This window comes from Rhizobium sp. L43, assembly GCF_002531725.1.
Taxonomy (GTDB): Bacteria; Pseudomonadota; Alphaproteobacteria; order Rhizobiales; family Rhizobiaceae; genus Rhizobium.
Genome location: NZ_NWSQ01000015.1, coordinates 1 through 113,488 on the forward strand (window position 1 = coordinate 1; position 113,488 = coordinate 113,488).

Annotated in this window: 110 protein-coding genes and 2 pseudogenes (1 of these 112 cut by a window edge); 53 read left to right on the forward strand and 59 right to left on the reverse strand. The window is 61.9% G+C overall.

Annotated features, from left to right (window positions below):
* Positions 1–164: 164 nt before the first annotated feature.
* Entirely contained in the window at positions 165–491 is a 327-nt protein-coding gene (locus CO667_RS20025; protein ID WP_097620188.1) for a hypothetical protein, read from the forward strand.
* Positions 492–697: 206 nt separating this feature from the next.
* Here the strand turns inward: CO667_RS20025 and CO667_RS20030 are convergent, their stop codons facing one another.
* The 10 genes and pseudogenes from CO667_RS20030 to CO667_RS20075 form a co-directional block, all read right to left on the reverse strand.
* Positions 698–1,621, reverse strand: coding sequence for a fatty acid desaturase (locus tag CO667_RS20030; RefSeq protein WP_097620017.1), 924 nt, complete (start codon positions 1,619–1,621; stop codon positions 698–700).
* Positions 1,622–1,748: 127 nt separating this feature from the next.
* Complete coding sequence (locus CO667_RS20035; RefSeq protein WP_097620189.1) at positions 1,749–2,345, reverse strand: DsbA family protein; 597 nt, start codon at positions 2,343–2,345, stop codon at positions 1,749–1,751.
* Between the two features lie 53 nt (positions 2,346–2,398).
* Positions 2,399–3,434: pseudogene (locus CO667_RS20040) on the reverse strand (LLM class flavin-dependent oxidoreductase).
* 4 nt (positions 3,435–3,438) lie between these two features.
* Complete coding sequence (locus tag CO667_RS20045) at positions 3,439–4,455, reverse strand: ABC transporter substrate-binding protein (RefSeq protein ID WP_245433172.1); 1,017 nt, start codon at positions 4,453–4,455, stop codon at positions 3,439–3,441.
* Between the two features lie 102 nt (positions 4,456–4,557).
* Positions 4,558–5,502, reverse strand: coding sequence for an ABC transporter substrate-binding protein (locus CO667_RS20050; RefSeq protein ID WP_097620018.1), 945 nt, complete (start codon positions 5,500–5,502; stop codon positions 4,558–4,560).
* Positions 5,503–5,594: 92 nt separating this feature from the next.
* A complete protein-coding gene (locus CO667_RS36265) occupies positions 5,595–7,370 on the reverse strand; it encodes an amino acid ABC transporter permease/ATP-binding protein (protein WP_097620019.1) in 1,776 nt (591 codons plus the stop codon).
* Between the two features lie 37 nt (positions 7,371–7,407).
* Positions 7,408–7,965 carry a GNAT family N-acetyltransferase gene (locus CO667_RS20060; RefSeq protein ID WP_097620020.1) on the reverse strand — a complete coding sequence of 186 codons (558 nt, stop codon included), beginning with the start codon at positions 7,963–7,965 and terminating at the stop codon, positions 7,408–7,410.
* Positions 7,962–9,161, reverse strand: coding sequence for a M20 aminoacylase family protein (locus CO667_RS20065; protein ID WP_097620021.1), 1,200 nt, complete (start codon positions 9,159–9,161; stop codon positions 7,962–7,964). Before CO667_RS20065 ends, CO667_RS20060 begins: the two co-directional genes overlap by 4 nt.
* A 17-nt stretch (positions 9,162–9,178) precedes the next feature.
* Positions 9,179–10,528 (reverse strand): LLM class flavin-dependent oxidoreductase, encoded by a 1,350-nt coding sequence (locus CO667_RS20070; protein ID WP_097620022.1) that lies wholly within the window; start codon positions 10,526–10,528, stop codon positions 9,179–9,181.
* A 23-nt stretch (positions 10,529–10,551) separates the two neighbouring features.
* Positions 10,552–11,544 carry an LLM class flavin-dependent oxidoreductase gene (locus tag CO667_RS20075; RefSeq protein ID WP_097620023.1) on the reverse strand — a complete coding sequence of 331 codons (993 nt, stop codon included), beginning with the start codon at positions 11,542–11,544 and terminating at the stop codon, positions 10,552–10,554.
* A 220-nt stretch (positions 11,545–11,764) separates the two neighbouring features.
* Between CO667_RS20075 and CO667_RS20080 the strand changes: the two are divergent.
* Positions 11,765–12,035, forward strand: a pseudogene (locus tag CO667_RS20080) (type II toxin-antitoxin system Phd/YefM family antitoxin).
* The gene (locus tag CO667_RS20085; protein WP_097620024.1) at positions 12,035–12,361 is read left to right on the forward strand and encodes a type II toxin-antitoxin system RelE/ParE family toxin; all 327 of its coding nucleotides are present in this window, start codon (positions 12,035–12,037) and stop codon (positions 12,359–12,361) included. The pseudogene CO667_RS20080 and the gene CO667_RS20085 overlap by 1 nt, the downstream one beginning before the upstream one ends.
* A gap of 29 nt (positions 12,362–12,390) precedes the next feature.
* On the opposite strand, the gene repC is transcribed toward CO667_RS20085, so the two are convergent.
* The 4 genes from repC to CO667_RS20105 all read right to left on the reverse strand — a co-directional run bounded on the left by repC (position 12,391) and on the right by CO667_RS20105 (position 18,520).
* Positions 12,391–13,695 (reverse strand): plasmid replication protein RepC, encoded by a 1,305-nt coding sequence (gene repC / locus CO667_RS20090; protein WP_097620025.1) that lies wholly within the window; start codon positions 13,693–13,695, stop codon positions 12,391–12,393.
* Positions 13,696–13,894: 199 nt separating this feature from the next.
* Entirely contained in the window at positions 13,895–14,887 is a 993-nt protein-coding gene (repB, locus tag CO667_RS20095; protein ID WP_097620026.1) for a plasmid partitioning protein RepB, read from the reverse strand.
* Positions 14,884–16,101 carry a plasmid partitioning protein RepA gene (gene repA / locus CO667_RS20100; RefSeq protein WP_097620027.1) on the reverse strand — a complete coding sequence of 406 codons (1,218 nt, stop codon included), beginning with the start codon at positions 16,099–16,101 and terminating at the stop codon, positions 14,884–14,886. Before repA ends, repB begins: the two co-directional genes overlap by 4 nt.
* Positions 16,102–17,434: 1,333 nt before the next feature.
* Positions 17,435–18,520, reverse strand: coding sequence for an ROK family protein (locus tag CO667_RS20105; protein ID WP_097620028.1), 1,086 nt, complete (start codon positions 18,518–18,520; stop codon positions 17,435–17,437).
* A 124-nt stretch (positions 18,521–18,644) separates the two neighbouring features.
* Here CO667_RS20105 and otsB point away from each other — a divergent pair, with 124 nt between their 5' ends.
* The 7 genes from otsB (at position 18,645) to CO667_RS20140 (ending at position 25,537) form a co-directional block, all read left to right on the forward strand.
* A complete protein-coding gene (gene otsB, locus CO667_RS20110) occupies positions 18,645–19,424 on the forward strand; it encodes a trehalose-phosphatase (RefSeq protein WP_179874185.1) in 780 nt (259 codons plus the stop codon).
* 201 nt (positions 19,425–19,625) lie between these two features.
* Entirely contained in the window at positions 19,626–20,510 is an 885-nt protein-coding gene (locus CO667_RS20115; protein WP_097620030.1) for an AraC family transcriptional regulator, read from the forward strand.
* A 253-nt stretch (positions 20,511–20,763) separates the two neighbouring features.
* The gene (locus tag CO667_RS20120; RefSeq protein WP_179874186.1) at positions 20,764–21,834 is read left to right on the forward strand and encodes a sugar ABC transporter substrate-binding protein; all 1,071 of its coding nucleotides are present in this window, start codon (positions 20,764–20,766) and stop codon (positions 21,832–21,834) included.
* A gap of 73 nt (positions 21,835–21,907) precedes the next feature.
* The gene (locus CO667_RS20125) at positions 21,908–22,729 is read left to right on the forward strand and encodes an ATP-binding cassette domain-containing protein (protein ID WP_097620031.1); all 822 of its coding nucleotides are present in this window, start codon (positions 21,908–21,910) and stop codon (positions 22,727–22,729) included.
* Entirely contained in the window at positions 22,726–23,985 is a 1,260-nt protein-coding gene (locus CO667_RS20130; RefSeq protein WP_097620032.1) for an ABC transporter permease, read from the forward strand. The genes CO667_RS20125 and CO667_RS20130 overlap by 4 nt, the downstream gene beginning before the upstream one ends.
* Before the next feature lie 24 nt (positions 23,986–24,009).
* Positions 24,010–24,738: an SDR family oxidoreductase gene (locus tag CO667_RS20135; protein WP_097620033.1), complete on the forward strand. Its 729-nt coding sequence runs from the start codon at positions 24,010–24,012 to the stop codon at positions 24,736–24,738.
* Between the two features lie 34 nt (positions 24,739–24,772).
* Positions 24,773–25,537, forward strand: coding sequence for an SDR family NAD(P)-dependent oxidoreductase (locus tag CO667_RS20140; protein WP_097620034.1), 765 nt, complete (start codon positions 24,773–24,775; stop codon positions 25,535–25,537).
* Positions 25,538–25,592: 55 nt separating this feature from the next.
* On the opposite strand, the gene CO667_RS20145 is transcribed toward CO667_RS20140, so the two are convergent.
* The 6 genes from CO667_RS20145 to CO667_RS20170 all read right to left on the reverse strand — a co-directional run bounded on the left by CO667_RS20145 (position 25,593) and on the right by CO667_RS20170 (position 30,377).
* Entirely contained in the window at positions 25,593–26,615 is a 1,023-nt protein-coding gene (locus CO667_RS20145; protein WP_097620035.1) for a HAMP domain-containing sensor histidine kinase, read from the reverse strand.
* Positions 26,615–27,319, reverse strand: coding sequence for a response regulator (locus CO667_RS20150; RefSeq protein WP_097620036.1), 705 nt, complete (start codon positions 27,317–27,319; stop codon positions 26,615–26,617). Before CO667_RS20150 ends, CO667_RS20145 begins: the two co-directional genes overlap by 1 nt.
* 46 nt (positions 27,320–27,365) lie before the next feature.
* Entirely contained in the window at positions 27,366–28,862 is a 1,497-nt protein-coding gene (locus CO667_RS20155; protein WP_097620037.1) for a DUF4173 domain-containing protein, read from the reverse strand.
* Positions 28,841–29,035, reverse strand: coding sequence for a hypothetical protein (locus CO667_RS20160; RefSeq protein WP_097620038.1), 195 nt, complete (start codon positions 29,033–29,035; stop codon positions 28,841–28,843). The genes CO667_RS20155 and CO667_RS20160 overlap by 22 nt, the downstream gene beginning before the upstream one ends.
* 257 nt (positions 29,036–29,292) lie before the next feature.
* A complete protein-coding gene (locus CO667_RS20165; RefSeq protein WP_028757536.1) occupies positions 29,293–29,481 on the reverse strand; it encodes a hypothetical protein in 189 nt (62 codons plus the stop codon).
* A 179-nt stretch (positions 29,482–29,660) separates the two neighbouring features.
* Positions 29,661–30,377: an Ig-like domain-containing protein gene (locus CO667_RS20170; protein WP_097620039.1), complete on the reverse strand. Its 717-nt coding sequence runs from the start codon at positions 30,375–30,377 to the stop codon at positions 29,661–29,663.
* 699 nt (positions 30,378–31,076) lie between these two features.
* Here CO667_RS20170 and rpsU point away from each other — a divergent pair.
* Together rpsU and CO667_RS20180 are read left to right on the forward strand one after the other, a co-directional pair.
* A complete protein-coding gene (gene rpsU, locus CO667_RS20175; RefSeq protein WP_097620040.1) occupies positions 31,077–31,313 on the forward strand; it encodes a 30S ribosomal protein S21 in 237 nt (78 codons plus the stop codon).
* A 62-nt stretch (positions 31,314–31,375) separates the two neighbouring features.
* The gene (locus tag CO667_RS20180; protein ID WP_097620041.1) at positions 31,376–31,570 is read left to right on the forward strand and encodes a hypothetical protein; all 195 of its coding nucleotides are present in this window, start codon (positions 31,376–31,378) and stop codon (positions 31,568–31,570) included.
* 169 nt (positions 31,571–31,739) lie between these two features.
* Here the strand turns inward: CO667_RS20180 and CO667_RS20185 are convergent, their stop codons facing one another.
* Complete coding sequence (locus CO667_RS20185) at positions 31,740–32,651, reverse strand: LysR family transcriptional regulator (RefSeq protein ID WP_097620042.1); 912 nt, start codon at positions 32,649–32,651, stop codon at positions 31,740–31,742.
* Positions 32,652–32,747: 96 nt separating this feature from the next.
* On the opposite strand from CO667_RS20185, the gene CO667_RS20190 reads away from it, so the two are divergent.
* A complete protein-coding gene (locus CO667_RS20190; protein WP_097620043.1) occupies positions 32,748–33,623 on the forward strand; it encodes an aldo/keto reductase family oxidoreductase in 876 nt (291 codons plus the stop codon).
* A 158-nt stretch (positions 33,624–33,781) separates the two neighbouring features.
* On the opposite strand, the gene CO667_RS20195 is transcribed toward CO667_RS20190, so the two are convergent.
* The 8 genes from CO667_RS20195 to CO667_RS20230 form a co-directional block, all read right to left on the reverse strand.
* Complete coding sequence (locus tag CO667_RS20195; protein WP_097620044.1) at positions 33,782–33,973, reverse strand: hypothetical protein; 192 nt, start codon at positions 33,971–33,973, stop codon at positions 33,782–33,784.
* A gap of 89 nt (positions 33,974–34,062) precedes the next feature.
* Positions 34,063–34,977: a polyphosphate kinase 2 gene (gene ppk2, locus CO667_RS20200; protein ID WP_097620045.1), complete on the reverse strand. Its 915-nt coding sequence runs from the start codon at positions 34,975–34,977 to the stop codon at positions 34,063–34,065.
* A 141-nt stretch (positions 34,978–35,118) separates the two neighbouring features.
* A complete protein-coding gene (locus CO667_RS20205; protein ID WP_097620046.1) occupies positions 35,119–36,771 on the reverse strand; it encodes a GMC family oxidoreductase in 1,653 nt (550 codons plus the stop codon).
* 84 nt (positions 36,772–36,855) lie between these two features.
* The gene (locus CO667_RS20210) at positions 36,856–37,938 is read right to left on the reverse strand and encodes an ABC transporter ATP-binding protein (protein ID WP_097620047.1); all 1,083 of its coding nucleotides are present in this window, start codon (positions 37,936–37,938) and stop codon (positions 36,856–36,858) included.
* A 7-nt stretch (positions 37,939–37,945) separates the two neighbouring features.
* Positions 37,946–38,830, reverse strand: coding sequence for a carbohydrate ABC transporter permease (locus CO667_RS20215; RefSeq protein ID WP_097620048.1), 885 nt, complete (start codon positions 38,828–38,830; stop codon positions 37,946–37,948).
* On the reverse strand, positions 38,830–39,717 hold the full coding sequence (locus CO667_RS20220; protein ID WP_097620049.1) for a sugar ABC transporter permease: 888 nt from the start codon (positions 39,715–39,717) through the stop codon (positions 38,830–38,832). Before CO667_RS20220 ends, CO667_RS20215 begins: the two co-directional genes overlap by 1 nt.
* A 102-nt stretch (positions 39,718–39,819) precedes the next feature.
* On the reverse strand, positions 39,820–41,052 hold the full coding sequence (locus CO667_RS20225) for an ABC transporter substrate-binding protein (protein WP_097620050.1): 1,233 nt from the start codon (positions 41,050–41,052) through the stop codon (positions 39,820–39,822).
* 58 nt (positions 41,053–41,110) lie between these two features.
* Positions 41,111–42,064, reverse strand: coding sequence for a sugar phosphate isomerase/epimerase (locus CO667_RS20230; protein ID WP_097620051.1), 954 nt, complete (start codon positions 42,062–42,064; stop codon positions 41,111–41,113).
* A 221-nt stretch (positions 42,065–42,285) separates the two neighbouring features.
* Between CO667_RS20230 and CO667_RS20235 the strand changes: the two genes are divergently transcribed.
* A complete protein-coding gene (locus CO667_RS20235) occupies positions 42,286–43,356 on the forward strand; it encodes a LacI family DNA-binding transcriptional regulator (RefSeq protein ID WP_097620052.1) in 1,071 nt (356 codons plus the stop codon).
* An 89-nt stretch (positions 43,357–43,445) separates the two neighbouring features.
* Here CO667_RS20235 and CO667_RS20240 read toward each other — a convergent pair whose 3' ends face one another.
* Both CO667_RS20240 and CO667_RS20245 read right to left on the reverse strand, forming a co-directional pair.
* On the reverse strand, positions 43,446–43,868 hold the full coding sequence (locus CO667_RS20240) for a type II toxin-antitoxin system VapC family toxin (RefSeq protein ID WP_097620053.1): 423 nt from the start codon (positions 43,866–43,868) through the stop codon (positions 43,446–43,448).
* Entirely contained in the window at positions 43,865–44,119 is a 255-nt protein-coding gene (locus CO667_RS20245) for a type II toxin-antitoxin system Phd/YefM family antitoxin (RefSeq protein WP_097620054.1), read from the reverse strand. Before CO667_RS20245 ends, CO667_RS20240 begins: the two co-directional genes overlap by 4 nt.
* Positions 44,120–44,505: 386 nt before the next feature.
* Here CO667_RS20245 and CO667_RS20250 point away from each other — a divergent pair, with 386 nt between their 5' ends.
* The 11 genes from CO667_RS20250 to CO667_RS20300 all read left to right on the forward strand — a co-directional run bounded on the left by CO667_RS20250 (position 44,506) and on the right by CO667_RS20300 (position 55,070).
* Positions 44,506–46,380: an adenylate/guanylate cyclase domain-containing protein gene (locus tag CO667_RS20250; protein WP_097620055.1), complete on the forward strand. Its 1,875-nt coding sequence runs from the start codon at positions 44,506–44,508 to the stop codon at positions 46,378–46,380.
* A gap of 116 nt (positions 46,381–46,496) precedes the next feature.
* Positions 46,497–47,828 (forward strand): hypothetical protein, encoded by a 1,332-nt coding sequence (locus tag CO667_RS20255; RefSeq protein WP_097620056.1) that lies wholly within the window; start codon positions 46,497–46,499, stop codon positions 47,826–47,828.
* A gap of 8 nt (positions 47,829–47,836) precedes the next feature.
* Positions 47,837–48,439 carry a hypothetical protein gene (locus CO667_RS20260; protein WP_097620057.1) on the forward strand — a complete coding sequence of 201 codons (603 nt, stop codon included), beginning with the start codon at positions 47,837–47,839 and terminating at the stop codon, positions 48,437–48,439.
* 33 nt (positions 48,440–48,472) lie between these two features.
* The gene (locus CO667_RS20265) at positions 48,473–48,811 is read left to right on the forward strand and encodes a hypothetical protein (RefSeq protein ID WP_097620058.1); all 339 of its coding nucleotides are present in this window, start codon (positions 48,473–48,475) and stop codon (positions 48,809–48,811) included.
* A gap of 262 nt (positions 48,812–49,073) precedes the next feature.
* Complete coding sequence (locus CO667_RS20270; protein ID WP_097620059.1) at positions 49,074–49,505, forward strand: acetyl-CoA carboxylase biotin carboxyl carrier protein subunit; 432 nt, start codon at positions 49,074–49,076, stop codon at positions 49,503–49,505.
* Positions 49,505–50,899 (forward strand): acetyl-CoA carboxylase biotin carboxylase subunit, encoded by a 1,395-nt coding sequence (locus CO667_RS20275; RefSeq protein ID WP_097620060.1) that lies wholly within the window; start codon positions 49,505–49,507, stop codon positions 50,897–50,899. Before CO667_RS20270 ends, CO667_RS20275 begins: the two co-directional genes overlap by 1 nt.
* On the forward strand, positions 50,896–51,321 hold the full coding sequence (locus tag CO667_RS20280) for an acetyl-CoA carboxylase (protein ID WP_097620061.1): 426 nt from the start codon (positions 50,896–50,898) through the stop codon (positions 51,319–51,321). The genes CO667_RS20275 and CO667_RS20280 overlap by 4 nt, the downstream gene beginning before the upstream one ends.
* Positions 51,318–52,025, forward strand: coding sequence for a 5-oxoprolinase subunit PxpB (gene pxpB, locus CO667_RS20285; RefSeq protein ID WP_097620062.1), 708 nt, complete (start codon positions 51,318–51,320; stop codon positions 52,023–52,025). Before CO667_RS20280 ends, pxpB begins: the two co-directional genes overlap by 4 nt.
* Positions 52,022–53,017, forward strand: a complete 996-nt coding sequence (locus CO667_RS20290) for a biotin-dependent carboxyltransferase family protein (protein WP_097620063.1) — start codon at positions 52,022–52,024, stop codon at positions 53,015–53,017. Before pxpB ends, CO667_RS20290 begins: the two co-directional genes overlap by 4 nt.
* Positions 53,018–53,038: 21 nt before the next feature.
* Positions 53,039–53,806: a 5-oxoprolinase subunit PxpA gene (locus tag CO667_RS20295; RefSeq protein WP_097620064.1), complete on the forward strand. Its 768-nt coding sequence runs from the start codon at positions 53,039–53,041 to the stop codon at positions 53,804–53,806.
* A 61-nt stretch (positions 53,807–53,867) separates the two neighbouring features.
* Entirely contained in the window at positions 53,868–55,070 is a 1,203-nt protein-coding gene (locus tag CO667_RS20300) for a pyridoxal phosphate-dependent aminotransferase (RefSeq protein WP_097620192.1), read from the forward strand.
* A gap of 12 nt (positions 55,071–55,082) precedes the next feature.
* Here the strand turns inward: CO667_RS20300 and nac are convergent, their stop codons facing one another.
* Positions 55,083–55,988 (reverse strand): nitrogen assimilation transcriptional regulator NAC, encoded by a 906-nt coding sequence (gene nac / locus CO667_RS20305; protein ID WP_097620193.1) that lies wholly within the window; start codon positions 55,986–55,988, stop codon positions 55,083–55,085.
* Positions 55,989–56,219: 231 nt separating this feature from the next.
* Between nac and CO667_RS20310 the strand changes: the two genes are divergently transcribed.
* From CO667_RS20310 to CO667_RS20335, 6 genes are all read left to right on the forward strand, one after another.
* Complete coding sequence (locus tag CO667_RS20310) at positions 56,220–56,993, forward strand: SDR family oxidoreductase (RefSeq protein WP_097620065.1); 774 nt, start codon at positions 56,220–56,222, stop codon at positions 56,991–56,993.
* Complete coding sequence (locus tag CO667_RS20315) at positions 56,990–57,697, forward strand: amino acid ABC transporter permease (protein WP_097620066.1); 708 nt, start codon at positions 56,990–56,992, stop codon at positions 57,695–57,697. The genes CO667_RS20310 and CO667_RS20315 overlap by 4 nt, the downstream gene beginning before the upstream one ends.
* Entirely contained in the window at positions 57,694–58,452 is a 759-nt protein-coding gene (locus tag CO667_RS20320) for an amino acid ABC transporter permease (protein WP_097620067.1), read from the forward strand. The genes CO667_RS20315 and CO667_RS20320 overlap by 4 nt, the downstream gene beginning before the upstream one ends.
* On the forward strand, positions 58,449–59,213 hold the full coding sequence (locus CO667_RS20325) for an amino acid ABC transporter ATP-binding protein (RefSeq protein ID WP_097620068.1): 765 nt from the start codon (positions 58,449–58,451) through the stop codon (positions 59,211–59,213). The genes CO667_RS20320 and CO667_RS20325 overlap by 4 nt, the downstream gene beginning before the upstream one ends.
* 31 nt (positions 59,214–59,244) lie before the next feature.
* Positions 59,245–60,081 carry an ABC transporter substrate-binding protein gene (locus CO667_RS20330; protein WP_097620069.1) on the forward strand — a complete coding sequence of 279 codons (837 nt, stop codon included), beginning with the start codon at positions 59,245–59,247 and terminating at the stop codon, positions 60,079–60,081.
* A 196-nt stretch (positions 60,082–60,277) separates the two neighbouring features.
* Positions 60,278–60,952: a 4-carboxy-4-hydroxy-2-oxoadipate aldolase/oxaloacetate decarboxylase gene (locus tag CO667_RS20335; protein ID WP_097620070.1), complete on the forward strand. Its 675-nt coding sequence runs from the start codon at positions 60,278–60,280 to the stop codon at positions 60,950–60,952.
* Positions 60,953–61,036: 84 nt separating this feature from the next.
* Here the strand turns inward: CO667_RS20335 and CO667_RS20340 are convergent, their stop codons facing one another.
* The gene (locus CO667_RS20340; protein WP_097620194.1) at positions 61,037–62,074 is read right to left on the reverse strand and encodes a LacI family DNA-binding transcriptional regulator; all 1,038 of its coding nucleotides are present in this window, start codon (positions 62,072–62,074) and stop codon (positions 61,037–61,039) included.
* A gap of 163 nt (positions 62,075–62,237) precedes the next feature.
* On the opposite strand from CO667_RS20340, the gene CO667_RS20345 reads away from it, so the two are divergent.
* The 9 genes from CO667_RS20345 (at position 62,238) to CO667_RS20385 (ending at position 73,597) form a co-directional block, all read left to right on the forward strand.
* Positions 62,238–63,212, forward strand: coding sequence for a substrate-binding domain-containing protein (locus tag CO667_RS20345; RefSeq protein ID WP_097620071.1), 975 nt, complete (start codon positions 62,238–62,240; stop codon positions 63,210–63,212).
* Positions 63,213–63,323: 111 nt separating this feature from the next.
* The gene (locus tag CO667_RS20350; protein ID WP_097620072.1) at positions 63,324–64,322 is read left to right on the forward strand and encodes an ABC transporter permease; all 999 of its coding nucleotides are present in this window, start codon (positions 63,324–63,326) and stop codon (positions 64,320–64,322) included.
* Between the two features lie 10 nt (positions 64,323–64,332).
* Positions 64,333–65,145, forward strand: coding sequence for an ATP-binding cassette domain-containing protein (locus CO667_RS20355; protein WP_028755778.1), 813 nt, complete (start codon positions 64,333–64,335; stop codon positions 65,143–65,145).
* 92 nt (positions 65,146–65,237) lie between these two features.
* Positions 65,238–66,143: a sugar phosphate isomerase/epimerase gene (locus tag CO667_RS20360; RefSeq protein WP_097620073.1), complete on the forward strand. Its 906-nt coding sequence runs from the start codon at positions 65,238–65,240 to the stop codon at positions 66,141–66,143.
* Positions 66,144–66,240: 97 nt separating this feature from the next.
* Positions 66,241–67,413, forward strand: coding sequence for a Gfo/Idh/MocA family oxidoreductase (locus tag CO667_RS20365; protein ID WP_097620074.1), 1,173 nt, complete (start codon positions 66,241–66,243; stop codon positions 67,411–67,413).
* Between the two features lie 79 nt (positions 67,414–67,492).
* Complete coding sequence (locus CO667_RS20370) at positions 67,493–68,434, forward strand: sugar phosphate isomerase/epimerase (protein ID WP_097620075.1); 942 nt, start codon at positions 67,493–67,495, stop codon at positions 68,432–68,434.
* Between the two features lie 122 nt (positions 68,435–68,556).
* Positions 68,557–70,470, forward strand: coding sequence for a 5-dehydro-2-deoxygluconokinase (gene iolC / locus CO667_RS20375; protein WP_097620076.1), 1,914 nt, complete (start codon positions 68,557–68,559; stop codon positions 70,468–70,470).
* On the forward strand, positions 70,467–72,302 hold the full coding sequence (gene iolD / locus CO667_RS20380; RefSeq protein ID WP_097620077.1) for a 3D-(3,5/4)-trihydroxycyclohexane-1,2-dione acylhydrolase (decyclizing): 1,836 nt from the start codon (positions 70,467–70,469) through the stop codon (positions 72,300–72,302). The genes iolC and iolD overlap by 4 nt, the downstream gene beginning before the upstream one ends.
* 110 nt (positions 72,303–72,412) lie before the next feature.
* Complete coding sequence (locus CO667_RS20385; RefSeq protein ID WP_097620078.1) at positions 72,413–73,597, forward strand: hypothetical protein; 1,185 nt, start codon at positions 72,413–72,415, stop codon at positions 73,595–73,597.
* Between the two features lie 15 nt (positions 73,598–73,612).
* Here the strand turns inward: CO667_RS20385 and CO667_RS20390 are convergent, their stop codons facing one another.
* From CO667_RS20390 to CO667_RS20425, 8 genes are read right to left on the reverse strand one after another with little or no spacing between them, the layout of a single operon-like run.
* Positions 73,613–74,626, reverse strand: coding sequence for a succinylglutamate desuccinylase/aspartoacylase family protein (locus CO667_RS20390; RefSeq protein WP_097620079.1), 1,014 nt, complete (start codon positions 74,624–74,626; stop codon positions 73,613–73,615).
* 31 nt (positions 74,627–74,657) lie between these two features.
* Positions 74,658–75,002 (reverse strand): RidA family protein, encoded by a 345-nt coding sequence (locus CO667_RS20395; RefSeq protein WP_097620080.1) that lies wholly within the window; start codon positions 75,000–75,002, stop codon positions 74,658–74,660.
* A gap of 36 nt (positions 75,003–75,038) precedes the next feature.
* Positions 75,039–76,349, reverse strand: coding sequence for an alanine racemase (locus tag CO667_RS20400; protein WP_097620081.1), 1,311 nt, complete (start codon positions 76,347–76,349; stop codon positions 75,039–75,041).
* The gene (locus tag CO667_RS20405) at positions 76,342–77,298 is read right to left on the reverse strand and encodes an amidohydrolase family protein (protein ID WP_097620082.1); all 957 of its coding nucleotides are present in this window, start codon (positions 77,296–77,298) and stop codon (positions 76,342–76,344) included. The genes CO667_RS20400 and CO667_RS20405 overlap by 8 nt, the downstream gene beginning before the upstream one ends.
* Complete coding sequence (locus CO667_RS20410; protein WP_097620195.1) at positions 77,295–78,236, reverse strand: ABC transporter permease; 942 nt, start codon at positions 78,234–78,236, stop codon at positions 77,295–77,297. Before CO667_RS20410 ends, CO667_RS20405 begins: the two co-directional genes overlap by 4 nt.
* Positions 78,233–79,195, reverse strand: coding sequence for an ABC transporter permease (locus CO667_RS20415; protein WP_097620083.1), 963 nt, complete (start codon positions 79,193–79,195; stop codon positions 78,233–78,235). Before CO667_RS20415 ends, CO667_RS20410 begins: the two co-directional genes overlap by 4 nt.
* Complete coding sequence (locus CO667_RS20420; RefSeq protein WP_097620084.1) at positions 79,192–80,706, reverse strand: sugar ABC transporter ATP-binding protein; 1,515 nt, start codon at positions 80,704–80,706, stop codon at positions 79,192–79,194. The genes CO667_RS20415 and CO667_RS20420 overlap by 4 nt, the downstream gene beginning before the upstream one ends.
* A 21-nt stretch (positions 80,707–80,727) precedes the next feature.
* Entirely contained in the window at positions 80,728–81,798 is a 1,071-nt protein-coding gene (locus tag CO667_RS20425; RefSeq protein ID WP_097620085.1) for an ABC transporter substrate-binding protein, read from the reverse strand.
* A gap of 221 nt (positions 81,799–82,019) precedes the next feature.
* Between CO667_RS20425 and CO667_RS20430 the strand changes: the two genes are divergently transcribed.
* The 5 genes from CO667_RS20430 to CO667_RS20450 all read left to right on the forward strand — a co-directional run bounded on the left by CO667_RS20430 (position 82,020) and on the right by CO667_RS20450 (position 87,160).
* Positions 82,020–82,805, forward strand: a complete 786-nt coding sequence (locus CO667_RS20430) for an IclR family transcriptional regulator (protein ID WP_097620086.1) — start codon at positions 82,020–82,022, stop codon at positions 82,803–82,805.
* Positions 82,806–83,140: 335 nt separating this feature from the next.
* On the forward strand, positions 83,141–84,493 hold the full coding sequence (locus tag CO667_RS20435; RefSeq protein WP_097620087.1) for an LLM class flavin-dependent oxidoreductase: 1,353 nt from the start codon (positions 83,141–83,143) through the stop codon (positions 84,491–84,493).
* A gap of 10 nt (positions 84,494–84,503) precedes the next feature.
* Complete coding sequence (locus CO667_RS20440; protein WP_097620088.1) at positions 84,504–85,355, forward strand: ABC transporter permease; 852 nt, start codon at positions 84,504–84,506, stop codon at positions 85,353–85,355.
* Between the two features lie 41 nt (positions 85,356–85,396).
* On the forward strand, positions 85,397–86,380 hold the full coding sequence (locus CO667_RS20445; protein WP_097620089.1) for an ABC transporter substrate-binding protein: 984 nt from the start codon (positions 85,397–85,399) through the stop codon (positions 86,378–86,380).
* 9 nt (positions 86,381–86,389) lie between these two features.
* Entirely contained in the window at positions 86,390–87,160 is a 771-nt protein-coding gene (locus tag CO667_RS20450; RefSeq protein WP_097620196.1) for an ABC transporter ATP-binding protein, read from the forward strand.
* 88 nt (positions 87,161–87,248) lie between these two features.
* Here CO667_RS20450 and CO667_RS20455 read toward each other — a convergent pair whose 3' ends face one another.
* A complete protein-coding gene (locus CO667_RS20455) occupies positions 87,249–89,063 on the reverse strand; it encodes a chloride channel protein (RefSeq protein ID WP_097620090.1) in 1,815 nt (604 codons plus the stop codon).
* Positions 89,064–89,261: 198 nt separating this feature from the next.
* Here CO667_RS20455 and CO667_RS20460 point away from each other — a divergent pair, with 198 nt between their 5' ends.
* A complete protein-coding gene (locus CO667_RS20460) occupies positions 89,262–89,699 on the forward strand; it encodes a helix-turn-helix domain-containing protein (protein ID WP_097620091.1) in 438 nt (145 codons plus the stop codon).
* Positions 89,700–89,723: 24 nt separating this feature from the next.
* Here CO667_RS20460 and CO667_RS20465 read toward each other — a convergent pair whose 3' ends face one another.
* From CO667_RS20465 to CO667_RS20500, 8 genes are all read right to left on the reverse strand, one after another.
* Complete coding sequence (locus CO667_RS20465) at positions 89,724–90,512, reverse strand: ABC transporter ATP-binding protein (RefSeq protein ID WP_097620092.1); 789 nt, start codon at positions 90,510–90,512, stop codon at positions 89,724–89,726.
* Positions 90,509–91,558: an iron ABC transporter permease gene (locus CO667_RS20470; protein ID WP_097620093.1), complete on the reverse strand. Its 1,050-nt coding sequence runs from the start codon at positions 91,556–91,558 to the stop codon at positions 90,509–90,511. The genes CO667_RS20465 and CO667_RS20470 overlap by 4 nt, the downstream gene beginning before the upstream one ends.
* A gap of 70 nt (positions 91,559–91,628) precedes the next feature.
* On the reverse strand, positions 91,629–92,747 hold the full coding sequence (locus CO667_RS20475; protein WP_097620197.1) for an ABC transporter substrate-binding protein: 1,119 nt from the start codon (positions 92,745–92,747) through the stop codon (positions 91,629–91,631).
* 178 nt (positions 92,748–92,925) lie between these two features.
* Positions 92,926–93,834 carry a homocysteine S-methyltransferase family protein gene (locus CO667_RS20480; RefSeq protein ID WP_097620094.1) on the reverse strand — a complete coding sequence of 303 codons (909 nt, stop codon included), beginning with the start codon at positions 93,832–93,834 and terminating at the stop codon, positions 92,926–92,928.
* A 77-nt stretch (positions 93,835–93,911) separates the two neighbouring features.
* On the reverse strand, positions 93,912–94,601 hold the full coding sequence (locus tag CO667_RS20485; RefSeq protein WP_097620095.1) for an ABC transporter permease: 690 nt from the start codon (positions 94,599–94,601) through the stop codon (positions 93,912–93,914).
* Positions 94,602–94,613: 12 nt separating this feature from the next.
* Positions 94,614–95,339, reverse strand: coding sequence for an ABC transporter permease subunit (locus CO667_RS20490; protein WP_097620096.1), 726 nt, complete (start codon positions 95,337–95,339; stop codon positions 94,614–94,616).
* Between the two features lie 12 nt (positions 95,340–95,351).
* A complete protein-coding gene (locus CO667_RS20495) occupies positions 95,352–96,125 on the reverse strand; it encodes a transporter substrate-binding domain-containing protein (protein ID WP_097620097.1) in 774 nt (257 codons plus the stop codon).
* A gap of 38 nt (positions 96,126–96,163) precedes the next feature.
* Positions 96,164–96,943, reverse strand: a complete 780-nt coding sequence (locus tag CO667_RS20500) for an ATP-binding cassette domain-containing protein (protein ID WP_097620098.1) — start codon at positions 96,941–96,943, stop codon at positions 96,164–96,166.
* A 164-nt stretch (positions 96,944–97,107) separates the two neighbouring features.
* Here CO667_RS20500 and CO667_RS20505 point away from each other — a divergent pair, with 164 nt between their 5' ends.
* From CO667_RS20505 to mctP, 5 genes are all read left to right on the forward strand, one after another.
* Positions 97,108–97,575: an Lrp/AsnC family transcriptional regulator gene (locus CO667_RS20505; protein WP_097620099.1), complete on the forward strand. Its 468-nt coding sequence runs from the start codon at positions 97,108–97,110 to the stop codon at positions 97,573–97,575.
* Positions 97,576–97,673: 98 nt separating this feature from the next.
* Positions 97,674–99,059, forward strand: coding sequence for a sensor histidine kinase MctS (gene mctS / locus CO667_RS20510; protein WP_097620100.1), 1,386 nt, complete (start codon positions 97,674–97,676; stop codon positions 99,057–99,059).
* Complete coding sequence (locus tag CO667_RS20515; protein WP_097620101.1) at positions 99,056–99,727, forward strand: response regulator transcription factor; 672 nt, start codon at positions 99,056–99,058, stop codon at positions 99,725–99,727. The genes mctS and CO667_RS20515 overlap by 4 nt, the downstream gene beginning before the upstream one ends.
* 247 nt (positions 99,728–99,974) lie before the next feature.
* Positions 99,975–100,172, forward strand: coding sequence for a DUF3311 domain-containing protein (locus CO667_RS20520; RefSeq protein ID WP_003572258.1), 198 nt, complete (start codon positions 99,975–99,977; stop codon positions 100,170–100,172).
* Positions 100,162–101,637: a sodium:solute symporter family monocarboxylate transporter gene (gene mctP / locus CO667_RS20525; RefSeq protein WP_097620102.1), complete on the forward strand. Its 1,476-nt coding sequence runs from the start codon at positions 100,162–100,164 to the stop codon at positions 101,635–101,637. Before CO667_RS20520 ends, mctP begins: the two co-directional genes overlap by 11 nt.
* A 77-nt stretch (positions 101,638–101,714) precedes the next feature.
* Here the strand turns inward: mctP and CO667_RS20530 are convergent, their stop codons facing one another.
* The 9 genes from CO667_RS20530 to CO667_RS20570 all read right to left on the reverse strand — a co-directional run bounded on the left by CO667_RS20530 (position 101,715) and on the right by CO667_RS20570 (position 112,134).
* Positions 101,715–103,682 (reverse strand): methyl-accepting chemotaxis protein, encoded by a 1,968-nt coding sequence (locus CO667_RS20530; RefSeq protein ID WP_097620103.1) that lies wholly within the window; start codon positions 103,680–103,682, stop codon positions 101,715–101,717.
* Between the two features lie 545 nt (positions 103,683–104,227).
* Positions 104,228–105,298 (reverse strand): LLM class flavin-dependent oxidoreductase, encoded by a 1,071-nt coding sequence (locus CO667_RS20535; protein ID WP_097620104.1) that lies wholly within the window; start codon positions 105,296–105,298, stop codon positions 104,228–104,230.
* 380 nt (positions 105,299–105,678) lie between these two features.
* Positions 105,679–106,017, reverse strand: coding sequence for a hypothetical protein (locus CO667_RS20540; RefSeq protein WP_097620105.1), 339 nt, complete (start codon positions 106,015–106,017; stop codon positions 105,679–105,681).
* A gap of 96 nt (positions 106,018–106,113) precedes the next feature.
* Positions 106,114–107,211 carry a substrate-binding domain-containing protein gene (locus CO667_RS20545; RefSeq protein ID WP_097620106.1) on the reverse strand — a complete coding sequence of 366 codons (1,098 nt, stop codon included), beginning with the start codon at positions 107,209–107,211 and terminating at the stop codon, positions 106,114–106,116.
* A gap of 46 nt (positions 107,212–107,257) precedes the next feature.
* The gene (locus tag CO667_RS20550) at positions 107,258–108,298 is read right to left on the reverse strand and encodes an ABC transporter permease (protein WP_097620107.1); all 1,041 of its coding nucleotides are present in this window, start codon (positions 108,296–108,298) and stop codon (positions 107,258–107,260) included.
* Positions 108,299–108,316: 18 nt separating this feature from the next.
* A complete protein-coding gene (locus tag CO667_RS20555; protein WP_097620108.1) occupies positions 108,317–109,813 on the reverse strand; it encodes a sugar ABC transporter ATP-binding protein in 1,497 nt (498 codons plus the stop codon).
* A 105-nt stretch (positions 109,814–109,918) separates the two neighbouring features.
* Complete coding sequence (locus CO667_RS20560; RefSeq protein WP_097620109.1) at positions 109,919–110,812, reverse strand: NAD(P)-dependent oxidoreductase; 894 nt, start codon at positions 110,810–110,812, stop codon at positions 109,919–109,921.
* Entirely contained in the window at positions 110,802–111,356 is a 555-nt protein-coding gene (locus CO667_RS20565; RefSeq protein WP_097620110.1) for a gluconokinase, read from the reverse strand. The genes CO667_RS20560 and CO667_RS20565 overlap by 11 nt, the downstream gene beginning before the upstream one ends.
* A gap of 13 nt (positions 111,357–111,369) precedes the next feature.
* The gene (locus tag CO667_RS20570) at positions 111,370–112,134 is read right to left on the reverse strand and encodes an SDR family oxidoreductase (protein ID WP_097620111.1); all 765 of its coding nucleotides are present in this window, start codon (positions 112,132–112,134) and stop codon (positions 111,370–111,372) included.
* 135 nt (positions 112,135–112,269) lie between these two features.
* Here CO667_RS20570 and CO667_RS20575 point away from each other — a divergent pair, with 135 nt between their 5' ends.
* Positions 112,270–113,211 (forward strand): 2-hydroxyacid dehydrogenase, encoded by a 942-nt coding sequence (locus tag CO667_RS20575; protein WP_097620112.1) that lies wholly within the window; start codon positions 112,270–112,272, stop codon positions 113,209–113,211.
* A gap of 10 nt (positions 113,212–113,221) precedes the next feature.
* Positions 113,222–113,488, forward strand: partial view of an L-idonate 5-dehydrogenase gene (locus CO667_RS20580; protein WP_097620113.1) — the 5' end (the start) only. It continues 765 nt past the right edge of the window; 267 of the gene's 1,032 nt are visible here — the first part of the coding sequence; it begins with the start codon at positions 113,222–113,224; its stop codon lies off the right edge, out of view.

Sequence of the window (113,488 nt, forward strand, 5' to 3'; positions counted from 1 at the left end):
TTCCACCTCCAAGTCATCGACCGGATACCAGCCCGATCAAACGGTGCTCTCGCACCACGCGCCATGCCTGGCGCACATGCAAAAAGCCTCCGTCTCCGGAGGCCTTTTGGTCGTTTATCTGAGACGCTGAGACGGCTCAGGCGGCCATCGTGCAGCACATCATCATGCCGCCGCAGTTCATCATGACAGGCATGCCGCCCGACATCATCGACATCATGCGCTTGCAGCATTCCATGAACATGTCCTTGTCCATGCCGTCCATCGGCTTCATTTCGCAGACCATGCCTTCGGCAGTCATGGTGCACTTCATGGCGCCCATCATCATCGGCATCATCCCACCGTTCATCATGGGCATGCCTGACATCATCGGCATCATTCCACCCATCATCGGGTTCATCATGGCGGGGATCATGTTGTTCATCATCGGCATCATGTTCATGGCGGGGTTCATTGTCTCTCTCCGATCAATACAGCGGCGTTTCGCGTTTTAATGGATCGGGAGATAAAACGACCAATCGAAGCAAGCAATGTAAAAAAATCTTCCCATATCTTTTCCTCCAATAGAATGGAACGGTTTCGATGGGATTGCGCAAACTTACCAAGATAACGGAATTTCGTCCGTTATAATCGGTCAAGCGGAGCGAGGGTCGCTTCGCCGGCCAGCGCTCGCTGCTTCGCGCTGGGATGGGCTATCCTGTTATGAGTGATGAGGATGCGTCGGGTCGTCGTGCGGTTTCAGGAAAAACCGGCGCGCGATGTCCCAATAGCCGTCATAGACAAGCCCGCCATTCGAACGGACGAGCGTTTCGCGATTGTGGCGATAGACCGCCGGAAGGCGATACCAGGAGATGCCCGGCCGGCGATGATGGAGAACATGCAGATTGTTGTAGAGGAACAGCAAGCCGAAGAGCCGGCTGTTTTCGACGATGGCGGTGCGCTCCTCATGGCTGTCGGCATATCTGTGCTCGGCATAGGATCTGAGCCGCGTCATCGCAGCACCCGTATAGACGAAAGCGAGGAAAAGCCACAGCTGCATGCCGCAGACAACCGTCGCCCAGAAAAGAACGGCGGTGACGGCGATGCCGTGCACTGCCCATATCCGCCGTCTTCCCGGTTCGTTCGTCCGGATCAGCCGCCATTCCTGCCCAAGGAAACTCAAAATCATCACCGCCGGACCGATGGTCAAACGGCCGAACAGGGTGGTGTTCCACCGCGCCAGCAGCCTGCCAGCCGCGCCCAGCTGCTCCCAGGCAGCCTTGGTAAAATAGGAGGATTCAGGATCCTCGATCGGGTCGGTGAGATATTCGTCGCGATGATGCTCCAGATGGCTTTCCTTATAGATCGGATAGGGCAGCCACAACGATAGGGGTATCGATCCGATCGCGTCGTTGATCCGTCGGTTTCCTGTCGGATGGCCGTGAATGACCTCGTGCTGAAGCGATCCATGCCAGGCAATCAGCCAGCCTCCGGCAATCACGACCACGATCATCGGCAATGATTGCCACCACCAGGTGAGCGCAAGAAATCCGCCATGGATGACGAGCGTGAGAATGACCGTCGGCCATTCCGTTAAACGCTTTGGAATAATGGTTCCGGCGGCCTGCGAAGTCCTGTCGAGCATGCGTGTGATTTCCCCATCAACCACACCAATTTATCGCAGGGCATCGGCGACAGGGAATAACGTCTATCTATTTTATAGACTTATCCGAAAAAATCTGTCTCAACTCACCGGACTGCTCGATCCAAACCTAAGGCCTGTCGCCGCGAAGATGACGCTCGAGGAAGGGCAAATTGTCCTGTCCCCAATAGATCTCACCGTCATAGACATAGGTGGGAAAGCCGAAGACGCCGCTGTCGCGGGCATGCAGGCGGTCCGCCGACCATTTGTTCTGAACATCCTCGTCGGCTTGCCGCCTAAGAAGTGCCGCGCCATCGAAACCTGCCGAGGTCACGATCGCCTCGCGCACATCGGGCCTGCCGATATCCCTGGCCTCGCTCCAGAAGGCATGTTGCAGGGCGCGGGCAACGCCGATCCAATCCTGTCCGTCGAGATAGGCGGCAATCACGAAGAGGGATGCCGGCGTCGGATCGCTCAATTCAGGGCGATGTTCGAGCCGCAGTTCCTTGCCGCGCACGCGCGCCCAGCGCTTGAGATCCCGCGTCCAGTAAGCGCGCCGGATCTCCGGGCGATTGCGTGAGAAGATACCGCCATTTTCCTCGACCACCGTCGTCAGATAGGGGGTGATGCCGACGTCGTTCTTCGCCGCAAGTTCGGCAAAGGCGTCGAAGCCGATATAGGCCCAGGGCGAGCCGATCGAAAAGAAATACTCTACCGATTTGGTCACTGATGCATATTCCCTGCGAGGTGATTGGTCCGGCGTCGTATGGGCGACGCCTTTCAGGAAGCGGCCCGGATGTCGGATCGCGCTTTCCATCCGAGCTCCGGTGCAATTGTCGTCACGTAATCGTGGAGGATCTGGCGATATTCCTCGTGCTCGAACTCGTAAGGAAGTTCCAGCCTCAACTCATCGACCTGGGGCAGGATCGGATCGGCAAAAAGCTGCGCCAATATCTCCTCCGACGTGCCGACGATATCACGGGCGAAAAGCGTTCGCCGCTCGCCCTGCGGTGAAAGGGTTCGCTCATGGCGGCCATCGGCATAGTCTCGATACCGGCGGCGCGTTGCGGCATCGGCGCTATCGAAAGGCACGATGACGCGGCCCAGCGCGACCCGGCGCTGCGTGCCGCCGGCGCGATAGGTTTCGATCAACCGCGATTGCGCGGTGAAGAAATCATCGGTCCCCTCGCCCGTTATCACATTGCCGGTCAACAGGTTGAAGCCATTGCGGCCGGCCCATTCGGCCGAGCGCTGCGACCCGCCGCCATACCAGATCCGGTCGATCAGGCCCTTGGCATAAGGCTGCAGCCGCGGCCGCTGCGGGCGAGGGCGTCTTGATCAAGGTCTGTTCGTCGCCGAGATAAGTGCCGCGCAGATTGTCGGCAAAGCGCCGCACGCGATCATGCGAAAAATCGTAACCCGTCCAGTCGCCGTCGAAGACAAGCGGCGCGATCAGGTCTGCGTGCAATGGTCGTCCAGCGCTGACACCGACATTCAGCCGCCCGCGCGACAGAACATCGACGGTGGCGAGATCTTCGGCCAGCCGGTAAGGGCTCTCGTAACCGATCGGGATGACCGCGGTTCCAAGCTCGATCCGGCTGGTTCGCTGCGTCGCCGCCGCCAGGAAGGCGCTCGCGGAAGAGATTCCAGGCTCCAGGTGCCGCTGGCGGACCCAGGCACTGTCGAAGCCCAGATCCTCGCCATATTGCAGCTGCTCAAGCGTCTGTTCCAGTCCCGACAACGGATCTTCGTCGGGATAGTTGCCGGGGGTGAGGAAGCCGATATGGCTGATGGATATGTTGCCCACTCGTGCCATCCGATCAGTATTTCGGTAGGCCAGGCGGGTTGGTCTCGGATACCGGCAAGGCCTCCTCGGAGAGATGCCAGTGGTCGAGGATTTTTGCATAGGTGCCGTCTTTGATCAGGCCGTTGGTGGCGACAGTCAGCGCATCGGCCAGCCCGCTCCCCTTGCGCGTGGCGATCGCGACATCTGAACGATCAGGCCAGCCGGCGCTCAGCGTGCCGACGCGCTTGATGTTCTTGTCGCGCGCGGCGATGAAAACAAGCTGTGCATGCGGCTGCACGATGACATCGGCCCGGCCGGACCGCAGCGCGAGAAGGCTTGCCGCCTCGTCGTCGTAATATTGCAGCTCGATCGGCTTCAGGCCCGCGGCGACATCTTCCTCGCTCCATTTCACCAGGATACGCTCCTGGTTGGTGCCGGCGCCGACGATGATCCTGAGGCCGGCGGCGTCCTTGGGCTCCTTGATCGAAGTGACGGCACTGTCGGATTTCACGAAGAAACCGTGCAGGCCCTGGCGGTAAGTGGAGAAATCGAACTTCTCCTTGCGCTGCTCGGTGACGCCGACATTGGAGATGACGGCGTCATATTTGCCCGAGGTGAGGCCGAGCGGCCAGTCGATCCAGGCGACCGGCACGATCTCCAGCGTCAGGCCGAGGCTGTCGGCAATGGCATAGGCATAATCGGGATCGGCCCCGACCACGGTCTTGGCGTCGGTGGCATAGGTGGCAAGCGGCGGCCCGCCGGGGCTGACGGCGATGGTGAACTTGCCTGGCGTGACGAACTTGAATTCTTTAGGGATCGCAGCAATGGCCGCATCGTTCCTGGCGGCATGAAGCCGGCCCGGCTGTTCAGGGCTCAGGTCGAAATCCTCGGCCGCATGGGCGGCGCCGAAACCAGTCAAGGCTGACACCAGGGCCGCGAAGAACAAGGTGCGAGATTTGGGATGGATCGTCACGTTCAATATATCTCCGTTTGCATCGGGAAGTGGAAACGGACCGGCGCGCTTCCCTGTAACGCCGGTCCGCCGATGCATGTCGCCCAAAAGTGCACAGCGGTTTTGGGCGACATGCATAAAAACAAAGATCTAAAGCGCGTCGCATGAAGCCGCTCGAACGCGACGCGCTTTGGACCAACGTTACGAACCGCTCTTCGGCAGGCCGGGCGGGTTGGTCTGGGCCTTGTCGATTGCCTCAGGACCGAGGTTCCACGTATCGAGGATCTTCTTATAGGCACCGTTGCCGATCAGGTCGTTGACGACATCGGTCAAGGGTGCCGCCAGGCCGCTGCCCTTGCGCGTGGTGACGGCAATCTCGGCCGTGATCGGCCAGCCGCCGCTGATGGTGCCGACCAGTTTGGTCTTGCCGTTGATCCCCGCCGAATAGGCCTGCGTCGCATTCACGCTGAAGACGGCGTCGGCTCTGCCGGACTGGACAGCGAGATCCTTGACCGCGTCGTCGTCATAATATTGCACCTCGATCGGCTTCAGGCCGGCGGCGACGTTCTGCCGGTCCCATTCCAGCAGAATCTTCTCCTGGTTGGTGCCCGCATCGGTGATGACCTTCAGGCCGGCAATATCCTTCGGCTGCTTGAGGGCCGTGATCGGGCTATCCGCCTTGACGTAGAAGCCGAGCTCGTCCTTGCGGTAGGTGGAGAAGTCGAATTTCTCCTTGCGCTCCTCCGTGACCGTCACGTTGGAGATCACCGCGTCGAACTTGCCGGAGGTCAGCCCCAGCGGCCAATCGGCCCAGGCGACGGAAACGAGATTGAACTTCAGGCCCAGGCTATCGGCGATCGCCTGTGCCAGATCGACGTCGTAACCGATCACCGTCTTGGAATCGGAAGCATAATCATGTAGCGGCAGGTTGCCGCTCGAGCTGATGCCGACGGTGAAGACGCCGCTTTCGACGAATTTGAAGTCCTTGACTTCGCCAATGCGCTTCTCGTTCTTTTCCAGCCGCAGCCGGTTCGGCTGCTCGGGGCTGAGGTCGAATTTCTGCTGCGCCTGCGCGGAACCGAAACCGATCGCGGCAATGGTGACGGCGCCCGCTATCAGCAGCCTTGCCCTATCTCTAAATGTCATGCCCCTTCTCCATTTCATCTTTAGGTTGTGATTGTTGTCAGTCGACCGGAGCAGCCCGTCGCGGCCCGGCATTTCACCAGCGCTGTCAGGCGCTAGAGAACCTTGGCGAGGAACTCCCGTGTTCGGGAATGTTCCGCTTGCGTGAAGATGCGGGCCGGCGGGCCGGCCTCGAGAATGCGGCCGCCATCCATGAAGATGACGGTGTCGGCAACTTCGCGGGCAAAACCGATTTCATGGGTGACGATGACGAGTGTCGTGCCGGTGCGGGCCAGCTCCTTGATGACGTCGAGCACTTCGCCGACGAGCTCCGGATCAAGCGCCGAGGTCGGCTCATCGAAAAGCAGCACCTTGGGGCGGAGCGCCAGGGCGCGGGCGATCGCCACGCGCTGCTGCTGGCCGCCGGAAAGCTGGCGCGGATAGGCGTTGATCTTGTCGCTGAGCCCGATGCGGGCCAGCAGTTCCTGCGCCAGTTGCACAGCCTCCTCGCGGCTGACGCCGCGCACCTGGATCGGTGCCTCGATGAGGTTTTCGAGAACGGTCAGATGCGGGAACAGATTGAAGCTCTGGAAGACCATGCCGATATCGGCGCGGCGGGTGAGAATATCCTTTTCCTTCAGCTCGTAGAGCGTGTCGCCCTTCCTGCTGTAGCCGACGAAATCGCCGTCGACCGAGATGAAGCCTTCATCGACACGCTCGAGATGGTTGATGGCGCGCAGCAGCGTCGACTTGCCGGAACCGGAGGGGCCGAGGATGGCGGTCACACTGCCGGCGGGAAGGCTGAGCTCGACATTATCGAGCACCTTCAGCGAGCCGAAGCTCTTCGAAATACCGTGGATGCGCACCGCGCCGCCTGCGGCCCGTAACACCGCCGCATCCCGGAAGCCGATCTTGCGGACGGTGTCGGTCGCCGTCTCAAAGACCGGCAGCGGACGACGGAAGCGTTCGAAGAAAGCCTGGAAGGGCAGCGGCGTCGGATTGCGCACGGCGCCCTTGGAGAAATAGCGCTCGATATAGTGCTGGGCGAGCGACAGCACCGTCATGATGATCAGATACCAGACGGTCGCCACCATCAGCAGCGGAATGACTTCGAGATTGCGGCGGTAGATCACCTGAACCGTATAAAAGAGTTCCGGCAGCGCCAGCACGTAGACCATGGACGTGCTCTTCGCCAATCCGATCAACTCGTTGAAGCCGGTCGGCAGAATCGAGCGCATGGCCTGCGGCAGCACGATGCGGAAGGCCTGGCGGCGGCGCGGCAGGCCGAGGGCGGCCGCCGCTTCCAGCTGTCCATGATCCACCGAGAGAATGCCGCCCCGCACGATTTCCGCGAAGAAGGCCGACTGATTGAGCGTCAGGCCGAGGAAGGCAGCGGCAAAGGGCGTCAGCAGTTGCACGGTGGGATAGTCGATAAAGACCGTATCGGTGAAGGGAATGCCGATCTTGATCGTCTCGTAGAGGTAGCCGAGATTGTTCAAGATCAAGAGCAGCACGATGACCGGGATGGAGCGCAGCAGCCAGATATAGCCCCAGGAGAGACCGGAGAGCAGCGGCGACTTGGAAACGCGGGCAAGCGCCAGCGCCGTTCCGAGAATGGAACCGGATATGGCGGCAAGCACGGTTAGGAGCAACGTCCGGCCGAGGCCGACGAGCACCGGCTCGGCAAAGAACCATTCGCCGAAGACGCCCCAGCCCCAGCGCGGATTGGTGAAGGTGGAATAGAGCACGGCTGTGATGACGATGGCTGCGAAAATCGTGCCTGCCAAGCGGCCCGGATGGCGCGCCGGCACGATGCGGTAACGGGAATAGTCCTTCGATTCTGCCGTCCTGCTGCCGGGATCGATGCCGGCAAAATCCGTCGTCAGTGCCATTGTGCTTCCCTTTTATGATTATCGGTCTTTGCCGTTTTCAGTGATTGGCGCCGGCCAGGCGCAGGCGCGGTTCCGCATCTTCGAGAGCCGGCTCGGCGAGATGGGTAATGTCCTTCTCGAAGGGCAGGCTCTTGTAGATTTCGGGATCGGCTGATGTGTCGAAGAGAGCGGTGTAGCCATAGTTCAGATAGAGGCCGACGGCCTCGGGCTGGCGAAAGCCTGTTGTCAGGTAGATGCGGGCATAGCCCTGGCGGGCGGCCTGGGCCTCCAGCTCCACCAGCACTTTGCGGGCAAGGCCCTGGCGGCGCAGATCGGAGCGCGTCCAGATGCGTTTGAACTCGGCCGTGTGCTCGTCATAATTCTTGAAGGCGCCGCCGCCGATGGTTTCGCCGTCGCGGATTAACAGCAGAAAATTGCCGTGGGGCGGCGCAAAGGCTTCAGGGGGATAGCGGCTGAGCTCGGCGGCCGCACCTTCGGCATTGAAATAGGTGCCGTAGCGGCTGTCATATTCGTAGATCAATTCATCGATCAGCGGCTTGGCGCGCGGATCGAGAGAGCTGGTATAGAGAAACGTATCGCTCATATCGTTCATCACCCGTTGTCGTCAGTGAGGAAGGTTTCGGCGAGCCGCACCCAGTAGCGGGCGGCGGGCGCGATGATCGCATCGTTGAAATTGTAGTGAGCGCTGTGAAGAGGAGCGCTGTCGCCATTGCCGACGAAGAGATAGCTGCCGGGATTGGCCTGCAGCATGAAGGCGAAATCTTCGCTGGCGGTTCTCGGCCGGAAGTCCTTCTCGATCGCGGCGAGGCCGAGCGCGTCATAGGCGACATCACGGGCAAATGCCGTCTCTTTGGCGTGATTGACCAACGCCGGAAAGCCGAGACGGTAATTCACATCCGCCTCGGCGCCGAAGCTTTCGGCCTGGGCGCGCGCCAGGGCGGGAATGCGCTGTTGCAACAGCTGGCGGACAGTCTCGCTATAGGCCCGCATGGTCAGCTGCATCTCGACGCTTTCCGGGATGACGTTCGAGGCGGAGCCGGCATGGATCGAGCCGACGGTGACGACCGCCATCTCCTGCGGATCGACATTGCGCGAGACGACGCTCTGCAGCGCGGTGATGAAGGAGGCCGAAGCCAGCACCGGATCGACTGTCCGGTGCGGTTCGGCGCCATGGCCACCTTTGCCGATGATCTTGATGACCGCCTTGTCGACCGAAGCCATGGCCGGGCCGGCGACGAAGCCGAATTGACCCGTCGGCACGCCCGGCCAATTGTGCAGCCCGAAGACCGCATCGACGGGAAAACGCTCGAACAGGCCTTCCGAGATCATCTTGCGGGCGCCAGCGCCGATCTCCTCGGCGGGCTGGAAGATCAGCCGCAGCGTGCCACTGAAATTGCCGCTCTCAGAGAGATAGCGGGCGGCGGCCAAGAGGATCGAGGTATGTCCATCATGGCCGCAGGCATGCATGACGCCGGGGTTGCTGCTGGCATAGGCAAGGCCGGTCGCCTCCTCGATCGGCAGCGCGTCCATGTCGGCGCGAATGCCGATCCGCCTCTTGCCGTCGCCGCGCCGGAGGGTGGCGACGACACCGGTGCCGGCAATGCCCGTCGCCACTTCGTAGCCCCAGGCGGAAAGGCGGGATGCCACGAGCTTGCTGGTCCTCAGCTCCTGGAAGGCAAGCTCCGGATATTGGTGCAGGTCGTGGCGAAGCGCGATGATCTCGTCGAGATAAGAGGCGATACCCTGCTCGACCGGATCGTTGCTGCGCGGGTTTTGAGCGATGATGTCCATGGCGGTTCGCCGGCGCCTCAGGCGCCGACAGCCTTTCCGCGCTCGACCTGATCGGCGTCGGCCGCATAGCGGCTTTCGCGGAACGGCAGGCCGAGATGGTCGCGCAGCGTCTCGCCCTTCAGGACCGGATCGAAATAGCCGCGTTCGGTGAGGAGCGGCAGAACATGTCTGGAGAAATCGTCGAAACCTTCGGCGATGACGGGAAAGCCGAGAATGAAGCCGTCGGCCGCACCCTGATCCACCCAGCGGATGATCTCGTCGGCGATATGCTCGGCGGTGCCGATGAAGGCAGTGCGCGGCGTTGCCGAATCGAGCGCGACCTCGCGCAGCGTCAAGCCTTTCTCGCGCGCCGTCCTTTTGATGCGGTCGGTGGTGGCGCGGAAATTGTTTCTGCCGATATCGCCGAGTTCGGGGAACGGCCCGTCCAGCGGATAGGCGCTGAAATCATGATGATCGAAGAAGCGGCCGAGATAGAGCAGCGCCTCCTCAATGGTGACAAGATTGCGGATCGCCTGGTACTTGGCTTCCGCCTCATCGGACGTCGCACCGACGATCGGCCCGATACCGGGATAGATACCGACTTCCGCGGCCGGGCGCCCATGCGCGATGACGCTGTCCTTCAGCTGGCGATAAAAGGCCTGCGCCTCTTCGAACGGCCCGCCATTGGTGAAGACCGCATCGGCATGCTTGCCGGCGAGCCGGATGCCGGAATCCGAGGCGCCCGCCTGGAACACGACCGGCTGGCCCTGCTTCGAACGGCCGATATTGAGCGGCCCCTCGACGCGGAAGAAGCGGCCCTTGTGGTTAAGCCGATGCATCTTGGTCTTGTCGACGAAGACGCCGGTCTCGCGGTTGCGGACGAAGGCGTCATCGTCCCAGGAATCCCACAGGCCCTTGATCGCATCGATATAGTCCTCGGCGATCTCGTAGCGCAGCTCGTGTTCGGGATGTTCGCGGCTGTAGTTGCGGCCCGAGCCCTCGAGCGGCGAGGTTACTGCGTTCCACCCTGCCCGGCCGCCGCTGATGAGATCGATCGAGGCGAACTGGCGGGCGATGGTGAAGGGATCGCTGTAGGAGGTCGAGACCGTGCCGACGAGGCCGATTTTCGAGGTCGAGGCGGCTAGCGCCGAGAGAATGGCGATCGGCTCGAACCGGTTGAGGAAATGCGGGATCGACTGCTCGATGATATAGAGCCCATCGGCGACGAAGGCGAAAGCGATGCCGGCCGCTTCCGCCTTGCGCGCCGTCTTGACGAAGAAGTCGAAATTGACGCTGGCATCGGCCGGTCCGCTCGGATGTTTCCAGGCATTCATGTGGCCGCCGGGGCCCTGCAGCATGATGCCGAACGTGACGTGTTTCTGAGTCATGGAATCGATCTCCTTGAAAACGGTCAGGCGACGAGGGAAAGCCGCTCGGCGGCGAGCAGCTCGATGGAAGCCAGGCGCTCGGCGACCGAAAGCGCCGGCGTGTCCAGCACGAACTCCTTGACGCCGTAGCGGCGGTGAAGCTCATCCAATTCCTTGCGGATCTGCTTTGCCGTGCCGTGCAGGACGCTCGGTACCTTCTCCTCGATGCGGTAATCGGTGACGCCGGCCTGGCGGGCGAATTCGGCCGCCTGCTCCTCGCTGCCGACATTGACGGTCTGGCCGTTCGGCAGGAACACCTTCACGATGCGCAACTTGCCGACGCGCTCGCGGGCATAGTCCTCGCTTTCGGCGGCGAAGGCTGCGAGCGCCAGGATCGGCCGCTTGCCGCCGGATGCCCGCTCATAGGTCTCGAGGGTTCTGCGCAAATTGTCAGGATCGCCGTTCAGGTGACCGGCGAAAACAAGCTCCCAGCCTTTCTCCGCAGCGAGCTCGGCGCTTTCGACGCTGGCGCCGAGCAGGAAACGTTCAGGCGCGGTCGGTGGGAAAGGGGTCGCCTGCGCGCCGTCGTAATTCGGGTCGGCGGCGAGATAGGTGTTGAGATCGGAAAGCTGGCCGGCAAAATCCGGCTTCCTGGACGGATCGACGGCAAGCTGGAGCGCGCGCGTCGACAGCGGAAAGCCGCCCGGCGCCTTGCCGACACCGAGATCGACTCGGCCGGGCGCCAGCGAGGCCAGAAGATTGAAGGTCTCGGCAACCTTATAGGCGCTGTAGTGCTGCAGCATGACGCCGCCGGAGCCGATGCGGATCTTCGACGTTCTGGCGAGAAGATAGGCGATCAGCGCCTCCGGCGCGGAGCTTGCCAGATTGGACATGTTATGATGCTCGGCAACCCAGAAACGGTGATAGCCGAGCTCCTCGGCCCGGGCGGCAATCTTCACCGTCGCCCGCAACGCGTCCGCAGCGGTAAGACCCTGTTCGATCGGGCTTTTGTCGAGAAGGCTGAGGAGATAGGTCATGACGCCACGATCCGATCCTTGGTTGCAAAGTTTAATCTATAAAATCGGTAGACAAACTCAATTATAAGAAATGACATTCTCTTTCGAACACGAGGAGTGAAAAAAAGCGGCCGCACCTAAGATGGAAAATCGCCTGCCGGGACCGTGTCTCACCGGCAGCGTAAGCCGTCTTTCAATCGACCACTTAATAATCTATATTCTGGTCGAAAGGGAGTAACGCATGAAGCTGTCAGAACAGGTCAAGCCGATCAGCTACTGCGCCGGAGATCATCCGGACGCTGAAGGATAATCCGCAGCCGGTCGTCATTACGCTTCACGGGGAGGCGAAAGCCATCCTTCAAGATGTCGGCCAATATGAAGAAACACAGGAGACACTGGCGCTCCTGAAGGTGCTGGCGCTCACCACCCGGCAAGTCGAGGAAGGCAAACTGCGCCCTGCTGCGGAATCCTTCGCGCTCATCCGCAAACGTCTGGCGGACAGTCAGTCCTGATGCCATATCGTGTTCTTTTCACTGAGGATGCGGAACGCGACATCGAGGATCTCTATCGCTTCATCGCTAGCCGCGACGGCACCGAGACGGCAGAGCGCATCCTGACGGAAATCGAGAGTGCCTGCGCCGAGCTTGAAGAATTCCCCGTCCGCGGAGATATTCCGAAGGAGTTGGCGGGTATCGGTATTTCCGAATATCAAGAACTGCACCATAAGCCGTGGCGCATGATCTATCGGATCCTGGGCACGGATGTCGTCGTCTACTGCGTCGTAGACGGACGTCGCGACATGCAGAGTTTTCTGGAGCGAAGGCTTATCCGCGCTTAGCCACACGCTGCCCACACGGAGGCTCAACACTACCCAACTTTCCGCCCCGCCGGCGCATTTGCCCGTAGGAGCGCCATCAGCATCGGGCCGATCGCAAATTCTCCCTTTTCACTTCGCCGCGTCAGGCCACGAAGGTAGCCACCGGCCGAATTGATGTGGCCGCCGCGCTCCAGGATGCATGCCATCACGGTCGCGGCGTTTTCCGGACCCATCACATCTGCCGCCTCCTCATAGGCCGAGGGACTGACGCCCAGCATCGATCGAACGGTGACGGCTGCGGTCATCAGGTCGCGCCAATTGCGGATTGCGCCACCCGGCCCGTAGGCCAGGATTTCCGGGCAGGCCTGCAGAACCAGGCCGAGTGGGAAGGATTTCAGCCCGCCACCATCATCGCGGTTGCCCGACCGCCGACCCTGCTCTTCCTCCTGCCGGTTCGGATGGGCTGTCTCCCCCCTGCCCTGTTCCGGCGCCACGGCTGCTCGCCGGTTGTCTTGCTCAGGCATCGCGCCCTGCTTCGGTTCGAAGCTTGGTTCAAGTTCAGAATTGGATTCGGAGTTTGAATTCTGTATGTGACGCTCGATATAATCGGCATTGCCGCTTTGTTTTGCTGATTTAACTCGAATTTCCAGCCGGTTAAGGATACCGGCGCGCAGAGCCGTCAATTCATCCAGCAATTGTTCGAGCTGTGCTGTCGTCGGCGACCGCGGCAGGCCTTCGATCAGCTCCCGGAATTCGCCGTACAGGCTTTGCCAATCCCCCGGGATCTCCTCTTCGACAGCCGCTTCGATCAGCTTCGCGATATCACGGCGGCAAAGAGTGATGCGTTCGCGCAGCCGCTGGACATGCAGCCGCTCGGCCATCACCTCGGCCGCCAACTGCTCGATCTCCTCGGAGCGGGCAAGCAGCGGTGCCAACGAGAAGCCGAAGGCCTCGTCGACCTCCCCTGCCCTGTCCCTGCGGACATAACGCTTGCCGTTTGGGCTGTCTCTGCGCAGCAGGAGACCCGCCTCGACGAGTGCGGCGAGATGGCGGCGCACGGTCTGTTCGGCCATGCCATGCGTTCTCAGCGAAAGCTGGATATTCGATGGGAAGACGATCAAACCGTTTTCCTGCGCCAGCTCGTTCTTCGGGTAAAAGCTTAAGAGCGCATTGAGCACGGCAAGCGTCCGATCGCCGATGCCAAGCAGCGGCTTTGCCTCGCACAACGCACGAAACAATTTCCACTTGTCGACCGACTGATCGGACTTGACCTCCCCGGCCATCACCTGGTTTGCAAGCATGCCAAGCGTCATTGACCGCCGCCCGAAAGGCGTCGTCACATTCCCGATTTCCATATCCTTCACCTCAACAAGGCAAAAGAAATCCGCTCGCCAAAACGGCGCCAAAAACTCTTGACAGCGATTCTCGGAAATGCGATTCTCGGAGGTGTTCAAGACTACGAGGAAAGCTTCCGTGACGGTGACGTTCGGGGGCTTTTTTCTTTTGCGCGTTATCTCCTATCCCGATTGTCAGCTGACAACCGGTCTAACTGCCTCATTTTCCCTCATTTTCCTCTTCGAACTCGGCGGCGAGGCCTACCAACCGCTGAGCTAGGAATTCCGAAAACGCCGCCGATTTGACGGTGATGCGAAAGGTTTTGCCGGAGCGGGCCACCGAAGCAAGCATTGCGCCGCCCTGGGTCCGAAGCGTCTGCTCGACCCGCTGCGACGGGCTCTTTTCTTCCAGCGCCTTCCAAATGACGTCGAAGCGTCTATTGCTCTCCAGCGCCTGGAAAGCTGCGGTAGCGATTGCGGCCTGCGCCTTCTTCTGCCCGCCTGTCTCCCTGAATTTCTCGGCAAAGGCCAACCAGCGCGGCCGCCCGACCTTGGGCGCCGGGCCGATGGCGAGAATGATCTCGGGATCGATCGTCTGCGCCACCTGCAGCAGCCTTGACGTTTCCGGCTTGTCCGTTGCCAGCGCCTGGGCAATCATGTCGCGGTTGAAGCCATGTTCATCCATGCGTCGTGCAAACAGCGCCCGTTCGATAAAGCTTAGGTCGACACGCGGGCCGTTTTCCTGACCCTGCGCGAGGATCAGCTCTTCATCCGTGAGCTTGCGCACGACGGCTTTGACGGACACCCCGATCTCCGCAGCTGCGCGCAAGCGTCTGTGGCCGTAGGCCGCCTGGTAATGCCCGGCCTTTACAGGATCGGGCCGCACCAGGATCGGGACCTGCTGGCCGCTTTCCCGGATCGACTGCTTCAGCCGCTCGAACTCGGGGTCCTTGTCGATGGGAATGCGGTCGCGAATAAACGACATTTCGACGGTCGCCGGATCAATCTCCAGCACCTTGTCGCCCAAAGCCAGCGATTCGCGCAGCGCCTTGGCGGCTGCTGCTTCCTCACCCAACCGTCCCAGCGACAGGTTCATCGCCTTAACCGCGCCCGAGGGCCGATGCGGCGGCGGTTGCGCAGCTGGCGCCTCCGGCCGGGTCGGCTCGACGGCGCCGACCATGCTCTTCAGGATGTCGCGTCCTTTTGGGCTCATGTCCTGCTCCATGCGCTGCGAATGAGTTGCTCGACCTCGGCATTGACGCTGTCGACGGATTCAACCCCGCGGTCATAGGTCTGGCGATGCATCGTCTCGCGTCCCGCTTCATAGATCGTCTGCTTGGAGAGCCCCGCATCCGAAACCGCCGTCGACTTGACCATCATCGAGGTCAGTACACGCTCGCCGAACAGACTGCGCAGGAAGGCGACGATCTGCGCCTGCGGACCATCATTGGCCTCATAGCGGGTAACCAGATAGCGCATCCAGTCGTAATCGAGATTGCCGCCGGCCTGCTTGACCACGGCCAGAAGGTCGGAGGTCATCGTCAGGAACTGGTTCATCGACGCCACGTCGAGCATCTGCGGATGAACGGTGATGAGGACGGAAGTGGCGGCGCAAAGAGCAGACAGCGTCAGGAAGCCGAGGGTCGGCGGGCAATCGATGATGACGACGTCATAGCTCTGCTCCAGCGAATGCAGCGCATTGCCGACCCGCATGAAGAACATGTCCTTGTCGTCGCGGTTGGTGTCGGCAAGCGCCTTTGGAGTATCGTGTTCGAACTCGTGCAGTTCGAGATTGCCGGGGATGAGATCGAGCCCGGGGAAATAGGTCTGGCGGACGATGTCGCTAACGTCGCGGCGCGTCTCGTCATATTTGATGGCGCCGTAAAGCGTCTCATTTTCGCCGACGTCGAATTCGGGCTGATATCCGAGCATCGCCGACATCGACGCCTGCGGATCGAGGTCGACCGCGAGCACGCGGTAGCCACGAAGCGCCAGAAACTGTGCCAGGTGAATTGACGTAGTCGTCTTGCCGGAGCCGCCCTTGAAATTGGTGACGGCGATGACCTGGAGATGGTCGCCCGGCCGACGCATCGGCAAATAGGAGGGTTTGGTGCGCCCGAGATGCTGGCGCATCGCATGGATTTCTTCCAGCGAGAACACCCGGCGTCCGGACGCCGTCTTTTCGGGATTGATGCTTTCCACCTGGGCGGCGAGGTGGCGAACGTAGCTGTCGGTGACGCCGAGCAGCTTGGCAGCCTCGATGCTGCTGAACCGCCGCAGCGATTTGCGGGCATCGGGCGAAAACAACCGCTCGAACAGCACCTGCAACTGGCTGCTGAGCATCGTCGAGTCCTGCGCAATCGTCTCGTCGATCGAGACTTGACTCGCTCTCTTGGCTTTCTCAACAATCGCGGCCTTGGTCGGCATTCACGCAAATCCTGATAAATCGGGTAATTTTGCGCAAATGATCGTGAGTCTGCCGATTCCGTCAAGCGGTTTCTTGGTTAGCGAATAGATAACAAACCGGATTCGGCGAAGAAATCATGTGGAATTCCGGAATCTTAGCGCCATTGTCAGCTGACAATGGCGGCCATACCGCATTCCGTCGACGACAGCTTGAAGTATCGCCACACATTTTCGACAGGCCTGAACGCCATTGCCGACTCGTCGCCAAGCAACTTCCGTCGTTTTGCGATGAGTCGGCAATGGCGTTTCTCATTTATAGGCAGACGACCGGTACAGGTTTTCGGCCTCCATCCCGCGGACGGGCTCGTTGCCGGAAGACTTATCACTTGCATCCTGGGGTTCGGGATCCCGGCGTGACGGGGCAAGGCCGAGCATTTGTTCGAGACGGCCGGCATTGAGCGGCGCGCTTATTCCCTTAAAGTTCATCTTCCATCTTTCGTCTGCACATGGGCTTGCGTGGAGCCATAGAGATAAGCGCAATTTGACCCCGCCGAGAACCGCCCGCCGGCGTTATCACCATATTTTCCGATGCGAGGCGGATAAGGGGAGGGGAGGGCTCTCGTCTTTCAAACACTGCCCGGAAGTGCGGCGCCGACTGCGACGGTGGACGTCTCGGATCGCCTCTGCATGCCGAGATCGAAGACGGCCTCGCACCAGACCCGACACGAAAGGAATGCAGGCCATCTTTGGCGGCACGAGCGAACCAGCGCTGCCGCGGATCATGCTTCGTCGCCAGCATCTCAAGATGCCGGTTGCGAGTCTTATAAGACAGGAGGGCGCTGTTGCACGGGCTATCGGGGGGAGGGGACGTGCAGCCTAATTTTTCTCGCCAATCTAATCCCGCGGAATGCTGAAGGGCAGCTAGCACGAAGGGGTTGGCATTCGTTTATTCGGAGGTCAGATTAACGCCGGACCGGGCCAATCCAATCACATGCCGGCAGTTGAGCGCGCGACTTGTCGACATCCCCAAGACGCCATAATCCCTGTCAACTGCAAAGATCACAACAGCGCATGCTAGGCGAATCAGGCCTCGGCGGTTATGATCGGCGGCGCTGGGATCGGGCATTGGTGTCGCAGACGCTGCCGCCGGCCCGATCGACCAGATTCCACTTTAACATGTTCTGTGAGCGTCAATCCTCCCTAGAGGAACTGATTGGCGAGTTCGCTTCCGTCTGCGGAATTCCGTCTTGTTTACCTGCTATTTACCATAATGCTCCGCGGCGGCGTCGGAGCCTGCATCGCGGCCAACCCATATCCCTTGTCGGTGGGTGCTGTGTGAAGCAAGGCTGAGAGCCTATCGCGCCTTCGTACCCTCACGATTGGTAAAATGCGCATTCCCCAACCCCGTGCCGATGGTCAGCACGGCCCATCTCGACACGTCGTTCATGAAAGGGATCTGCGACAATCCCTGCACGACGGCATCGTTGTGCATCATCACGAATGTGCTGTCCTCGCCGATCTCGGGAATGGCCTTCATCAGCGCGGCAGGAAGGTTGAAGCTGTCGCTCTCCCAGTTTCCGCCGGGCAGGTTCTGCCCACCGCGTTCGATGGAGCCATCGGCTTTGATGATGCCGGGGCAGGCGATCCCGATGATGGGCGCGGGCTTCAGATTGGCCTTCTCGGCCTTGCCGATCAGATCCTGCAACATCGCGGCCAATCTCTCGACGGTTGCGGTACGGCTTGGCTCGTCGTCGGCGTGGCGCCAGATGGCCGATTCCCAGACGCTCGCATTCTTAAAATTCGGCACGTCGTCCCTTCCGAATTGAACGACGCCGGCGCGAACATTAGTGCCGCCGATGTCGACGGCAAGCATCGCCTCATGGCCTTTGAACATCCAGGACGGCATCAGGTGGACCGCGCCGATCAGTCCGGCCTCATCGGGGTGGTGAACGATCGGCACGACCTCGACATCGATGCCGGCCACCTTGAGAATAACCATGGTCCTGGCGATCGCCAGCTCGCCAAAACGGCTGTGCCGAAAGCCGCCGCCGACGACAATGCGTTCCGTCTTGATCCAGCGCTTGTCCTTCAGGAACTTTCCGATCACGTCGGCAAAGTCTCTAGCGAAGTCCTCCACCGCCCCCATCACCAATGCCGCCGCCTCCATATCGTCACCCTTCAGAAAGGCATCGATCTTCTTCTTGGAAAGCTTCGCCGTCGCGGTCTTGCCGATCGGGTCGTCTCCGACCTTGCGGATGCGTTTTCGCCAATCGTCGAGCTTCAGTTGGAAGGTCTTCTTGTTGGCGTTGTCGCCGACGAAACCGTCCTTGTCGCGCAGTTCGTTGTTGTAGTCGTCGATCGTCACCAATGGCAGGTTTAACGCGCCATGCGCCAACGGGGCATTGATCTCATCACGGGGATCGGAACTGCTTTTGGCCATCAATGTACCTTCTAGGGCGCGAGTGCTCGAACGGGCGGCGAGATACAACGCGGAGGAGTCTCCGGATGTTCCGGAGACTGAAAAATCGCCTTGCCCTCGTCGGCCGGCGACCTAGCTTCCATGATTGCAGCGTTTGGAGAATGCCGTGCAGGACGACACCGCTACCCAGGAAATGCTTTCACTGGTCTTGGAAGAGCCGGATCATTGGGCGATGTTTCTCGATATCGACGGGACGCTGCTCAATCTTGCGCCGACACCGGATGCGATCGAGGTCCCGGAAGCGCTTCCCGGACAGCTTCACCGCCTGTCGAACAAGCTCGGCGGCGCCTTGGCGCTGGTCACCGGGCGATCGCTTGCCTATGCGGACGCCCTGTTCAAACCCTTTGCATTTCCGACGGCAGGCCTTCACGGCGCGGAAATCAGGAGTGCTGCCGGAATGCACACGGTCGAGGCCAGTCCCGAATTCCAGGCGCTGAAGCACGCCCTGACCGCGGAGGCCGAGCACTATCCAGGCGTTCTGATCGAGGACAAGGGCGCGGCCGTTGCCGCCCATTACCGGCTCGCGCCCGAATATGAAAAAGTGCTCGAAGAGCGCATGCATCACTATGCCAAGGTTGCCGGACCGAACTGGGCATTGCAGCTCGGAAAGATGGTGTTCGAGCTGCGCCCGGCGCGATCGAGCAAGGGCGATGCGCTGGAGCGGTTTTTTCAGTCCGACCCGTTCAAGGACCGCTGCCCGATCACCATCGGCGATGACCTGACCGACGAGTCGATGTTTGCGATCGCCAATGCGCGCGGCGGCGTGTCCGTGCGTGTCGGGGCGATCGGTGCCCCGAGCTGCGCGACGAGCCGTCTGTCCTCCTCTGCACTGGTCAGAAACGTTATTGCCGCCTTAGCCGCCTAAGGCACGTCCTTGGACGATGTGCGATGCGGATTGTGGCCGTCTTTGCGCCCGCTGCGCAGTGTCAATTGTCAAAAAAGTATCAGTTTTGACGGGGAATCGTGGTGGCGGGCGTGAAACGAGCCCACTACACTCCCCTTAACAATAAAGCCAAAAAGGGAATTTGGCGTGCGGGCTTGGAACCCGTCCTCGGAGGAGGAAACAATGGAACCTGACTTGGAAGTCATTCAGATCAGGCCGGGCGAATCCTTCGCAACGAAGGCGCATGGCTATCCCTATCATACGGTTCGCTGGCATTTTCATCCGGAATACGAACTTCATCTCGTCGTGGCGACAACCGGACGCTATTTCGTCGGCGACTTCATCGGCGAGTTCGAGCCCGGCAATCTTGTGCTTGCCGGCCCCAATCTTCCCCATAACTGGATCAGCGATGTCCCGAAAGGATCGAGCATTCCGCTTCGATGCCAGCTCATCCAGTTCAGCGAAAATTTCATCAGCGACACGATGAAGGTGCTGGCCGAACTCGGGTCCTTCGATCCGGTTCTCGAAGCCTCCCGCCGTGGCGTGCTCTTCGGCGCCGAGACCAGCCGGCAGGTCGCACCGCTGATGAACGAGGTGCAGCAGGCCCACGGCGTGCGTCGCATCGAACTGTTCATGATGATCGTCGGCCTGCTCAGCCGGGCGCAGGATGCCCAGCTACTCGCCAGCCCGAACTATCTGCCCGATCCATCGGGATATATGTCGGCCGGCATCAACAAGGCGCTCGCCTATATCAGGGAAAACCTGACGAAATCCTTCGACGAGGCCGATCTCGCCGGTATCGCCGAACAGTCCACAGGCGCCTTTTCGCGCGCCTTTCGCCGCCATACCGGCATGTCGCTCGTGCAATATGTGAAACGGCTGCGCATCAATCTCGCCTGTCAGATCCTGATGAGCGACGACCACGCATCGATCACCGATATCTGCTTCGAAGTCGGCTTCAACAATCTGTCTAACTTCAACCGGCAATTCCTCGCGGAAAAAGGCATGACGCCGTCCCGCTTCCGGCGGTTGCTGGGTGACAATATCAACGTGGCAAAGGCGGCCTAGAGCAAGCCGAACGAAAACGGTTTCCAAGGGATACGAAGCAATGCTCCGCCGAAGACGGCGATAGGGAGGACGAGGAGGAGGAAGCAAAACCGACACTGATTTGGACGCGGGCGCGCAACGAGCGGTTCGCGAGAGGAGACGCTTGTCCGCAAAAACTGCGACCACCGGGACAGGCGTGGCGGTTCGTTCAGCCGAACGGCCAGAGCAGAACACTGCAACGACGAAGCTACACAATTTTTTCCAATGGGAGGAGATGGAAATGATGAAATTCTCGATGAAAGCAGGTGCCGCGGCATTTGCCCTGTCCCTGCTTGGCGGTACTTCCGCCTTTGCGCAAACGGCCGTTGCGGATGCGACAGTCGCATTCCTGATGCCCGACCAGGGCTCGACCCGCTATGAGGAGCACGACCATCCGGGCTTCGTCGCGGAGATGAAGAAGCTTTGCGCCTCATGCAAGGTTCTCTATCAGAACGCCGATGCCGATATCGCCAAACAGCAGCAGCAGTTTAATTCGGCGATCACCCAGGGCGCCAAGGTCATCGTGCTCGACCCGGTGGATTCGGCGGCGGCGGCATCGCTTGTCCAGCTCGCCCAGAGCCAGGGCGTCAAGGTCATCGCCTATGACCGCCCGATCCCGAAGGGCAAGGCCGATTTCTACGTTTCCTTCGACAACAAAGCGATCGGCAAGGCGATTGCGGAATCGCTCGTCCAGCATCTGAAGGCGAAGAATGTGCCGATCGATGGCGGCGGCATCCTGCAGATCAACGGTTCGCCAACCGATGCGGCCGCCGGGCTGATCAAGGACGGCATTCATGAGGGTCTCGCCAGTGGCGGCTACAAGACGCTGGCCGAATTCGACACGCCGAACTGGCAGCCGGCGAATGCCCAGCAATGGGCAGGTGGCCAGATCACCCGCTTCGGCAAACAGATCGTTGGCGTCGTCGCCGCCAATGACGGCACGGGCGGCGGCGCCATCGCCGCCTTCAAGGCAGCCGGTGTCGATCCCGTGCCGCCGGTGACCGGCAATGATGCGACGATCGCCGCGCTGCAGCTGATCATATCGGGGGATCAGTACAACACGATCTCCAAGCCGAGCGAAATCGTCGCCGCGGCCGCGGCCGACGTTGCCGTCAAGCTCTTGGCGGGCGAAACGATCAAGGCCGAAATGACGCTTTACGACACGCCGGCGCAGCTTTTTGTCCCTGCCGTCGTCACCGCCGAAAACCTCAAGGCCGAGATCATCGACAAGAAGATCAACACCGCTGAGGAACTGTGCACCGGCCGTTATGCCGACGGCTGCAAGAAGCTCGGCATCACCAAATAATCGAGCCAAGGGAAAGCGCGGCCGGATCGCCGGTCGCGCTTCCGGTTTTTGCTTCTTTCCGAAAGGCCAGGCGATGTCTGACACCTCTCATATTCTTGACGGCTCCCGCCAGCCTGTCCTCAGCCTGCGCGGAATATCGAAGAACTTCGGGGCCGTGTCGGCGCTCACCGATATCGACCTCGACGTGCATGCCGGCGAGGTCGTGGCGCTGGTCGGCGACAATGGCGCCGGCAAATCGACGCTGGTCAAGATCCTGGCCGGCGTGCATCAGCCGAGCTCGGGCACGATCCTGTTCGAGGGCAAACAGGCAAATCTCTCAAGCCCGAGTGCCGCCCTCGACCTCGGCATTGCCACCGTCTTCCAGGATCTGGCACTTTGCGAAAATCTCGACGTCGTCGCCAATATCTTTCTCGGCAAGGAGCTCAATCCTTTCCAGCTCGACGAGGTCGCCATGGAGATCCGCGCCTGGAAGCTGCTGAACGAGCTTTCGGCCCGAATCCCAAGCGTGCGTGAGCCCGTCGCCTCGCTCTCCGGCGGGCAGCGCCAGACCGTGGCGATCGCCCGGTCGCTGCTCCTCGCGCCGAAACTGATCATGCTGGATGAGCCCACAGCAGCCCTTGGTGTTGCCCAGACCGCCGAGGTGCTGGATCTGATTGAGCGCGTGCGCTCACGCGGCCTCGCCGTCATCATGATCAGCCACAATATGGAGGATGTGCGCGCGGTCGCCGACCGCATCGTCGTCCTTCGGCTCGGGCGCAATAATGGCATTTTCGTGCCCGATGCCTCCAACGAAGAGCTGGTCAGCGCGATCACCGGCGCATCCAACAATTCCGTCTCCCGCCGCGCCATGCGCCGCAAGGCGCAAAGCCAAGAGAATGAGGAGGGCAGGGCATGATGAAGACCTTGCAAAATGAACCTGCGGCACCTGCACTCCTCGACCGGCGTGACGAAAGAGTGCGCCATGACGATAGCCTTGCCGGCTCGATCCGCGCCTTTTGGGATCGAATCCGCTCCGGCGACCTCGGCTCGCTGCCGGTCATCGTCGGCCTGGCGATCATCTGGACCGTGTTCCAGGCGCTCAATCCGGTGTTTCTCTCCAGCGCCAATCTCGTCAACATGCTGTTCGACTGCTCGACGGTCGGCGTCATCTCGCTCGGCATCGTCTGCATCCTGATGGTCGGTGAGATCGATCTTTCCGTCGGCTCGGTCAGCGGTTTCGCCTCGGCACTCACCGGTGTCTTCTGGGTCAACCAGGGTTGGCCGGTCATCCTGGCGGTCCTCGCCGCGATGATCGTCGGCGCCCTGATCGGCGCGCTCTATGCCTTCCTGTTCAACCGCTTCGGCATGCCGAGCTTCGTCTCCACCCTGTCAGGGCTGCTCGCGGTTCTCGGCCTGCAGCTCTATATTCTGGGCGCGACCGGTTCGATCAATCTCCCCTATGGCTCCTGGCTGGTGAACTTCGGCCAGATCATGGTCATGCCGGACCCGGTCGCCTATCTGCTGGTGGCGCTTGCCGGCATTGCCTTCTTCCTCGCGAGCTACCGCACCTCGGCGCGCAGGCGGGCAGCCGGCCTGTCGTCGAAATCGGTCGGCGGCCTGTGTCTCCATGCCGTCGTCATCACGGTCGCCCTGGAGGCGGTTGCTTTCTATCTCAACCAGTCGCGTGGCATCCCCTGGATGTTCGGCCTCTTCGTCGGGCTCGTCGCCGCCATGAACTATGGGCTGACGCGCACCAAATGGGGACGCTCCATGCATGCCGTCGGCGGCAACAGGGAGGCCGCCCGCCGCTCGGGCATCAACGTGTCGCGCATCTATGCGAGCGCCTTTGTCACCTGTGCCCTGCTTGCGGCGACCGGCGGCGTGCTTTCGGCCGCGCGGCTCGCGACCGCAAGCCAGCAGGCCGGCACCGGCGACGTCAATCTCAACGCCATCGCCGCAGCGGTCATCGGCGGCACGAGCCTGTTCGGCGGGCGGGGCAGCGCCTATTCGGCCCTTCTCGGCATCATCGTCATCCAGTCGATCGCCAGCGGGCTGACGCTTCTCGATCTGTCGTCGTCGCTTCGATACATGATCACCGGCGCCGTCCTTGCCGTTGCCGTCATCGTCGACTCGCTGGCGCGCCGATCGCGGATTTCGCACGGCCGGGCCTAAATCAAGGGAAAGCAGAGGAAGAAAATGGGACAGGATCTGTCTGGAAAAGTCGCGGCCGTCACCGGAGCGGCGTCGGGTATCGGCCTGGAATGCGCCAAGGCTTTGCTTGCCGCCGGCGCCCGGGTCGTGCTGGTCGACCGCAATGAGGAAGCGTTGCGGGAAATTTGCTCGAAACTGGGTGCCAACGCCATTCCACTGATCATCGATCTCACCGATCCGAAGAGCGTCGAAGAGATGATGCCGCAGATCCTGGAAAAAGCCGGCCAGCTGGATATCTTCCACGCCAATGCCGGCTCCTATATCGGCGGCGAGGTGTTGGGCGGCGACCCCGACGCCTGGGATCGGATGCTCAATCTGAACGTTAACGCCGCCTTCCGGTCGGTGCATGCCGTCCTGCCGCATATGGTCGAACGCAAAACCGGCGATATCATCCTGACGAGTTCCGTCGCCGGCATGGTCCCGGTCGTCTGGGAGCCGATCTACACAGCCTCCAAGCATGCGGTTCAGGCGTTCGTCCATACGCTGAGACGGCAGGTGGCCAAACACGGCCTGCGGGTCGGCGCCATCGCTCCAGGCCCCGTCGTCACCGCCCTTCTCAGCGACTGGCCGCAGGAAAAGCTGGATGAGGCGCTCGCAGCAGGCGGCCTGATGGAGGCGGACGAAGTGGCCGAAGCGGTGCTCTTCATGCTGACGCGGCCACGCAACATCACGATCCGCGATCTCGTCATCCTGCCGCAGAGCGCCGACATCTGACGAAAGTGCGAAAGCCACTCGAAAGGAAGAGAACATGATCTTCGACAGATTTCGCCTAAACGGACAGGTGGCGCTGGTGACCGGCGGCACGCGCGGCATCGGGCTAGCGATCGCCGAGGCGCTCGGCGAGGCAGGCGCCAAGGTCATCATCACGGGCCGGGCCCGCAATGCGGCGGCGGAAGATCGGCTCGCCAAGGCCGGCATCGCTTGGGATTTCATCGCCGCCGACCTCACGAAGGAAAGCGCTGCCGACGAGCTCGTCAGCGAAACCCTTTCGCGAGCGGGCCGGCTCGACATCCTCGTCAACAATGCCGGCATCGCCATTCATGGAGACAGCGGCGAATTTTCCGATGCCATCTGGCGCGAGATCATGACCGTCAATGTCGATGCCGTCTTCCGCGCCTGCCGCGCCGCACTCGCTCCCATGCGGCGCCAGGGCGGCGGCGTTATCCTCAATATCGGCTCGATGTCGGGCATCGTCTCCAACATTCCGCAGAACCAGGTCGCCTATAACACCTCCAAGGCGGCCGTCCATATGATGACGAAGAGCCTCGCCAGCGAGGTTGCCGCCGAAAATATCCGCGTCAACGCCATCGCCCCCGGTTACATCGAGACCGATCTATCACGCGGTGGCATCGACAATCCAGACTGGTTCCCGACCTGGCGCAGCATGACCCCGATGGGACGCGTCGGGCAGCCGGAGGAAGTGGCCGGCGCTGCACTGTTTCTCTGCTCGGCGGCAGCAAGCTATGTCACCGGCGAAGTGCTTGTTATCGATGGCGGTTATACGACGCGGTAAGGCGCGGGGTAGGGGAGGGCGGTTTGTTGCCGCCCCCATCTCAAGCCACAAGCTCTCAACCCTTTGAGAGCTGAACGGGTATGGTGATTTCGAACGCGGTGCCGGCGCCGGTCGTCTGCAGCAAGCGGATCGTACCGCCATGTGAGCCCAGCATGGCGCGGACGATACCGAGACCCATGCCGGTACCGCCCTGTTCGCGGCGGGTGGAGAAGAACGGCTGAAAGACCCGTTCGCGGTTTGCCTCGGAAATACCGCGGCCGTTATCGCGAACGAGAATGACGGCTGTCCGGACGTCTGATGACATGGTGAGTTCCAAGGCCGTGGCGCCGTGCTGAACGGCATTTTCGGCAAGATTGGCAAAGACGATACCAGCCGCCTCCTGGGAAAGAGCAACCGATATTTCCGTATCGCCGCGCACCGAAATACCGAGCGCGGGAAATCGCAGGCGCAGTGCGGATATGATGTCGGTAACGCTGCTGTTGCCCTCCGCCACCGGCATCTCCGCCTGGGCAAGATCCCTCAGACGCTGCAACAATGCATCGAGCCGGACCGCATCGGCAACGATATTATCGAGGAAATGCAAACGCTCTGCCGTCGTCATCGGCCTCTCGGCGTCATCGTCGCGCAAGAGCTCTGCCGCACCCCGGATGGCCGTCAGCGGCGATTTCAGTTCGTGGGAGACATGGACGGCAAAGGATCTGATATACTCGGTGCGATCGACCAGTTTCCCGGCAAGATCGAGGAAGCTTTGCGATAGGACCGCGATCTCCCGCGTCCCATGGCTTTCAAGCGGCCGGATCGCCGCTTTGCCACCACGGGCGATCTCTTCCGCGCGGGCGATCAAGGCGTCAATCGGGCCGGTGATGGTGCGCGTCAGCACATAGGCAACGCCGAGCGTCAATATGAAGACGACGGCAAGAGCGCCGATTTCCGCCGGCGCCATTCGGTTCGAACTCACCTCCACGGCACGAAACCAGATGACGATCAGGATCGGCAGCGCCATGACGGCGAGAAGCACGGCATAGACGATCAGCGCCAGCGTCGGCCGCCATTTCGTCCTGACCTTCGGTGCCGGCATCAGGCCTTCCTCCCGATTTCGGTGCCGAGCTTGAAGCCGATGCCGTGAACGGTTGCTATGATCCCTTGGCCGCCGGCCGCCAGAAACTTGGCCCTGATGTTGCGGATATGGCTGTCGATCGTCCGGTCAGCGACATAGGTGCCGGCGCCATAGGCCGCTTCCATCAGCTGCTCGCGACTGAAGACCATATCGGGGCGTGACAACAATGCGTCCAGAATGGCGAATTCGAGCGCCGTCATTGCGATCTCGCCATCGCGAAAGGTGACTGTCCTGCCGCGGCGATCCAGGCTGAGCGCGCCGGCAACGAGGGTGGTGTGACGTCTCTCAGGCTCTGCTCCATTGCCGCTGCGCTTCAAGATCGTCTTGACCCTGGCCACGAGTTCGCGCGGGCTGAAGGGTTTGGTGACATAATCGTCCCCGCCGATTTCGAGACCCAACACCTTGTCGATCTCCTCATCGCGCGCCGAAAGAAACAGGATCGGCAATCCCGACATCTTGCGAATCTGGCGGCAGACCTCCAGACCATCCATATCCGGCATGCCGATATCGAGAACGATCAGATCGATATTGCCGCGCCGAAAGGCCGTCATCGCCTCGGTGCCGTTCCGGGCGACCGTGGATGTCAGGCCGGCGCGTTCAAGGGCAAAGCAGATCACATCGCGGATGTGAGGTTCGTCATCGACGACGAGAATGCGGGGCGCCATCACCGGTCCTGCGTTGTTGGTCGTGCCTGTTGTTATCGTTCTCGTTCTATCTTGCAATGGCTGCGGGAGGCAGAAGGTGAGTCTCCAACCGCGCCGCGCGGAAGGTCCAGTTCCGCCAGTCGCGCGGACGCCGCTCAAAATCCCTGACGAGATCATATCGAATTTCCAGCGCTTGATTCCTCTTGTCGACCAGGTGATCCGGCAACATCTGGAGATAGAGATCGAGCGCCGGAATGACCGAAGGACCGAGCGAGGCGAGGTAAGAAAGGTCGAGCGGCGGACCGTCCTGGTTGATTTCCTGGCTGTGGACGACATTGAAGCGAGCGATCACAGCCGGGAAATCGATGACGGCGCTGATATAGAGAACCGTAACGAGGGAAGCGAGGTTCATGGCGACCAGCCACTCGTTAGAACGGTTGAGCAGGATGCGCAGCAGGATCAGAACAAGGCCGATGGCGACGATGCCCATCCAGACACCGGCGGCGACACGCAATTCCGTCAGCGAATAGGCCCCGACATAAAGGTCGAGCCGCAGCATCGACGACAGGCAGAGAAGAATGTTCTGACCGATCCAGGCGTGGACGAGGCCGCGGATCAGCGCGCTATGATCGCCACGCCCGCCGCGCCGCATGGCGAGAAGGACGAAACCGGCGGCAAGAAGCGCTGTCGCAATCAGGGGATAGGCGCCGCGATGAGCATATTCGGCATGACTGATGTGATCGGGCAGATCCGCACCGCCCCAGAGATAGACGAGATCGAGAAGCGTCTGGACGGCAAAGACCGCATTGAACAGGATCAGCGAGCGCAGCAGCGAGGCATGGCCGAGTGGCGCATTTCTGACGGGCACGATCATGAAGGCCCTGTCGGCCTGCGACCTCGCAGCGCGACGCTTCAGGCGCGGCCGCAGCATCGCCCAGACCGCAACGGTGATCATCATCCAGAAACCGATCCGCCAAAGATCGAGAAACTGCAGCAGAACGGCAAAGCGCATGCTGCGCAGCGCACTCTCGATAAGCGGGTTCGCTGCAGCAAAGAGAGACACGAAGACCGCCGCGAGAACGAGCGGCATGACCCAAAGGCCGACGCTTTGGCGGAACCCGACAAAGGAGAAACGTTTGGCCGGCGTCGCAAGATATTTCCAGCAATCTTCGGCAAGCCGCAGGGGGATGACGAGGGCGAAGCGAAAAAACACCCGGGGGAGGCCGGTGAGGCGACGGGGCACGAGCTTGGCGCTGACCAGAGCAATCGCCATCAGCGCGCCGAGGCAAAGGGCAAAGCCTGTCAACGAGGGCGCCTCCACCAAGGGTGCCGAAGCCAGGAACAAAAAAACCAGCAGGAAAGCCGCCGTCAAAGCAGATGGCTTCTTCCGAGCCGAGAGCAGAATGCCGCCACAGACGGCGAAGGCAAAGAGAAACAGGTTTATCCCGGGCGCGTGGCCGAAGATCAGAAAATCGGCAAGCGCAACAAGCGCAAAGAGGGCGGCAATCCGGCCGCTGCCACGTTTGATGGGCATCGGTTCCGTCAGGGTATCGGTTGTGTCCATTGCTGCTCCTCTCGCAGATGCGGCCTTTCGATCAGGATGAGCGTGTGAACCGAGTTCGCCGCGGCAGGCGTGCCTTGACGCCCGCTTGCCGCGACCAGCCACCATCCGTCGTTGCGCAGGCGATCCGGCAAGACGGGTGGGGCGACGCGGGGCGGGATGTCGTTCTTGCTCATGGCAGCAAGATGCCGCGCCGGATTGCAGATTTTGTGCAGAGAGTGAGGAGCAATTCAGGAAAATCGACCTGGTCGGCGAGGCCTCGAAGAGAGCTCCGAGGTCTCATCGCCTATGAAGGTGGTATTAGATTTATGATTGCCGTGAATGGAATTGCGACGATGGCGATTTGGATCTCCGCATACAGTCCAAGGAGAGGCAAGACAGCGAGTGACTTGCCGGGATTTGTGAGAAGATCATTGAAGAATGAGAGGAAGCCTCATCGGAATCTTGGCGCGCGCTTGGCATTGTGCAGCAGTTCGCAGGCGGTCGCGAACGGCCCGAAAAGTTTGAGCAACAGCGCTTGTTGCTCGGCATCTATACGGTGACGAGCGCAGAACTCGGTTACGGACCAGACTTTCGTCAGATCGTCTGTTTCGATTTGGCTGGGTTCGATGTGTTCGGTCAAGGGCGTATCCTCCGAACATCGAGACTACCGTTCTCCGGCATTTATAAGAACTAGCTAAAAAGAATTATGCCGCGAATGTGATTGGGGCGTGTCAGACCTTGCGCTCAAACAAGCGAATATACGAAAACGCCCGCCGATTGCGCGGCGGGCGTCGTGTTTCACTGATTTATTGCCGTTGATCAAGCAATATGGGTAACATCAAAATCCGTGCCGGTGATGTTGAGGGTCACCTTGGCAGTGTCCGTGTGGCCTTCGCCATCGGAGATCTTGTAGTAACGGAGAACTTCCGTGTAGGTCTGACCCGAATCCAGATTGGTGTTCAGCTCGTAGGTGAATTCGCCGTTCGACTTGACATGGAACGTGCCATACGTGCCGGCAACGTCGGTTACGGCGTCGGCCTTGGCGTCGACCTGCGTGCTCAGGAACTGACGGAGGAACATCTTGCCGTTGTCGCCGGCAATGTCGTTGTCCAGAACGTTGCCGCCGATAGCGTTGCCTTCGGTAAAGTGGAAGGTATCGTCAACCGCGACCGGCTTGATCTGGGTTACGCCCTGAATGTTCAGGGTGAAGACGCCGACGTCGGTATGACCGCTACCGTCGGAGATCTTGTAGGAAACCCTCTCCTGGTACGATTCGCCGTTGGCGAAACCGATCTTGGCAGCGTCGCTCAGGACATAGGTGTAGCTGCCGTCCGGCTTGACGAAGAAGGTGCCGTAGTCGCCCTGAATCTCGGTGACCTGGCTGTTGCCGCTCTTGGCGCCGACGGTCGCGCCGTCGAAGGCGCGCAGAAACAGGTGGCCGTTGTCGGATGAATCGTTGGAAAGCAGATTTCCGGAAATTACGTCAGTTTCTTGAAAAGTTGCACTATCATCAGTTGCGTGTATCGGCGAAGCCATCGCTCTCTCCTAAAATTGTTTATCATCGGGTCAATTTCGACCTCAGCGAGCCGCTCCTTTAACAACCTATTAATACTACAAGTCAATGGCCTATTTAACAGAAGGTTAATTTGGTTTCTGATCTCCACGTTGCTTCCATTCCGGCGAAATAATGTCACATTTGAGCCAAATCTGAGAAAATTTGGCCCAGACTACACCCGGATAACTTGAATAAAATCGTACCAAGTATATCTTAGGGCGATTGGGGATGCCGACGCCCCGCCGTCTAGGCCATCCGTTGCAATCGCAGCCGCCGATACCTATGTTGCCGATATGCCCGATCCAAACGAAATCGAAGCCGTTGCCGGCTTGATTGAGGCGCTTATGCATCGGCGCGCACCTGGCGCATCGGCCCGAAAATCGGAATCGATCTTCGGAAAGCATGATGCGTAGAGTCAACGCGTTAGCGTGATGGCGATCCCACCAACAATCGATGAAGCCGGCCGCGGCCGGCAAAGGAATTCTTTTTGAACAACATACATACAGCCACCGCGGTTGCGGCGGCAAACTCACGCAGGAGTGACGAGGTTGTCCGCGACACTGCCCGGACCTGGAAGCCGTCCCCCTGCCTTCTCACGCGCCGCGAATTGCAGGCTCTGATCGCCGAGCAGCTCGGCTGAGCGCGATTGGCGCGCACCATCCAAACAAGGAGAACTCGAAATGCAGGTACTCGTCAGAGACAATAACGTCGATCAAGCACTCAGGGTCTTGAAAAAGAAAATGCAGCGCGAAGGGCTGTTCCGTGAAATGAAGGAACGGCGCGCTTATGAGAAGCCGTCCGAACGACGCGTCAGGGAAAAGGCGCAGGCGATCAGTCGGCAGCGCAAGGCTGCACGCAAGAAGATGCAGCGCGAAGGCCTGATCGCCGGACCGAAGCGGGCGGCGCCTATCCGTTGACAGCCCATCCCCACCGGCCTTCCCCCGGGCCTCGGCGGTTACATCCCGTGAAAGGACAGACAATGGACGAACTCAATAGCCTCACCGTTTCGGAAGAACGCCTCGAGGATTGCCGCGATGTCGTGGAGCCGGATCTGCAGGATCTGATCCAAAGTGCTTTGACATCGGGCTTTTCCCGCGAGGAGATCCTCATCGCCGTCAGTGAACTGGTCGCCGAAGACTTCGCAATGGTGATGCAAACCCCAAGCGTCCATTGAAGAATGAGCGCAGTGAACGGGACGGTGAGACGGATCTTGTTTCCTCTAGCCGACAAGACACTCCTCGGTCTCCAACAGCAAGCCTGATATGGGCGACAATGCCGAGGTCAAGTTTTGACGCATAGAAGCGCTCAACGAAGGTCAGAGGCATGGCTCCAGCCCGCAAACCTCAAGCCTGGTTTGCCGATGCCTTGATGAAGTCGACGAAGGCCCGGAGCGGCGCAGGCACCAGGCGTCGTCCCGGATAATAGAGGAACGGCCCGGAAAAGCGCTGCCACCACGGTTCGAGGATCGGCTCGAGGGCGCCGCTGTCGAGATGCGGGCGCAGCCAGTCCTCGAAAACGCAGATGATCCCTGTACCCGCTATCGCTGCGTCGACGGTAAGATCGGTCGCCCCGCCGACCCTGACGATCAATGGTCCTGAAGGTTCGACCCGTACCACCTCGCCGTCTCGCTCGAATTCCCAGGGCGACGTCAGCGCACCGCTGGCAAAGCGGCCCAACAGGCAGGCATGATCGAGAAGCTCGCTCGGATGTTGCGGCCGGCCATGGCGGTTGAGATAGTCAGGGGAGGCTGCGGTGGCAAAGCGCTGGACGCGCGGCCCGATCGGCACCGCAATCATGTCCTGCTCCAGCCGCTCGTCATAGCGGATGCCGGCGTCGCAGCCGGCAGCCAGCACATCGACGAAGCTCTCTTCGGCGATCACCTCGAGGCGAATGTCGGGATAGGCGGCGAGGAACGGGGGAATAATGGCGGGCAGCACCAACCGCGCCGCGCTGACAGGCACGTTGAGCCGCAACGAGCCGGCCGGCCGGTCGCGAAACCCGTTGACCACGTCGAGCGCGGACTCCACCTCGGTCAGAGCAGGGCCGAGCCGCTCCAGCAAGCTCTTGCCCGCTTCGGTCGGGACGACGCTGCGTGTCGTGCGGTTGAGCAACCTGACGCCGAGCTTGGCCTCCAGACGACGCACCGCCTCGCTGAGAAAGGAGGCACTGCTGCCGCTGACACGCGCGCCTTCGCGAAAACCACCAGCCCGCGCCACGGCAACAAAGGCGTTGAGATCACCCAGATCTGCTTTCACTGTTCGCCACTCCGCACAGCCCGTGCAGATTGTACCTAATTATCACACGCGGCGACAACGCCTATCTTGGTCTCATCTCTTGAAAGGAGTGAGATCATGCCCACCATCGATCAATCCGGGACCTTCAATCTCGGCGGCCGCAATGTGAAGCGGCTCGGCTACGGCGCCATGCAGCTTGCCGGACCCGGCGTGTTCGGTCCGCCCAAGGATCATGGCGCAGCCCTGGCGGTCCTGCGCGAGGGGGTTGCGAGCGGCGTCAACCACATCGACACCAGCGATTTCTATGGTCCGCACGTCACCAACCGGATCATCCGTGAAGCGCTCCACCCCTATCGCGACGATCTCACAATCGTCACCAAGATCGGCGCGCGGCGCGGCACCGACGGATCCTGGATTCCGGCCTTCTCGCGGGAGGAGCTGACACAGGCAGTCCACGACAACCTCCGCAATCTCGGCCTGGATGTGCTTGACGTCGTCAACCTCAGGGTCATGTTCGATGTGCATGGTCCGGCCGAGGGGTCGATAGAAGCGCCCCTGACGGTGCTTGCCGATCTCCAGCAGCAAGGACTCGTCCGACATGTGGGCTTAAGCAACGCCACATCGAGGCAGATCGCCGAAGGGCGCGGGATTGCCGAGATCGTCTGCGTGCAGAACCAGTATAATCTGGCGCACCGGGCCGACGATCGCCTGATCGACGATCTCGCGCGCGACGGCACCGCCTATGTGCCGTTCTTCCCGCTCGGCGGATTCACCCCGCTGCAATCGTCCACCCTGTCCGATGTCGCCGCTCGCCTTGACGCTACGCCCCTGCAGGTCGCACTCGCCTGGCTGCTGCGTCGAGCGCCGAATATCCTGCTGATCCCCGGCACATCGTCCCTCGGCCATCTCAGGGAGAACCTCGCGGCTGCCGGACTTCAGCTGCCGGATGATGCTGTCGAGGAATTGAACCGCATTGCGGATATCGCTGCCTGACGGCATCCTGAGCTTGGCGTCACGCTCTCCCGCGCGGCATAGGCGTTGCCGGAGCGCCAGCTGAGTGATTTCATGCTGGTTGGAATTGACCATACGACCGGGAATCGTGCCTCACGGCCGTTGAAAACGTCAAAGGCTTTTCAAGTCGGACGATAGCATCAGGATGGCTTCCTTGTGAGAAGCTCATAGGCCGCGAAGGCCACTGACATCGCCAGAAAAACCACGAGTGCCAACGGATAATTGGCACTCGTATTCGGATCGACAAGCTTGGGTATGCCGATGACCGTGCCGGCCGCCAGAACTGCCGACAGCGCGACCTCCCGAACGATCAATTTCGAAAAGCTCGTCATGACCGACCTCCTGTCGCCTCAGTGGGAATCTCAAAGCGAAGCTAGAGCCCGCTGGGGAATGGTCCAGAGGGCTGGCCAAGGCCGCGCTTTCAATAGCGCTCCGGCACGTGCATTTCAGGCGGAACCGGCGCCCTGTTGTAATCGGCATGACGGATACGGTCCGGCAGCTCGATCTCCGGCTTCGGAACATCCTCGTACGGAATCTGCTCAAGAAGATGGGCGATGCAATTCAGCCGCGCCCGCTTCTTGTCCACCGCCTGTACCACCCACCAAGGCGCTTCCTTGGTGTGCGTGCGCGCCAGCATTTCTTCCTTGGCCTTGGTATATTCCTCCCAATGGACACGGCTTTCCATATCCATCGGTGAAAGCTTCCATTGCTTCAGCGGATCGTGGATGCGCATCTTGAAGCGGAATTCCTGTTCCTCGTCGGTGATCGAAAACCAGTATTTGATCAGCACGATTCCGGAACGGACCAGCATGCGCTCGAATTCAGGCACCGAGCGGAAGAACTCCTCGAGTTCATCAGGGGTGCAGAACCCCATCACGCGCTCGACGCCGGCGCGGTTGTACCAGCTTCGGTCGAAGAGCACCATTTCGCCGGCTGTGGGAAGATGCGGCACATAACGCTGGAAATACCATTGATGACGTTCCCGCTCGGTCGGGGCGGGCAGCGCGACGGTCCGACAGACGCGCGGATTGAGCCGCTGGGTCACGCGCTTGATCGCGCCGCCCTTGCCGGCCGAATCCCGGCCTTCGAACAGCACCACCACCTTCAGCTGCTTATGCTGAACCCAATCCTGCAGCCGCACCAACTCGTGCTGCAGCCGGAAAAGTTCGCGGAAGTAGATCTTTCGCTCGAGCGTCTGCTCGGCCGGTTCCGACATTCCTTCGGCGACCAGATCGTCCAGCCGGTCCTCTTCCATCTGCATTTCCAGCTCCTCATCGAAGCTGTCGGCGATTTCGGCCTTTATACGGTTGAGTTGGTCCTGATGTGATTGCGACATGGCCTTTTCCCTTTGCTTCTTTTGACAGGAGCATGTCAGTGCGAAGTTTGTGTGACGACCACTGATCGAAGACCAAAACGGCTACTCGCCTCTCTCGTTCCCCGCGCCCGGCGGAGCAGGCACCGCGCCGGATGAGCGCGCCTACAGCTGCCCTGCTCGATACTGCTGGACAAGATTCCGGCAGGCGCGGATCGTCAGGACCATGACGGTGAGCGTGGTGCCGGCGATGCCGCTGCCGGGGAAAGCGCTGGCGTCAGTGACGATGAGGTTCGGGGCATCCCAGACTTGGTTGTAGGGATTGAGCACCGATGCTTCCGGGCTTTCGCCCATGCGCGCGCCGCCCGTCTCGTGGATGGCCGCACCCATGCACATGGTCTTGCGGAACCATGTGCGGAACATGAAGCGGCTGAAGGCATCAGCGTCGGGGAAGGCGCCCTTGCCCATTTCCTTGAGGCCGGTGGGCGAGCCGATGAATTCAAGGTCGCCGCCGATCTCCCTGATCATCGCAATCAGCGTTTCTTCCTGCCTTCTGAGCAGCGTCTGCTCCTCCTCCTGCATCACGCAACGGATATGCGGCACCGGAATGTTCCACGCATCCCTGCGCCTGACATCGAGGGTGATGCGATTATCGGCATAGGGCAGCATGCGGCCGAAGCCGAAGAAGGCGAGACGCGCATCGGTGTCTCCGGAGACCGGCGCGCGGCCGACGCTGCCCTGGTAGTCGAAATCGCCGCGGGCGGCGTCGCCCGCGCCGAAGCGGGGAATGAAGATCCCGCCCGACGGATTGTAGAACGGATCGGTCGGCGCGGACTCGTCGACCGCCCAACCCTTTGCCTTCGAAAAGGAGCCGAAGGCGAGGCATGGAAGCTGGTCCATGAAATAGCGGCCGAGGGCGCCCGAGCTGTTGCCGAGCCCATCCGGATGTCTCGCCGACGCCGAATTCAGCAGCAGTCGCACGCTCTCGATCGGCGAGGCCGAAAGCACCACCGTCGCGGCACGCGCGGTCGATACCTCGCCCGTATTACGATCGATGAACTCGGCGCCGGTGGCGCGGCCGGTCTTGTCATCGGTGGTGATACGACGAACGACGGCGTCGTAGCGGACGGTCAGCCGGCCGCTGGCCTGAGCGTCTCGCAGCGGTCGCGGCATGCGGTCGGCGTCCGGCGCGATATAACGCCAGGAGACGACGTGCCTTTCCGGCCAGCGGCTTTCCACAGCCCGCTTGAAGACCTGTTCGGCGGGCGTCAGGCTTGCCGGTTTCGCATAGACACCGTCCGGCAGCGTCGGCGCGTTGTCCTTGTTGCCGTAGAGCTCGAGATAGGTCTCGACCTCGTCGTAGAAAGGCGTGAGTTCGTCATAGCAGACCGGCCAGTCCACACCCTTTCCCAGGCGCGAGCGGATCTTGAAATCGTCATCGGTCCAGCGCAGCAGCACCCGGCCGAAACTGTGGAGGCGCCCGCCGCCCTGGCGGCCGCGGATCCAGAGGAAGGGCTCACCCTTCGGCGTCGTATAGGGGTTCTTGCGGTCGTTGACGAAGAAATGGCTGAAGCGCTCGGTGAAAAACGCCGCCCGCGCCTGGATCGGCTGGCCCTTGATTGTGGCGCGGGCGCGCTCCCAGATATTGATGCTGCTTGCCGGCTCTTTCTTGCGCGCCGGATCGAAATCCCCAGGCCCGACGGCAGGGCCGGCCTCGAGCAGCAGCACCGACAGTCCCTGCGCCGTCAGTTCTTTGACCGCGAAGGAACCCGCCGCGCCGGAGCCGATCACCAGCGCATCATAGACGATCTCAGACATGTCTTTTCAAATCCTGTCCTGGGGCAATTCCTCAAGACCGCGCGAAGCGCGTGGGGAATTGCGGGAAAACAAAGGGATGGCGCCTCACAGCCGCGATCCGTCGGCGCCGAAGAGGGAGGCCTTGGCGATATCGAGCCCGGGAGCGACGGCATCGCCGGGCTCGAGGGTGACATCGCCCATCAGCCGGAGCGAGAGGCTCTGGTCCGCCCAGTCGAACCAGATAACGGCATCCGAACCCATCGGCTCGACGACGGAAACGCAGCCGGGAATGGTGGGCAGCTCCCTCGTGGCCCCATCGAGCACGAGGTGTTCCGGGCGAAAGCCGAGTGTCGCCGGTCCTTCCGCCGCGACCGCGCGGAAGGAATAGGCGGAAAGATCGATGGTCAGCCCGTTGCCCCGGAAAACCGGCGATCCGTCGCCGGGCTCGATCCGGCCCTCGATGAAATTCATCGCCGGAGCGCCGATGAAGCCGGCGACGAAGAGATTGGCCGGACGGCGGTAGATTTCGGCCGGCGAGGCGAGCTGCTGGATCACGCCGTCGCGCATGATGGCGATGCGGTCGGCTAGCGTCAGGGCCTCGACCTGGTCGTGGGTGACGTAGATCATCGTGTTGCCGAGGCGCTGATGCAGCTTCTTGATCTCGACGCGCAATTCGTTGCGCAGCTTGGCGTCGAGGTTCGACAGCGGCTCGTCGAACAGGAAGACATCGACTTCGCGCACCAGCGCCCGGCCGATGGCGACACGCTGGCGCTGGCCGCCCGACAGCGCGGCGGGGCGCCGGTCGAGCAGAGTGTCGAGATGAAGAAGGGCGGCGGTGCGGGCAACCCGCGCCTCGATCTCGGCCTTCGGCAGGCCGGCGACGCGAAGGCCGAAGGAGAGGTTCTTGCGGACCGACATGCGCGGATAGAGCGCATAGGACTGGAAGACCATGCCGATGCCGCGATCCTTCGGCTCCTCCCAGCTGACGTTCTTGTCGGAGATCCAGACTTCGCCCGATGTAATGTCCTGCAGGCCGGCAATGGCGTTCAAAAGCGTGGACTTGCCGCAGCCGGAAGGGCCGAGCAGCACCAGGAATTCGCGCGGTGCGATGTCGATCGACATCTTCTCGATCACCGTATGGTCGCCATAGGCGATCTTCAGGTCCTTGACGGAGACGGCAGATTGCATGGAAGCGTTACCCCTTGACTGCGCCGGCCGCGATACCGCGCACGAACCAGCGGCCGGACAGGAAATAGATGGCGAGCGGAACGATGGCGGTCAGGATCGTCGCCGCCATGTTCACGTTGTAGGTGCGCTCGCCCATCGTCGTGTTGACGATATTGTTGAGCTGCACGGTCATCGGCAGGTTGTCGCGCCCGGCAAAGACGAGACCGAGCAGGAAGTCGTTCCAGATGCCGGTGAATTGCAGCATCGAGACCACCACGACCATCGGCACGGCGATCGGCAGCATGATCTCGAAAAAGATGCGCCAGAAGCCCGCGCCGTCGACGCGTGCCGCCTTGCAGAGCTCCTCCGGCACGCTGACGAAATAGTTGCGGAAGAGCAGCGTCACCAGCGGCAGGCCGAAGATGACATGGACGAGGATGATGCCGGCCAGCGAATTGTAGAGATCGATATTCGCCATCGCCCGGACCATCGGATAGAGGAAGATCTGGTAAGGGATGAGGCCGCCGGCCATCAGCAGGCCGAAGAGCAGGTTTGCCCCGCGGGGCCGCCAAAGCGACAGCGCATAGCCGTTGACGGCGCCTGCGAAAACCGAGAGCGCGACCGAGGGAAGGGTGATCGCCACCGAATTCCAGAAGCCACTGCGAATGCCGACGCAGACGGTTCCCATGCAGGCGCCCGACCAGGCGGTCACCCAGGCGGAGAAATCGACCGTCGCCGGAAGGGCGAAGATCTGCCCCAGCCGGATTTCGTCCATGGACTTCAGCGAGGTGACGACCATGGTGTAGAGCGGCAGAAGAAAGAAAAGTGCGGCGACGACCAGGAAGGCATAGAGGCCGATGCGCCCGGCGGTGATCCGCGCCGGCTTCGGACCGTTCGGATGCCGGCGGGTCATCACGCAGCCCCCTTTGCTTTGCCACGCATGTGCATCGCATAGCGGAAGGGAGCGACGGCGACGATCACGCCGAGAACCAGCACCGTCGCGCCGGCCGTGGCAAGGCCGAGGTTCTGGCGCCCGAACAGATTGTCCATGATGAATTTCGCCGGCACCTCCGTCGCATTGCCGGGGCCGCCATTGGTCATGGCGACGACGATGTCATAGGTCTTGATTACGCCCATGGCGAGCAGCATGCCGGCCGCGGCCAGCGCCGGCCCGAGCTGCGGCAGGATGATCGAGACATAGATCCGCCAGACCGGAATACCGTCGATCCGCGCCGCCTTCCATTGCTCGGCTTCGATGCCGCGCATGCCGGCGAGCGCAATGACCATGACGAGCCCCGCGCCCTGCCACACGCCGGCAAGCACCAGGGCATAGATCGCCATGTCGCGATTGACCACCCAGTCGAGGACGAAGCTTTCCCAGCCGAGCGAACGCACGCTCGCCTGGATGCCGAGCGTCGGATTGAGCATCCATTGCCAGATCAGCCCGGTCACCACGAAGGACATGGCGTAGGGATAGAGGAATATGGTCCTGAAGGCGCTTTCGAAGCGGATCTTGCGGTCCAGCGCCGCCGCCAGCAGGAAGCCCAGCAGCAAACAGCCTGCGACGTATAGGACGCCGAAGATCAACACGTTTTGCAGCGAGGCCAGCCACTTGGCGGAAGAGAAGAGCTTCGAATATTGCGCCAAGCCGACATAGGTCGAGGACGGAAAAAGCGTGGAATTGGTGAAGGACAGGCGGATCGACCAGGCCATGGTGCCGATGAAGACCACGACCGCGACGAACCATGTCGGCAGTAGGGCGATGGTCGCGGAAAGATTGGGCTTGCGTTTGATGGACATCGGCCAACTCGTTGACGGAGTGGAAAGCAGGGCTCGGGTCGCCGCGTGAGGCGGCAGCCGGCAGCCGTGGCGTCGGATCAGCCCGACGCCACGGGCACGATCCTACTCGAAGATGGCGAAGAAGTTCTTGGCCGCAGCGCCTGCGTCGTCCGAGCCGCCGCTCCAGTATTCGTCGACGAAATCGTCGAGCGCGCCGACCTGCTGGGGCGTCAGCACGATCGCCTGGTCCGGCACGATGGCGCCGGCACTCAGCAGTTCGGCGCCTTTCTGGGCGCAGACATCCAGTTTCGACTTGTCGACGTCGGAGCGCATCGGAACCGAGCCCTTCTTGAGGGCGAATTCGACCTGGACTGTCGGGTCCATGACGACTTCGGCGAGCAGTTTCTGCGCCTTGTCGGTTGCAGCATTGCCGGTTTTGGGGAACCAGAGGGAGTCGGCGATATAGACCATGCCCTTCGATTCCGGCGCGATCATGCAGCCGTAGTCCTTGCCCGGCACCTTGCCCGCGACAGTGAACTCGCCTTTTGCCCAGTCGCCCATGAACTGCACGCCGGCCTTGGCGGTGATCAGCATGGCGGTCGCGTCGTTCCAATTGCGGCCGGCAGCGCCGGCATCGACATAGCCGCGCAGCTTGCCGAGGATAGCGAGCGTCTTCTTCACGCCCTCGACGGATGCCTCGCTCTTATCCTTGTCGGCATAGATCTTCAGGAAGCCGTCGATCCCAACCTGCGAGAGCAGGATCATGTTGAAGACCTTGGTCTGCTGCCAGGGCTGACCGCCCCAGGCGACCGGGACGACGCCTGCAGCCTTCAGCTTGTCGAGATCGGCGAAGAACTCGTCCCAGGTCTTGGGTTCCTGCGAAATACCGGCCTTGTCAAAGGCCTCCTTGGAATAGAAGACCCAGCTTTCGCCATGGGCGCCGGTGGGCGCCAGATAGACCTTGCCGTCAAAGGAGATGAGATCATGGATCGATTTCGGCAGGGCGTCGGCCCATTTGCCCGCGGCGGCCACGTCGTCGATCGGATTGAACAGGCCCTGGCTGACGAAATCGGCGGCGGCGAGGCCGATGACACCCTGCTTGGCGCCGGGCGCGTCACCGGCGACGATACGGTTCTGGAAGGCGGCATCGGCCGCGCCGAAACCGGCGATCGAGGAATCCTTCCAGACGCCGCCGCGCTTTTCGAACTCGGTCTTGATGACGTTGAGGGCGGCTGCTTCGCCGCCCGACGTCCAGGACGACATGATCTCGATCGTCGGCTTGTCTTCGGCATGCGCCGAGGTCAGGAGACCGGCGAGTGCCACGCCGCCAAGAAAAAGCTTCATCATGGTCTTCATAGTTCCACCTCTTGAAAATGCCCTCTTGGCGGGGCGTTTGTTGTCGTCGGAATTGTTGTCAGCGATAGATCGGCAGGAGCGCCTGCCGGACGAGCGTGAGCCCGTTGGCGATGTCGCGGACGGGATCCGGCGCGGCATCGAGTTCGAGGATCGCCCAGCCTTCATAGGCCCGGTCGCGCAGCAGCCGGATCCAGGCCGGCCAATCGACCCGCCCGAGGCCGAAGCCGCAGAAATAGGGCTGGTGGCGTTCATGGATGTGCTTGTCGATCGGCGTGTCGGCAGGCATCGGACCGATCGCATCCTTCCAGTGGGCGATGATCATCCGCTCGTGATGGCGATCGACGAGCTGGATGGGATCGGAACCGGCAACGATGATATGGGCCGTGTCCGGGCACATATGCACATAGGCCGGATCGGTCAGAAGCATCATCAGGTCGACATCGCGCGCGGCGGCAAAGATCGAGTGCGCCTCGGTGTGCAGCGCCAGCCGCACGCCCTTGGCATAGAGGGTCGCGCCGAGCCGGCTGAGGAAATCGGCGATCACCTTGGCGCGGTCGAAATCATGGAACTGCGCCGGCTGGGCGCCGAGCGTCTGGCGCAACGGCGCGCCGATCACCATGATGTCGCTGCCGCAGGCTTTCAGGAAGTCGGCATAGCGCTCCGCCTTGTCGATCAGTGCGCGCTGCGCCTCGGGCTCGGCGAAATCGCCGGCTGCCTCCAGCTCCGCGAAGAAGCCGCTGCACAGTGTCAGGCCGCGCCTGGCCAGTTCGGCGGCGAAGGCGTCGATGGAACCATAGGTCTTGATGGCGTCCTGCCAGTTGAAGGGAGAGAAGGTCAGCTCGACGCCGGTAACGCCCGAGGCCTGGACGCTGTCGAGGATCTTGTCCCAGAAGGCGCGCGGCTCGGTGCGGGCGTAGTCGACGATCGCATCGTGGCTGTCGACGCCCCAGAAGCCGGGATGGAAGAATGTCACAAGATCGACGCCGAAGCGCAGCCTGTCGCCGGTAGCCATAACCTATCCATTTCTCGAGGCATGACCTACCTGCGTGCAGAAGGAGAGTTCCGCATCCAATAAGCCATGGATTTCAACGCATTAAGAAATGGCAATCGTTTGCCATGGCTAGATAATAGCCAAGCCGATTTTTTAAGCAAGCGGTTTTTGGCAAACGTTTGCTATAAATCGCCGCCTGTCCTAGAGTTGCAAATCGAAGCATCCGGGAGAGTGAAATAAACATGAATAAAAACAAGGATGTGGTCGGAGAGGAGCCATCGGGTGCGTTGATGGCCGACGTTGCGCGGCTCGCCGGTGTGGCGATATCGACGGTCAGCCGGGCGCTCGCCAATCCCGGGCGGGTCAACGAGAAGACGCGCACCAAGATCAATGCCGCGGCCAGACAACTCGGCTATACCCCGAACGCCATGGCGCGCGGCCTCAGGGTCGGCAAATCCAACATCATCATGATCATCCTGCCGGGATCGCTCTATTACGGCGTCTCCCAGATCATTCCGCAGGTGCTGCAGAGCATCAACAAGTCGCTGATCCAGGGCGGCTATAATCTGATGATCGCCAACCTCGATCGCGACGAGATTTCCGAACGGCACATTCTCGACCTCGCCTTCGGCGGCAGCGTGCGCGGCGCCATCATCCTGTCGTCGAAGCTTCCGGAGGTGGACGGGCGCTCGCTGGCGGGTTCCGGGCTGCCGATCGTGTCGATGCTGCTCGACATGAGCGATGCGGGCCTGCAGAGCGTCGTTACCAACGACCGCGAGGCGGTGCGTCACGTCACGGCCGAACTGATCCGGCTGGGCCATCGGCGGTTCTTCTATCTGGCCGGACCCGAAGGCAATTATCACGATGTCGAACGTTATGCCGGCGTGCTCGAAGCGCTCGAGGCGGCCGGATTGTCGGAGGCGCTGGTGCGCCGCTCGGGCGGTGAACTCGGCTATCAGCGTGGCTTCGACATCGGCGTTCAGGCGGCAGACGATTTCGTACAGCTGACCGAGAAGCCGACGGCAGTCATCGCCACCAGCGATGACATGGCCATCTCATTTGTCAGTTGCATCCAGCGGAGAGGCTTGCGTATTCCCGATGACCTGTCCGTTGTCTCCTTCGACGGCTCGCCGGTCTGCGAATTCAGCTCGCCGCCGCTCTCGACGATCGAGCAGCCGGTGGAAGAGATGGGACGCGCGGCGGTCGATCTTCTGCTCGACGCCATCGACCAGCGGCAAAAAGCGGCGGAGGTCCGCACTGTCATCCGCAGCAGGCTTATCCTGCGGGAGAGCGTCGCCGCTCCGAAGCGCTGACGATGATGGAGCGCCCGCGCATCCCATCGAGAAACGCCGACGCCATCAATGGATGCTGTACCTTGCACCCATTTAAGGCCCCACATTGCTTAACCCTGCCAAGGATCGATGATGACGACACCGATGCCATGGAAATCTCTCACGTTTCGCGTGACCACGGTAAGATTGTGAACGAGTGCGGTAGCGGCAATCAACGCATCTGCCTCGTTGCGCCGGTCGGGGATATGCAGATGCGCGCAGCGCGTTGCGATGGCATCATCGATCGGCAGTATTCGCCCGGCGAACTGCGGACGCACGTGGTCATCAAGCCATGTACGCAGGCGTGAACCTTGCCGGGCATCTCGTCGTTGGACAGCAAGCACGCCCCGTTCCAATTCGAGAATGGTGATTGCAGAGAGATAGAAGTCCGAAGCGTTTGCCGTTTCGATCCATGCCACGACTTCCGGATCAGCCTTACCGTCACCGATCTTGCGCAATTCGGAAATGACATTCGTATCCAGCAGATAGATCAAGACAGGTCAACTTCGCGGCTTTTGATCTCGACCCGCGGCGGCATGAAATCGATTTCCGACAGGCCCGACATGGAAAGCCCATCGACCAGGCTTTGGCGCCTGCCGGAAAGACGCTCAAATTCCTCATATGTCAGAAGGACATGGGAAGGCTTGCCGCGGTCAGTGATGATGACCGGCCCTTTTCTGGCAGCTTTCTTCGCATTGCTGACGTCGTGATTGAGTTCACGGCTGGAAAGTGTGGTAATGGTCATGGCGCGCTCCATGTAGGTATTTACCTACATATAGCACTGCTAATGCCGAGAACAAGCGCTATGCACGGTTCATGGACAGGCGCCAGAGCTTGTGGCAGCGCGATGCGCTCCAACTGGAGGCGCTCAACGCCTGGAATGAATTTAAGGCGATGGCACCGGCTGAGGTCGGAAAATGGCCTTCGAGTCGCCGAACTGACGACGAGTTGTCCGCACCGGAATCCCACGTGGGGCCTTCTCCCTGCCGCATTCCGCGACCTTGAGCGGCTCCGGAAATTCTTACGGCCGAGACGGAGATTTTAGTTGTCAGTAGTATAATCGTCCGGCAACATTACTGACCGGCTTCTAGAATTGAATAGTATTGCCACCAGCACGTTGGGGAGACGGGCATGTGTGCAGAACTTGTTGAACGTCGACTGGCGGCTATTCTGGCTGCCGATGTAGTGGGCTACAGTCGTCTCCTGGAAGCCAACGAAGAGGAGACGCTTAACGCTCTTCGTCAGCATCGCCGCGAGCTCTTCGATCCCGCTGTCGCGACCCATGGCGGGCATATAATCAAGCTGATGGGCGACGGTTTCCTGGTCGAGTTCGGGAGCGTGCTCAGTGCTGCACGATGCGCAGTCGAAATCCAGCGCGGCATGCTGGAGCGCAACATGGGGATTCCAGCGGACAGGCACTTTGCGTTCCGAATAGGCTTGAATCTGGGCGATATCGTCTTCGATGCGGATGACTTTCATGGGGACGGCATTAATGTGGCGGTCCGGCTGCAAGCGCTTGCAGCCCCCGGCGGCATTGCCTGTTCGGCGGCAGTGCGCCACGAAGTCGCAAACAAGCTCGGTCTCGATTTCGCAGATCAGGGCGCCATGAACGTCAAGAACATTTCCCGTCCGGTCCATGTCTATTTTGCCGATTGGGGCAATGTCGCCTCCAGCGAGGAGGTTCCGCTTGCCGCAGGTGTCCACACACGGGCACCCGTCAACAAGCCATCCGTTGCCATCCTGCCATTCGCCAATATCAGCAACGATCCCGAGCAGGATTTTTTCAGCGACGGCATCACTGAAGATCTCATCACCGACCTATCGAATGTTTCAGGCCTATTCGTGCTGAGCCGCAACACCGTCTTCACCTGGAAAGGCCGGAACGACAACCTGCAGCGCATCGCCGGAGAACTCGGCGTTGCCTATATCGTGGAAGGCAGCGTCCGCAAGGCAGGCAATCATCTAAGGATCAATGCGGAATTGATCGAAGCAGCCAGCGACGGCCATGTCTGGGCCGCGCGTTACGACCGCGACCTCACCGACATCTTCGAAGTGCAAGACGAGATCGTCAAGGCGATCGTCGAGCAGCTTAAGGTCAAGCTGCTTCCGGAGGAGAAGAAGGCTATCGAGCAGGCGCCGACAGGAAGCGTTGAAGCCTACACACATTTCCTCAGGGGGCGCGAATACTACCATATTGCCTCGCGCTCGAACCATCTGATGGCCAGGCAGAGTTTCGCCAGAGCCATCGAATTGGATCCGGGCTATGCCCGCGCCTATGCCGGCATCGCGGTTTGCGATGCGCGTCTGCGGTCTCAGTTCGGCGCGGAAATTCCCGTGGAGGCCATTCTCGCGAACACGGCGACGGCGCTCGTTATCGATCCCAATCTGGCGGAGGCACATGCGGCCAAGGGGTTTGCGTTGGCGGTGGCCGGCAATCGCGCTGAGGCGGTTTCTGCATTCGAGCAGGCTTTGTCGCTCGACGCCAATTGCCACGAGGCGAACCGCTACTATGCCGAATTTTGCGTCACCGACGGTCAGTTCGAACTGGCGGCTACGCACTTTCAGCGCGCAATGGAGATCAAGCCTGCCGACTACGGTGCGCCGATCATGCTCGTGAACGTCTTTCGTTCACTCGGGCAAATGGACAAGGCCAGCAGCTATGCCAGGATCGCGTTGAAAAGGGCGGAGGAAGAACTGCGGCTCCATCCGGAAAATGCCAATGTCGCCTGCCTGGGAGCGACGGCGCTGGCCTTTCTCGGTGTCCGCGACATGGCGCTGGAATGGTTGGCGCGCTCCCTTGCGACGGATCCCGATGATATAAACATCCAGTACAATGCCGCCTGCACCTATGCACTGCTTGGCGAGATTGACCGGGCGATAGACTTGCTTGAAGTCTGGATGCCTCAAGTCGGCATCGAGATGCGGCTGTGGTTCAAAAACGATTCCGACCTCGATTCCCTTCGCAGTCACCCGCGCTATTCGAGATTGGTTGAGCCGCCTGAATAATGCCCCGTACATTTGGCAGGCCGGCCCTAATACTATTTTATTACTTGCTAAAATTCTCGCGAGCGCCGAAGGTCAACTTAAACTGGCAATCATAAAAGTCTTTTGAGGGGAAGCGGATGGGCGCCCGGTTCAGACTTTTTGTGCAGCCTCCATTTGAAGACGCTCGGTCCAGTCCCGAGATCGTTGAAGTATCATCTCGGTTGGGCACCCTGACAGCTGGCCCGGCCGACGATCGCATGTTTGTCGTGGAGCCGGTCGGCAAGACGGGTCCTTACGGTGTGAACCGCGGGCCGCTCGGAACGCCGTATATGTCCCTTCCGCCCTGGACCGGAAGAATCCTCGAGCCGGCCAACCCCGATAGGCGCGGCAATTTCGACTATCTCCGACCTTCGATGCCTGGTTTCCAAGCCGCACATGTCTTCGGCTGCGTACGGTTCACACTCGATGTGTGGGAGCGCTATCTGGGCCAGCCCCTTACATGGCATTTTCGCGATCACTATGACCGTTTGGAAATCTCCATTTTGCCGCAGTGGGACAATGCCCAGTACGGCTATGGCTTCCTTGAAGTCGGCAGCCAATTCGAGAAAGATGGACGCATCCTTCCCTTCAGCGTGGATTTCGACGTTATCGCCCATGAGGTGGGGCACGCGATCATCTTCAGCGTCCTCGGCGTACCGCGCCCGGGAACCGAGTATCCGGAATATCTCGGCTTCCAGGAGTCCTTCTCAGATTGCGTGTCGCTGATCGCGGCCATGCATTTTCCGTCGGTGATCGACAATGTTCTCGAGGAGACGGGCGGCAATCTCTACCGGGCAAATCGCCTGGCGCGCTTTTCGGAATTTTCGCCGCATCGCCAGATTCGTTCGGCAAACAACAAACGGACGATGACCGAGTTCGCGCGTGGCTGGAAGGACGAACACGAACTCTCGCAACCGCTCACCGGTGCGATATTCGATATGCTCGTCGATATCTTCCACGAGAGCCTGGTGGCGCGAGGCCTTATCTCGCGGGCCGTCGAAGATCTCTCCGATATTGCCGAGTTCGATCCGGCTGCCGAGGCACCCGTGCAGCAAGCTTTCGACCGCGCTATCGCGCGGAACCCGGATGGTTTTGTCGAAGCGCTGCTCGACGCACGCGATATCGTCGGGACGTATCTGGCGGAAACCTTGTGGGCGCTTGCCCCCGACTTTCTGGACTACGGCGACGTCGCGGAAACGATTCTTGCAGTTGATCGGAAGGAAAGCGGCGGCCAATTCGCGGGGATCATCACTGGAAATTTCAGGCAGCGGGCGATCGGCGAGTTGCATGCCGGCGCACCCCTTAAAGGCGGCGAGCATCGCAGCCATGCCCACTCTGCGCGGATCCTGCTGCCGAGAGATCGTCTGAGGCTTCCGAAGATGAGCTATCGCGAGAAAGTTTTGCTGTCGAGATCAGGCATCGGTCACTAACCAGATAGATGGAGGCAGACGTGGCAGACAACGAAACCTTGTTAGGGGTATCTGCAGTGTATCTTTTCGGGCGTGAGCTGAGTGACCTTCTCCTGAGAGGCGACGTTTATCAGCCGCTGATCGGAAATCCATTGGGCGCGAACAGTTTTCTAAGGGGCCAGCTCAGCGCGAACGACGCGACCCTCGCGCGAATCTACGCTTTCTCTTTCGAGGGAACTTTCGTTGAACTGAGCCCGCCCGCTATCTTCGTTGTCCACGGCAGCGGCCTGAATCCCGACGATCCCCCTCCGCGGAACGTCGATGGCGATATTGAATACGACAGATTGTCTCGGTCCCCAGGTTCGAGTGCACGAACGGGCCTCGGCTCCCAAATCGGAGCTCTCGCCAGGGATATGAAGGTCTGGATCTATGACAAGGACGATATCTCGATGAGGCTTGATGCCCAAACGGGAAGCCTTGAGCAAATCTTGCTCTCGGCCGAGGCCTCGGCTGATCCTCGCGGAATGGCGAGCGGCGGATTATCCAGATCAGGCGGTGCCTTGTCCCGCTCCGGCGGCGTGATGTCGAGATCAGGCGGATTCGTTCCCCGCAGATCGGGCGACGGTGATTGATTTTACGGATAGGGATGGACCCGGGAGGCTGACATGCCCGCGAAAACTACTCTCGAAATTATGCGTTTGGACCCCAAGCCTGTGCAAGCTCCGTTGCGCACACGAACGCCGTTTACACTCATAGGCCACGGCTTTGGTGAGGGGATGGATGTATATGTATCGACGAAGCAGGACGGCAGCGATAAAGTTGACGTCGAAGTACTTCCAGATGACTCTGCTACGAGCACGGACAAGGTATGGCCAGTCATCGCCATACCGGCGCTTGGCGCCAAGCCTACCGAAACCACCAAAAAGCCACCCGACCCACCCTTGTGGGTTGTGATAAAACTGAATGGCCAGAAGAGCGCCATACAAGGATTCTTGATCGTCTGATTCTTGAGAGATCACCTCAATTCGAGGCGATGGTCTACGAATTGGCCAGCCACCGTCTTCGCAGTCTGTCTGTCGCGCCGTCCAATGGATGCGACCGACAGACAGACTTGCGAGAGGCATGTCCCCATAGGGCGCGGATTGCACTCCATCAAAACTTCGTCTGACCCCATCAGCCCGCGCGTCGTGCTACGAAAAATCACGACACCGAGCGACTTGGAATATCAGGTCTGCGCGGTGGAATTTTGAAATTCCGAGCACGCACATGGACCTCTCGAAGATCAAGACGCTGATCGACTTTGTCGGACGATCGAACATTACCGAGCTGACCGTGACCGAAAAGGACGTGACGGTGCGGATTTTCCGCACCTCGCCGGGAGAGGCAGCTGTTGCCGAGCCCTCGCCAAAACCGGAATCGACGACAAGCCCTGTCACCGATGCGCCTTCGAACCTCGAGAAAACCGCCCATGCGGTGAAGGCGCCCGTCTTCGGCGTGCTGCACAAGGCACCGGCGCCCGGCGAACCGCCATTCGTCGCGATCGGTGACGCGGTGGAGGAGGGGCAGACCCTCTTCATCATCGAGGCAATGAAGGTCTTCAACACGATCGCCGCGCCGCGGTCCGGGCGCATCACGCACCTGACCCATATCGACAATGGCGAGGTCGAGACCGGCGACCTGCTGGCGGAGATCGCCTGATGCCGGAAACGCCAGAACATTCCGCTGCCGCAGGGCGCCGTTTCGATACCGTCCTCATCGCCAATCGCGGTGAGATCGCCGCCCGGATTCAGCGCGCCTGCCGCGAACTCGGCCTGAAGACGGTTGCCATCTGCTCCGAGGCGGACAGGCAAGCGCCCTATATCAAGACCGCAGACAGTTTTCTCTGCATCGGTCCGTCGACTGCGGGTAAGAGCTATCTCAATCAGGATGCCGTTCTTCTCGCCGCCCGCCTGACGAGCGCGGGCGCCATCCATCCCGGTTACGGTTTTCTGTCGGAAAACGCCGCATTCGCCGGCGCCGTTGAAAAGGCCGGGCTGGTCTTCATCGGTCCGACGGCGTCATCGATCGCGACCATGGGCGACAAGATCGCGGCAAAGCGGGCGATGATGGCGGCCGGCGTCCCCTGCGTTCCCGGCCCCGACAGCGCGCTGCCCGACGACCCGGCCGCAATCGAGCGCATCGCGCGGGAGATCGGCTATCCCGTCATCGTCAAGGCGTCAGGCGGCGGTGGCGGGCGCGGCATGCGCGTCGTGCTAGAGGCCGGCCAGTTGCATGAAGCGATCGCGCTGACACGGGAAGAGGCGCGCAAGGCTTTCGGCTCGCCCTCGCTCTACATGGAGAAATTCCTAGAGCATCCGCGCCATATCGAGATCCAGGTTATTTGCGACGACCACGGCAATGCCGTGTGGCTTGGCCACCGGGATTGCTCGATGCAGCGCCGCCATCAGAAAGTGGTGGAAGAGGCGCCGGCGCCGGGGATCGCGCCTGAGATCATCGAGCCGGTCGGCATGGCCTGCGTCGAGGCCTGCCGCCAGAACGGCTACCGCGGCGTCGGCACCTTCGAATTCCTCTATGAGGACGGCGCCTTCTATTTCATCGAAATGAACACGCGGCTTCAGGTCGAGCATCCCGTCACCGAGCTGACGAGCGGGGTCGATATCGTCCAGGCGCAGATAAAGGCCGCCCAGGGTGACGTTCTGAACCTCATCCAAAGCGAGGTGACATGCGAAGGCCATTCTTTCGAATGCCGCATCAATGCCGAGGATCCCGACACCTTCCTGCCGTCGGCAGGTGTCGTCACCCATCTGGCTTTGCCGCAGGGGCCGGGCATCCGCGTCGATACGCATATTCATCCCGGTTACAGGGTCTCGCCCTATTACGATTCGCTGATCGCCAAGCTGATCGTCCACGCGCCGACACGGGCGAAAGCGATGGCCAGAATGTGCGAGGCGCTTGCCGGCACCGAGATCGAGGGCATCGCCACCAACATCCCCTTCCTGCGCGCCCTGTTCGAGGACCATGCCTTCGCGCGCGGCCAGACCAACATCCACTATCTCGAGCAATGGCTGAAGCTGCGGAGGGCGGCGGCATGAGCGCGATCGATTTCAGCGATCCCACAACCATCGCGTTCCTCACCGACGCGCTGACGGCTGCCGGAGTGGAGGGCCTCGAGATCTCCCGGCCGGACGGGCAGCTTCGCATCGTCGTTTCAGGGGAGGGCGGCGCCCGGATCGGCGCGCACGAAGCCGCAACCCGCGCTCCAGGCCCAGCACCTGTCGTCGTGAAGGCGCCGGTGGCCGGACATTTCTGCGCCGAACATCCGGCCGTCCCGGCCGTATCTGGAAATCTGCCGCGCTCCGTATCCGATGCCGATATCCTCGGCTTCGTCAGGGTAGGGCATGTGCTGCTCCCCCTTCGCGCCGGCCGTTCGGGTGTTTTGACCAGGCTGCTCGCCGAGCCCGGCGCCCTGGTCGGCTTCGGCGACCCTCTGTTCGAAATCAAGCTGCCATCATGATCGCCACGACGAACAGACATGCCTCGCAACGTGAAATCGTTCCGGCCACCCAAAGCGGGGCGCGGGTTTCCGCGATCGGCGCCAGATCCTTCCTGCTCGAGGCGCCAGGCGATTTCGATCTCATCGCGCAACGGCGGATCTGGGCTCTCTCTCAGACCGTGAAAGGCTGGACGGAGCTTGCGGAAAACATTCCGGGAATGACCAACCTGCTGGTGATCTTCAAGGAGACGCCCGAAGATCCCGATGCGGTGGTCGCCCGGCTGCTGGAGGCGTGGGAGAACGCCCAGAGCATCGATCTCAACGGCAAGACCATCGAGATCCCTGTCCATTACGGTGGCGAACATGCGACCGATCTTCCGGCCCTTTGCGATCTCTCGGGGCTCAGCGATCGCGAGGTCGTCCGCATCCATCATGAAGCCACCTATCGTGTCTTCGCCTTGGGCAGCGCGCCGGGTTTCGGCTATCTGCATGGCCTCGATCCGCGCATCTACATGCCGCGAAAGACCGTGCCGTCGCTGAAGATGCCGAAGGGCTGCGTAACCATCGGCGGCATGCAGACCGGCGTCGCCATGCTGACCGGCCCCAACGGCTGGAATTCCATCGGCTTCGCATCACTGCAGATGTTCGACCCAACTTCGCCGACCCCCGCGCTGATGGCGCCGGGCGATACGGTGCGGTTCCTGCCGGCAAGGATCGAACTATGATCGAGATTTGGGAAAGCGGCCCTTTCAACACGGTGCAGGATCTGGGGCGCCCCGGCTATCGCGACATCGGCGTATCGGCGAGCGGCGCCATGGATCCGCTTGCCGTCAGGATCGGCAATATTCTCGTCGGCAATGACGAGAATGCGGCGGTGATCGAGGTGCAGACCTTTCCGTTCAGGCTGCGTTTCGATCGGCGCACCGTCTTTGCCGTGACCGGCGCCGACGGCCATGTCAGTCTCGACGGATCGGAACTCATTCCCTGGTGCGCCTATACGGCGGAGCCCGGACAGGTTCTTGAGCTGCAGCAGCCCCCAAAGCTCGCGCGGGCCTATATTTCGGTCGGCGGCGGGCTGGATATTCCCGTGGTCATGGGGTCGCGCAGCACGTCGCTGCGCGGCGGCTTCGGCGGCAATGCCGGCCGGCCTCTGGCGAAGGGCGATCGGATCGCGGTCGGCGAGGACTTGGAGATGGCCATGCTGCCGGCCACGGGCCTCGCCGTCGTCGAGCCGGCCGTGGCACTGCGCGAGGTCTTCCCGGCGCCTGTCGACGGCGCCTTGCCGATCCGCGCCCTGCCGGCCGGCGAGCACGATCTTTTTGCCGGAGATGGCGAAGCCTTCTGGGGCCAGACTTGGAGGATTTCCTCGCGAAGCGACCGCACCGGCTACCGTCTGTCCGGCGAACCGATCACGCCGACCGCATCGATCGAGATGCGCTCCCACGGCGTCGTGCCCGGCGTCATCCAGGTTCCGCCCGGCGGCGAGCCGATCGTACAGATGAGCGATGCAAACACTGCCGGCGGCTATCCGAAGATTGCCGGCGTGATCGAGTGCGATCTCTGGCGGCTCGGGCAGGCCCGCATCGGCACCCGCCTGAAATTCGTTCGCTCGACGCATGCGGAGGCACGCAGGGTTGAACAGGCTGTCGCCCGCTATGTCGAAGATGTCAGGCAGACATCCGGGATGGTCAAACGCGCCCTGAAGGCGATGGCTTAAGGCCGTCAAAAGGAGGAACTGATGAAGATCGATCTGAATTCCGATATGGGCGAAGGATTTGGTCCCTACCGGCTGTGCGACGATGAAGCGATGATGAAAATTGTCTCGTCGGCCAATATCGCCTGCGGTTTCCACGGCGGCGACCCGGATACGATGGGGCGCATGGTGCGGTTGGCGAAACAGTATGGCGTCGGCATCGGCGCCCATCCCGGCCTGCCCGACCGGCTGGGCTTCGGCCGGCGGGAAATGCCGTTTCCGGCGGACGAGCTTCGCCAGCAGATGCTCTATCAGCTCGGCGCGTTGATGGCGATCGCCAGCGCCGAGCGGGTCACCGTCTCGCATATCAGCTTCCATGCGGCCATGGGCAATATGGTCAACCGTGATCCCGTCCTTGCCCACCTGATGATGGATGCGATCGCCGCCGTCGACGCCAATCTTGTCGTCTTCGTCACGTCGGGCAGCGAGATCCAGCGGGCGGCCAAACGCGCGCGCTTGAAGACGCTGGCGCTTTTCCTTGCGGACCGGGCCTATGACGCCGAGGGCAGACTTGTCGCCCGCGGGCTCGCAGGCGCCCTCATCAAGGATGAAGCCGCAGTGCGCGCACGCGTACGACAATTCCTCCGCGAAGGAACCGTCACGACGATCGATGGCGCCGTGATCGCCATGCCGGCGCGTTCCATTCTCGTCCACAGTGACACACCCGGCGCGCTGGAGCTTGCCGGCATCGTGCGCGGCGAAATCGAAGCCACGGGTGCTGCGCTCGCGCCTGCCGCCGAACTCGCCGACTGACATTATCCCGATCGCCCGAGGGCGGTCTCTCGTTCCCATCTCTCATCGAAGGACCATGTCGATGTCCGTGATCGCAGACCGCCTGAAAAACGTCTCCATATCCGCATCCGCCGCCATGACCCAGCGCGCCCGGGAACTGGCCGCCAAAGGCATCAAGGTCGTCAGCCTTTCCTCAGGCGAGCCGGATTTCCCCACGCCGGCGCATGCGATCGAAGCGGCCCATGCGGCAGCTCTTGCCGGCGATACGAAATATCCGCCGATGGACGGGACGCCGGCACTGAAGGCCGCGATCATCAAAAAATTCAAGCGCGACAACAATCTCGACTACGATGCCAGCCAGATTGTCGTGTCCGGCGGCGGCAAGCAGGTGATCTTCAATGCGATGCTGGCAACCTGCAATCCGGGCGACGAGGTCGTCATTCCCACGCCCTCCTGGGTTAGCTATGCCGACATCGTCAAATTCGCCGGCGGCGTTCCGGTTCCGGTCCCCTGCCACGAGCAGGCCGGCTTCAAACTGCGCGCCGAGGATCTGGAGGCGGCGATCACGCCGCGCACCAAATGGCTCTTTCTGAATTTCCCGAACAATCCGACGGGGGCAGCCTGCTCTCGGGCAGAGATGGCCGCCATCGCCGAGGTCATGCTGCGTCATCCCAATGTCTGGATCATGACCGACGACATCTACGAGCACCTTGTTTATGACGACTTCCAGTTCTGCACGATCGCCGAAGTCGAACCGAGATTGTACGATCGCGTCCTGACGATGAACGGCGTCTCCAAGGCCTATGCCATGACCGGCTGGCGGCTCGGTTTTTGCGCCGGGCCGAAAGACCTGATCTCGGCCGTCAGCAACGTCAACGGCCAGAATGGCGGCGGCATCGCCACACTGACCCAGGCGGCGGCGACCGCGGCCCTCGACGGGCCGCAGGATCTCTTGAAGGAGCGTGCGGCGATCTACAGGGAAAGACGCGATTTCGTCCTCGACAAATTGTCGGAGGTGGAAGGGCTGCGCTGCCATCGGCCCGAAGGCGCTTTTTATATCTATCCCAATATATCGGGGCTGATCGGCAAGACCAGCAAGGGCGGGCGCAAGATCGAGACCGATGTCGATTTCGTCATGGCGCTCGTCGACGAGCATCATGTCGCGACCGTGCAAGGCGCCGCTTACGGAATGAGCCCCTTCTTCCGTATTTCCTACGCAACAAGCATGGAAAAACTCGGCGAAGGCTGCGCGCGCATCGCTGAGTTTTGCAAGAATATGCGCTGAAGGGGCGACGCCTCAGTCTTTCAGCCGCGCCGTCAACTCGAGAAGGATGTCGCGAACGGCAAGGGCCGGTTCCGACAGGGGGTTCTGGTCGGAAACGCACAGCGACAGGGTTTCCTCGATCCGCGGCGAGACGAGCCGGCAGATCAGCGGCTCGCTCGATTCCGAGACGATGCGATCGGCGATGGCTTTCGGCATGATGGTCGCGCCGAGACCGCTGCCGACCGCCCGGGCCAGCGTCCGGACGATTTCGACTTCCGCCACGACCTTCAAATTGGTGCGGGTGCGGGTGAAGGCGGTATCGACCGCGCGGCGGACGAAATTATAGGCCGGCGGCAATAGCAGCGGTATTCCGTCAAGCGCGTTGACGGACACGGGTTTCGCATCCGCTTCGATGGCAAAGTCGCGATGGGCGACCAGGAAAAACTCTTCGCTGAGGATCGGTTCGAACCGCACGCCCTTGATCGGCCCGGTGCCATGCAGAAGCGCCATCTCCAGCCGGCCGTTCATGATCATCTGGCTATAGGTCTGGCCGACGCTTTCGGTCAGATGCAGCAGGATGCCGGGATGCCGTTTGCGGGTTTCCGCCAGGAGGTCGACCGAGAGGGTCGCCGCGCTGCTGAACGGCACGAGGCCGACGGATACGCGCCCGGCCAGCGAATTGCCGGCTGCCGATGCATCCGCTTGTGCCTGCTCCATCTGCCGGAGGATAATCTGTGCATGGCGATATACCGCGTGTCCGGCATCCGTCATGCTGACGCCCTGCTGGCTGCGGATCAGCAGCTTATGGCCGAAATGCTCCTCCAGCGCTGCAAGCTGCTGGCTGAGGGCCGGCTGGGCGATATGCAAAAGATCCGCCGCTCGCGTGATGCTGCCGCTGTCGACGATCACGATGAAAGATTTGAGGCGTCTGATGTCCATGGGGATCGGGGTACCATTCTGATCTGCGAATGCCATGTTTGCAGACGCGCATTGCTTTTGCAACGCGAGGCGGTCTGAGACGAGGCTGCGAGAGAATGCCGGCATCGCCGCTTTCTCGTCTTCTACAGGCGCACCCGCTCCATAACCGTTGCTTATTGCTCCAGAGATAATCGGTCTTAGGCAAGGGGTTAAAGCTTCGCTACTGTCTCAATCAACAACAAGGGAACGACAATGCCATTCTCCGACTACAAGACCGCACTGGTGACCGGCGCCTCCTCCGGGATCGGCGCAGCCGTGGTTGAGCGGCTTCGTCGGGAGAACATCGAAGTCCATGCCGTTGCCCGCAGCGCCGAAGCGCTGCAGCAGCTGGCAGAGCGTACGGGCTGCATCGCCCACGCTATCGATGTGACCGATCGACCGGCCATGGCCGAGCTCGCGCGTCGGGTGGAATTCGACATTCTCGTCAACAATGCCGGCGTCGATCGGCCGAAGAAGTTCCTGGAAGCCGACGAGGGCGATATCGATCTCATCGTCGACGTCAATCTCCGGGCGGTCCTGCATCTCTGCCGTCTGGTCGTGCCGGGCATGGTGGCGCGAGACCGCGGCCACGTCATCAACATCTCGTCGATCGCCGGCGCCTATAATTTCGGCGGCAACTCATCCTATCACGCCACCAAGGCAGGCGTGAGCATGCTGTCCAACCAGCTGCGCATCGACGCTTTCGGCAAGCGGGTGCGCGTCACGGAAATCTGCCCCGGCCGGGTCGCCACGGACATTTTCAATCACGTCCACGGCAATGATCCCAGCATTCGGGAACGGTTCATCGACGGTTTCGAACTGCCGCAGGCCACCGATATCGCCGACGCGATCGCCTTCGCCATATCGGCTCCCGTCGCCGTCAACATCGGCCATATGGAGATCACCCCGACACTGCAGGTCATGGGCGGCCTGCAGACCGCAAGACCGCAGCCGAAGACAGATCCATCCGGGGAGCCAACTCCGTGAGCGGTTTCGACCTTTCGGCAATCCTGGGAAATCCCGAATATGCCGCCATGCTGCTGCATGGCATCGAGATGACCTTCATCATCTATGCCGGGTCCTGGTCGCTGGCGATGGCGCTCGCACTTCTGCTGCTGTGTGTCCGCCTGTCGCCCTTTCGCTTCGGCGATCCGTTGGTCGCCGCTTACGTATCCTACCACCGTAACGTCCCGACGCTGGTTCAGCTCATGCTGTGGTATTTCGGGATTTTCACCCTGATGCCGAACGGGGTCGCGACATGGCTCGCGAGCCATAATGCCGAGGCGATCTTCGCAGTGATCGGGCTCGGGCTCTGCCAGGCAGCCTATTTCAGCGAAGATCTTCGTTCGGGCGTGCGCTCGGTCGGTCCCGGCCAGATGCAGGCGGCCCGTGCGCTGGGCCATGGCTACGTCTCGGCGATGCGTTTCGTCATCATGCCGCAGGGCGTGCGCAACGCGCTGCCGCCGCTCATCAATCACAGCGTCTCCCTGTTCAAGAACAGCAGTCTCGCCGTCGTCATCGGCGCGTCGGAACTGACGCATGCCGTCAAGGAAGTCGAAAACCTCAGCTTCCGCACCTTCGAGATCTACCTGATCGGCACGGTTCTCTACCTCTTCTTCTCGCTCGTGATCATGAGCATCGGCGCCTATCTGTCGATGCGCGCAGATCCTGCCCGGAGTGCGCGCGCATGATCCAGGACATGATCGCCATCGTCCGCGACTACTGGCTGCTGCTCTTGATCGGCCAATATCCGAACGGACCGCTCGGCGGGCTCGCCAATACGCTGATCCTTTCGGCGCTCAGCATCACTCTCGCTTTTCCGGCCAGCATCCTCTTCGCGCTGGCGCGGCTCTCCAAATCGCCGCTGCTGCGCTGGCCTGTCACGGCACTTGTCTATTTCACCAGGGGCGTGCCGCTCTTGATGCTCATCCTGTGGAGCTATTTCCTGGTTCCGCTCTTGACCGGCGCCGACGTGCCGAGCTTCGTCACCATGCTGACGACGCTGGTGGTCTATCAGAGCGCGTTTCTCAGCGAAGTCGTCCGTGCGGGCATCGTGGCACTCGGACCGGGCCAGATGGATGCGGCGCGGGCGCTCGGCCACGGTTATCTCGGCGCGATGCGCTTCATCATCCTGCCGCAGGCGCTCTACAACATGATCCCGAGCATCCTCTCCACCTTCGTCTCGACGATCAAGGACACGACGCTCGGCTATGTGATCAACGTGCCGGACCTGACCTTTGCGGCAAGCCAGGTCAACAACCAGCTCCTGACGCAGCCCTTCCAGGTCTTCCTCATCCTGGCGATCGTCTACTTCGCCATCTGCTGGACGCTGACCTACTTCGCAAATCGCCTCGAGCGCAGCATCACGCGGCGGCGCGCAGGACTTTCCGGCCTTCCTGCCGCCTCGGTGGTCACGCCGTCGAAAATCGTATCGGAGCAGCTATGACAATGTCGGTTTCAGCACGGGAATCACAGACGATCCGGCTTTCGCAGGTCTGCAAGAGCTATGGCGACTATCCGGTCCTGAAGGACATCGATGCGCAGGTGGCGCGCGGCGAGGTCGTGGTCATCTGCGGCCCGTCCGGCTCGGGAAAGTCGACGCTGATCCGCACGATCAATCGCCTCGAGGAGATCAATAGCGGGTCGATCGCGCTCGACGGGCAAAACATTCATGCCGCCATGCGGGCTGGGGAACTCAACGCGATGCGCAGCCGGATCGGCTTCGTCTTCCAGAACTTCAACCTGTTTCCGCATCTTTCGGTCGCCGAGAACGTATCGATGTCGCCGATCCGGGTGAAGGGCGTGGCGCCCGATGTCGCGCATGAAAAGGCCCTCAAGCTCCTCGATCGGGTCGGCCTCGCCGACAAGGCCCGAGCCTATCCCGGTCAGCTGTCGGGCGGCCAGCAGCAGCGCGTGGCAATCGCCCGCGCCCTTGCCATGGAACCGCCGGTGATGCTGTTCGACGAACCGACCAGCGCGCTCGATCCCGAGATGGTCGGCGAAGTGCTGGCCGTCATGAAGAGCCTGGCGTCCGAAGGCATGACCATGCTCTGCGTCACCCACGAAATGGGTTTTGCCCGCGACGTCGCGGATCGGATCTGGTTCATCGATGCCGGCCAGATCATCGAAATGGCGACCCCCGAGGAATTCTTCAGCAATCCGCGCCATCCCCGGGCTCAGCGTTTCCTCGCTGATCTCCGGCACTGATACCAACCACCAAAAACAAAGGAGAACAGCAATGAACTGGAAATACCTGACCCTCACCGCCGCATTTGCCGGCCTGGCGGCCGCCGTGCCGGTAAAAGCCGATCAGCTCGACACCATCCTGTCGGCGAAAACCCTGCGCTGCGCGACGTTTGCCGACGTTCCCCCTTTCGCTTCTCCCGATCCAAAGACCCGCGAAATGGCCGGCTTCGACGTCGATCTGTGCGGTGCGATCGCCAAGGAATTGGGCGTCAAGGCCGAGATCAAGCCGGTTTCGGTCGAGGCCCGCGTGCCTGAGGTCAAGCTCGGCCGCGTCGACATCACCGTTGCCAACCTCGCCTATACGCTCAGCCGCGCCGAACAGATCCAGTTCAGCGACCCCTATTATCTTGCCAAGGAAATGCTGATCGTACCGGCGGACGATGCCGGCAAGACCAAGGCCGATTTTGCCGGCCAGCGCATCGCCTCGACCAAGGGCTCGACCTCGGAAATGTCGATCAAGCTCAACAAATCCGACCCGCTGACCTTCCAGGATACCGCCTCTGCCTATCTCGCCGTCCAGCAGGGCAAGGCGCGCGGCATGGTCGCCAACACGATGACGACGACCAAGTTCGTCAATGAATCGAAGAGCAAGGGCAAGCCAATGCGGATGATCGAGGAGCCGATGCTCTATCAGCCGATCGGCATCGGCATGGCCAAGGACCAGCCGGCGCTGACCGCCAAGATCAACGAGATCCTCCACAAGCTCGACGAGTCTGGTGAGATCAACAAGATCTGGGACAAGTGGCTCGGACCCAGCACCGAATACAAGATGACCCGCACCGACAAGGTCGTACCGCTCGCGCAGCTGAAGTTCGACCCGATCCCCTAGAGCATGATGCCGAAAAATGTGAGCGGTTTTCGGACGACATCATGCTCTAATTCTTTGATCTAGATACGGATTCAGATTTTAGGCCAGCCGGCCTAAAATCATCCGGATCTAGGACCTCGGCGTTCTCCGATAACAATGTCCAAATGAAATCAGACGGCGGGACATGCCCGCCGTCGGCCAACGAAGGGAGGCATCCATGATCCATATTAAAGATATTGCCGAACGGCCAAGCAAAGCCGATATCGACGCCGTTTCCAAATTTTCGCCCGCGACCATACACGAGGCCCAAGGACGCCGCGGAGCCCTTTCCTCCCGCCTCAAGCCCGTCGACTATCGCATGAAATTGTGCGGCCCGGCCTTTACGGTGAAATGCGCGCCGCGCGACAACATCATGCTGCAGCTTGCCATCAACTACGCGAAGCCGGGTGATATCATCGTCGTATCCGCAGGCGAGTACGAGGAGGCCGGATCTTTCGGCGACGTCCTCGCCAATGCCTGCCTGGCAAAGGGCATCGGCGGCCTGGTCACCGATACCGGCGTGCGCGACACGCTGCAACTGAGGGAGCTTGGCTTCCCGGTCTTCTCGCTCAGCGTCTGCATCAAGGGCACGGTGAAGGAAACCATTGCGGCGGTGAACGACACGATCATCGTCGGTGGTGAAATCATCCACCCCGGCGACATCATCGCCGGCGATGCCGACGGCCTGGTGGTCGTGCGTCGCCAGGAAGCGCAGGAAGTCGCCAGGCTGTCACAGGCCCGCGAAGATGCCGAAGCCGGCTATATCGCCGCCTACAAGTCAGGGAAATCGGTCATCGAGGTCAGCAATCTCGAACCGGTGCTGAAAGCCAAGAGTCTCGTCGTCGACATCTGACGCGACACCGCAATAGCGATCAGCCCTGCCGCATTATAGGGCGGCTGGCCTTTTCGGCCTGCCGCCCTATGCAAACCGGGCGGTTCAAACGCTTTCGGGCGTAATCGTTTCGAAGGGAACCACGCGCTGAAGGATGGTTGTGCTGTCGCGGTGTTCCAGCGCTGCGATCATCGTGGCGATCAATTCGTCCGATATCTGATCCAGTGGATGGCACAATGCCGCCATGATCAGGCCTTCCGTCAAGCCCTTTCGCGTTTCCGGGCCGATGTCGCGGCAGACGACCCTGACCTTATCTCGCTTTTCGACCGGCGCTTCGCGAAGAGCACGCAGCACCCCGGAAATTCCCCCTCCAACGATGAAAATGCCTCGGAGGTCATCGAGTTCGGACAGCAACTGGCTGACGATCCGGTAGGCTTCCTGCGGCTCCTCATGTGTCGGCCTGCTGTCATCCACCTGAAGATGGGGCGCGTGCTCGCGCATATAGGATCGAAAGCTCGCATCGGAGACATCCTGGCACTGGTAACGATGATTGCCGATGAAGACGGCGATCCGACCGGGCATCGGCGTGGTCTGAGCCAGAAACCATGCGGCGGTGCGCCCGAGTTTCCAATTGTCGGTGCCGACGAAGCCGGCGCGATCCCGGGCGGACTGATCGGTTATGTAGGCGACAACCGGCTTTCCTCTCTCCTTGAGCGATTGGATGGTCTGCCCGATCAATGGGTGGTCGCCCGCAATGACAGCAATTGCATCACAGCGTTTGCCAAGCGCTTCGAGACGATCTGCAATATTTTGTGGCTCGAGGACATCGACAAAATCGACCACAGCCACGACTTTCTCATGCTGGCGTCTCGCGGCCGCCTCGGTGATCTTGGAGCCGAACAGCCGGTAGAGCTCACGACTCGACTGCTGGAGAAGAAAGCCGAAACGATAGTTCGGCAGGAGCCGCTGCCTGCGGTCCTCGATCACGCCGCGGCCATAAAATCCAATCTCTTCCGCGGCATTTTGCACCCTGTCGATCGTTTCCGCACGCACTGCGCCGGTACCTCCGAGGATACGGTTGACCGTGGCGATGCTGACGCCGGAGGCCTGGGCAAGATCGGCAATGGTCGGTCTCTTCATGATATATTTCATTCCATTTCAGGATGAAATGAAATGATACATTAATTTCATCAATACGCAATAAGCATTCCATTTTCAGCGGTCGGTTGATACAAATATTCCAGCGAGTTGGGAGCCTTGCTTTGAGGAATTGTTACTCTCGACCGCCTTTTTGGGAGGAAATCACATGAGTTTTTCAATGCGCGCCGTACGCGGGCTGCTGGCTGGCGCTGTTGTCGTTCTTGGCGCTTCTTCTGTCATGGCCGCGAATATTGCTGTCGTCGGCGGCAAGACCGATGACGAATTCTGGAGCCGCATCAAGAAAGGCGTCGATGACGCCCGGCTCGTCGTCGAGAAGAACGGCGGCTCCGTCAGCTATCTGCAGCTGCAGACCTACGACAATCTCGGGCCTGACGCCGCCCAGCTCGTCCGCACGGCCATCAGCCAGGGCGTGACCGGCATCGTGGTGCCCGACTGGGTGCCCGAGGCGGAAGACGAGGCCATCAAGGCTGCCGTCGCTGCGGGCATCAAAGTCATCCTCATGAATGCCGGCAACATCGACAAAGCTCGCGAGCTTGGCGCGATCAACTATGTCGGGTCGGATGAATACACGGCCGGCAAGGCAGGCGGCGAATATTTCGCGTCCAAGGGTGCGAAAAATGTCATTTGCGTCAATACGCTCCCGGGTGCGGCAAACCAGGAGGCCCGTTGCAAGGGTGTCATCGACGGCATCACCGGAAAGGGCGGCACCGGCAAGCAGCTGCCATTGCCGGCGACCAGCTTCGGCGATCAGACGGCAATCGCCGAGGCCGTCAAGGCGACACTGCTCCAGGACGACACCATCGACGGCGTCCTCAATGTTGGGGCTTCCGACGCTGATGCGGCTGCAAGCGGGATCGCTCAGGCGAATAAAGTCGGCAAGGTCGCGCATGGCACCTTCGACCTGAATGCCTCGGGGCTTGCCCGCATCAAGGACGGTTCGCAGACCTTTGCGATCGACCAGCAGCCTTACCTGCAGTCGCTGCTGGGGGTTTCGCTTCTCGCCTCGCATATCGACTACGGCACCAACCTGCCGACCGCACCGGTGCTGACCGGCCCGGGCATCGTCGATGCGGCGAACATCGACGCCACCCTGGCCGGCGTCAAGGAAGGCGCTCGCTAATCGTTCGAAACGGGCTCCGGCCCGCGGGATATCCGCGGGTCGAAGTTTATCGAGCGTGCGGACCACCGCGTCCGCACGCCTGGAGATTCACGCCCAGACTGGGATAGGCATATGAACAATCTTTCATTCGGCAACCTATTGCGCCGTCCCGAGGCGGGCGCATTCCTCGGACTTGTCGGCGTCCTCGTGTTCTTCGTCGTGTTCGGCAGCACCAAATTCCTGGAGCCCGCCGGCGCCGCAAGCTGGCTCAACGTCGCCGCCAATCTCGGCATTATCGCTCTTCCCATCGGACTTTTGATGATCGCAGGCGATCTCGACATTTCGATTGGCGCGATGATCCCCGCCGGCTCCATGACTGTCGCGGTCCTCTCGGGCTACTACGATCTTCCCATATGGGTCGGAATGTTCGGTGCGCTTGCCTTCGGCCTCATCGTCGGGCTGGTCAACGGCTACCTCGTCGTGCACACGGCCGTACCTTCGCTGATCGTAACGCTCGGCACCCTCTTTGCTGTACAGGGCCTGATGCTTGGCACCTCGGTTCTCGTAACCGGCACGACGAGTGTGGCGCTGACTGCCGACCCCTGGGCAAAGTTCCTTTTCGGGCAGTTCCTGGCCGGGTCGTTTCAGGTGATCATTTTGTGGTGGGTGGCCATCACCGCAATCTTCATCTTCTTCATTCACTTCTCGCCTTACGGGAACTGGATTTTCGCGATGGGTGGAGACAAGGTCAGTGCCCGCAACGCCGGCATTCCGACGACCCGTCTGACGATGGTCCTCTTCGTCCTCTCGGCGATGAGCGCCTCCTTCGTCGGCATGTGTCAGGCCATCCTGTTCAATTCCGCGCAGGTTTCGGGCGGAATGACATTCATCTTCAACTCGATCATCTCGGTCGTCGTCGGAGGTGTGCTGCTGACCGGAGGGTTCGGGTCGGTGATCGGGATCTTCTTCGGCACGATCACCTTCGCCGTCGTCAACCAAGGTATCTATTTCACGACCTTCGACCGCAATTGGTCGAGCCTGATCATCGGCGTGATGCTGCTCGTGGCCGTCCTCATGAACAATACGTTCCGCCAGATGGCGCTGACCTATTCACCCAAGAAGAAGAAGTGAGAGCTGAGACATGGCTGGCCCAATTCTTGAACTTGAAAACGTCAACAAGTCCTTCGGCCCGATCGATGTGCTCTACGACATCACGTTGAGCGTTCATCCCGGTGAAGTACTTTGCCTGCTGGGTGACAACGGCGCGGGAAAGTCCACCCTGATCAAGACCTTTGCCGGTGTCTACAAGCCGACGAGCGGCACGGTGAAGTTCGAAGGTCGGCCGATCGTCTTCCAGAATCCGCGCGAAGCCGCAGATCTCGGCATCGCAACGGTCCATCAGTTCGGCGGCACCTTTCCGCTGATGAGCATCGGCCGTTCGTTCTTCGTCGGGCGGGAACTGACCAAGGGCTTCGGCCCGTTCAAAATCTACGACCGCAAAGCCGCAAATGAAATCGCGGTCAAGGCCGTGCGCGAGTTCGGCATCACCCGCATCGACGATGGCGATCGCCTGATCGGCGGTCTGTCTGGCGGGGAGCGGCAATCCCTGGCAATCGCCCGAGCCGTCCACTTCGGCGCCCGGGTGCTGATCCTCGACGAGCCGACCGCCGCTCTCGGCGTCAAGGAGGCGGCGCACGTGCTGCGTATCGTCCTGGAAGCGCGCCGTCGCGGCCTCGCCGTCATTTTCATCACTCACAACGTCATTCACGCCATGACGGTGGGAGACCACTTCGCGGTGCTCATCAAGGGTGCGAAGGCGGCCGATTTCCGCAAGGGCGAAAAGACGCGCGAAGAGATTACCGACCTGATGGCAGGAGGCGAGGCCATGGCCGAACTCGAAGCCGAGATCGAGGCGTACTCGACGGCGCATTCCGGACATCCCCCGCCGGTCTGACCGACCGCCGCCGCGGATGAACTCCAGAAACTCTAAAGAGCTCGCCTATCCCGGCGGGATGGCCCAGCACAATCATCGGACGGGTAACAGCCATGAAGATTGCAATCGATCCCTTTATGCATCGCCACCTCTCACTCGAAGAATTGCCCTCGAAAGTGGCTGAACTCGGATACGAGTGGATAGAGCTCAGCCCGCGGGCCGATTTTCTCGAGTGGTTCAAGGCGCCGCGCGTGTTTCCGGCCCGCGCCAAGGCATTCAAGAAAGCGCTTTCCGATGCCAATGTCGGCATTGCCTCGATCCTGCCGATGTACCGGTGGGCCTCGAACGATGAAAATGAGCGGCAAGCTGCCGTCAAGCACTGGAAGCGCGCCATTGAGATCAGTGTCGAACTCGGCGTCGACACGATGAACTCGGAATTCGGCCGCGGCCCCCACCCGGACAAGGGTTCGTGCTACTGCTGCCATACCGGGTCCATGATCGAGGCCTGCGAAGACGCCTGGTGGCGTTCGATGGAAGAGTTGGTGCCGATCTTTGAAACGGAAGGCATAAATCTGCACGTCGAACCGCATCCCGAGGATTGGTGCGAAACCCTGCAGCCGGCGCTCGATATCATCAGGACGGTCAACTCGAAGAACGTCAAGTTCCTCTATTGCGCGCCGCATACCTTCTATTTTGGCGATGATACCAAGGCGATGCTCCGGGAAGCAAAGGACGTGCTCGCCCATGTCCATGTCGGCGACACTTTCAATCACAAGGCCTCTTCGGGGCTTCGCTACATTCTCAACCCTCCGGGCACGCAGGCCAGGGTGCATCAGCACCTGAACATCGGCCAGGGCGAGGTTCCCTGGGAAGATTTCTTCAGCACGCTGGCGGAGATCGGGTTCGACGGCATCATGACCGCATGCGTTTTCGCCTGGGAGGACAAGGCCGACCACTCCGGCAAGTTCATGCGCGCCGAAATGCAGCGCTTCGTCGACAAGTACTGGACCGCGAAATAACGCGCGATGCAGCCAGGCGATTGGCGGGAGCGACCGCGACCGGGGTTCTGCCCGGAACGCTTAAACATCACAGACATCATTCCTGGAAGGACAGAAAATGATCAACGGAGAAAGATCCATCGAGCGCCCCCTGCGCTGGGGCATGGTCGGCGGGGGCCGCACCGGGCAGGTGGGCTACAAGCATAGAACCGGCGCCCAGCGGGACGGCACCTACCGGCTCATCTGCGGAGCCTTCGATCTCGACGCCGAGCGCGGACGCGACTTCGGCACGAAGATCGGCGTCGCTGCGGACAGATGCTATGGCGACTATAAGGAGCTGATCGCCAAAGAGGCCGGGCGTGAGGACGGTGTCGAGGTCGTCTCGATCGCCACGCCGAACTTCACCCATTACGAGATCACCAAGGCGTGCCTCGAAGCCGGTCTTCACGTGATCTGCGAAAAGCCGCTGTTCTTCACCGTCGCCGAATGCGACGAGGTCGCGAGGCTCGCCGAAGAGAAGGGCCTGATCGTCGGCGTCACCTACGGTTTCACCGGACATCCGCTGGTTCATCAGATGGCGGCGATGGTCAAGAAGGGCATGCTCGGCGATATAAGAATCGTCGACATGCAATATAGCCACGGCTTCAACGCGGGCGACGATGTCGGCGCCGGCGAAGCGGTGAAATGGCGCACCAATCCTAAGACGGCCGGCCCGACCTTCGTTCTCGGCGATATCGGCACGCACCTCTACTATCTCTCCGAAGTCGTGCTGCCGCATCTGAAAATCGAAAAGCTGCTCTGCGACCGCAAGGCCTTCATTCCGACCCGCGCGCCGCTCGAAGACCATGCGACCGTTCTCATGCATTACGACAACGGCGCCCGCGGCCGTCTTTGGGTGTCGTCGGTCAATGCCGGCAATATGGGTTCGCAGCGCTACCGTTTCGTCGGCTCCAAGGCCTCGATCGAATGGTCGGATGCCCATCCCGACCAGCTGATTTACGAAGTGCAGGGCGAGCCGAACCGCACCCTACACCACGGCATGCCCTACCTCGAAGAGGAAAGCCTCGCGGCCGACCGCATGGGGGCGCTGCATACCGAGGGCCTCGGCGACAGCTGGGCGAACATCTACCTCTGGATCGCCCAGGCGATCGACGCAAAACGCCGCGGCGACGAGGCCTTCCTCAGGGGCCATCATTATCCCGGCATCGAAGCCGGCACCGAAGGCGTGCGCTGGCTGGAAAACTGCGTCCGCTCGGCGGACGCAGGATCGGCCTGGGTCGAGTTCAAGTGATCCACCAGGGGGCGCGTCGGAACTCCTCCATCCTCCTCCCAAGGCGCGTCCCCAATCCTCTCTTTAGAAAGACTACGAGATGAAACTTTCAATCTGCACCGATGTCATGGGCAACCTTTCTTTCCCCGACATGCTCGATAAATGCGTCAAACTCGGCGTCGAGGGCATCGAGATGACGGGCGGCGGCTGGTCGCGCGCGCCGCATTTCCGGGCCGACGAATTGCTGGCCGATAAGGGGCTCCTGAAAACCAGGCTCAAGGAAATCGAAGCCCGCGGCCTGGAGATTGCCGCCCTCAATTGCTCGGCAAATCCGCTCGATCCGGGTGAGATGGGCAAGCGTCACCGCAAGGAGATGGAGCAGACGATCCGTCTTGCCGGCGAAATCGGCGTCAAGACGATCGTGACGATGTCCGGCCTGCCGGAAGCCGCCCCCGGCGACACCGTGCCCAATTGGCTCGTCTATACCAAGAGCTGGCCCGACGAAATGCCGGAGCGTGACCGCTACCAGTGGGAAGACCGCGCCTTCCCCCTCTGGCACGACCTGGTGAAGCTCGCGAGGGAGGTCGGCGTCGAGAGATATGCACTCGAAAACTTCTCGGCAATGCTGGTCTGGAACCCGGAAACCCTGTTCCGCCTGCGCAACGAGGTCGGCCCGTCCGTCGGCATGAACCTCGACCCCAGCCATCTGTTCTGGAAGGGCGCCGATCCGATTGCTTCGGCACGCGCGCTGGGCAACGCCATCCATCATTGCCACGGCAAAGATACGCGCATCGAGCGGGGCCTCGCCGACGTCAACGGCCTGCTCGAGCTCAAGGACGTCACCGACGTCGCCAACCGCAGTTGGAATTATGTCGCCGTCGGTGCCGGCCATGACCTGCAGTGGTGGAAGGAGTTTTTCTCCGTGGTGCGCATGGTCGGCTACAACGACTGGGTCAGCCTCGAGATGGAAGACTTCACCATGTCGACGGATGCCGGCATCCAGTCCTCCATCGACGCGCTGCAGGCAACGATCAGCCGCTGATGGAAAGGCGCGGGCGATGTTCGCCCGCGCTCTTTTTTGCATTCGTAGCTTCCCGCAAAGAGGCCGGCGATGCCTAACCCGATCACCATGACCGAATTCAATGATAGTGCAAGGAAACCGACATGACCAAGACATTGGACGTGATCACCATCGGGCGAGCCGGCGTCGACCTCTATGGGGCGCAGGTCGGAGGACGGCTGGAGGATATGGGATCCTTTGAAAAATATATCGGCGGCAGTCCGACCAACATCGCCTGCGGCACGGCCCGACTGGGTCTCAACTCGGCGCTGATCTCCCGGGTGGGCGATGAGCATATGGGCCGGTTCATCCGCGAGGAGCTTGCCCGGCATGGCGTCGACGGTAGGGGTGTGGTGACCGATCCCGAGCGCCTGACGGCACTCGTCATCCTCGGCATCCGCGACGAAGAACGGTTCCCGTTGATATTCTACCGGGAAAACTGCGCCGACATGGCGCTTTGCGAGGCGGATATCGACGAGGCCTTCGTTGCCAGCGCCCGCTCGGTGCTGGTGACGGGAACGCATCTGTCGCATCCGCGCACGGAAGCCGCCGTGCTGAAGGCACTCGGCTTTGCCCGCAAGCATGGCGCCCGGACGGCTCTCGACATCGACTATCGTCCGAACCTTTGGGGTGTGGCCGGTCATGGCGAGGGGGAAAGCCGCTATGTGGCAAGCGGGCAGGTGACCGAAAAGCTCCAGACGACGCTTCATCTCTTCGATTTGATCGTCGGGACAGAGGAAGAATTCCACATCGCCGGCGGGACGACTGATATCGTGGCGGCACTGCGGGCCGTGCGCGCCGTGACTGCGGCAACGCTCGTCTGCAAACGCGGGGCCAAAGGGGCGGTCGCATTCGAAGACGTGATACCGGATAATCTGGACGAAGGCATTTCAGGCGAAGGTTTCCCGGTCGACGTCTTTAACGTTCTCGGCGCCGGAGACGGCTTTTTCGCCGGACTGCTGAAAGGCTGGCTTGACGGCGAAGATTGGCCGACCGCGCTCCGATACGCCAATGCCTGCGGCGCGTTTGCCGTCTCCCGCCACGGTTGCACGCCGGCCTATCCGTCACTTCAGGAGCTGAATTTCTTCCTTAAGCGCGGCATGACGCGTCCTGACCTGCGCAATGATGCCGCGCTGGAGCAGATACACTGGTCGACCAACCGGCATGGCGACTGGTCCGAGATGCGCGTCTTCGCCTTCGATCACCGGATGCAGCTCGAAAATATGACGGGTTACACGCCGTCGAAGGGCGGAGCCTTCAAGGAGCTTTGCCTTCAGGCAGCCCTGAAAGTGCAGCAGGGGCGATCCGGCTACGGGATCCTCTGCGACGACCGGATCGGCCGGCGCGCGCTCCACGCCGCCTCCGGCACCGGTCTCTGGATCGGTAGACCCTGCGAATGGCCGGGGTCTAGGCCGCTTAGCCTGGAGCCGTCACTCGGTCCCGATTGCGGGGGACTTTTGGAATGGGCGCGCGAGAACGTCGTCAAGGTGCTCTGCTTCTGCCACCCGGACGACGATGATGCGACCTGGGACCGGCAACTGGCGGAAGTGCGGCAGCTTTACGTGGCGTCGCGCCGCAACAGGCTGGAATTCCTGCTCGAGGTCATCCCCTCCAAGGTCGCCAGCGTCACCGTGGATACGACCGCGACACTGATCCGCCGCTTCTATGCCGAAGGCATTTATCCCGACTGGTGGAAGCTCGAGCCGCTGGACGAACCCGAAGCATGGGCGCGGGTCTGCGCCGCCATCGAGGAAAACGATCGCCATGCAAGAGGGATTGTCGTCCTCGGCCTGGATGCGCCCGAGGATGCGTTGAAAGCAAGCTTCGAGGTTGCCGCACGCTTCCCGCTCGTCAAGGGATTTGCCGTCGGCCGGACGATCTTCGGCTCGGTCGCCCGCGGCTGGTTCGAAGGCGCGATCGGTGATGAAGAGGCCGTCGAGGAGATGGCGAAACGATATTCCAGGCTCTGCGCGGTCTGGGATGGCGCACGGGCGCGCGTTCAGGAGGCAGCAGAATGAGAACGATACGACTGACCGCGGCGCAAGCCATGATGAAATGGCTTGCGGAACAGATGACGGAGGATGGCGAGCGCTTCATCGAAGGCGTCTGGGCGATCTTCGGTCACGGCAACGTCGCCGGTATCGGAGAGGCGCTGCATGGGATTGGCGACGCCCTTCCCACATGGCGCGGACAGAACGAACAGACCATGGCGCATGCGGCGATCGCTTATGCGAAGACGCTGAAGCGCCGGCGCGCCCAGGCGGTGACATCGTCGATCGGCCCGGGCGCCACCAATATGGTCACGGCTTGTGCGCTTGCTCATGTCAACAGATTGCCCGTGCTATTCATACCCGGCGATGTGTTCGCCAATCGCCGCCCCGAGCCGGTGTTGCAGCAGATCGAGGATATGAACGACGGAACCGTCAGCGCCAATGACTGCTTCCGGCCGATCTCGGCCTATTTCGACCGGATCGCCCGCCCCGAGCATCTCCTGACCTGCCTGCCGCGAGCCTTGGCCGTCATGACCGATCCCGGCAGTTGCGGCCCGGTTACGCTGGCATTCTGCCAGGATGTGCAGGCAGAACTCTACGACTACCCCCAAGCCTTTTTCGAACCGAAGGTGTGGCGCATCCGTCGTCCCGAACCGGACCCGCGGGAGGTCGAAGATCTCGCCGAGGCCATCCGGGCTGCGCGCAGGCCGGTCGCCATATCAGGTGGCGGCGTCATCTATTCTGAGGCCGAGGCCGAGCTCGCCGCATTCGCGGAGAAGCACCATATCCCATTTGTCGAAACACAAGCCGGGAAGGGCGCCAACAGCTCGGAGCACCCGCTGAATTTCGGGTCGCCGGGTGTGACCGGATCGGCGTCGGCCAATGCCCTTTGCGCCGAGGCGGACCTCGTGCTCGGCATCGGCACGCGCTTCCAGGATTTCACCACAGGCAGCTGGGCGCTTTTCCGCAATCCCTCACGCCGGCTCGCTTCGATCAACCTTGCCGGATATGACGCAACAAAGCATTCGGCATTGCCCTGTGTCGGCGATGCCAGGGTCACGCTGGCGCGGCTGTCCGCCGCGCTCGAGGCGTATCACGGGCCTGGCGTCGACGCCGGGAGCAGGACCGATTGGCATCAAACGGTCGGGCGCGTGACAGCGGCGCCGGAAGCGGACGGGCCCGGAAACCTGCCCACCGATGCGCAAGTCATCGGCGCCGTGCAGCGGGTGGCGACGGAAAACTCGGTGGTCATGTGCGCGGCCGGCACCATGCCGGGCGCACTGCAGGTGCTGTGGCAATCTGCCAAGGGCGGATACCACATGGAATATGGTTTCTCCTGCATGGGATACGAAGTGGCGGGCGCCATGGGCATCAAGCTTGCGCGCCCTGACAAGGAGGTCATCTGCTTCGTCGGCGACGGCTCCTACATGATGGCCAATTCGGAAATCGCAACCGCCGTCATGCGGCGGGTGCCGTTCACCGTCGTGCTGACCGACAACCGCGGTTACGGCTGCATCAACCGTCTGCAGATCGAGTGCGGCGGCGCCGAGTTCAACAACATGTACAAGGACTGCAATGTCGACGTGCAGCCCGAAATCGATTTTGTCGCGCATGCCGCCTCGATGGGCGCCCATGCCGAAAAGATAGGGTCCATCGCCGAGCTTGAGGCCCGGATCGTGGCGGCGCGAGAACGGAACATTCCGAGCGTTCTGGTGATCGACACCGATGCGGTCCCCGGGACCGACGCCGGTGGCCACTGGTGGGACGTTGCCGTTCCGCAGGTCGGCGGCCCGGAGCGGCTCGAGCAGGCCCGCGCGCGTTACAACGAGAATGCCGCCAATCAACGCGCGTCTGACTGAAGGACAGGGTGCTCCCGGCGGGCGTCTGCGGACGCTCGCGCTCAAGATCAGTCTGGACACTATTATGGACAGATGTTCTATAAAGTGGACAGATTTGACAGGAGCGTGCCATGCATCTTTCCATGTGGACTTATCCCTGGGACATCCAGGACCAGGGGCTCGGCGCGTTTACCGCCGAGCTTACCGGTCGGGCGGGTCTCACGGCGGTCAGCCTGGCGACCTCCTATCATGCCGGCCGGTTCCTTCAGCCGCGCAGCCCGCAGCAGAAGGCCTACTTTCCCGAGGACGGGACGGTCTATTTCCGGCCGGATGAAAGCCTTTGGCAGGACAAACTGATCCGGCCGCTGATGGCTGGGAATGTCGCCGAGCGCGGCGACATGCTGGAAGCCCTGGTCGGAGGACGCGAGACGACGGGCCTCAAGGTCTCCTGCTGGACGGTCTGTCTTCACAATAGCCGTCTCGGTATGCTGCATCCCGATCACGTGACGCGGAATGCCTTCGGCAATGCCAATTATTACAATCTTTGCCCTTCCAGCCCGGCGGCGCGGGATTATGCCGTCACCCTTGTGCGCGACATCACGACCAACTACCGGCCCGACATGGTGGAACTCGAGAGCCCGAACTTCATGGGATTCGCGCATGAATATCATCACGAAAAGGACGGCGTCGGCCTGAATGGCGAAGACGATTTCCTGCTGTCGCTCTGCTTCTGCGATCATTGCACGGCACGCGCCGAAAAGGCCGGCGTGCCGGTCGAAGACGCGCGCCGGTCGGTCGCACGTTTCATCGCCGAACTCTGCGAACGGGCTGTCCCGGAACGGCAATTTCCCGACTTCCCGGCAGCCGGCATCGATGCCTTTCGCGACCATCCCGATCTCCATGCCTATCTCGCCTGGCGCAGCGAACCGGTGACCAGCCTGATCGGCGAGATCAGGGCCGCTGCCGACCCCGCAAGCCGTATCGTGCTGATCGATCTGAAGGACGGCTGGCTCGGCGGCGTCGATCTCGCGGCGGTCGGCAAGCTCTGCGACGGGGCAATCCTCTGCTGCTACGATATGGAACCGGATGCCGTCGGCGATGTCATCCGCACCGGCCGGGCGGCGATCGGACCGGACAAATTCCTCGGGGTCGGCTTGCGCGTCTTCTATCCCGAGGTCAGCGGGCCGGCGGTGCTGGCGGCTCGCGCCAAGGCCGCCGTCGATGCCGGCGCCGACGGCGTGAACTTCTACAATTACGGCCTCATCCCGGCCAAGCGCCTCGACTGGGTCAAGGCGGCGGTCGGCGCCATCACTTGACGAGATCGACGCTCCTCAAGAGGCGATGGGTTCGGCGACCTGGATCAGGCAGTCGCCGGCCTGGCTGTCGCAATGCAGCCTGTGGGAAATGACAATGCCGCTCTCGGCAAAACGCAGCTCTTCCTCCGGCTGCTCGAGGCGTTCGAGGTCATGATACCAACCGGCAAGGTCGCCGGCGGCAACGGTGGCGCCGAGGGCAACGGCCGGCTCGAACCAGCCTCTGCGGTTGGCATAGATGCCCTGGCTGTGCCGGGACAGCGACAGCAACTGCAACGGCCCCGGCTCGGCGAGCGGTGCGCGCGACAGGACCGGACGTTCGACGATGCCGAGTGTGACGAGCAGCCGGTCGATCGCCGCCGCCGTGAAACCCATTGTCTCAGGCGTCACCGTGCCGCCGCCGCCGAACTCGCCGGAAAGACCTATAGTTCCGGCCCTTGCCGCAGCCCCCATCGACGTCGGCGCGGTCGGCCCGTTATCGGCGATGAAGGCATGCGATGCGCCCATCGCCCGCATCAGCGAGACGGACCGCTCGAAGCGGGCGGCATCGGCCTGCCGCTCGATCAGCGTGCAGGACAGGTGCGCCATCGAGGTGCCGCCCGAATGCAGGTCGAGCACGGTGTCATGGCGCGGAAAAAGTTCGTGTTCGAGGAAATGTGCCATCCGCGCCGTCGGTGATCCGGTGGGATCGCCGGGAAAGGCCCGATTGAGGTTGCCGCCGTCGAAGGGCGAGCAGCGCCTGGCCGCCATCACCGCCGGCAGGTTCGCCATCGGCAGGATGGTGACAGCGCCGCGGATTTCAGCCGCGTCAAGCCGCCGCATCAGCCGGCCGAGCTGGAGTTCGCCCTCATATTCGTCGCCATGGTTGCCGGCCATCAGCAGCAAGGACGGCCCCTCGCCATTTTTCAGGCGAAGGACCGGAATGCGGATCTGATAATAGGGCGACCGGTCGATCGAATAGGGAATGGCGAGGTGGCCGGCCTGCCGGCCCTCGCGCGAAAAGTCGATCGGATTGACGAGGCCGCTGTGCATGATGTCTCCAGTGCCGGCGGTTGCCGTGCCGTTACAGCGCCGCGACCGCGGTCATTTCGACGCGCAGATCCGGATCGGCGAGGCGTGCTTCGGTGCAGGCGCGGGCCGGCGGATTTTCGATGTCGATCCAGCTGTCGTAGACGCCGTTCATCGCCTCGAAATCAGTAATCGCCGGCAGGAAGACGTCGACGGCGAGGAGGCGCGAGCGGTCCGTGCCGGCTTCCTTCAAAAGGGCGTCGATCTTGGCGAGCACATCGCGGGTCTGATCTTCGATGCCAGCCTTGCGATTTTCCGCGACCTGGCCGGCAATATAGACGAGACCGCCGTAGCTGACGGCTTGGCTCATACGCGAGCCTCTCTGATAACGCTGGATCATAAGCGGGTTTTCCTTTTCTTGCTTTTGGAGGGGAGGTCAGCCGAAGCTGGTGAGATAGGCCGCCGTCACCACATGGTCCGGATCGAGGCCGTAGAGGATGGCATGCCGGTCGAGGCAGGTGCAGGGATGCGAGATGCCGTACTCGATGACGTCGCCGACGGAAACGTCGCTGCCATCGGCAAGGGCGACGAAGGCGTGCTGATCGTTGAGGCGGAAAACGTCAGCGCCCCGGAGGTCGGCGAAATGCGCGCCATTGCGATAGAGCGCCAAGGGCCGCGGCAGGCCCTGGTCCATCGCCACGTCGCGCATGCCCATGCCTGAGATCGCAAGCCGCGGCTCCGGCCGGGACAGCACCTCGGCCCAGACCCGCAGCGCCGGCCGGAAACCGGCCGCCGCCGAAACCGTCTTGCCGCCGATGTGCAAGCCGCCGCGCGCATCGAGGCCGGCAAGGCCCCGCTCGTAGATACCGTGATCGTGGAAGAAGGTCGCGCCGCTGCGCAGCACCAGCCGGCAGGCGGGATCGGCCGCGACGGCAGGTGAAAGCCGCGCCACCACGACGTCGAAAAACACCGAACCGCCCGCCGTGACGAGAAGCGGCCGCTCCTGGCCGATGCGGGCGCGTATCTTCGGCAGGAAATCTGATGTCATCGCCATCAAAGCGTCGATGCGAAGCATCGTCTCTTCCGCATGAGCGGTTGCGGCCGCACCCTCATAGGCGGCGATGCCGGTCAGCCGGAAGGCCGGCGTCTCCACCGCCAGGATCGCGTCAAGAATTGCCGCCGCGGTTTCGGCGCTGCGAATACCGGCGCGGCCGGCACCGAATTCCAGCAGTAGGCCGAGAGGCGGCAAATCCCCGCGCTCCTGCCAAGCGGAGCGAAGCGCCTCGACGAGCGCCGTCGAATCCACGAAGATATGCAGTTCCGCATCGGGATAATGACCGAGCAAGGCCGCAAGCCGGCGGGTGGCGGCGATCCCGCCGATCTCGTTGGCAAGGATCAGCCGGCGCTGTCCCGCCTTGAGCAGGACGGCGGCCTGGCGGATATCGGCGACCGTCGTGCCCCAAGCGCCGGCCGAAAGAAGCGCGTCCGACAGCGCCGTCGACATCGGCGTCTTGGCGTGCGGGGCGATTTCGGCGCCATGGCTTTTCACATAGGCCATCATCAGTTCGACATTGCCGGCGAAGGCCTGCCGGTCGAGCGAGATCAGCGGCAGGGCCATCCTGCCGTCATAAGGTCTCCATCCCTGTTGGCCGATCTCTGCAAGCGGCAGCGGCGGATGGCCTGGCGGAAAACCGCGCACCCGCTCGTCGATCAGCGCATTTTCCGTTGCGACTCGAAGGTCAGACATGGCGGCCTCTCCCGATCTCGGCCGGATCGGCCAAACCGAGGCGATAGGTGTCGTTGGCGGTGGCAAAGAACAGGGCGCGCTGCTCGTCGTAAGAGAGCTCAGCGGCGACCGTGCGGAAGGTCTGATAGACTTCGTCGAAAGAGGCGTGCAGGCCTGCGACCGGAAAGTCGCTGGCAAACATCGAACGCGTCGGGCCGAAACAATCGAGGCAATGCTCGATCACCGGCCGCAGGCTTTCGAGCGTCCACGCATGGTCATAGGCGACGAGATCGGAAATCTTCACGCGCACGTTGGGCGCGCCGCCGAGCGCCCGCAGGCCGCGATGCCAGAGCGCCATGCCGTCCTTCGTCCGGTCGGCGGGGCTGCCGCCGTGGTTGAGCACGAAAAGCGTTTCGGGGAAGACCTGCACCAGATCGAGCGCCTCGGCCATCTGCCAGGGATAGAGCATCAGGTCGAAGACCAGCCCGAGCCGCGTGGCATGGGCAAGCCCCGCGCGCCAGGCGGGATCGTTCATGCGATCCGGGCGCGGTGCAAAACGCTTCGCCGCATCGGGATGCCAGCTCAGAATATCGCGGATGCCGACGACGTTCGGGTTTGCCGCTTCCGCCTCGAGCAGCCGCGGGGCGTCCGGCCCGTCGAGGGGAACCCGGGCGATATAACGGCGCGCCACGCCGGAGCTGCGGTCGAGGCCATCCAGCCAGCGGCTCTCTTCCAGCGGGTAGGCAACGGACCAGCCGGCCTCCACATGCACTGACGCAACGACGTTCTGGCGCGCGGCATCGGCGCGATAATCGTCGATGCCGTAGTCGCGCAGGATCGGCGCCAGGCTGCCGGACACCATCTCCTCGCCGGAGGCCTGGGCCTTCTGAAGCCAGGGATGACGTTCCAGCTTGAGGTCCCAGAGGTGATGGTGCGGGTCGATCACCGGCCCGTCATAGCGCTCCGTCATCGGCGCGCCTCACGACCGGAAACCAGCAGCAGGGCAAGGATCAGCGTGCCGAACATGATCGACCGCCAGCCGGGCGAGGCGTTGACGACGGTGATCAGCGCCGTCGTGGTGACAAGCAGGATCGCCCCCGGAATGGTCCCGGCATAGGTGCCGCGGCCGCCGAGGATGGAAGTGCCGCCGAGCACGACGGCGGCGATCGAGGTCAGCAGATAGGGATCGCCGATGCCGACATAACCCTGCCGGTTCATGCCGAGCACGAGAATGCCGGCAAGACCGGCGAAAAAGCCCGACAGGGTATGAGCGATCAGTGTGTTGCGGGTGACGCTGACGCCGGAGAGCCGGGCCGCCAGCGGGTTTGCCCCAAGCGCCAGGAAACGGGCGCCGATCGGCATGCGGTGGACGAGCAGCAGGACGACGATTGCAACGACGAGCCACAGAATGATGCCGGAGGGAATGCCGAGCGGCCGCGCCTGCCCGAGCAGAATGACCGCCGGATTGCTGACGGTGACCGCGCTGCCGCCGGCGACGATGACGAGCAGGCCCTGCAGGAAGGTCGCCATAGCAAGCGTCATGATGATCGGCGGCACACGGAGATAGGCGGCTCCCGCGCCGTTCATCAGGCCGATACCGGTGGCAATAGTAAGGGCCGCCGCGATGCCGGCGAGACCGGTCGGATCCCAGGCGGGCGAGATCAGCGGCAGCAGGATCGCCGTGACGGTGATCACAGCGCCGACCGACAGATCGATGCCGCCCATCAGGATGACGAGCGTCTGCCCGGCGGCGGTGATGCCGATCACGGCGGCGAGTTCGAGCAGGTAGCGCAGGTGGCCATAGGCGCCGAAACCGCGCAACGTAAAACTTGCGACGATCCAGACGAGCGCGACCAGAAGCAAGGTCAGCAGCGGCGGATTGCGGAAGGCGGACCTGATCATATTCATCGCCTTGCCCTCCATTGCCCGAGAAGTTCCGGAACGGCGACCGCGCCGACGATGATCAGCCCCTGCGCGACATATTGCGCGACCGGCGGAAAACCCAGGAAGAACATGACGTTGATCATGACAGAGAGCAGCAGGCTGCCGCAGATCGCGCCGCGCATCGTGCCCTTGCCGCCGAGAAAACCGACGCCGCCGAGCACGGCGGCGGCGATCGAGTTCAGCGTGAAGGGCGTGCCGATCACCGGATCCCCCGAGCCGGTCTGCGCCGCGACGAACAACCCGGTCAGCGTTGCAAGCAGACCGGAGAGCGCGAAGGCTGCGACCTTCACCCGTTCGACCGGGACACCGGAGCGGAATGCGCCGACCGGATTGTCGCCGGCCGCATAGATGCCGAGGCCGAGCGGGGTGGCGAGAAAGACCTTCCAGAGCACGAGGATGACGACGAGCAGCAGGAAGGCGACGGGCGTGTGGCCGGCCAGCGTCGTCGACAGCCAGTCGGGAATGAACCCGCCCGGCCGCGGCAGCAGGATGAGTGCCACCCCGCCGATGATGAAGGAGCCGGCAAGCGTGACGATGATCGCCGGCAGCCTGAGATGCGTGACGATGGCGCCGATGACGGCGCCGATCGAAAGGCCGGCGAGCGAGACGGCAAGAATGCCGCCCGGCACGCCGAGCGCCCCTTGCATCGTCGTCGCCGCGATCACCGCACCGAGGCTGACGAGCGGGCCGATCGCCAGCGTGATGCCGCCATTCAGCATCAGCAGCGCCTGCGCCATGGTGACGAGCGCGAGGGGGAACCAGTTCTGGGTGAACTTGGAGAAGCCGCCGATGGAAAGAATGCCGGGAAAGAGCAGCGCATAGAGGATGAGAAAGGCGGCGACGACCAGATAGAGGCCAGCAAGGCCGCGATTGCGGCGGAGCTGGATCGAACCGTAGAGCCGGGATGACGAAATTGTGCTCATGCCGCCTCTCCCTGCGTGGCAGTCGCAATGCCCATGGCCGCGCCGACGATCGCCCCTTCGCTGATTGCATCCTGCGATAGTGTTGCCGCGACGCGTCCTTCGCGCAGAACCACGACGCGGTCGCAGAGATGCACCAGTTCCGGCGTATCGGAACTGGCGAGAATGACCAGCCGCCCCTCAGCGGCGAAAGCGCGGAGCATGAGATAGATTTCCCGCTTGGTCTCGATATCGACGCCGCGGGTGGGATCGTTGAGCAGCAGAACGGAGGGATCGAGCGGCAGCCATTTGGCGAGCGCCACCTTCTGCTGGTTGCCGCCGGAAAGCGCCTGCACCGGACGGGCCGTGTCGCCCTTGATCGTCAGCCGGCGCGCGAGATCGGTGACCATGCCGTTTTCCGCCGGCCGGTCGCGCAAGCCCTTGCAGGCGAGCCGGCCGAGCGAGGGCAGGATGAGATTGGAGGCAATCGAATGCGGCAGCACGAGCCCCTCGTGCTTGCGGTCGGCCGGGACATAGACGATGCCCGCGGCATTCGCCTCGCCAACATCGGCGGGCAGGGCGGGTTTGCCGGAGACTTCCGCGCGCGCGGCCGAGGCTGGAATCGCGCCGTAGAGGCCGAGCAGCAGGTCTTCTTGCCCTTGTCCGACGAGCCCGCCAATGCCGACGATCTCGCCGGCGCGGGCGGAGAAGCCGATATCTAGCACCATGCCGGCCGAAAAACCTTCGACGCTGATGCGTGTTTCGCCGGGCTTGGCGGCGGCGCGCGGCGGGAACAGGTCGCCGGTCTCGCGGCCGACCATCAGGCGGACCAGCCCTTCGCCGTCGATGCCGGAGAGCGATTGGTCGGCGGTGACGCCGCCGTCCTTCAGCACCGTGACATGCGAGCAGAGCGCCTGCACCTCGTTGAGGCGGTGGGAAATATAGAGAAGGGCGGTGCCGCGCCCTTTGAGCGTCTCGATGAGGCGGCCAAGGATGCCGGCTTCGTGGGCGGAGAGCGAGGAGGTCGGCTCGTCCAGAATGAGCACGCGCGGCTTGCGGAACAGCGCCTTGGCGATCTCCACCATCTGGCGGCGACCGAGCGCGAGATCGGCGACCGGCATGTCGAGCGGTTCGGTGAGCCCGACCATATCGCAGACCTCTGACACACCGCGATGAAGCGCTTTGTAGTCGATCAGGCCGAACCGGCGCGGAAAGGCGCCGAGCCCGATGTTTTCGGCAATCGACAGACTGGCCGTCAGGCTCAGCTCCTGCTGAACCACGGCGATGCCGGCCGCACGCGCCGCCGCCGGGCTAAAACGCCCGACGGGCTTGCCGTCGACGAGGATGGACCCGCTGTCCGGCTGGAGGGCGCCCGACAGGAGGTTAATCAATGTGGATTTGCCGGCGCCGTTTTCACCGAGCAGGGCGTGAACCCTGCCCGGCAGAAGGGCGATGTCGACGCCCTTCAAAACGGGATTACCGAAAAATCCCCTGAACACCTGCCGGGCTTCCAGCAGGGGCCGTTCTTCCGTCATGACGGGTTCCTCAGCTCGGGATTACTTGGCAAGCAGCTTGTCGAAGAGCGCCTGATCGTAATCCGAGTAGATATAGCCGTCAGCCGGGAACTTGTCGGCGCGAGCGAGGTAGCCGCCGATGGTGCTGTCGTCGATGACGGGCAGCGGCACCTTGACGAAAGCCGGCACGTCCTTGCCTTGCAGCGCCTGTACGGCGGTATAGACGGAAAGCGCGCCGAGCCAGTTGGGCTGCATCGTCGCCCAGCCCTTCAGGCCCTTCTCCTTCCAGAGTTCCAGGAACTGCCTGGCGTTTTCGCCTGTCGTCGGCACCTGGTCGCGGCCCTGGCGCTCGAAGGCCATGACGGAACCGGCCGACAGCGCGCCGCCGAGCGACAGCACGCCGTCGATTTCGGGATTGGCGAAGAGCAGGCTGGTCATCGCCTCCTGTGCCGGCGCGACGTTATATTCCGTATTCGTCTCGGTGATCACCTGGAGACCCGGATTGGCATCGAGGACCGGTTGGGCGCCCTTGCGGCGATCATCGCTCACCGAAATGCCGGCCGGGCCGTTCATGATGATGATCTTGCCCTTGCCGCCGAGCTGGGCGACCATCCATTTGGCTGCGGTCGCACCCCATTCGCTGGAATCGGTGTTGATCTTCGCCGTCACCTTGTCGGTGTTGACAAGACTGTCGAAATTGACAACCGCGATGCCCTTATCGCAGGCATCCGATATGACGCGATCGAGCGCGTTGGAGGAGCCGGCGATGACGACGATAGCGTCGACATTGGCGTCGATCATCGACTGGATGTGCTGGATCTGCGTCTGGGCGTTGCCCTGCGCGTCGGTGATCATCAGGTCCTTCACCAGGCCCGCCTTCTTCAGCTCGTCCACTTCAGCGGTGATGGTGCCTTCGGTCTGCTTCATCCAGGTCGGCACCGAATAGATGTTTGCCCAGCCGATCGTATAAGGCGCTTTCCTGTCGCCCTTGATGCAATTGGCAGCGGCCGAAGCCGTGCCCGTGGAAAAGACGAGGAGGGCAGCGGCTGCGGCTGCGCCCGCGAGAAGGCGGCGGCGCAGCGAAGCGGAAATACTGTTTTCAAAATTCTTCATGTCGATCCCCTTTTTTGTACGGCAGCCTTGACGGCTGGCCATCTATGTCCAATATAATAGACATCTGATCTGTATACCGGACGATGCGATCTTATGCCGATTTTTCCGCCTCGCAAGAGGGATGAAAAAAATTTTCGTTTGCTGGGAATGACGGGGGTCGGTTAACAGATGCGACAGAGGATTTGAAAAGCTTGGCCGAACAGAAATTGGGATCGACAGCAATGGATGCAGTTCAGGACGAAGCAGCCGGCAAACGCGCCCGTGGGCTCGACCGCGCCTTCGAGATCCTCGATTTCCTGCGCCAGAAACGGCAGGCCTTGAAGCCGAACGAAATCGCCGCGCAGATCGGCGCGCCGCGCTCGTCGGTGTACGAACTCGTCAATCTGCTGCTAAGCAACGGCATTCTTGAATTCACCGGCGGCGAGGGGCGGGTCTATCTCGGCCGCAAGCTCTATTTCCTCGGCGCGGCCTATGAAAACCATTTCGATTTCACCCGCGAATGCGAGGCGACATTGGAACGGCTTGCCGACGAGACGCGGGAGACGGCACAGTTCTGCATGCTGGATGGAAACCGCTACACGGTCGTGCGCATGCGCGAAGGCGCACGACCCTTCCGCATTTCGACGGATGTCGGCCAGTCGGTGCCGATCCCGTGGACGGCGTCGGGCCGCCTGCTCGTCGCGCATCTGTCGGATCAGGACATCCTGAACTTCATTCCGCCGCAGGATTTTCGCCTGCCGGGGGGCGAATGGCTCGAGCCGCAAACCTTCATCGCCGAGGTGCGCCAGGCCGAGCGTGAGGGTCTCTTCACCTTCAACAGCATCGTCGACAGTTTCACCCACTGTTTTGCCGTGCCGGTGCGCGGCGAGGAAGGCCACGCCGCCGCAACGCTCTGCCTCGTCACGCCGCGCGACGACGGCATCGCCAACCGCGACCGCTACCTCGACTGCCTGAAGAAGGCCGCCGCCGGCCTGGAGCATGCCCCGGCCCGGCCAAAACGAGGCTGAAGCCCGGGCACATCAGGATATTGATATCCGGCGACACGGGCATTCGCGCGAGGGAATGCCCAGACGACCTCCTTATCGCCGCCTCAGGCGGCTCTTTGTCACGACTGAGAATGCCGCCTGTCGGCCCGCCCCTATAATTCGAGGGGCGGCGGCCTCGATCGTTCAATTTCGAGTTTCACGCCGATCCGGGAAATCTATTCACGCTTCCTCCGAAACTATGAAATTAAGTTTCTCTATAAAATTTATGGAGAACGTATCTTAGCAGTCCAACAGCCCATTTATTACTTGGTCTTGGGGAAGGCCAGACTGTTGACGGCAACCGGAGAGGACGCGACATGACACGGAAAATCAGGCTTGGGGCATTTCTTCCCGGTGGCGGACAGCATGTCGCCTCATGGCGGCATCCCGACCAGCCGGCCGACGGCGCCACCAGTTTCGAGTTTCACAAGCAGCTGGCGCTGACAGCCGAGCGTGGCCTCTTCGATGCTTATTTCCTGGCCGATGGGCTAGCTGTCGGCTTCGGCGGGGCGCGGGAAGGCGGCAATGCCCGCGTGGCCGGCTTCGAACCGGTGACCTTGTTTTCCGCCCTTGCGCCTTTCACCACCCATCTCGGCTTTATCGCCACATCCTCGACCACCTACGAAGAGCCTTACACGACCGCCCGCAAATTCGCCTCGCTGGATCTGATCTCCGCGGGCCGCGCCGGGTGGAACGTCGTGACCACCACGGGCGACCTGACGGCGCAGAACTTCAACCGCGATACCCAGCTTCCGCATGCAGACCGCTATCGCCGCGCCGCCGAGCACGTCGACGTCGTCCGCAAACTCTGGGAAAGCTTCGAGGACGACGCCTTCATCCGCGACAAGGAGTCGGGCGTGTTCTTCGATCCGGCGAAGCTGCACGACACCGACCACCGCGGCGAGCATTTCAGCGTCCGCGGTCCGCTCAACGTCTCGCGCTCGCCCCAGGGGCATCCCGTCATCGTCCAGGCCGGTCAGTCCGAGGACGGACGCGGGCTTGCCGCGGCAACGGCCGAAGTCATCTTCACCGCCCATCAGCATCTCGAAACCGCCCAGGAGTTCTACCGGGATATCAAGGCGCGCGCCCGCGGCCTCGGCCGCAACCCCGATCACATCCTGGTCATGCCCGGCGTCTCCGCCTTCGTCGGCAGGACCGAAGCGGAGGCACGCGAAAAATACGACCGCCTGACCTCGCTGATCGTCGAAGAGGACGGGATCGGCCTGCTCAACGGCCTGACCGGCGGCACGCTCGACCTGCACGGTTATGATCTCGACGGGCCTCTTCCGCCGGCGCCGCCGACCGAAGGCATGAAGAGCCGTCAGGCCCTCATCCGCCAGATCGCCGATGAAAACAACTTCAGCATCCGCCAGCTCTATCAGTGGATCGCATCGGCCCGCGGCCACTACACGATCGTCGGCACGGCCGAACAGATCGCCGATACGCTGCAGACATGGTTCGAGAACGAAGCGGCCGACGGCTTCAACATTCTGCCGCCCTGGCTGCCGACGGCACTCGACGATTTCGTCGATCTGGTCATTCCGGAACTGCAACGCCGCGGCCTGTTCCGCACGGCCTATGAGGGCAAGACGCTCAGGGAAAACCTCGGCCTGCCTTTCCCGATCAATCGGTTGGCGGCAGGACGTGACGCTCTCCAGGCAGCGGAGTGAGGACAAATCCATGGCCTATGAAATCAACCAGACTCTTCCGAGAAGCTTCGGGCGCCTGAAAAACCGCGAAAGCAACGTTTCCGTCCTCGCATCCCATGTGCGCGGCGTCCTCGCATCGCTTTTGCCGCGTTATGGCCTGCTCATCACTTTCCTGGTGTTCTGGCAGGTGTCGAGCACCAGGGGCTGGGTCAATCCCGCCGTCTTCCCGCCCTTGAACGTGATCCTGTCGGCTCTCTGGACCAACCTTGCCAACGGCGCGCTGCTGGATGACATCGCCATCAGCCTGCAGCGATCCGGAACCGCTTTCGCCTTTGCCGTGGTGATCGGCATTCCGCTTGGCCTGTTCATGGGCCAGGTTCGTGCGGTCGAACAGGCGCTCGATCCGATCCTGCAGCTCTTCCGCCAGACCTCGGCGCTGGCGCTCTACCCGGTCTTCATCCTGCTGCTTGGCCTCGGCGAAACATCGAAGATCTTCGTGATCTTCTGGGCGACACTGTTTCCGGTGCTGCTCGCCACGATCGGCGGCGTCAAGGAAGTGGACAAGAAGCTCATCGAGATGGCGCGGACCTATGGCGCCGGACCGCTGACCATCTTCCGCCGCGTCATCCTGCCGGCGTCGGTACCGGCGATCTTCGTCGGCCTGCGTCTTTCGGCGACGACTGCGCTTCTGCTGTTGATTGCCGCCGAGATGATCGGCGCCAACAAGGGCATCGGCTTCCAGGTGATGAATGCCCAGTACAATTTCCAGATCCCGCTGATGTTTGCGGCGATCCTTCTGCTCGCCTTCCTCGGGCTTGCCGCCAATGCCTTGCTCGTTCTCTTGCAGCGCCGTCTCTGCCGCTGGTCTCAGCCGAGCCGCTAACCTGCTTTCACCGATTTTTCTCTTCCGAAAGGACCCACCACATGACATTCCATCCCCGCCACCTCCTCCTGCCGGCAGTGATCGCTCTCGGTCTAGCCACGCCGGCCGCAGCCACCGATACGGTTAAGCTGCGCTATCTCGCTAGCCAGGGTGGTCTTGCCGCCCATGAACTGGCCGCCGAACTCGGCTATTTCGACGGAACGGGCATCACGCTCGAAAATGTCGGCTACGCCCAGGGCGGCCCGGCCTCTCTGATTGCTCTGGCATCCGGTGATGTCGAGATCGGCAGCGCCGCAACCTCCGCCGTTCTGAATTCAATCATCGGCGGCAACGATTTCGTCGCCGCCTATCCCTCAAACGGCATCAATAACGAGGTGCAGTCGACCTTCTACGTGCTGGAGGACAGCCCGATCAAGAGTATCAAGGACATTGCCGGCAAGAGCATCGCGGTCAATACACTCGGCGCCCATCTCGACTATACCATCCGCGAAGCCCTGCATTCCGTCGGCCTGCCGGCGGACGCAGCCAATCAGCTTGTCGTTCCCGGGCCGCAGCTCGAGCAGGTGCTGCGCTCCAAACAGGTCGATATTGCCGCCTTCGGCTATTGGCAGACGACCTTCGAGGGGGCTGCGCTGAAGAATGGCGGCCTGCGTCCGATTTTCGACGATACCGACGTGCTTGGAGACATCGCCGGGGGCTTCGTGGTCCTGCGCCGCGATTTCGCTCGCGAGCATCCTGAAGCTGCAAAGATATTCGTCGAGCAGTCGGCTCGCGCGCTCGATTACGCCCGCGAGCATCCGGAGGAAACCAAGAAGATCCTCGCCAAGGCGCTCAGCGAGCGTGGTGAGAACGCTGATATCGCACAATACTTTCGAGGTTATGGGGTACGTGCCGGCGGCCTGCCGGTCGAGCGCGACATCCAGTTCTGGATCGACGTCTTGGTTCGCGAAGGCAAGCTGAAGCAGGGCCAGCTGGCCGCCAAGGACATCCTCTTGACCGTCGACGCCAAGCCGGCAAGCAACTGAGGAATGATGATGAGCATCGCTGAGGACACGCGTCGCGGAGAGGTGACGATCCGTCACCTCTCCAAATCCTACAGGTTGAACGGGGCACCTCTACAGGTTCTCAGGGATGTCAACCTCCACGTCCGCTCCGGCGAAAGCCTCGCCATCGTCGGCGCCAGCGGCTCGGGCAAGACGACCCTGCTCAGGGTTCTGGCCGGACTTGAGGATTCAGATACCGGAGAAGTCCTGGTCGACGGCAAGGCGATACGAGGCGTCGGCGCCGAGCGCGCCGTCATCTTCCAGGAACCGCGCCTTCTGCCCTGGCTTGATGTGCTCGACAATGTGGCCTTCGGGCTGAAAACAGGAGGCCTGTCGCGTGAGCAGGCGAGGGGACGGGCGCGCCATTATGTCAAGCTTGTCGGTCTGCAGCAGTTCGAGGCGGCCTATCCCCGGCAGCTCTCCGGCGGCATGGCCCAGCGCGTCGGCATCGCCCGGGCGCTTGCCGTCCAGCCGGAGATCCTGCTGCTCGACGAGCCGCTCGGCGCGCTCGACGCGATGACCAAGATCGGCATGCAGCAGGAACTCGCCCGGATCTGGCGTGACGAGGACGTGACGACCATTCTCGTCACCCATGATCTCGAGGAGGCGATTTATCTCGCCGACCGGATTCTGATCCTGCCACGAGAAAAGGGAGCCGAGCCGCGTCTGATCGACATCGACCTGCCGCGCCCGCGCGACCGCAGCGCCCCGGAATTCGTCCGACACCGCGAAGAGTTGCTGAACCTGTTCGGACTGCATTGACGTCTTCGGGCGTCAGCGCACCGCATGGGATCTGATCCATGCGGCGCGCGGCAGCAGCAGTAGCGATGCGGAGGACGCCCGCGGACCGCTATCGCGACTTGCTCTTCGCTCCGGCCGTCAGATAGGGCCGCCGATCCAGTTCCGCCGATCGGTAGGAACTGCGCAGCCGCAGCAGATCCTTGCGGGCGATCAGGCCGCACAATTTCCCTGAGGTCGGATCGACGATCGGAATGCGTCCGTCGCCGGTCGACAGCATCAGATCGGCGATGAATGCGACCGTATCATCGGGATGCCCGACAGGAACCGATGCGTCCGACACGTTTTCCGCAAGCGTCTGACTGGCGAGGTCCGGATTCCCCTGCCAGAGCAAAGCGTCGGCCCTCGACACGATGCCGGCTAGCCGGCCGGCCGCATCGACCACCGGGTAGATCCGGTGCGTCTTCTGCCGGGAGGCGAAGAAATCGCAGGCCTCTCCGACCGTCATGGTGACGGGAAGCGTGTCGACATCGCTGATCATGATCTCCCTTGCGCGCGAGAGTTCGAACGGATCGACGCCATATTCGCGGGTGATGTGCTGGCCGCGGCGCGCAATCTTCTCGGTGAGGATCGAGCGGCGCAGCAGAAGGACGGTGACGGCATAGGCGACCACCGTGGCGGCAAGCAGGGGAACGAGCGTGCTGACGTCGCCGGTGATCTCCATCGCGAAGAAGGTTCCGGTCAGCGGCGCGCGCATGGTTCCGCCCATCATCGCCGCCATTCCGAGCAGCGCCCAGAAGCCCGGATCATTGCCCGGCATGACAAGCCCGACCAGCCATCCGAGAGCGCCGCCGAAAATCAGCAGGGGAGCAAGCACGCCGCCCGAGGTGCCCGACGACAAGGCAAACAGCCAGATGACCGTCTTCACCAGCAGGATCGACATGACAGCCGGTGCGAGCAGCCGGTTGTTGAGCAGGCCATCGATAATGTCGTAGCCGACGCCCATGGCCCGCGGCTCGATCAGGCCGCCGAGGCCGATGACGAGGCCGCCAAGCATGGGCCACCACATCCAGTGGATCGGCAGAGCTTCGAACAGGTCCTCGATGCGGTAGAGCAGCGTCGTCAGCAATCCCGATTGCAGGCCTGAGATGATGCCCATCGCCGCACAGGCGAAAATCCCCCACCAGGGCAGGGCCACCTGAAAATGGGTCGGGAACAGCGGGCCGGTGGCGAACAGCAGCGGACGCCAGCAGATCGACACGCAGGCGGCAACGGCGACGGGAATGAAGCTGCGCGGCTTCCATTCGAACAATAGCAGTTCGACCGCCAGCATGACCGCGGCGATCGGCGAACCGAAAATGGCAGTCATGCCTGCGGCCGCACCCGCGACGAGCAGCGTCTTCCGCTCGGCCGCACTCATGTGGAAGAATTGGGCAAACAACGAGCCGATCGCCCCGCCGGTCATGATGATCGGTCCCTCGGCGCCGAACGGCCCGCCGGTTCCGATCGAGATTGCCGAGGACAGCGGCTTGAGCACGGCGACCTTCGGCGACATCCGGCTGCCGCCGATCAGGATCGCTTCGATCGCCTCGGGAATACCATGGCCGCGGATCTTCTCCGATCCGAAGCGGGCCATCAGGCCGATGATGAGCCCGCCGAGCGGCGGCACCAGCACCACCCACAGCGAGCGCGGCACGGCAGCCAGAGTGTTGGGCTGAATGCCGATCTCTCCGAACCAGATGACATTCGTCACCAGCGCGATCAGGCTGACGAGACACCAGGCCGCAAAGGCGCCTGCGGTGCCGACGATGATGGACATCCCGACGAGCAGGAGGACCCGCCTGTCGGTGGTGAAATCCCCGGCCTCGCGCCGGGGAAGACCGCCGGTGAAATCATGCGGCCGGTTGCTTAGATGATGCTGCGCCATGGAAGCCTCTGCTACGCGGAATTGGGGATGCTTGAGCGGCGCTCATTATATCGTGATACGATATAAATCAATGGATCAATGCGCAGAGGTGAAAATGTCGCGTGAAGATGCTTCACTTGACCGGTTGTCGGGTGCGCATCTATTCAGCTTCGGGAACAATTCGCGCGCTGCGGATCGCAAGCGGCAGAGGAGATGAGTGTGAAGAGAATCCCGCCGCCGCTGAGACAGGAGGACTACCAAGCGCTCGCCGACCTCCGCTTCGCGCTTCGCCAGTTCATGGACTTCAGCGCCTCTGCCGCCCAGTCGGAAGGACTGCCCGTGCAGCAGCATCAGGCGCTGCTGGCGATCAAGGGACAACGCGGCAGCGAAGCGATGACCATCGGCATGCTGGCCGAGCGGCTGATCATCGCGCCCCATACGGCGACCGAGCTCGTCGGACGGCTGTCGGATGCCGGACTGGTCGAACGCCATGCCGACCCGGCCGACAGGCGCCGGCAGACTCTCCTCCTGACCGAGAAGGCCGACGAGCTTCTGACGAGGCTGAGCGCCGTCCATCTCTCGGAAATCCGGGTGATGGCGCCGAAGCTGATCGAGCTTCTCCTCGAGCTGCAGAAGACGGCGCCGAAAGCGGAATGAACGAAGCCGCGGACGCGGCGGGACTCACACCCTCTCGGCGACCAGCGGCTGAATGACGGGCTGGCCGCGGCGGTCGCGCAGCACCTCGACATCCACGCCGTAAGTCTGGGCAATGAGCGACGGCGTGACGATCGACTGCGGATGACCGCTCGCCTTCATCGTGCCATCCGCGATCACCAGCAGGTTATCGGCATATTGGCAGGCCAGATTGAGATCATGCAGCACGACCATCGTCACCCAGCCGTTGGCGCGCGTTTCGCGGCGGACGAGGTCGAGCAGGGCGATCTGGTGCTTCAGATCCAGGGCGCTGACGGGTTCGTCCAGCAGCATGACTTTCGGCGCGCGCATCAGCACCTGCGCAAATAGCGCCATCTGCCTTTGCCCGCCGCTGAGCGAGGCAATGTCGCGCCCGGCGAGATGGGCAATGCCGGCCTGCGACAGGCGCGTCATCGCCATGTCGAGCGTCTCGTCGTCTATGTGCAGCGAAAGCCGGCCAAGCCGGCCGAGAACCACGACTTCGAGAACCGTAAGCGCGATGTCGGCGGCCGTGTCCTGGGGCATATAGGCGAAGCTCTCGCGCCATGACTTCAACGTCCGCGCGCTCGTCCGTACGGCCGAAAGGCTGCTGGCGCCAAGCGTCAGCCTGCCCTCGGCCAGCGGCAGGTCGCCGAACAGCGCCCGCAAAAGCGTGGTCTTGCCTGTGCCATTGGGGCCGATGACGGCATGGATCTTGCCGGCCTCGAGACAGGTGTCGATGCCGGAGACGATTCTCTGCCCGCCGCGCTCGATGGCAATGTTTTCGAGACGGATCATGCGCCGGATCTCTTCGGCGCAAAGATCAGCCATAGGAGGAACGGCACGCCGACGATGGCGGTGACGATGCCGACCGGAAACAGCGCGCCCGGAATGATCGATTTCGACACGACGGAGGCCGCCGACAGCATCAGCGCACCTGACACAACCGACATCGGCAGAAAGAAGCGCTGATCCTCGCCCACCGTCATGCGGGCGATATGCGGGGCGACGAGACCGATGAAGCCGATCACACCGACGAAACTCGTGGCGGTCGCCGTCATCACAGCAACGATGACCAGGACCTTCATGCGCAGCAGCCGGACATTGACCCCGAGGCTCGCGGCCCGCATCTCGCCCATGCGCAAGGCGGCCAGTTTCCAGGAATCGGCCATCAGCATGGCGCAGCAGACGGATGTCACGGCTGCGGTCAGGCCGAGTGTCGACCAGGTTGCTTTCGTCAGGCTGCCGAACAGCCAGAACAATATCTGCTGCGACAGCTCCGGCGACGAAAGGAACTGGATCAGCGACAGAAGCGACTGGAACAGGAACAGCAGGGCGATGCCGCCGAGAATGATGGTCTCCGCCGTCATCCGCCGCATCGAGGCGAGCGTGAAGAGAAACAGCGCCGCCAGCATGGAGAAGACAAAAGCGCCGAGCGGCACGGCGATCATCGGATCGAGGCCCAAGCCTCCGAGCGCCAGGACCAGCGCTGCCCCGAAGCCGGCCGCCGCCGCCATGCCGAGCGTATAGGGGCTGGCCATCGGATTGTTGAGAAGCGTCTGCATCTGCGCGCCTCCGGCCCCGAGTGCTGCGCCGACGGCAAGCGCCATCAGCGCCATCGGCAGGCGCAGGCCGCGAACGATGGCGTCAGTCATCACCGCCCGCTCGCCGAGCCCTGTGAGCGACCGCACCACTTCGGCCGGCGACAGCAGCGAGGGGCCCGTGGCGATGTCGAGAACCAGGCATACCGCCATCAGAAGCACGAAAATCAGCAGGCTGCGCCAGCGCCTGCGCTCACGCAGCCGGTGCGCGCCGATCGCTTCGGCATTGGAGGTAGCGGTCATGGGAAGCCTTGTCGCGACGAAAAACGAGCGCCATGAGGCATGGCGCTCGCGGGGGGTGGGGAGATCAGGATCAACCCTTGACGGCAATGGCGAAAGTGCCTTCGGGAACCACCGGCAGATACTTCCTGTAATAGCCGAGGTAGTTGGCAACCGGATCGACATCCTTGAACTGCTCGGGATAGAGCTGCTTGGCGATATACTGCACCATCGCAAAATCCGACAGCGTGCGGGACGCGCCCTGATAGACGCCGAAGAGTTCGCCGTTCTTGACGGCGGGCAGGTCGTTCCAGCCCTGGCGGGTTTCGAAGGCCTTGAGCTTTTCGCGGGCTTCTTCGGCCTTCACGCCCTCTCCCATCGGCAGAGCCGTCTGGCTCTTGTTGTTCTCACGGCCGGAAATGAAGATGGCATCGGGCTTCGACGCCAGCACCTGCTCCGGATTGATCGCGCCCCACCATTCCACTAGGGGTGCCGCAATGTTGTCGCCACCGGCTGCGGTGGACATGGCGCCCCACATGTTCTTGCCGTAGGTGAAGGAATATTCCGCCGGTCCCTTGTTGCCGAATTCGACATAGACCTTCGGCTTGGGCTTGCCCGATGCGGCGACACGGTCAGTGATGTCCTTCAGTGCGCCGGCGTAGAAATCGGCGATCTCCTTGCCGCGTGCGTCCTGGCCGGTCAGCTCCCCGAAAAGCTGGGTCGAGGCGACATGGCGCTCGACCGTCTGGGCGTTGTAGTCGACGACGACCACCGGAATCCCGTGCTCTTCAAGGCGATGGGCGTCCTGGCCGAGCGCCTGGTACTGCCACTCGGCCAGAATGACCAGATCGGGATTGAGGCTCAACACCTTCTCGATGGAAAAGGTCTGCGCTTCCACCTCGCCGACATCGGCGATCTCGCCGAGCGAAGGGCGGTGGGCAAGGTGCATCTTCCAGTTTGCGGGAACCCACCCCTCCCATGCCTCGCGGGAAATCCCGACCACGGAATCATAGGCCTTCTCGCCGCCGACGGCCATGTAGTCCTCGAAATAGAAGCCGAGGACCACGCGCTTGGCCGGAAGGTCGACCTTCACCGCACGGCCGATCACATCGGTGATCGTCTTCTGTTCCGCCATGGCGGACGGTGCGAAGAAAACAGCGGAAACAGAAATAAGCGAGGCAGCCAGCCAGCTGGCCACGGATCTAGAATTCATGACGACCTTCCATCGGTTAAAATGCCAGGTCGAGGTATAAAAGATGATCAAATAAATCAAGTTATTTATCAGCAGGCTTTTCGCCGGGATAAAGCACGTTCCGGCACTGGAAAATAACGGCACCCATCATCCCGATCGGTGGCAGCGGCGGCATGGCAACCGCCGCCAACCTGCCGTTTCAGCGTAAAAGCGTCTTGCTGAGGCGATGGATATGGGCAGCCCCGATACCGCAGCAGCCGCCGATGATCGTCGCGCCGGCTTCGGCCCAGGAGCAGGCATAACGCGAATAGGTATCGTCATTCAGATCGTCGCGGGTATCGTGCAGACCTTCATTGGCGGCCGCGTCGCCCGTTTCCCCTTCGAAGGCATTGGCATAGACGCCGATTTCGATCCGAGCGTCCGCCTTGCGGAACATCCGCGCCGCCGTCTCGACGGCTGCCTGCATGACTTCAGGCTTGCTGCAATTGAACAGAAAGGCTTCGGCGCCTGATGAGACCGCCCAGGATGCCGCCGCCTCGACGCTTTCCCCGGAGCGAAGCTTGGGCTCGCCGCCCCCGATCGCCGCCTCGTCGTCCGCCAATGTGAAGGCGATCCAGAACGGCTTGCCTGATGCCGCCACCGCCTGGCGGACGGCCTCGCCCTCGGCGATCAGGCTCAGCGTCTCGCCGAGCCATATGTCGACGAAGGGCGCGAGGTTTTCGACAAGCACCGTGAGATAATCCTGTACCCGCGACGGCTGAAAATTCTGCGGTTCGTAGGAGCCGAAGACCGGCGGCAGCGAGCCGGCGACCAGCACTTTGCGATTGGTGACGGTATCGGCCGCCTCGCGCGCCAGGCGACCGGCGAGACGGATCAGCGCCGCGCCCTCCTTCTGGAACCGATCCTCGCCGATATGGAAGGGCACGAGCGCATAGCTGTTCGTCGTGATGACCTCAGAGCCGGCGGCGATGAATTCCTTATGCACCTCGCGGACGATATCCGGCGCGTTGATCAGCGCCAACGCCGACCATTCCGGTTGTTTCAACTCGGCGCCGAGCCGCAGCAGCTCGCGGCTCATGCCGCCATCGAGAATTCGCGTTGTGCTCATGAGATAGTCTCCATTCATGCTGTCGCTCCGTCACCGGCGGCGGACTTTTCAAAACAATGTGGCGAGCTTCCGCCGGCCTAGCGGCGAACCGGCACCTGCGCTTCGAGACCTCGAAAGACGCGGGCGATCACGGCGGTCAGGACGAGATAGAAGACGGTCACGACCAGCAGCGGTTCGTAGACCAGCAGCGTGTCCTGGCGAACCTTGTTGGCCACCGCGTAGAGATCCATCACCGTCACCGTGAAGGCGAGCGGCGTCGCCTTCAGCTGCATGACGATCTCTCCGGCGATGGTCGGCAGGGCGATGCGAATGGCGCGCGGCAGCCAGATGCGGCGGGTCAGCTTCCAGGGCGACAGGCCGAAGGCCCGGCCGGCTTCGAGCTCACCCTTGGGAACCGCAAGCAGCGCGCCGCGCAGCACCTCGGCCTCATAGGCTGCGTAGTTCAGGGTGAAACTGACGGCCGCAAAGAAGAAGCCCTCGCGCAGGATCGGCCAGAACAGACTCTGGCGGATGCCGGGGATCAGGGGCAGCAGCGAGCCGACGCCGTAATAGAGAAGCCAAAGCTGGATCAGCAGCGGCGTGCCGCGGAAAAAGGTGCAGTAGCCGCGGGCGAGAAGCCGCGTCAGCCTGCCGCCGCTGACCTGCGCGAAGGCGAGACCGATGGCGATGGTGAAGCCGAACACAACGGAAATGACAAGCAGCGCAACAGTCTGCCAGGCGCCCGTCAGAAGCAGCGGCCAATAGGAAGAGATCCAGGTGAAACTCATGGGGCGCTTTCTTCAGGCAAGGCGCGGCTGCCCCCGCCGTACCCGTCCCTCGATCAGTTTGAAGACGACGTTGGAAACAAGCGTGATGGCAAGGTAGAGAAGGGCCGAAGCCAGGAAAAACACGAAGTAATGTTTGGTGCTCGCCCCGGCAAGCCGGGTGGCGAGCGCCAGTTCCTGGTAGCCGACGACCGCGACCAGTGCGCTGTCCTTGGTGATCGACATCCACAGATTGGCAAGCCCCGGCAGCGCGTTCGGCAAAAGCGCCGGCAGCAGGACGCGGCGGAACCGCAGCATCGGCCCCATGCCGAAGGCCTTGGCGGCCTCGATCTGGCCGACGGGAATGGCAAGAATCGCGCCGCGCAGCACCTCCGTCATATAGGCGCCCTGCACGAAGCCCAGCACCGCGACGGCCGCGACGAAACCGTTGACGTTGACCGGCGGCAGGTCAAAGGCCGCCAGAAGCCGGTTGAGGCCATCGGTGCCGGCATAATAGAGCCCGACGATCAGGATCAGCTCGGGAACGGCGCGAATGACCGTGGTATAGAGATCGAGCAGCAGGCGGAGCACTCGATTACCCGAAAGCTTTCCAAGCGCGCCGCCCGTGCCGAGCAGCAGGCCGATCGCGAAGGCGCAGGCCGAGATGGCGATCGTGGAAACCGCGCCCGTCAGCAGGACGCCGCCCCATCCCGGAGGATAGGGAGACAGCAGGTCCAGAATGCCTTGTTGCGCGGTCGCCATCTCCAGGACTGCTTACTTCGCGCCGTAGATGTCGAAGTCGAAGTATTTCTTGGTGATGGCGTCATACTGGCCATTGGCGCGAACCGCAGCGATCGCAGCATTCAGCTTGGCTTTCAGCTCGGTATCGTCCTTGCGCAGACCGCCCGAAACGCCGGCGCCGAGAATTTCCTTGTCGTCGGCGACATCACCCATCTTGGCGCAGCATTCCTTGCCGCCGTCACTTTTCAGGAACGCATCGAGCGCCAGCGAATCGCCGAAGACGTAGTCGATACGGCCGGAGGCGAGATCCTGGAAGGCCTCGTCGAGCGTCTGGTAGGTCTTTTCATCGGCGGCGCCGGCAAAATACTTCTTGTAATATTCCGACTGGATCGTCGACACCTGGATGCCGATGGTCTTGCCCTTCACATCCTCGGCGGTGGCGCCCGGCTTCTGGTCCTTGGGACCGATCAAGGTGCTCGGCGTGTTGTAATATTTATCGGTGAAGTCGATCACCTTCGAGCGCTCCGCGGTGTTCGACATCGACGACCAGATCACGTCGAACTTCTTGCTCTGCAGAGCCGGAATGAGGCCATCCCAGGAAATGTCGACGATCGAGCATTTCTCCTTCATCTCCGCGCAGACGGCGTTCATCAGATCGATCTCCCAGCCCTGCCACTGGCCGGAAGCGTCCTTGGCGAAGAAGGGCGGATAGGATTCGTTCATGACGCCAAAACGGACTTCGGCCTGGGCGGTGACGGCCGAAAGCGCAAGTGCCGCACCGGCAAAAAGCATGGGGAGCAGTTTCATTCGCAGGATTCTCCTGGTTTGGGTTATCGATGTGGGCATCAATGGGTGCTGAGACCGGTGAATTCCCGGCAGCGGGCGCTGACGGGCGCCCCGAATATCTGCTCCGGCGGGCCTTCTTCCTCGATCCGACCCTGATGCAGGAAGAGAACGCGGCTCGAGACATCGCGGGCGAAGCGCATTTCATGCGTGACGATCAGCATGGTCCGGCCTTCTTCCGCGAGATCACGGATGACTTTGAGGACCTCGCCGACCAGCTCCGGATCGAGTGCCGACGTCGGTTCGTCGAACAGCATGACATCGGGGTCGATGCAGAGCGCCCTGGCAATCGCTGCACGCTGCTGCTGGCCGCCGGAAAGGAAGGCGGGATAGGTATCGCGCTTATCGAAGAGCCCGACCTTGTGGAGCAGCGCCTCGGCCTTTTCGATCGCCTCCGGCCGCGATATCCCCATGACATGCACAGGCGCCTCGATGACGTTTTCCAGCACCGTGCGATGAGCCCAGAGATTGAAGCTCTGAAAGACCATTCCGAGACCGGTCCGCAGCCGTTCGATCTGCCGCCAGCTCTGCGGCTGCAGGTGGCCGCCGCGGCCGGCTTTCAGCACGACCTCCTCGCCGTTCACGGCAATGCGGCCGCGATCCGGCATTTCCAGAAAATTGATGCATCTGAGGAAGGTGCTCTTGCCAGAACCTGACGAGCCGATAATGGAGATGACATCCGACTTATGGGCCTCAGTCGAGATACCCTTGAGAACCTGTTGCGAGCCGAAGCTTTTATGAAGATCTTCGACGCGAAGAGCAGGAAAGGGTTGATCCGACATGCATGGTTCCGGCTGAACTGAATTTGCGAAGGATAATGATAAAAATGCGCGGTTTTTTCGCGCAATTTTTGTCTCTTCTGCATAATTTGTGCAAAATAATCTTCTTCACGCGGCGAATGCGGCAGAATGCGTGAAGGGCTGAGGCAGGAATTGGGACTTGGACAATGGAACAATTGGATCGTTTTGACCGCGACATTCTCGATATCGTTCAGCGCGACTGCCAGCTGAAGGCCGAAACCATCGCCGAACGGATCGGGCTGTCGGTCTCGGCGGTGCAGCGACGGTTGAAGCGGCTGCGCGAGGAAGGGATCATCAAGGCGGAGGTGGCCGTCGTCGACCGCAAGGCGACCGGGACATCGATGGTGTTCATCGTCGGGATGGAGATCGAGCGGGACAATTACGACGCTCTGGCGAAGTTCCGCCTCTGGGCGGAAAAGCAGGATCACATCCAGCAGGTTTATTATGTCACCGGCGCGGTCGATCTGATCGCGATCGTCACCGCCCGCGACGTCGAGCATTATGACGATATCGCCGCCTTGATCATGGCTGAAAACCCGCAGATCCGTCGCATGCACACCAATGTCGTGCTGCGCGACGTCAAGCTCGGCCTGTTTGTGCCCCTGGAACAGTGATGGCGCGACCGCATTGGTCCGGCCGCGCGGACAAGCCGCTGGACTCACATATGACAAAGGGCATAATTCCGGGCGCACATTCTCGGGAGGAATGATCGTTGACGCTCCGACACCAGATCATCGCATTGGCGATCGTTCCGCTCGTCATTTCGATCCTTGCGATCACCACCTTCATCACCTGGCAATCGGCAAACCTTGCCAAGAACAGCATCGACACGTTCGAGCAGAACATGCTGAAGACCAAAGAGGCCGAGATCCTCAACCTGACCAATCTTGCCCTCTCCGCCATCCAGACGATCTATGACAAGGCCGGGGCCGACGACGAAGCTGCCAAGCAGCAGGTGGCTGAGATTCTAACCTCGCTCGATTACGGCAAGGACGGCTATTTCTTCGTCTACGATTACGACGGCAACAATATTGTCCATCCGCGCCAGAGTTTCCGGCATGGGCACAATTGGCTCGATCTCACCGATCCGGATGGCGACAAGGTCATTGCCGAACTGATCGCCACGGCAAGAGCCGGCGGCGGCTTGCATCAGTACAAATGGCAGAAACCATCGACCGGACAGATCGCCGACAAGCTCTCCTTCGTCGTCAGCCTCGACAAATGGCACTGGGTCGTGGGAACCGGCGTCTACCTGGATGACGTCTTTGCCCAAAGTGCCGCCGCCAATAAAGTGATGCGCGCCAACATCCGGCGGACCTTCGTCATCGTAGCCCTGATCGCCGTCCCTTCGGTGCTCGTCGTGTTCACCACCTGCATGCTGCTGACGTTCCATGAGCGCCGCATGGCCGACAGCCGGCTCAAGGAGCTGACGCAGCGGGTGATCGATACCCAGGAAGAGGAGCGCGCCCGTCTTGCGCGCGAATTGCATGACGGCATTTCCCAGAATCTCGTCGGTGTGCGTTATGCGATGGATCTCGCCGGCCGCAAGGTCAGGACCAATGTCGACGATGCGGCCGTCACCATCGACCGCGGCGTCGAGGCGCTGAACGGCGCCATCAAGGAGATCCGGCGGCTCTCGCATGATCTGCGCCCGCGCGTGCTCGATGACCTCGGCCTGACGGCGGCGCTCGAGGCGCTGTGTTATCATTTCGCCGAGCGGACGGGGATCGAGACGGAAATCGACGCTTCCGCGTTCACCGATACGCTGAAAGCCGAAGCCAACACCGCGCTCTATCGCGTCGCGCAGGAAGCCTTCAACAATGTCGAGCGGCACTCGGGCGCCTCCCGGCTCGCGGTCAAGCTCTGGAGCGACAACGGCCGCGCCCGTATGACGATATCGGACAACGGCGCGGGCTTCGACGGCAGCAAGGACAGCGCATCCGGCAGATCGGGCCTCGGCCTGCGCAACATGCAGGAACGGATGGCGCACTTCCGCGGCCTGTTGCTGATCAACAGCAGCGAGGCCGGTACGACGCTGACGGCGATGCTGCCGAAGTCTGCCAATCGTCCCGCCGACCGGCAGGCGGAAGCCGCATGACGGAACGCCCCAAGATCAAGGTGCTGTTGATCGACAATCATCCGCTGGTGCTCGACGGGCTGAAGGCCGTGCTCGAAACATTCGACCATATCGAAGTCGCCGGCACTGCCGGGCTCGCCCAAACCGGGCTCGACATCGCCCGGCAGGTCCAGCCGCAGGTAGTGCTGATGGACATCAACATGCCGAAGCTCAGCGGCATCGATGCGATTGAACTGTTCAGAACCGAACTTCCGCAGACCCGCGTCGTGATGCTCTCCATGCATGACAGCCGCGAGTATATTTCCTCGTCGGTCATGCATGGCGCCGCCGGTTACGTCCTCAAAGACGTCTCGACCGACGAGATCGTCTCGGCCATCGAAACCGTCGCCGGCGGGGGCACCTATTTCTCCTCGGGCGTCTTCGACACGCTGATGGGCGAACGCGCGGAGGAGGGGAGCGATCCCTTGACACCGCGTGAGCGTGACACTCTCGGACTGATCGTTGCCGGCAGGAGCAACCGCGAGATCGCCGAGGCGCTCGGGATAAGCTCCGCCACGGCCGAAACCCATCGCAAGAACCTCAAGAAAAAGCTCGGCATCGCAACGACGGCGGGCCTCATCCGCTATGCGCTCGACCATGGCATCGTCGCGAAAGTCGACGCGAATTCGCGCCTACCCACTTCTGGGTAGGCCCCGGCATTTCACCCTGGCACCCATCTTGTGGGGATGAAACCAGCGCCCTAGGACTCCATTCACGGCTGGCCAAGTGCTGGCCGTTGGGAGGAATTCACATGCGTTACATCAGCTTCCGAACATCCGGAAAAGCTCGAGCGACCCGAACCGGGCCTGCTGCTGCCGCCGGCTGACAGACCTGCCTTCCACGCCGACAACTGGAACATGGCGACCGCTACCCGCGGCGCCTGAAAGGGATCCCGACATGGAAAAACCACGTAGCAAGGCAGCGCTCTGGCTGCTGATCATTCCCTATATAGGTCTGCTCTGGCCGCCATTTTACAATCTCCGCGAGCCGTCGCTTTTCGGCTTTCCCTTCTTCTACTGGTATCAGCTCCTCTGGGTGCCGATCACTGCGACGCTGACCTGGATCGCCTATCGGAGCACGCGCCATGACGACTGACATCAACGGCACGGCGCTGGCCGTCTTCATCTTCTTTTTCGCCCTCGTCACCGTCATGGGCTTCGTCGCCAGCCGCTGGCGCAAGCCGGAGACGCTGGCCCATATCGATGAGTGGGGCCTCGGCGGCCGCAATTTCGGCACCTGGATCACCTGGTTCCTCGTCGGCGGCGATTTCTATACCGCCTATACCGTCATCGCCGTCCCGGCGCTGGTCTATACCGTCGGAGCCTACGGCTTCTTTGCGCTGCCCTATACGATCGTCGTCTATCCCTTCGTCTTCATGGTCATGCCGGTATTGTGGAAACGCGCAAAGGATTTCGGCTATGTGACGGCCGCAGACGTCGTTCATGGCCAATATGGATCGCGCGGTCTCGAACTCGCCGTGGCGGCAACCGGCGTCATCGCCACCATGCCCTACATCGCCCTCCAGCTCGTCGGCATGACGGCGGTCCTGAAGGCGCTCGGGCTGCATGGCGAACTGCCGCTGGCGATCGCCTTCATCGTCTTGGCGCTCTACACCTACTCTGCCGGCCTGCGCGCGCCGGCACTGATCGCCTTCGTCAAGGACATCATGATCTATATCGTGGTGATCGCAGCCGTCGCACTGATCCCGTCGAAACTCGGCGGTTACGCCAATGTCTTCGCTTCGGCCGATGCGGCTTTCCAGGCCAAGGGCTCCGGCAACCTGCTGCTCGGCGGCAACCAGTATGTCGCCTATGCCACGCTCGCTTTCGGTTCGGCGCTTGCGGCCTTCATGTATCCGCATACGCTGACGGGCATCTTTGCCTCCAACAGCGGCAAGACGATCCGCAAGAATGCGATCATGCTGCCTGCCTATACGCTGCTGCTCGGCCTTCTCGCACTGCTCGGCTATATGGGCCATGCCGCCAACCTGAAGCTCGACAGCGCCAATGACGTCGTCCCCACGCTGTTCAAGACGCTATTCTCCGGCTGGTTCTCCGGCTTCGCCTTTGCGGCGATCGCCATCGGCGCGCTGGTGCCGGCGGCAGTGATGAGCATCGGCGCCGCCAATCTCTTCACCCGCAATTTCTGGAAGGCCTATGTCGATCCCAAAGTCAGCGATGCGGGCGAGGCCAAGGTCGCGAAGGTGACGTCGCTGGTGGTGAAAGTCGGCGCGCTTCTCGTCATCATCTTCCTGCCGACGCAGTTCGCACTCGACCTGCAGTTGCTCGGCGGCATCTGGATCCTGCAGACGCTTCCGGCCCTGGTCTTCGGTCTCTATACCAACTGGTTCCGTGCACCCGCTCTGCTTGCCGGCTGGTTCGTCGGCTTTTGCGGCGGCACCGTCCTCGTCTGGGATGCCGGTTGGAAGCCGCTGCACCTGATCAGCCTCGGCGGTGAACCCTTCACCGTCTATACCGGACTGCTGGCGCTTGCGGCAAATATCGGCGTCGCGGTCGTGGTCAACGCGCTGCTTCCGGCCAAGGCTCCGGTCCGGGCGTAAGATGAAAATGCGAAGGGCAGCTCACGCTGCCCTTCGCATTCGCCGTCCAGCGGAAGCTGGAGAGAAATCAGTGCGATTTAAAACTCTTCCCAATCGCCGGCCAAGGCCGCATTGCCGTTCGACTGGAACGATTTGCCGACTTTGGCAATCATCTGGCGGGCGGGCGAGGAAACGGGCTGAGCATGTTGTGCCGCGGCAGCGGGCTGCGATATGCGCCTGGGTGCCGCCACAGCAGCGCCGCCAATGCTGAACTGGCCCAGGAGCTGGAACAGCGCGTCGGCTTCCTTGGCGAGATTATGGGCGGCGGCTGTCGCTTCTTCCACCATGGCGGCGTTCTGCTGCGTGCCCTGATCCATCCTGTTGACCGCGGTGTTGATTTCCTTCAGCCCCGTTGCCTGCTCTTGCGAAGCGCCGACGATGGCGCCGACATTGCCGTCGACCTGCTGCACCTGGGCGACGATCTCTTTCAGGGCTTTGCCGGTCTCGCCGACCAAGGCCACGCCGCTTTTCACGTGGCCGTTCGAAGCATTGATCAGTTCCTTGATTTCCTTCGCGGCCTTGGCGGAACGTTGCGCCAATTCGCGCACCTCCTGGGCAACGACGGCGAACCCCTTGCCTGCTTCACCGGCGCGGGCGGCTTCGACGCCGGCATTCAGCGCAAGCAGGTTGGTCTGGAAGGCGATCTCATCGATGACGCCGATAATGCTGCCGATTTCCGTGGCGGAGGATTCGATCTTGCCCATGGCATTGACTGCGTCCTGAACGACGTTGCCCGAGCGTTCCGCGCTGTCCTTGGTCTTGCGAACGAGCTGTCCTGCTTCCTGCGCCCTGCTGCTCGAGTCGGCGACGGTGGTGGTGATCTCCTCCAGGGCGGCGGCGGTTTCCTCGACGGAGGCGGCCTGCTGTTCGGTCCGCTTGGCGAGATCGTCCGAGGAGGATCGGATTTCCTGTGCGCCGGCGGCGATGGCGCTGGCGTTCTGGGCAACCTTCTGCATGGCGGCGCGGAGCTTTTCGACCGCGGTATTGAAGTCGGCTCTGAGCTTTTCCAGAGACGGGATGAACGGCGTGTCGATCTGCTGCGTCAGGTCGCCGTTGGCCAGCGCCTGCAATGCAGTGCCGAGCTGGCCGACGGCCCGGTCCGTCTGCTCGGCAAGAGTGCGGCGTTCATCGGCATCCTGCTCGAGCCGATGCCGTTCCGCGACAGCTCTCTTGGCCTCCGTGTCGGCTTCCCGCTCGGCCTTTGCCGAGATGGCGTCGCGCAAGCCGGCGACGGCGCGCGCAAGCTTGCCGATTTCATCGCCCCGCGCTTCGAGACGACGGTCGCCGTCGAGATTGCCCTCCGCCATCGCTTTCAGCGAAAGCTGCAGTTTTGCCAGCGGGCCGACGATCGTGCGCGCGGTAATCGCGGCAGCGACGATCGAAAGAAATGCTGCGATGCCCAGTGCCGTCAGCACGACCGGCTTGAAGCCGCTTGCCGTGCTGCGCACCTCGCCGCCGATCGATTTGTTCAGCGCTTCCTGATAGTCGATGAATTTGTTGATGGCGCCGAGCCACGCAACGAAGGCCGGTCTCGCCTGTTCGAGCAGGATCTTGCGGGCCGCCTCGCCATCGCCCTTCTCCTGCAGCGCAATGATCTGAGCCACCAGCGGATTGGTTTTCGCCTGTATGTCGGCGATCTCGCTGAGAATGGTCTTTTCCTGATCCGTCGCACCTGCCGGCGATGCAACCATGTCCGCCATGCGCTTTTCGTTCTCGGCGTAGGACGCCGCCAGCTTTTCGATCAATGCCTCGGCGCTCTTCCGTTCATCGGCAGAGGTCACCAGGGTGACGTCGCGAATGGCAATCGCCCGATCGTGGACGCTGCCGCGATAGTTGATGGCAAAGCGCTGCTTGACGCTGTTGACGTCGTTGATCGTGCCAAGATTGCTGTTGATCTCAGCGACCTGCACCGCCGAATAAATACTCAGGCCGGCCATCAGCAAGATCAGGAAGCTGAAACCAAGGGCGAGACGCACCGCGATCCCGAAACTCTTAATGCTCTTCATTCGCACCCTCCATCGTGTGGGCGAGGTTTGTTGAAACTGTCTGGCCGCCAGGGTCACTCGTCATATTCGCGCCGGAACGATGCCATTGGCATGCGCCCTGCGCGTTTACCCAATGAGTGCGCGGAGCCATCGCGCCCAAGATGCGAGGCGGTGCGTCAAAGTAACAACGTCGATATTTGCGAGATTTCGGGTGCCCAGTGCGCCATCATGGCGTAGGTGACGATCCTGAGACCGTCGCTCCGACATCAGAAAATTTAGTGGAATATATTTTAGAGAGGGTAAACGGAGCCGACAGGGCGTCATTCTCCTGCGCCTTTCGGATATTTCGTTGGCATTTTGTGCGTAAAATGGGCAGATCCTCGCACCAGGAAGAGTATGATAAGTTGCTTAGCACAATTGCCGTACATCCTATGTTGTAAAACTGGACGGCTTTACTCCTCCTGCACCCGATTCGAACCATGATCTCGGGGAACGACTAGTGACACTCGCGAATCTTTTTAGATGCACTATGCGAGTGTAGACGATGCTTACCGCCCCCTTCAGCGTCAGCCGCGCAGCAGCGGCAGAAGCTGATCGCCCTGCCGCCTGATCTCGGAGAGATAGGGCGTGTCGGACAGCACGAAATGGGTGATGCCGAGATCCTGGTATTTGCGCAGCGAGCGGGCGACATCCGCCGCCGAACCGACCAGCCAGGTGGTGCCGGCGCCACCGCCGCCGAACTTGCCCGGCGCGGTATAGAGATTGTCATCGAGGACGTCGCCGCGCTCATGCAGTTCGAGCAGCCGTTGCTGGCCGACGGCGAGCACGCGCTGGTGGTCGTGCCAGCCGGCCCCCTTGCTTCCGGCCATCTCGGCGACCTTCGCCTCGGCATCGGCCCAGGCCTGTTCGGTGGTGTCGCGGACCAGCGTCGTGATCCGCAGGCCGAATTCCAACGGTGGAAGATCGCGGTCCAATTCCCGGCTCAAGGCCTTGAGCCGGCCGATCCGCTCACGGACGCCGTCGAGCGGCTCACCCCAGAAGAGCTGGACATCGGCCTCGCTTGCGGCCACCCGCTCGGCCGCCTCCGAGGCACCGCCGAAATAGAATTTCGGGTGGCGACGGTCGCCACGGACCTCGATGCGCGGCACCACGGTGGATTCGGCGACGCGGAAGTGCTCGCCTGCCGAGGTGACGTTTTCTTCGGTCCACAATCTGCGAACCAGACGCATGAACTCCCTGGTCCTGCCATAACGATGCGCCTGATCGCTCTCGCTGTCGCCGTAGGCAGCCAGATCGTCCTTGCCCGAGACGATGTTGATTCGCACCCGCCCGCCGCTGAGGTGGTCCAGCGTCGCCGCCGCGGAGGCGAAATTCGCCGGCCGCCAATAGCCCGGCCGGATCGCTATCAGCGGCTCGAAGGTGGTGGTTCGTGCGGCAAGCGAGGCCGCGACGGTGAAGGTGTCGGGCCGGCCCCAACCGGTGCCGATGAGCGCGCCCTTCCAACCATGCTCTTCCAACGCCCGCGCGTGGCTGGTCAGCGTATCCAGGCTGTTGTGATTGTCGACGGCGGAATCGCCGCGATGACCGGGTCTGACGTCGTTGGGAATATACCAGAGAAATTCGGAATGAGTGCTCATGCGATGCTGCAGTTCTGTGTGGTTGGAAGAAGGAAGGCGAGGAGGGCCTTCCCGATCATATGACTGCCCGTGTCGCCAGCACCCGAAGCGACGTCATCGTCTATCTTCCCGTTTCGGATTGCTGGCAGCAGGAACGATGCGCGGTAAAATGGGGCATTATCTATAAAACATATAGACTATTTGATTTAATAATGGCGCCGCTTATGAAAAATTGTCCCAAAGGTCGGACAGCCGAAACCATCGCGTCGGCAAGACTGGCTGCTTCCTGATATGAAAAGGGCCTGCGACTGCTGTCGCAGGCCCTTATGGATTGCCCAACCCATACTCTTATCCAACGCCGACAGCTTCCATCGCTCCAGCAGCCACGGAAGCGCCTGATGTCAGGCAATGGCCGGCGGATATTCGTTGGCCGAGAAGACGTGGTGATGCACCTTGCCGGTGAAGAGCTGCAGGAGTTCACCGGTGACGTCACGGCTCTGGAACCGGACGTCGGAGAGAAGGGCTGCGTTGACCGCATCCATATCGGGATACCGAATGGCAAGCGCCATGGCATAGATGGGAGCGCCTTCGTCGCGCTCCATTCCATCCAGCACGCGGACTTCCTCGGCGCCCGGAAATTTCGTCCACAGAGGGACGAGCCGGTGCCTGACAAAGTCGCGGAATTCCTCTTCCCGGCCGGGATGGATTTCGCCTTCAAACAAAGCATAACGAATGATCATAGGTTCTCTTTTCCAAAACTCGCCGGAGCCGGATCGATGTTGCAGTGATGTCAGGAGGTGAGGGCGTATCGATCGATACGCCCTCGGCTGGGAGGCTTATTTGCCCCAGATTTTCTTGTATTGATCGCGATAGCCGTTGTCGGGATCGAAGCTGTTCTTCGGTCCCCCGTCGAATTCGACATTCGCACTGGTCACCACATGCAGCGGCGACACATAGCCCGACCACGGAGCGCCCGCGAAGGCTCGGTTCAGTTCGTCGACGAGCTGCCAGCCCTGGAGGTTGAGCGGCTCGGCGACCGTGACGGCCTGGAACTGCTTGGCGCGGATACGCTGATAGGCGCTCTCCGAACCGTCGCCGGCGGCGACGTTCACCGGTTTTCCGTCGCCGGCAATGCCGGCCGAAGCGAGCGAAGGTCCCATGAAGTCGTAATAGAGGTCGTTGATCGCCAGAGAATGCGTCCACTTCGCACCATATTTCTGCAGAAGCGAGGTGGTCAGCTGCGGCATGCGCTGCGAGGTTTCGGCAATCGGCGTGTCGACATATTCGAGCACCGTGCCGCCGAGATCCTCGATCTCCTTTTTCATACGGTCGGCCTTGGCGATCGCGATCGCATAGGTGGAGTCGGTGAAGATGATGACACCAGGCTTGCCGCCGGCATCGGCAAAGGCCCAATCAGCCGCAGACTTCGATACTTCCATCGCATCGGTGGTGACGTTGGCGAAAACGCCGACTTCGGGGACCGGACCGACCGCCGAGGCGGCGTGCCAGGAAACCATCGGGATGCCGGCAGCCTTGGCCGCCTCCATCGCCGGTTTCTGCTCGACCGCGTCAAAGCCGTTGATGATGATACCGTCAGGCTTCAGCGCCATGGCCTGGCCGAAAGCCGCGGTGCGCCCGCCGATCGAGCCGGCGCCGTCGAGCGCCTTCACCGTCCAGCCGAGTGCCCCTGCCGCTTCCTGAACGCCGTTGACGACGCCGAGGATGCCGCCGTTCTTCATATCGGCGGCCAGGATGACGATGTTCTTTCCCGCAGCGCCCTTGGGGCCGGTCGTCGGGCCATCCCATGCGCTCACCTTGGAAGCATATTTGTCGACCACGGCCTTGGCGTCGGCCATGGAATCGGCCAATGCCGGCATGCTGAGCATAACGGCGACGGTTGCGACCGTTGCCTGCAATAAAGTCCTGCGCTTCATGTTCACTCCTCCATTTTGTTTGTTATGAAATGCCGGCGATCCGGCATCATTTCGATGCGGGCGTGATCCTCCTCACAGCCCCGCGTTTGCGCTGGGCGTAACCTGCTATGCCGATGGCGATCAGCAGGGTCACGCCGTTGAACAGCGGTTCGACGAAGAACGAGCCGCCGAATTGCTGAATTCCTGATATGCCGACCGCCAGGATGATGACGCCGATCAAGGTGCCCCAGACATTCACCCGTCCGGGCTTGATCGTCGTCGATCCCAAGAAGGCGCCGACAAGCGCCGGCAGCAGATATTCGAGGCCGACGCTCGCCTGGCCGATCCGCAGCTTCGAGGCGAGAAGGACCCCGGTCAGGGCCGCGAGCAGCCCCGAGGTGACGAAGGCGCCGATCACGAATTTGCGGACCGGAATGCCGTTGAGGGCGGCGGCCTTCGGATTGGCGCCGATGGCGTAGAGATAGCGGCCGATCGGCAGGTATTCGAGCACGATCCACATGCAGATGGCGATCAGCAGCACGTAGAAGCCGGTGATCGGCAGGCCGAACAGCATGGTGCCGTTCAGCGCATAGAACCCCTCAGGCAGGACGCCGACCACCTGCCGACCGCCGGTGTGCCAGAGGGCGAGCGCGTAAAGGACGGTTCCGGTGCCGAGCGTGGCGATGAAGCTGTCGATCTTGGCGACCTCGACCAGCAGCCCGTTGATGAAGCCGGTGAAGACGCCGAGTGCGAGAACGATCAGGACGGCGACCGGCCAGGGCAGGCCGTAGGCCGTCTGCAGGCTGATGGCGAGAATGTGCCAGAGCACGATGCCATAACCGACGGTGAGATCGATGCGTCCCGATGCCATCGGGATCATCGCGGCCAGCGACAGAAGCGCAATGATTGCCTTGTCGGAGACGATTGAGCGGACGTTCAGCACGGTCGGGAACGTATCGGGCAGCAGGATCGAGAAGAGCACGATCAGGCCGACGGTGAGGATCACCAGCCCGTAAACCGGGATCAGGCGTCCGATCTTCTGCCCCGTGGACAGGCCGGCCATTTCGCTCTTGGTTGGCTCCAGCGCGGTGGATTCAATGGATTGCATGGCTGTTCTCCCGATGGCTCAAGCGGCTTCCGACGCAGATGCGGCTGTGATCACCGCCTCCGTCGTCAGGGCGCTTCCAGTCAGTTCGCTGACGATTTTGCCGCGCGAGAAGACCAGCGCGCGGTGGCAGATATGGGCGATTTCCTCGAAATCCGTCGACACCACGACGACCGCGAGACCGGCCTCGAGCGCCTGGGTGATCAGACGGTAGATCTCCGCACGCGCGCCGATGTCGACGCCGGCGGTCGGATCTTCGGCGATCAGCAGCTTGCGACCGGTCGCCAGCCAGCGGCCGACGACCACTTTCTGCTGATTGCCGCCCGACAGGGCCTCCACCGGCAGATCCGGGTCGTTCGGCCTGAGGCCGACGGAATGGCCGATCTTATGAGCAAGATCGGCTTCACCGCGCGGCGACAGGAAGGACAAAAGCCTACGCCCGACGGCGCCCGGATTGAGATAAGTATTTTCCCGAATGGACAGCGAGAGCGCCACGGATTCCTCCGTCCGGTCACGGGCGATCAAGCCGATGCCCGATGCCATGGCCCGCAACGGGCTCGAAAGGTCCGGGGCCTCACCATGCAGCAGAACCGAGCCGTTGAAGGGCTCGCAGCCGAACAGCGCGCGGCCGATCCGTTCCTGCCCGGCGCCACGCAATCCAGCCAACCCCAGAAGCTCGCCTTCCCGGATATCGAAGGATATAGGGCTCGTACCGGCGCAGACGAGATCGCGAACCTTGACGATCGCCTTGCCGGGCGCGATCGCGGTCTTGGAAAAGAGATTGTCGCCGCTGCGGCCGATGATCATCGTCACCAGTTCGTCGGGGGTCGTTTCGCTGACGGGCTTCTGTCCGACCATGCAGCCGTCGCGCAGCACGGCGACCCGGTCGGCGATGCGGAAAATCTCGTCCAGCCTGTGGGAGACGTAGATCATGCCGACGCCGCGCTCCTTCAGCGGGCGGATCGCATTGAACAGCCGATCGACTTCGTCGGCGGGAAGGCTCGCCGTCGGCTCGTCGAGCACCAGAACGTCGGCTTCGACGGCAAGCGCGCGGGCAATGGCGACGAGCGATTTTTCGGTGCGCGACAGGGCCGAGACCCGTGTCGTCGGGTCGAAATCGCAGCCGACCAGTTTCAGTGCTTCCTTGGCGCGGGCCTGTGTTCTGTTCCAATCGATCAGGCCGCGGTGCATCGAGAAACCCTGCGACAGGCCCATGTTCTCGCCGACCGTCATCCACTCGATCAGACCGAGATCCTGATGGATGAAGGCGACCGGCTGCCGCTCGTTCGGTTTGGGCGGGCGATGATGGTAGCTCTGGCCGCGAAACAGGATGTCGCCGTTGTCGGGCTTGTAGATGCCGGCAAGCGTCTTGATCAGCGTCGATTTGCCGGCGCCGTTTTCGCCCAGCAGCGCAAGGATTTCACCCTCGCGCAGGTCGATCGATACGTCACGCAGCGCCTGCGTGCCGCCGAAGCTTTTGGTGATCGATTGGAACTCCAGCAGTCTCTTGGCTTCCACTGTGGCTCCTCCCAAAGCTGCAGCTGTCGTCGTGAAGAGATGTTATCGATAACATTCCGAAATAGTCAAGCGGAAAATAACAATCCCGAACGCCTGAAATTGGCGTCAGTCGGCGCAAAATCCGTCGAGGAGACGCATCATCTCGGCGGAGTCCTTCGGCCCGAGGCCGGCAGCGCAGAGCAGGCGGTGAATCTCCACCACCGCGCCCGTCATCGGCAGCGGCGTCTTGGTCTTCAATGCAAAGGCCTGAAGCGAATCCAGGTCCTTCAGCATGTTGTCGATCCTGCCGGTCGGCGAGAAGTCCCGGGCGGCGAATTTTGCCATGAATTCCTGCAATATCCGGCTGTCCGCCCTGCCGCCGGCAAGAGCGGCCGGGATGGCCGAGGGATCGACGCCGCCGGCTTCCGCGAGCTTGACGGCTTCCGCGACCGCCTGGAACAGCACGGCGCAGAACAGCTGATTGATCAGCTTGGTGGTCTGCCCGGCGCCGGATGCGCCCATCAGCGTATAATTGGCGGCAAGATGCCGCATCACCACGCGCGCCCGTTCGAAATCCTCGGGGCTGCCGCCGGCCATGATCGTCAGCTTTCCGCCGAGCGCGCCGGGCACGCCGCCCGAAAGCGGGCAATCCACCCATGCCATGCCCGTTTCCCCACGCAGCCGCTTCGCCATGTCGGCCGTCTCGGCGGGGTCGATGGAGGACATGTCGATCAGCAGCTTGTCGGCGCTTGCCGCCGCCGCAACACCCTGTTCGCCGAAGACGACGGCGCGGACGATGTTGGCGTGGTTGAGGCTGAGCACGCAAAATTCCGATGCCGAGACGGCGTTTGCCACCGAGCTTGCCGCGTGGGCGCCCTTGGCTGCCAATGCCGCGACCTTTTCGGCATCGAGATCGAAGACAGATACTTTGTGGCCGGTTTCGATCAGTCGCATGACGATCGCCGTTCCCATGATGCCGGCGCCGATGACGGCGACATCCGCTCTATTATCATCCTGCATGAAAACCTCCCTTGATGGCCGCGCCTCTCAGCCCCTCACAAGCCAGCGCCACCATATCATCCAAAGACATATCGATCGCCACCGTCACCACGCCAGCTTCACCGGTCGGCTGCTCCAGCGTCTGCAACTGGCTGTCGAGCAGCGATGCCGGCATAAAATGGCCCTGGCGGGCTTGCATCCGCGACAATAGCAGGTCGCGGGATCCCTCCAGGAAAACAAAGGCGAGGTGCCCGCCCGCCGCCTGCCGCAGCCTGTCCCGATAGCTTTTCTTCAGCGCCGAACAGGAAATCACCAATCCTTGCGACGCCTTTTGCGCGGTCTTTATTTCCGCGCCGATCCGGTCGAGCCAGGGCAGACGGTCGTCGTCGGTGAGCGGGATGCCCTTGGCCATCTTCTCGACATTGGCAGCCGGGTGGAGCTGGTCGCCCTCCAGAAACGGCACGCCGTTTTGCGCGGCGATGCGCGCTCCAACCGAGGATTTGCCGCAGCCGCTGACGCCCATGACGACGACGGCCAGAGGCGATGTCTTTTGCTCGAAGTCCATCGTCGCACCTCTGTCAGAGGCAGGTGGTGATGCCGCCGTCGACATAAAGCGTATGACCGTTGATGAAGGACGAACCGCGGCCTGCCAGGAAAACGGCGGCACCCACCAGTTCCTCGACATTGCCCCAGCGTCCGGCCGGCGTCCGCTTCTCCAGCCAGGAGGAGAATTCGGGATTGTCGACGAGCGCCTGGTTGAGCGGCGTCTTGAAATAGCCCGGCGCGATCGCGTTGATCTGCAGGCCGTGCTTGGCCCAGTCGGCGCACATGCCGCGGGTCAGATTGCGCACCGCGCCCTTGGTCGCCGTGTAAGGGGCAATGCCGGGACGCGCCAGCTCGCTCTGCACCGAGGCGATATTGATGATCTTGCCCTGGCCGCGGGCGATCATGGCTTTGGCGGCCGCCTGGCCGACGTAAAACACGCTCGAAATATTGGTGGTCAGCAACAGCTCCCATTTATCCGCCGGGAAGTCTTCCAGCGGCGTGCGAAACTGCATGCCGGCATTGTTGATCAGGATGTCGAGCGGCCCGATATCGGCTTCGATCGCGGCAATACCCTGCGCGGCATCATCCTTGCTGGTCACGTCGAAGATGGCCGCATGGGCAGACAGGCCTTGAGCCTTGAGACTCTCGACTGCGCGTTTGACGCTTTCGGGCGTGCGGCCGTTGATGACGACCTCGGCGCCATGCTGCGCCAGGCCCTCGGCCAGCGCATAACCGATCCCCTGGCTCGAGCCGGTGATCAGGGCAAGCCGCCCGGTAAGATCAAACAGGTTCTTCATGCGGATAACTCCTCCGGTGTCGCTGCGAATGACGCCTTATACCGCCACTCGCGGTGAAACTCACTTGACATCGCTTTTCCGAATTATATGTTATCGATAACATAATCAACTGTCAAAATGCGGGACGGAGACGGAATGCCTGAGGTAGAGATCTTGATGGCCGGAGCCTATCCGGAATGGGACATGGTCGATCTGGAGGCGAAGTATCGCGTTCACCGCCTGTGGGAAGCGGCAGACCGGCAGGAACTGATCGCAAGGGTCGGCCAGGATATTCGCGCCATCGCAACCCGCGGCGAACTCGGCGCCTCCGCCGAGCTGATGAAGCAATTGCCGAAACTGGAAATCGTCTCCTGTTACGGCGTCGGCACCGACGCCATCGACCTCTCCTATGCCCGCGCCAACGGTATTCGCGTCACCAATACCCCCGACGTGCTGACCGAAGATGTCGCCGATATCGCCATCGGACTGCTGCTTGCCACAGCGCGGCAGATCCCGCAGGCCGACGTTTTCGTCCGCGCCGGCCAGTGGGGCAATGTCGCCATGCCGCTGGTGACGCGGGTCTCCGGCAAGAAGGTCGGACTGGCCGGCATGGGGCGGATCGGCAAGGCGATCGCCAAGCGGGCTGCCGCTTTCGGCTGCGACATCTCCTATTTCGCCCGCAATGAGCATACCGATGTTGCCTACGCCTACCAGCCGGACCTGGTCGCACTGGCCGATTGGGCCGATTTTCTGATCGTCATCGTCCCCGGCGGGCAGGCGACCCTGAAGATCATCAACGCCGATGTGCTCAAAGCGCTCGGTCCCAACGGCATGTTGATCAATGTTTCGCGCGGAACGACCGTCGACGAAGAGGCGCTGATCGCAGGCCTTCAGGACGGCACCATCCAGGCCGCCGGCCTCGACGTGTTCCTGAACGAACCGAAGATCGATGCGCGTTTCCTGACGCTCCAAAACGTGGTGTTGCAGCCCCATCATGGCTCGGGTACCGTCGAGACCCGCAAAGCCATGGGCCAGCTGGTCAGAGACAATCTCGCCGCGCATTTTGCCGGCAACGCGCTTCCAACTCCCGTCGTGTGAGGGTTTCGATATGAAAGCCATCGTCATTCATGCCGCCAAGGATCTGAGGATCGAAGAGCGCGAGCCGGAGGTTGCGGGAGAGGGGCAGGTGGAGATCGCCATCGAAGCCGGCGGCATTTGCGGCTCCGACCTGCATTATTACAATCACGGCGGTTTCGGCACCGTTCGCCTGCGCGAACCGATGATCCTCGGCCATGAGATCGCCGGCACCGTCAAGGCGCTGGGTGCCGGTGTGAGCGACCTTGCCGTCGGCGACCGTGTCGCGGTTTCGCCGAGC

What these genes read in the sequence shown, in the direction of transcription:
- CO667_RS20025 (WP_097620188.1), top strand. Translation starts at nt 165, where the DNA reads ATGCCGCCGCAGTTCATCATGACAGGCATGCCGCCCGACATCATCGAC.
- CO667_RS20030 (WP_097620017.1), bottom strand. Translation starts at nt 1,621, where the DNA reads ATGCTCGACAGGACTTCGCAGGCCGCCGGAACCATTATTCCAAAGCGT.
- CO667_RS20045 (WP_245433172.1), bottom strand. Translation starts at nt 4,455, where the DNA reads ATGCATCGGCGGACCGGCGTTACAGGGAAGCGCGCCGGTCCGTTTCCA.
- CO667_RS20050 (WP_097620018.1), bottom strand. Translation starts at nt 5,502, where the DNA reads ATGACATTTAGAGATAGGGCAAGGCTGCTGATAGCGGGCGCCGTCACC.
- CO667_RS36265 (WP_097620019.1), bottom strand. Translation starts at nt 7,370, where the DNA reads ATGGCACTGACGACGGATTTTGCCGGCATCGATCCCGGCAGCAGGACG.
- CO667_RS20065 (WP_097620021.1), bottom strand. Translation starts at nt 9,161, where the DNA reads ATGGACATCATCGCTCAAAACCCGCGCAGCAACGATCCGGTCGAGCAG.
- CO667_RS20070 (WP_097620022.1), bottom strand. Translation starts at nt 10,528, where the DNA reads ATGACTCAGAAACACGTCACGTTCGGCATCATGCTGCAGGGCCCCGGC.
- CO667_RS20075 (WP_097620023.1), bottom strand. Translation starts at nt 11,544, where the DNA reads ATGACCTATCTCCTCAGCCTTCTCGACAAAAGCCCGATCGAACAGGGT.
- CO667_RS20085 (WP_097620024.1), top strand. Translation starts at nt 12,035, where the DNA reads ATGCCATATCGTGTTCTTTTCACTGAGGATGCGGAACGCGACATCGAG.
- repC (WP_097620025.1), bottom strand. Translation starts at nt 13,695, where the DNA reads ATGGAAATCGGGAATGTGACGACGCCTTTCGGGCGGCGGTCAATGACG.
- repB (WP_097620026.1), bottom strand. Translation starts at nt 14,887, where the DNA reads ATGAGCCCAAAAGGACGCGACATCCTGAAGAGCATGGTCGGCGCCGTC.
- repA (WP_097620027.1), bottom strand. Translation starts at nt 16,101, where the DNA reads ATGCCGACCAAGGCCGCGATTGTTGAGAAAGCCAAGAGAGCGAGTCAA.
- CO667_RS20105 (WP_097620028.1), bottom strand. Translation starts at nt 18,520, where the DNA reads ATGGCCAAAAGCAGTTCCGATCCCCGTGATGAGATCAATGCCCCGTTG.
- CO667_RS20115 (WP_097620030.1), top strand. Translation starts at nt 19,626, where the DNA reads ATGGAACCTGACTTGGAAGTCATTCAGATCAGGCCGGGCGAATCCTTC.
- CO667_RS20120 (WP_179874186.1), top strand. Translation starts at nt 20,764, where the DNA reads ATGGAAATGATGAAATTCTCGATGAAAGCAGGTGCCGCGGCATTTGCC.
- CO667_RS20125 (WP_097620031.1), top strand. Translation starts at nt 21,908, where the DNA reads ATGTCTGACACCTCTCATATTCTTGACGGCTCCCGCCAGCCTGTCCTC.
- CO667_RS20130 (WP_097620032.1), top strand. Translation starts at nt 22,726, where the DNA reads ATGATGAAGACCTTGCAAAATGAACCTGCGGCACCTGCACTCCTCGAC.
- CO667_RS20135 (WP_097620033.1), top strand. Translation starts at nt 24,010, where the DNA reads ATGGGACAGGATCTGTCTGGAAAAGTCGCGGCCGTCACCGGAGCGGCG.
- CO667_RS20140 (WP_097620034.1), top strand. Translation starts at nt 24,773, where the DNA reads ATGATCTTCGACAGATTTCGCCTAAACGGACAGGTGGCGCTGGTGACC.
- CO667_RS20145 (WP_097620035.1), bottom strand. Translation starts at nt 26,615, where the DNA reads ATGCCGGCACCGAAGGTCAGGACGAAATGGCGGCCGACGCTGGCGCTG.
- CO667_RS20150 (WP_097620036.1), bottom strand. Translation starts at nt 27,319, where the DNA reads ATGGCGCCCCGCATTCTCGTCGTCGATGACGAACCTCACATCCGCGAT.
- CO667_RS20155 (WP_097620037.1), bottom strand. Translation starts at nt 28,862, where the DNA reads ATGGACACAACCGATACCCTGACGGAACCGATGCCCATCAAACGTGGC.
- CO667_RS20160 (WP_097620038.1), bottom strand. Translation starts at nt 29,035, where the DNA reads ATGAGCAAGAACGACATCCCGCCCCGCGTCGCCCCACCCGTCTTGCCG.
- CO667_RS20170 (WP_097620039.1), bottom strand. Translation starts at nt 30,377, where the DNA reads ATGGCTTCGCCGATACACGCAACTGATGATAGTGCAACTTTTCAAGAA.
- rpsU (WP_097620040.1), top strand. Translation starts at nt 31,077, where the DNA reads ATGCAGGTACTCGTCAGAGACAATAACGTCGATCAAGCACTCAGGGTC.
- CO667_RS20180 (WP_097620041.1), top strand. Translation starts at nt 31,376, where the DNA reads ATGGACGAACTCAATAGCCTCACCGTTTCGGAAGAACGCCTCGAGGAT.
- CO667_RS20190 (WP_097620043.1), top strand. Translation starts at nt 32,748, where the DNA reads ATGCCCACCATCGATCAATCCGGGACCTTCAATCTCGGCGGCCGCAAT.
- CO667_RS20195 (WP_097620044.1), bottom strand. Translation starts at nt 33,973, where the DNA reads ATGACGAGCTTTTCGAAATTGATCGTTCGGGAGGTCGCGCTGTCGGCA.
- ppk2 (WP_097620045.1), bottom strand. Translation starts at nt 34,977, where the DNA reads ATGTCGCAATCACATCAGGACCAACTCAACCGTATAAAGGCCGAAATC.
- CO667_RS20205 (WP_097620046.1), bottom strand. Translation starts at nt 36,771, where the DNA reads ATGTCTGAGATCGTCTATGATGCGCTGGTGATCGGCTCCGGCGCGGCG.
- CO667_RS20210 (WP_097620047.1), bottom strand. Translation starts at nt 37,938, where the DNA reads ATGCAATCTGCCGTCTCCGTCAAGGACCTGAAGATCGCCTATGGCGAC.
- CO667_RS20215 (WP_097620048.1), bottom strand. Translation starts at nt 38,830, where the DNA reads ATGACCCGCCGGCATCCGAACGGTCCGAAGCCGGCGCGGATCACCGCC.
- CO667_RS20220 (WP_097620049.1), bottom strand. Translation starts at nt 39,717, where the DNA reads ATGTCCATCAAACGCAAGCCCAATCTTTCCGCGACCATCGCCCTACTG.
- CO667_RS20225 (WP_097620050.1), bottom strand. Translation starts at nt 41,052, where the DNA reads ATGAAGACCATGATGAAGCTTTTTCTTGGCGGCGTGGCACTCGCCGGT.
- CO667_RS20230 (WP_097620051.1), bottom strand. Translation starts at nt 42,064, where the DNA reads ATGGCTACCGGCGACAGGCTGCGCTTCGGCGTCGATCTTGTGACATTC.
- CO667_RS20235 (WP_097620052.1), top strand. Translation starts at nt 42,286, where the DNA reads ATGAATAAAAACAAGGATGTGGTCGGAGAGGAGCCATCGGGTGCGTTG.
- CO667_RS20245 (WP_097620054.1), bottom strand. Translation starts at nt 44,119, where the DNA reads ATGACCATTACCACACTTTCCAGCCGTGAACTCAATCACGACGTCAGC.
- CO667_RS20250 (WP_097620055.1), top strand. Translation starts at nt 44,506, where the DNA reads ATGTGTGCAGAACTTGTTGAACGTCGACTGGCGGCTATTCTGGCTGCC.
- CO667_RS20255 (WP_097620056.1), top strand. Translation starts at nt 46,497, where the DNA reads ATGGGCGCCCGGTTCAGACTTTTTGTGCAGCCTCCATTTGAAGACGCT.
- CO667_RS20260 (WP_097620057.1), top strand. Translation starts at nt 47,837, where the DNA reads ATGGAGGCAGACGTGGCAGACAACGAAACCTTGTTAGGGGTATCTGCA.
- CO667_RS20265 (WP_097620058.1), top strand. Translation starts at nt 48,473, where the DNA reads ATGCCCGCGAAAACTACTCTCGAAATTATGCGTTTGGACCCCAAGCCT.
- CO667_RS20270 (WP_097620059.1), top strand. Translation starts at nt 49,074, where the DNA reads ATGGACCTCTCGAAGATCAAGACGCTGATCGACTTTGTCGGACGATCG.
- CO667_RS20275 (WP_097620060.1), top strand. Translation starts at nt 49,505, where the DNA reads ATGCCGGAAACGCCAGAACATTCCGCTGCCGCAGGGCGCCGTTTCGAT.
- CO667_RS20280 (WP_097620061.1), top strand. Translation starts at nt 50,896, where the DNA reads ATGAGCGCGATCGATTTCAGCGATCCCACAACCATCGCGTTCCTCACC.
- pxpB (WP_097620062.1), top strand. Translation starts at nt 51,318, where the DNA reads ATGATCGCCACGACGAACAGACATGCCTCGCAACGTGAAATCGTTCCG.
- CO667_RS20290 (WP_097620063.1), top strand. Translation starts at nt 52,022, where the DNA reads ATGATCGAGATTTGGGAAAGCGGCCCTTTCAACACGGTGCAGGATCTG.
- CO667_RS20295 (WP_097620064.1), top strand. Translation starts at nt 53,039, where the DNA reads ATGAAGATCGATCTGAATTCCGATATGGGCGAAGGATTTGGTCCCTAC.
- CO667_RS20300 (WP_097620192.1), top strand. Translation starts at nt 53,868, where the DNA reads ATGTCCGTGATCGCAGACCGCCTGAAAAACGTCTCCATATCCGCATCC.
- nac (WP_097620193.1), bottom strand. Translation starts at nt 55,988, where the DNA reads ATGGACATCAGACGCCTCAAATCTTTCATCGTGATCGTCGACAGCGGC.
- CO667_RS20310 (WP_097620065.1), top strand. Translation starts at nt 56,220, where the DNA reads ATGCCATTCTCCGACTACAAGACCGCACTGGTGACCGGCGCCTCCTCC.
- CO667_RS20320 (WP_097620067.1), top strand. Translation starts at nt 57,694, where the DNA reads ATGATCCAGGACATGATCGCCATCGTCCGCGACTACTGGCTGCTGCTC.
- CO667_RS20325 (WP_097620068.1), top strand. Translation starts at nt 58,449, where the DNA reads ATGACAATGTCGGTTTCAGCACGGGAATCACAGACGATCCGGCTTTCG.
- CO667_RS20330 (WP_097620069.1), top strand. Translation starts at nt 59,245, where the DNA reads ATGAACTGGAAATACCTGACCCTCACCGCCGCATTTGCCGGCCTGGCG.
- CO667_RS20335 (WP_097620070.1), top strand. Translation starts at nt 60,278, where the DNA reads ATGATCCATATTAAAGATATTGCCGAACGGCCAAGCAAAGCCGATATC.
- CO667_RS20345 (WP_097620071.1), top strand. Translation starts at nt 62,238, where the DNA reads ATGAGTTTTTCAATGCGCGCCGTACGCGGGCTGCTGGCTGGCGCTGTT.
- CO667_RS20350 (WP_097620072.1), top strand. Translation starts at nt 63,324, where the DNA reads ATGAACAATCTTTCATTCGGCAACCTATTGCGCCGTCCCGAGGCGGGC.
- CO667_RS20355 (WP_028755778.1), top strand. Translation starts at nt 64,333, where the DNA reads ATGGCTGGCCCAATTCTTGAACTTGAAAACGTCAACAAGTCCTTCGGC.
- CO667_RS20360 (WP_097620073.1), top strand. Translation starts at nt 65,238, where the DNA reads ATGAAGATTGCAATCGATCCCTTTATGCATCGCCACCTCTCACTCGAA.
- CO667_RS20365 (WP_097620074.1), top strand. Translation starts at nt 66,241, where the DNA reads ATGATCAACGGAGAAAGATCCATCGAGCGCCCCCTGCGCTGGGGCATG.
- CO667_RS20370 (WP_097620075.1), top strand. Translation starts at nt 67,493, where the DNA reads ATGAAACTTTCAATCTGCACCGATGTCATGGGCAACCTTTCTTTCCCC.
- iolC (WP_097620076.1), top strand. Translation starts at nt 68,557, where the DNA reads ATGACCAAGACATTGGACGTGATCACCATCGGGCGAGCCGGCGTCGAC.
- iolD (WP_097620077.1), top strand. Translation starts at nt 70,467, where the DNA reads ATGAGAACGATACGACTGACCGCGGCGCAAGCCATGATGAAATGGCTT.
- CO667_RS20385 (WP_097620078.1), top strand. Translation starts at nt 72,413, where the DNA reads ATGCATCTTTCCATGTGGACTTATCCCTGGGACATCCAGGACCAGGGG.
- CO667_RS20390 (WP_097620079.1), bottom strand. Translation starts at nt 74,626, where the DNA reads ATGCACAGCGGCCTCGTCAATCCGATCGACTTTTCGCGCGAGGGCCGG.
- CO667_RS20395 (WP_097620080.1), bottom strand. Translation starts at nt 75,002, where the DNA reads ATGATCCAGCGTTATCAGAGAGGCTCGCGTATGAGCCAAGCCGTCAGC.
- CO667_RS20400 (WP_097620081.1), bottom strand. Translation starts at nt 76,349, where the DNA reads ATGTCTGACCTTCGAGTCGCAACGGAAAATGCGCTGATCGACGAGCGG.
- CO667_RS20405 (WP_097620082.1), bottom strand. Translation starts at nt 77,298, where the DNA reads ATGACGGAGCGCTATGACGGGCCGGTGATCGACCCGCACCATCACCTC.
- CO667_RS20410 (WP_097620195.1), bottom strand. Translation starts at nt 78,236, where the DNA reads ATGAATATGATCAGGTCCGCCTTCCGCAATCCGCCGCTGCTGACCTTG.
- CO667_RS20415 (WP_097620083.1), bottom strand. Translation starts at nt 79,195, where the DNA reads ATGAGCACAATTTCGTCATCCCGGCTCTACGGTTCGATCCAGCTCCGC.
- CO667_RS20420 (WP_097620084.1), bottom strand. Translation starts at nt 80,706, where the DNA reads ATGACGGAAGAACGGCCCCTGCTGGAAGCCCGGCAGGTGTTCAGGGGA.
- CO667_RS20425 (WP_097620085.1), bottom strand. Translation starts at nt 81,798, where the DNA reads ATGAAGAATTTTGAAAACAGTATTTCCGCTTCGCTGCGCCGCCGCCTT.
- CO667_RS20430 (WP_097620086.1), top strand. Translation starts at nt 82,020, where the DNA reads ATGGATGCAGTTCAGGACGAAGCAGCCGGCAAACGCGCCCGTGGGCTC.
- CO667_RS20435 (WP_097620087.1), top strand. Translation starts at nt 83,141, where the DNA reads ATGACACGGAAAATCAGGCTTGGGGCATTTCTTCCCGGTGGCGGACAG.
- CO667_RS20440 (WP_097620088.1), top strand. Translation starts at nt 84,504, where the DNA reads ATGGCCTATGAAATCAACCAGACTCTTCCGAGAAGCTTCGGGCGCCTG.
- CO667_RS20445 (WP_097620089.1), top strand. Translation starts at nt 85,397, where the DNA reads ATGACATTCCATCCCCGCCACCTCCTCCTGCCGGCAGTGATCGCTCTC.
- CO667_RS20450 (WP_097620196.1), top strand. Translation starts at nt 86,390, where the DNA reads ATGAGCATCGCTGAGGACACGCGTCGCGGAGAGGTGACGATCCGTCAC.
- CO667_RS20455 (WP_097620090.1), bottom strand. Translation starts at nt 89,063, where the DNA reads ATGGCGCAGCATCATCTAAGCAACCGGCCGCATGATTTCACCGGCGGT.
- CO667_RS20465 (WP_097620092.1), bottom strand. Translation starts at nt 90,512, where the DNA reads ATGATCCGTCTCGAAAACATTGCCATCGAGCGCGGCGGGCAGAGAATC.
- CO667_RS20470 (WP_097620093.1), bottom strand. Translation starts at nt 91,558, where the DNA reads ATGACCGCTACCTCCAATGCCGAAGCGATCGGCGCGCACCGGCTGCGT.
- CO667_RS20475 (WP_097620197.1), bottom strand. Translation starts at nt 92,747, where the DNA reads ATGAATTCTAGATCCGTGGCCAGCTGGCTGGCTGCCTCGCTTATTTCT.
- CO667_RS20480 (WP_097620094.1), bottom strand. Translation starts at nt 93,834, where the DNA reads ATGAGCACAACGCGAATTCTCGATGGCGGCATGAGCCGCGAGCTGCTG.
- CO667_RS20485 (WP_097620095.1), bottom strand. Translation starts at nt 94,601, where the DNA reads ATGAGTTTCACCTGGATCTCTTCCTATTGGCCGCTGCTTCTGACGGGC.
- CO667_RS20490 (WP_097620096.1), bottom strand. Translation starts at nt 95,339, where the DNA reads ATGGCGACCGCGCAACAAGGCATTCTGGACCTGCTGTCTCCCTATCCT.
- CO667_RS20495 (WP_097620097.1), bottom strand. Translation starts at nt 96,125, where the DNA reads ATGAAACTGCTCCCCATGCTTTTTGCCGGTGCGGCACTTGCGCTTTCG.
- CO667_RS20500 (WP_097620098.1), bottom strand. Translation starts at nt 96,943, where the DNA reads ATGTCGGATCAACCCTTTCCTGCTCTTCGCGTCGAAGATCTTCATAAA.
- CO667_RS20505 (WP_097620099.1), top strand. Translation starts at nt 97,108, where the DNA reads ATGGAACAATTGGATCGTTTTGACCGCGACATTCTCGATATCGTTCAG.
- CO667_RS20515 (WP_097620101.1), top strand. Translation starts at nt 99,056, where the DNA reads ATGACGGAACGCCCCAAGATCAAGGTGCTGTTGATCGACAATCATCCG.
- CO667_RS20520 (WP_003572258.1), top strand. Translation starts at nt 99,975, where the DNA reads ATGGAAAAACCACGTAGCAAGGCAGCGCTCTGGCTGCTGATCATTCCC.
- mctP (WP_097620102.1), top strand. Translation starts at nt 100,162, where the DNA reads ATGACGACTGACATCAACGGCACGGCGCTGGCCGTCTTCATCTTCTTT.
- CO667_RS20530 (WP_097620103.1), bottom strand. Translation starts at nt 103,682, where the DNA reads ATGAAGAGCATTAAGAGTTTCGGGATCGCGGTGCGTCTCGCCCTTGGT.
- CO667_RS20535 (WP_097620104.1), bottom strand. Translation starts at nt 105,298, where the DNA reads ATGAGCACTCATTCCGAATTTCTCTGGTATATTCCCAACGACGTCAGA.
- CO667_RS20540 (WP_097620105.1), bottom strand. Translation starts at nt 106,017, where the DNA reads ATGATCATTCGTTATGCTTTGTTTGAAGGCGAAATCCATCCCGGCCGG.
- CO667_RS20545 (WP_097620106.1), bottom strand. Translation starts at nt 107,211, where the DNA reads ATGAAGCGCAGGACTTTATTGCAGGCAACGGTCGCAACCGTCGCCGTT.
- CO667_RS20550 (WP_097620107.1), bottom strand. Translation starts at nt 108,298, where the DNA reads ATGCAATCCATTGAATCCACCGCGCTGGAGCCAACCAAGAGCGAAATG.
- CO667_RS20560 (WP_097620109.1), bottom strand. Translation starts at nt 110,812, where the DNA reads ATGCAGGATGATAATAGAGCGGATGTCGCCGTCATCGGCGCCGGCATC.
- CO667_RS20565 (WP_097620110.1), bottom strand. Translation starts at nt 111,356, where the DNA reads ATGGACTTCGAGCAAAAGACATCGCCTCTGGCCGTCGTCGTCATGGGC.
- CO667_RS20570 (WP_097620111.1), bottom strand. Translation starts at nt 112,134, where the DNA reads ATGAAGAACCTGTTTGATCTTACCGGGCGGCTTGCCCTGATCACCGGC.
- CO667_RS20575 (WP_097620112.1), top strand. Translation starts at nt 112,270, where the DNA reads ATGCCTGAGGTAGAGATCTTGATGGCCGGAGCCTATCCGGAATGGGAC.